A 115,343-nucleotide genomic window follows, 5' to 3' on the forward strand; every position below is an offset into this window, starting at 1 on the left:
ATTCTATCAAACTCAAACTTTTATGTAAATATGTATAGACATTTATAAAAGAAAAGAGTAATTTATATAGAGTGAAAAATAACTTGTAACATTTTATAAACATATTGTAAAATGATTGTAACAAAACATACATAAAAATGAAATAAATACATAATAGTGATGTTGGGGAAAGGGAGAGAGTATATTGTTCCGTAAAGTAAAGGGTATATTAGTTGGGGTGTTATGTGTAGCTATAATGAGTGGCTGTGGTGCAAAAGTAAGTGATGTTGCATTGGTAAGTGATATTGGTGGGCACACTGTAGAGGCTAAAGCAGAAGTACAGGATACTATTAGTTTAGTTGATGGTCGAACTGGTACTGAAGTGAAAAAATTAGATTTATCTAGTTTAGGCTATTTTGAAGATGAAGCGAAATTTAAAAAGTCTGTCACAAAGGTTGTTGGTGAGATTGGAAAAAGCGTAGACAAAAAAATGGTTCCTTCACGTATAGCACCTGATGGAAGTTGGCAAGAAGGAAAACCTTCTTATGAATTAATGGAAAAAGAATTAGTAGATAAATTGTTAAATGTTGGTATGTGGGATGCTACGTATCAGTTGCCGATCGTGGAGAAAAAACCAGTCGCAACATTAAGTGATGCGCAAGGAAATGGTGCGGTAATTGGTAGATATGAAACGAACTTAGGTGGTTCAACAGGTGGCCGTATTGAGAATATTCGTTTGTCAGCAGCGAGCATAAATGGAGTTGTGTTAGCAAAAGGAGACCGTTTCTCTTTTAATTCATTAATCGGTGATACAACACCAGATAAAGGATATCAATTAGGGAAAGAAATAGTTGATGGTAAATTAGTAGATGGATATGGCGGTGGTGTTTGTCAAACATCTTCAACTTTATACAATGCAGCAGATCAAGCTGGCCTGAAAATGGTGGAGAGAACTACACATTCTAAAACGGTAGGTTATGTTCCACAAGGAAGAGATGCTACAATTGCATATCCATATTTAGATTTAGTATTTGAAAATACGAATGATGCACCTGTGAAGCTTTATATGGGCATTCAGGGTGGAAAGCTAGTTGCTGAAGTACATAAAATGAGATAAGAGTTATAAAGCCACCTTTTCTGAAATTTAGAAAAGGTGGCTTTTTTATTATGAAAATAAAAATGTATATAAATTCTGACTTTTCTTATTTACATAGGATGATTTTAGTTGTATCCTTCATAGTAACGGTTATATGTAATGGAAAAATATAGGGATAAGGAGATGGAGTTATTCATGGTACAAATTCATCCGAAAACACGTATTGGTCATGTTGAATTTAAAGTGAAAGACTTAGAGCGTCAAATTGCTTTTTATGAGAATGTTGTAGGATTAGAGGTAATTAAGCAAGAGGGGAATAAAGCATATTTATCTGGAAAAGGTGGAAAGAACGCGTTACTTGTTCTTGAAAAGTTAGAGGACGGGGTACTGCAAGAACCGCGTACGACTGGTATATATCATGTAGCCTTTTTAGTTCCGACTCGTGAAGCTTTTGCTTCTGCGCTATTTGGGGTTCTTCGTAATAAGAATGTAATTGACAGCCCGGATGAGCAAGAAGGGCGTTATACATATTCAAATGAAATTTTACCAATTTCAAGGTTTAATAGTGCAAGTGATCATACATATAGCGAAGCTTTTTATTTGCAAGATTTAGAGGGGAATGGTATTGAAATTTATGCAGACCGTCCGCGTGATCAATGGGGAGAAGGGTCAGGAGGAAGTACACCACTTGATTTAAAAGAATTGGCGACACTCGTTGATTATGAGTTTGATGGTTTGCCTGCTAATACTGTCGTTGGGCACGTACATTTACGAATAGCTGATGTAGAGAAATCACATGAATTTTATGTGGAAACAGTAGGTTTTGAAGTACAACAGCGTGAAGAGGATTGCTTATTTATTTCAGCAGGGGGATATCATCACCATATTGGTGCAAATACGTGGAACGGAGTAAACAATCCACACCCACCAGTATATGCAACTGGACTAAAGGTATATGCTATTGTACTACCGCATAAAGAAGCGTTAGACGAAGTGAAAGAAAGATTAATAGAAAAACAACATGAAATAAATGAAACTACAAATGGGTTTGTGGTGGTAGATCCAAGTGGTATTACAGTGCAGTTTGAAATAGAAGCAGTGTAAAATAAGCGAGAAAGTGAATAATCACTTTCTCGCTTATTTGTGATTATTCATAGCTCAATCCAATATCTTCTTACTATATTCCCATCTTCCTCAGTGAAATCATCATCACGAATCCCGCCGTTATGCAAAATCGTTTTTTCAGAAGCGGTATTCACAGCGTCGCAAACGACAAGTACTTTCGTGATGTCTAACTCCTTCGTTTTTTCTAATGATAATGCTAGTAACTTCGTAGCATAACCTTTTCTTCTTTCAGAAGGGCGAATGCCATAACCAATGTGACCGCCAGCGTTAAATAAATGTTTGGTTAAACTATGACGTATATTAACAGCTCCCACAATTTTATTTTCATCTGTAACAAGCCAATATGTAGAGTCTGGTACCCAAGTTTCAGGGATATTTATTCCGTTATGCGCATCGAGAAGTTCTTGAACCATAGCTGGGAAGTTGGCAGGATTTTTTGAGATAACCCACGGGATCATTGTTTCACCGCTATCTTTCCATTCGTTATAGAAATCTAAGTATTCTTCTTGTAAATCAGTAGTAGGTGTGAGTAATGAGACGTTCATTGTTAGTAAGCTCCTTTATTTATATAGTTTTTATAAAAAATTACGATACAAAGTGAAAGCGTTTTCCATGATTTCTCAACCTAATTTCATGTAATCCATCTTTGTTTTTTTAGAAAATTAGTGGAGGTTTAAAATTAGAAGTTATTTATTTTATGTTAATATTTAAAATATTAACATAAAACGGTCGGAGTATTAAGTATATTTTAGTAGTATCCCTACATGTAAATAAAAGGATATTTGTGATAATTTTTGTTTTATCTATCTATAATGAATGAAAGGGGGAAGTGCCCGTGAGTGTAGATTTTGATTTTATTATACGAATCGGTGTTGCTGGCTTGTTAGGAGCAATGATTGGTATTGAAAGAGAAATTCGATCGAAAGAAGCTGGATTAAAGACTCATTTCCTCGTAGCGGTAGGAAGTGCGTTAATAATGGTTGTTTCGAAATATGCCTTTTCAGATATTGTGTTTGAAGAGCATATGTCTCTAGATCCAAGTCGTATTGCAGCACAAGTCGTTAGTGGAGTTGGTTTTTTAGGTGCAGGCACAATTATTATTCAAAAGCAGGCGGTGAAAGGATTAACGACTGCGGCTGGTTTATGGGCTACTGCCGGCATAGGATTAGCAATTGGAGCGGGAATGTATGTAGTAGGCATTGGAGCGACGATTCTCGTTTTAATTGGTTTAGAAATTGTAAGTCGTATTTTTAAGGTACAATTTTTATTTCCACAAAATATAACAGTGCAAATGTTTGTAAATAAACATGAAGCGGTACAACAAATATTAGAAACACTACAAGTGAAAGGCATCCCAATACTCTCATATGAGGTGGAAGCTTCACAGCAAGGTACAGAAACTGTTTATAAGGTAGGGATGCAACTGAAAAATATATCGTCAGAAGAAAAGAATGAGTTTATTCAGCATATGCAAACATTACCGGAAGTTACATTTATAAAGTTAAAATCATAGTGTTGAAAACGAGGATAGATGTAGCAGGAATTTTGCTATTATCTATCTTTTTTTGATATAAAATGCACGGAAAGTCAAGCGTTAATTTTATATGGAATGGATACATGTGTGAACGTTACCTTATTTTTTCTCAATACAGGACAAAAAGTAAAAATAGTAAAATAATGGAGCGGGACACTAAAAATGTAAGGTAGGGGAGAGCATGAAAGGCTATTCAAAGAAAATGTTAGTAGGGGTAAGTTTTGCTAGTTTAATGTTAGGGAGTTTTCAAGGGGTAAGTTTGGCAGAAGATACTAAGGGAGAGCAAGTTTCTTATCGAAATGTGCTCAAAATGGAGCCAGTCGGTGTACAACTACCAGTACAAGAATTAGCTCATTCATCGAAAGTGCTCGAAAGCAAGTCTTTTGAGAAAAGGTTACAATTTGCCGATTTATCACAAAGACCACCTGAGGTGAAAAAAGAAAGTAAGCAATTAGCTGTAGCGAAAACTTATACAATTGCCGAATTAAATCAATTAAGCAATCAGCAGTTAGTAGATTTACTTGTAACAATTGATTGGGAGCAAATTACGGGGCTATTTCAGTTTAATACAGACAGTCTAGCATTCTATCAAAATGATAGTAGGATGCAGGCGATTATTGATAAATTGAAGCAGCAAGGACAAGCCTATACGAAGGATGATTCAAAAGGGATTGAGACATTAGTAGAGGTATTACGTTCAGGATTTTATTTAGGATTTTATAATTCAGAACTTAGTAAATTAAATGAACGGAGTTATCATGATAAATGCTTACCTGCATTAAAAGCGATGGCTAACAATTCAAATTTCAAGCTGGGTACATTAGAGCAAAATAGAGTGGTATCATCATACGGAAAGTTAATAGGAAACGCTTCAAGTGATGTGGAAACGATAACATCAGCTGCAAAGATTTTTAAACAATATAATGATAATTTTTCTACATTAGTAGATAATCTTTCAGCTGGAAATGCTATTTACGATATTATGCAAGGTGTTGATTACGACATTCAATCGTATTTGTACGATACGAGGAAAGCACCGAAAGATACAGTATGGTATCAGAAAATAGATAGTTATATTAATGAATTAAGTCGTTTTGCATTAATGGGAACGATTACAGAAAAAACCGGTTGGCTTATTAATAATGGCATTTATTATACAGGTAGACTCGGTATGTTCCATAGTACAGGAACGAAAGGGTTACAAGTTGTAACAGATGCGATGAAAATGTATCCGTATTTAGAGGAGCAATATTTCGTAGCTGCTGAGCAAATTGCAACGAATTATGGCGGAAAAGATGCAAATGGTAAAGTAGTGAATTTAGATCAAATAAGAGAAGATGGAAAGAAAAAATATTTGCCAAAAACGTATCCGTTTGATGATGGGGCAATTGTTTTAAAAGCTGGAGATAAAGTGACAGAAGAAAAAGTAAAACGTTTATATTGGGCGGCAAAAGAAGTAAAGGCACAATTCCATCGTACGGTTGAAAGTGATCAACCTTTAGAAAAAGGAAATCCTGATGATGTATTAACGATGGTTATTTATAATAGCCCAGCAGAATATCAATTTAATCGTCAATTGTACGGTTATGAAACGAATAACGGTGGTCTTTATATAGAAGGAACAGGTACGTTCTTTACTTATGAGCGTACGCTAGAAGAAAGTATTTATAGTTTAGAAGAATTATTCAGACACGAGTTCACGCATTATTTACAAGGTAGATATGAAGTACCAGGGTTATGGGGACAAGGGAAAATATATGAAAATGAAAGATTATCTTGGTTTGAAGAAGGAAATGCTGAATTTTTTGCAGGGGCAACGAGAACGGATAATGTTGTACCGAGAAAGAGTATTATAGGAGGATTATCTTCAAATCCAGCAGAGCGTTATACGGCAGAGCGAACGTTAAATGCAAAGTATGGAACGTGGGATTTCTATAATTATTCCTTTGCTTTACAATCGTATATGTACAATAAGAGATATGATATGTTCGATAAAATACATGATCTTATTAGGAAAAATGATGTAACAGCATATGATGCATATCGCTCTACATTAAGTAAAGATGCGAATTTAAATAAAGAATATCAGGACTATATGCAAATGCTAGTTGATAATCGTGAGAAATATAATGTGCCATTAGTATCAGACGATTATTTAGCGAATCATGCATCGAAGCCAGTTTCAGATATTGCAGCAGAAATAACAGCGGAAGCAAAATTGAAAAATGTATCAGTGAAGAAAAATAAATCACAGTTCTTTAATACATTCACACTACAAGGAACATATACAGGAACTGCAGCAAAAGGAGAATATGAAGATTGGAAAACAATTACACAAAACGTTAATGATACGTTAAAACGTTTAAGTGCAAAGGAATGGACAGGCTATAAAACAGTAACAGCATACTTTGTAAAATATCGCGTGAATACATCAGGACAATTTGAATATGATGTTGTGTTCCACGGTATTAATACAGAAGAAGGTGCAGAGAATAAAGCACCAGTTGCAGTTATAAACGGTCCGTATAGCGGGAATGTAAATGAAGCAATTTTATTTACAAGCGACGGATCAAAAGATGAAGACGGGAAAATTACTTCGTATAAATGGGAGTTTGGTGATGGAGCAGTAAGTAATGAGCAAAATCCAACTCACGTATATACAAAAGAAGGAACGTATACGACGAAATTAACGGTAACAGACGATAAAGGAGCAACTAATACTGCTACAGCGACTGTAACTGTTCAAAAGAAAGAAGATAACAGTGTAGAAAAAGAACCGAATAACTCATTCCAAACAGCAAACCAATTGCAGTTAAATCAAGTTTTACGTGCTAGTTTAGGAAATGGCGATACAAGTGATTTCTTTGAATTTAATGTGGAGACTGCTAAAAACCTTCAAATTAACGTAACGAATGAAAATAATATTGGAATGAACTGGGTACTTTATTCTGAAGCAGATTTAAATAATTATGTTACGTATGCTCAGCAACAAGGGAATAAACTAGTAGGTAGTTACTATACGTATCCAGGGAAGTATTATTTACATGTGTATCAGTATGGCGGGGGGACAGGGAATTATACGGTGGAAGTGAAGTAGTAAAAGGGGAGTTGTCTTTTTCAATGAATGGAAAAAGGTCTGTACTTTAATGAAAAAACAACTGCAGGCAATGTCTCTAATGATAATAATAAATTAAGTGTCGCGAGATGTTATATTTATATTAAACCAATCTAATCAGTAAATAAGATAAAATCGATGAACTAGTATTTCATCACGATGTAAGAAAAGTTATAAATATTAAGTGTTTTTAATTGAATTAAACTAAAGGATCAGAGTGTATCTGTAACAATAGATAGGCTCTGATCCTTATTATATTTAATTAACGCATATGAATTTAAGATAATTAATAAGTAAGCTAGCTAGCGGGATTCTTAAAATTCATTTATGTAATTAACTAAACAGAAAATTGTTATGACATTAGCAAGGGATACTAATAGAAAAGCGTGTCCCTTTACCTAATTCACTCTCTATTTCTATATCTCCGTTTAATTCTTTAATAATACTATAAGCAATCATAGTACCAAGCCCAGTTCCTTTTTCTGTTGTTGAATAGAATGGCAAAGCAATTCGTTTTATTTGTTGAGATGACATCCCAATTCCTGAATCAATAATATCAATCATGATATTTCCTTTTACTTTTTGTATATTTATTTGTAATAATCCACCATTTTTCATAGCCTCAATTCCGTTTTGGATGATGTTGTTTAGACAGAGTTTGAATTTTTCGGGGTCTCCATTTATATAAAAGGAATCTGTACTATTTTGTTTGATTTCAACTTTGTATGATAGAGCGAGTGGTGAAATAGTATCTTTCACCTGATTTAAAATGTGATTAATATCTATTTTTTCTTTTAGGGTATTCTGTGGTTTGGTTAAAGATAAATAGTTATTAATAGTAGATTGTATTTGCTGCATTTCAATTAACATGATTTCTAAGTATTGATCCTGAGATAGCTTAGAGGCATGTTTTTCATTTAATAATTGAGTGAATCCATGTACCGTGGTTAGTGGATTGTGGATTTCGTGTGCAATTGACGCTGCTAGTTCGCTAGCTATATAAAATTTTTCAGCCCGTTGCAGTTTTTCTTTCATTTTATATTTCTCAATCATTTCCTCTATAAAATAAACTGATAATAATACTGTGAAAATATTAATGACTATATAATTTAATAAAAATTCTATGAGAGTAGAGTCTATTTTACCTCCTGTATTTATTTGAGTTACAATACCGCAAATAGAAAGGGAAGCTGTACATACTAAAATAAGAAGTAAGCTTAATAATATCTTTTTTTCTTTAAAATACATAGGTAATAAGTAACGAAAGAGCATTGTTATAACAGAAATGATAGTAAAGATAATAAATGATGGAAGAACGCCATTTCCGCCTAAGTAAAACCGGTAAGAAAGATATAAAATTCCTATAAAAACAATGTTTTTTGTATTTCCATATAGAAAAACTAATATTATAGGAATAAAACGTAAATCATAAATAAATCCCACATGTAAATGAAAAGGAAAAGTCATACAAAAAATAATAGCAATGGAGGAAAGGATAGAAAATAACATATTATTACATGTTATTTTTTCTTTAAACTCTAGCCAAAATACGTGATAGCTAAGGATACAAATTATTATAATAAAGGTATTTAATAAAAGAGTAGAAATTCCCATAGTTTTGCATCTCCGATAGTTTGTAAGTAGAATTATGTATGAGTTGGACATAGATGTTTAGTATTAGTAGACTTTTTATCTAAAAAAGGAAGGGTACTTGAAAAGTGCTGTTATATTACTCGTATTAAAATTGATAAGGAAAATAGAAAAAAATAATAGATAAAAAATCTATTTAAATTTATGTACATATGAAATCATAAACTAACTTTTATATAGGTGAAATTTGGATTGAGTTACTGATAAAATAAGTCTTTTTAAGTATGAATATTCTGTGAAAATGATATGCGTGGTGACTCCTGTTTTGTAGCCTTCGTTATATTAACATGGAATATATCAAATTACAAAGTGAAATTTTAGAAAAATTTTATTAGTACATTTTATCTGAAATAGAAATGCTATTTATTTGAGTATTTTGGTACTTACTCGTATAAAACTTTGTTAGAAAAAGACTTTAAAATTTACATGTTTTTTATGAAGTGTAATATTGTAGCTTTATCTATGTGGCTTTCTCAATAACTATTAAGGCGAAAAGTTAAAATATATAGGTTTATAGATATGAATTATTACATAAAAACGCACTTAAAAAAGGATGTATGATGGTAATAGAATACAAACATCAAGGGGGAACTTAAAATGAAGTTAAATAAACTAGTGCTTAGTTGTGGAGTAGTTTCAGCATTAACACTTGGTGTGTTAGGGAATAATACTTATGCTGAAGAAGTACACAAAACGAATGATCCAATTCATGTAGTTGAACATGTTTCTGCAGACTTATTATTAACCCAAACAATGAATTATAGTGGCGAGGCTGTAACTTCTTTCGTATATGATGGGAGTACTGACTTAAGCTTCTCTATGAAAAATAATGGTCAAAATACAATGGGATATAGTGTAAAAGGTCCAAATACAGAGCTAATTGTTGGTGGTTATATAAAACCTGGAGAACAACAAATTAATGTTACAAATGTACGGAATGCTTTATCTCCATTACCGAATGGAACATATAAAATTTACGTTTCAAATGATGATGGTTCTAAGGGGCAATTCCAAGTTTCAGTAAGATCTATGAATTAAATTTAAAACGCTTTGTTTTTAAGTTAATTTAATCTTTGCTTATTGGAAAGAAGCTAAAATGAATTGAGAATTACCGATAAAAATGAAAACGAGCACCTTATCTAGTTGTGAGAGGGTGTTCGTTTTTTGCTATTAAACAGAAAATAATTATAAATATATTTTGATATCCCCATTGCTAACCTACTAGATTGTGTCAACGAGAGAATGTCTACTATAAAAGATATTAAAATAAAGATGATGTAACATTCCGCTAAATTATATGGGGAAATAGAAAAACCACCCTTATATGAGTGGTTTTTAGTAATTATTTTTAGGTTATACATTTAAAATTAGGCTAAGTTATAGAAATAATAAACATTTAATCCGTTGTTATTATTTTGGTTCTGGATAATGATTGTAGTATGAGATTCTAATAAATTCTTGGTAGACATTTGTTAATTTGGCATCTCTAAGAGCATCGTTGAATTTTTGCATACGTACACTCCCTTGAGCGTAGCCTCCACCTGGAGTATAAGGGTTTCTAGCTTCAAAGTCATCCAAAAATACTTTTAATTTTTTATAGTCTTGAGATTGATAGAAAGCCACGGCCTCTTCAGGAGTGACATCAAAGTAAGAGGATGACGTTGAGTTATAAGAAGCTGCTTGAGCAGTAGGTGCCTCTAGCATAGTTGCAGCTCCACCGAACATAGTAAGCGCCATAGAAGATACAATAATTTTTTTAAACATAATAAAACCTCCATGTAGAATATTAGATTAATAGTAATCCTGTAATCATTATAGTTACAACGAAAAAGATTATCAAATGCAATATTGCATAATATATCCCGTTATTTTTGGGCAGTAAGACCCCCGCCCAAAAATTCAATGAAAGCAAAGAAGTTAGGTGGGAATCGGGCGGATTAAAGTTTCGCTTTATTATTTGAACGAGAAGTCACCTTTATATTTAAATGGAGGAGTGTAATAGATTAAAAGAGGTGTATAAATTACTCAGGTTAACAAGAAAATGAAAAGGCTATTTTAAATAGGGGAAAGCTTAATAACTGGAGTAAAGGAATTGCTATTTATATATTTAACATACATATTTGTCTTTTAAATTGTAGGCGTGTTTTAGAATTTGTATATAGTAAATTCGTTAAAAAACTTGATAAATAATAAAATGTGTAAATTTTTTGACTATTTTATTAAAATTATTTAATATTTGTAATTTATTGTTTTATAATGATAATTGGGTCGATCGTGAATGTTTTAGATATTGCGATATATACTCGGATTAATTTATTCTAGGGAGGTTACAAAATTGGGTAAGAGAGTCATTATAAGAGTTTTTACATTATTATCAGTACTGGCATTATTCCTTAATGTATTTTTACCTAGGGCTAGTGCAGAGGTTATGACGCATGAGAAATATTCAATGGACTGGAGTTATAGTAATAGTCTGGGTAAGTACATTCGCACTGAAATGATTAAAAATTCAAGTGGTCAAATTGCTTATTGCTTAACCCTTGGATTAAAATCACCAAATGGTGAAGATCTTCCTGAAATGGGGAAAACAGATAATGTAGTATATAGAGTCTTATTAAATGGTTTCCCACAAAAAAGTGCTGAACAGCTGGGAGTAGCTAATAAAAATGAAGCGCATTATGCAACGCAACTTGCGGTTTGGAATGCATTAGGTCAACTCGATGTAAATGAATTAAAACATGAGAATAAAAATGTTGAAAAAGCAGCTAAGACAATTATCAATGCTGCTAATAATAGTGGGGATACGCAAGATATTTATATGAATGTTATCCCAGCTGAAAAACAAAAAGCAGAATTAAAGGGTGAATTCTTCGAAACGAATCTATATACAGTACAAACAAATGCTAAGGGTGGTTCTTATAAAGTAGTAGCGAAAAATGCACCTAATGGAGTTAGAATTGTTAGTGAAAATGGAGAAGTGAAAGATCAGCTTTCAGTTGGAGAAAAATTTCGTATCCAAATTCCTAAGAATACAAAAACGGGTGAATTTAATTTAAGTGTTGCTGCTAATTTAACTAAAGTTCAAGCAATTGCTTATCGTGGTACGGATACTGTTCAGAATGCTACAGTACTATTAGAGAGAAATGAAGAAAAGCTTAGTAGTGATCTTGCAGTAAATTGGGAAGCAGCTGGTTCTTTAAAAATTAAAAAGGTTGGAGAAAATGGAGAAGTTTTAGCTGGTGCAGTATTTGAGGTCTTTAATGCAAATAATGAATCAGTCGGAAAAATCACGACTGGTGCTGATGGTATGGCAGAATTAAACAACTTACCAATTGGTACTTACACATTAAAAGAAATTAAAGCACCAACAGGCTATGTTTCAGATGATAAACCACAAACTATTGAAGTTAAGACAGGGGAAACAGGAGCTGTCCAAATAGTAAATAACAAAGTAAAAGGTAACATCGAAATTAAAAAGCTTAGTGATTCAGGAAAGATTTTACCAAATGTTGAATTCACAGTCTTCACTGAAGATGGAAAAGAAGTGAAAAAAGTAGTAACAAAAGAAAATGGAATTGCAAACGTTGAAGATCTTACGTATGGTAAATATTATTTCTTAGAGACAAAAACACCTAATGGATATATTGGAAATAAAACAAAGTATCCTTTTGAAATTAAAGAGCACAATAAAACACTTACTTTTACAGTGGAAAATACCGAAGTGAAAGGTAGTGTAAAATTACTAAAAGTAGATAATGAAGATATTAGTAAAAAATTAGAAGGTGCAGCATTCGAGCTAAAAGATGCAAGTGGAAAAGTAGTTGGGGAATATAAGACAGATAAAAATGGTGAGATTAACGTCAAAGATTTAGCGTATGGTAAATATTCATTTGTAGAAAAGGCTTCTCCAAATGGTTACGTTCTTGTTAAAGAACCGATTATGTTCGAAATAAAGGAACATGGAAAGGTTATTGAGTTATTGGCAGTTAATCATCTTATCAAAGGTGATCTAGAAATTACAAAGGTAGATGTAGCTGATGGAAATAACAAGCTTCCAAATGCAGAATTTACGATTTATAACGAAGCAGGAAAAGAAGTAGTAAAAGGAAAAACAGACGATAAAGGAATCGCTAAATTTGAAAAGTTACCATTTGGAAAATACACATATAAAGAAACTGTTGCACCAAACGGTTATGTATTAAATGAAGAAACGTTTTCTTTTGAAATTAAAGAGAATGGTCAAATCATTAAACACGTTGTCAAAGATGAGAAGATTCCTTCAATTAAAACAACAGCATCTGATAAAAAAGATGGTACAAAAGAAATGCACACTTCTAAGTCTGTAACAATCCAAGATAAAGTGGAATTCAAAGACCTACAAGTAGGTAAAGAGTACACTTTAAAAGGTAAATTAATGGATAAAAAGACTAATAAACCATTCGTTGTAAATGGTAAAGAAGTAACAGCTGAAACGAAGTTTACACCAAAAGAAGCAAATGGTTCTATTACATTAGACTTCACATTTGATGCAACTGGTTTAGAAGAAAAAGAAGTAGTAGTATTTGAAGAGTTACTGAAAGACGGAAAAGTTGTTACGACACATGCTGATATCAATGATAAAGATCAAACAGTTAAGTTCGTTAAGCCATCAGTAAAAACAACTGCTACAAACAAAGCTGATGGTGGAAAAGAGATTCATTCAAAGGATTCTATCACAATCCAGGATAAAGTGGAGTACACTAACTTAGTTGTAGGTAAAGAGTACACTGTAAAAGGAAAATTAATGAACAAAGCTATTAACAAACCATTACTAATTGATGGTAAAGAAGTAACAGCTGAGACTAAATTTACTGCAAAAGAAAAGAACGGTTTTGTAACATTAGACTTTACTTTTGTTGGTGCTGAACAGCAAGGAAGAGAAGTAGTTGTGTTCGAAGACTTATTACATGAAGGGCAAGTAATTGTAACTCACGCTGATATTAACGATGTAGGTCAAACAGTTCGATTTGTAGAGCCTTCTATTAAAACGACAGCTACAAATAAAGCTGATGGTTCTAAAGAGTTAGACGCTTCTAAAACTGTAACAATCCAAGATAAAGTGGAATACAAAGACTTAATCGTGGGTAAAGAGTACGTAGTAAAAGGTAAACTAGTGGATAAAGCAACAAACAAGCCATTATTAGTTGATGGTAAAGAAGTAACAGTAGAATCTAAGTTTACTGCTAAAGAGAAAAATGGTTCTATCACACTAGATTTCACATTTAATGCTTCTGTATTACAAGGTAAAGAAGTAGTAGTATTTGAAGAACTGTATCAAGATAATATATTAGTAGCTATTCACGCTGAAATTGAAGATAAGGGACAAACAGTGAAATTTAAAGAGGGAAAATCGGAACAACCAAAACCAGAACAGCCAAATTCAGGTAAAAATACGCCAACACCAGAGCAACCTAACGAGCAAGTAAAAGAACAACCACAACTTAAGAAAGAAATTCAATCTAAAATTGGATGGTTACCGCAAACAGGTACTAATCTTACAAGTTGGATCTCTATGGCCACAGGAGCATTACTGTTAATTGTTGGTGGAGTGATTTTCTTAAAACGTAAAAATGCATAGAAATTAAAAAATAAGCACATCTGTTTTTATAACAAGATGTGCTTATTTTTATCATTTTAGCCAAGAAGACTCCTATATTTAAGCGTGAATGGCATTTAAAATAGCAACTTTATTTGTAGTAAACAATACATAATTTTGTTTTACTGTTTTAATTAAAATACGGTCTGTTGTCCCATAAGCTGTTCCAATACGTATTACATCTACTTCTTCAACACCAGCATAGGTAGCATCTTCGGTAACCTCAATCACATCACGTAATGGAATTGTAATCTCCGCCAATTGCCATGAAATAATTAACTCTTCATTCGTTTTTTTTACATTAATGCCTAGCATTATACCAAGACCTTTCAATAATAATAATATGCTACACTTCTAATCTTATTATATAAATTTTTAGATTATTTATCTATATATAGGAATAGAATTTATTTCTATTTGTGAGCATCTTAATGATGTCAAACAAATAGAAGGATATAAAGTCTTTCTATTAAGAAATATGTTAAGAACAAAATTTTACTTCAAATTAATATGAATTTGATATGGTTGAGATATTATGAACGAGAAACAGTAAGAGTTGCAGGAAGGAAATGAATAATGAGACTTACATTAGTAGGGATTTTCATTTGTGTAATTATGATGTTAGGTATCTTTATAATTTACACCAATCAATCTATTGGTAAAGAATCAGATAAGATGAACTATGAATCTCGTGAAAACTTCATAAATAAAGAGAAAGATAGTAGAGGAAAAAGGCAATCAAAATACAATGAAAGTTCTTTTGCTAGTATACAGGCTGTAGTTAATAAGGAATATGGATTACCCGAAGACTTAGTGGACAGGATTGTTACTGCATTAACAGATAAACCTAATGTGTAAATTATTCAGTGTTTATGAATTCTATTATTACTATTTAAAGCCTAATTTCTCAATGTATTGTAGAGAAATTAGGCTTTTTTTATCAATTCATTAAAGTTTTTATCATCCAAGGACTCAAGTTAATGATTATATTTTCAAGTATTCGTTTTGAGCTACATAGATATAGTTTTCGTTGCAACTGTTTGTTGAAATATTTTATCATGCTCAACAATAACCATTGTGGGATTAAATTGTTGAATAAGTTCTTCAATCTGCATGCGGGAATAGATATCTATAAAATTTAGTGGTTCGTCCCATATATATATATGAGCTTTTTCACATAAACTTTTAGCGATAAGCAGTTTTTTCTTTTGTCCACCAGAATAATGAGATATATCTTTTTCAAATTGAATTCGGTCAAAGTCCATCTTACTTAGGATGGACTTAAATAAGGTTTCATCAATCTTGTGCTCTTCAATAAAGCCTGATAGCGATCCCTTCAAATGAGAAGTATCTTGTTGGACATAGGAAATGATGAGTCCTGTACCTAAAGTAACTAAGCCTGTATGCTGTATCGGATGTCCTAGAATTAGTTTTAGGATACTACTTTTTCCGCTCCCATTCGTTCCATCAAGTACAATTCGGTCACCTTGTTCAACTATGAAGCTAATCGGCTCATTCACAATTTGATCATTGTACTTAACGGACACGTCAACTAAAGTAACCAATTCATTTGATTTAAATTGCAATTGTTCCAATTTTAATGACTCAGTTTTTTCCACATTTTTTAGTAATTTTGATTTTTCCTCAATAGCTTTTTGTTGCCTTGATTCAAGGTTTTTTGCTCTTTTCATCATCTTGGCTGCTTTATGTCCTACAAATCCCTTATCCAACTTAGAGCCTGAATTCCTCGTTCCATTTTTTGAAGCTTCCACGTCATGAGACCAACTTGCTGAACGTTTGGAAGACTGTTTTAATCGCCCTATGTCTTTTTGTAGACGCTCATTTGTAGCCTTCTCGTGTTCTTGCTGTCTATCAAAATTTAACTTCCAAGAAGAATAGTTACCACTTTGAACTTCAATATTTGCTCTATTAATAGATAGGATATGGTCAACGCACCCATCTAAAAAGATTCTGTCATGTGAAATTAAAATAAATCCTTTTTTCTTCCTTAGATAATCGGAGACTATCTTTCGTGCATCTGTATCTAAGTGATTTGTTGGTTCATCAATTAATAGAAATTGACCCGCATTTAAAAACAGTGCAGCAAGCAACACTTTTGTTTGTTCCCCATTTGATAATGTTTTAAATGGTCTGTACATGACCTCAGCATCAACATTTAAATAGGATATCTCACGTAGAAGTTCCCAATCTGCGGCTTGGGGACAAATTTCTTCAAGGATTTCATGAGTGAATTTGTTCTTATCTGAAACAGAGTAGGGGAAGTAATTGAATTCTACTGAAGCAAGGATTTTCCCGCTATACTCATAATTCCCTAACAATAAATTAAAGAATGTCGTTTTACCTCGTCCGTTTCTACCAATAAATCCTAGCTTCCAATCCGTATCTATTTGGAAGTTTACACTTTCAAAAATATTATCAAAGCTACCTGGGTATGAAAAAGTTAAGTCTTGGACCTTTATCATTGACATAATAATTCCTCCTTTATATATCGAAACGTTTCATATAAAGTCGGAACATCCATCCATTTTTTAATTCCTCTATATAAGTTTGATGGATATTAACGACTTATATAGAGCATTACATGTGTAACAATAGTATCTGAAGTACTCATTTTTCTCGCTCCTTTATTTGTGAAGTACATTTAACAATTAGTAAGTTTCAACTAAGACAAACGGGAATAAAAAAATCCCCCAATTTGTAATCGGAAGGATTAGTCTTTCGTCTATACTTAATAAGTACTTATTAATCATTTGAATCATGACAAATAAAGTATGAACTGAATTTTAAAAATGGATAGACTAACCCTATATTTTGTAGTTTGAAGTTATAAAATTCAACTTAAAATATAAATTAGTTAATCATTATTCATCCATCATTCCTTTCATAATTCTATTTTTAGAGTAACATTCTTTTTAGGGAGATGCAATATTGGCTTCAATTTCATCTAATTCTAAATCATTTATAATTCTTTGAGTAAGGAGATAAAACTTTACCGCCCTTTTTATAAACATCACATTTTTGTTCAATAGGTCATGTCTTTTGTCCGTTAAAAAGGGAGGATATGAAATTGACATCAACTTTTTGTGTAACTATAATAGTTACAGTTGGTTTCGTAAACTAATTTGAATTTCTATTTTAATGATAGTATATTTTCATTCCTTTTTAAGTGTGACAGATAGCAACTATAATCCAATAGAGGAGTAGATTCTATCTCATATGTAAAGAGTAGATAAGTTGTACCCGCCAAATTTACGATGCTCAAATACTTAAAAAATTACATTTTTCAGCTTATCCTTTTTAGAATCCTCAGTATTGATAATTGTAAACATCTACAAAAAGTTAATAAGATTGTTGTGTGTAGAAAGAAATCTTTTAAAAAGGTCATAATATGGATAATAGATAGCACACATTTTAATTAGTAGGACTTGTGCCACCATCAAGCCATTTTTTAATAAAAGTATAGAAAAATCAAGAAGGTGAATCCATTGCGTAAACATGTATATGTGCAATTTTATGTATTGATATTGGCTTTAATAACTTATATAAGCTTTTGCTTTATATTTTTATTTGTTTTTCCGAATCATTATTTCGTATCAGATTTTAATATCCGACTATCATCTTTAGTCGTTGAAACTACTGTATTTATCTCATTACTGTATTCTATATTATCCCAAAAAATTAAGTTAGGAGTATTCTGGGTTTGCATTACTATTGCAATAGGGTGTTTTTTGATAGGAAATTTCATATCCGCTTTTCAAGTACTTAATGTAGAATTACCAATACAAAATTTTAATATTTCTGATGTATTTCTACTGTTTTTCTTATTCTTCTTTCTTTTTGCGTTCTTTTATAAAATTATGATGGAATGTAACAAATGGGAGAAAGCGTATTTACTTTGTGATTTATGCATTGTTGTTACTGCTATTTTTACATTAGAGTGGTACCTATTTAATAAACCATCTGCAAATATTTTATTCTTATCAATTGGAGATGTTTTTCTCTCATTTATTTTTCCGATTATAGATTTATTGCTTCTATTACTTGGAGTTACACTGATCTTTCGACCTGCTATTTTCAATGCAAAAAGTAAATTGTTTATTTTTATCCTAGTATTAACTGGATTGGCTATTACGGACTATTTGTATTTTTACTTACAAGGTGATTTGTCAGAGCGTTCAGTTATATTTTTAAGGTGTTTGTATAGAGTTTTCCTATTATTTATCGCTATTGCTGCTACAATCCCAAAGAATACTTCTTCTAAAAGAAATTATTTTATTATTAATCCGACATTTGGAGAGAAACTTCTTGGTATATTCCCTTATCTTGCAGTTGCAGTCTTAATTGGCTTTACTTTGAAAGAGCAAACTTCTTCAGCTACATTAATTACGGGAAATTGTATTGCTTTTGTATTTGTACTGATTCGTCATACAATCGTACGAATGCAAAACAAAGAGTTAACTAAAACATTAAAAGTGTTTAATAATCAATTAGAACAAACAGTATCTCAAAGAACAAGGGATTTAATAAATAAATCTAATGATTTAGTAAAAAATCAAGAGAGATTTAAGTCATTATATGAGTATCATCCGGATCCTATTTTAACGATTGATTCAAACGGTATCGTATTAAATATAAACCAGGCTGGAAGTATGTTATTAGGAAAAGAAAGTGCTGCATTGATAGGGAAAGAGTGCTTCTCTATTTTTTTAGATGAAGATAAATCTGAATTGGAAGCAGCTATAAAGAAAGGGAAACGATGTAGTTCATCTTCACTACAGTTACGTGTGAAAAATAACAATGAGAAAGATATACTCTTTTGGTATGTCACTATAGTTCCTATTATGATAGAAGGACAAACCTTTGGGAGCTATGTAATGGTAAAAGACATAACAAGGATGAAACAACAACAGGAAGAGATAAATTACCTTGCATTCCATGATACGGTGACGGAGATTGGAAATCGTATATTCTTCCAACAAGAATTAGATAGATCTATTAAGCGTGCACAAAAAACACAGGATAAGTTTGGGCTCCTGTATATTGATTTAAATCGCTTTAAGACTATTAATGATACATTGGGTCATTCGATTGGTGACAAGGTTTTAAAAGAAGTTGCCAAACGTTTTAGGACATGTCTGTCACCGACTATTCCTCTAGCAAGAATAGGTGGTGATGAGTTTGCGATCATTGTCCATAACCAAACAGAGCAACAGCTATTGGATTTGTGTAAAACTCTATTTCGTATAACTGAAGAACCATTTGTAGTAAATCAGCATAGTTTTTACTTATCTCTTAGTATAGGAATAGCAGTGTATCCATTTGGAGGAATAAATACTACTACACTTTTACAACACGCTGATATCGCTATGTATAGCGCAAAGGAAAAAGGTAACAATGCTGTTTGTATGTATGACGAGACATTATCTCAAAAAGTAACTCGTCGATTACGATTAGAACAGGATTTACCAAATGCAATTGAAAATAATGAGTTGTTTTTATTGTATCAACCACAAATTGATAGTAAGGCAGGTAAGGTTATTGGTGCAGAGGCTTTAATACGTTGGCAACATCCAGAGCTTGGACTGATTTCTCCTTTTGAGTTTATACCTATCGCAGAAGAAACGGCGCAGATTATTTCAATTGGGAAGTGGACGTTACAGAAAGCGTGTCAACAACTGAAAGAATGGCATTCTGCGGGCTTTTCAAATCTAAAGATGGGGATAAATTTATCAGCTATAGAGTTTGAACAGAAAGATTTTGTTCAAACCATTATATCTACCATAGAAGAGATAGGAGTACCTGCTAATTCGATTGATTTGGAATTAACAGAGCGAATAGCAATGGTAGATGAAAAGGAAACCTTATCGAAGTTAAAAGCATTAAAATCATATGGTGTACATTTATCAATTGACGATTTTGGTACAGGTTATTCTTCATTAGCGTATCTGCCTCTTTATCCAATTGATACTTTGAAAATTCCAAGAGAATTTGTTAATAGGATTGGAACTTCTACTGATGGAGATGAAATTATACAAACCATTATTTCACTTGCTCATACTTTAAACATGAAAGTGATAGCAGAAGGGGTAGAAACGAAGGAACAATTAACAGTGTTACAACGTAATGCATGTTATCTAATTCAGGGCTATTACTACAGTAAACCTGTAAATGAAGATGAATTTATTGGTTTTTTAAGTACAATACAAAATGAATAAGTGAAAAATCAGTATATGTATGAAATAAAGTGAAAAGACGATCTATCCATATGGATTTGAACGTCTTTTCACTTTATTTTCAGTAGTTATGCAGCAAGGTTTCAGCCTTTGAAAGTAAAATAAGTATCTATATTCCTTGTATTTAGGGCTAATGGGATATGAGGTGAAAGTTGCTTCTTGTGAAACCGCATTAGGGACAGCTCGTATATTCTTAAAGCAATTTGAAAAAGCGGAAGAACATTTCAATCGTTCCATTGACCTTTTGCAAAAACATAATGAAGAAAAATTGATTTTAATAGTAAGGCATAATCTAGGACTATTATATGCAACTCAAAATTTATCTAAATTAGCAATTCGTCATTTATCAGAAGTCACAGAGAAGAATATTGCCCATTTTAAAGCAGTGTTCTTACAAGCGCGTGAACACTATAAGCTAAGAAAAACAAATATTGTAAAAGAACTTATTGAAAAAGGATTAGCAGTTTGTATGGAATTAGGAAATGAAGAGTATGTATATCATTTCAATATTTTACGTTCTCTTAATGAAGATGAAGCAATTAAACTCTTAGAAGAAGTGAAAAAAGTATTTCTTACTTCGAAAAGCAAGGTTTATGGGATTTCGTAGAAGAATATGCAGATCTAAAAAAGGAAGAAATTATACAATAATCACATGCTATCATTTTTAATAGCTAATTAACAAAAGGACTCCAATTATGGAGTCCCTTTGTTAATGGGATAATGCTTTAGTTTATCTAATTATAACAATATTTGTAAAAAAGTGCAAAGGGGTCCTAGTTTGGAGGGGGAATTATTTAATCTTTTTTATTTAATAAAAGGGATGATATTTAGTTATCTGCGCTTCTTAATTATGTTTTTTATCACAATTTGAAGTAAATTTCAGTTAATCTTATTTATTTTATAGGAATTATAAGTTATACTAAAAGTAGGTGCAAAATGTACCATTTGAAAAAGAGTGCATTGCAAAAAGGAATCCGTAAAGGATTCCTTTTTTGTTTCTTTTAAAATGAAGCAACGTTCTAATTATCTCTTTCTTTTTTTATGAATGAACTACCAATGTATAAATTTAAAAGGTATTTTTGGAAAATTGCCATATTCCTGTAACAAAACAAAGGTATGTTATGTGTGTTAAATATAAAGAGAAAGAAGGAAAAGTTGTGAAAAAAGTTTTGCCAATTGTTGCGTTATTAGGCATGATGAGTTTTGGAGTACAGGAAATGAATGTAAGAGCTGATACATACCACAAGGGCGATTCAAAAATTAGTTTTTGGGATTCGAAAAGAAAGGGTACTAATTTCATGAATAGTACGTCATTACCTGAAAACTATAAAAGTGCAAAAGAAGCTAATATTGAATATGTACGTTTAGCACCTGATAAATGGGCAAAAGATAAAGATTTTCTATTTGAGGATAAACCAGATACTTCTGGAAAGGATTTTCTGATAGGTAATGCAGATAACTATCGGGGATTAGTAAAGGAAGATCTAGAAAAATTAAAGGCGGATTTAGATGCCGCACAATCACAAGGAATGAAAGTCGTTCTTACAATGTTATCCTTACCTGGTGATCGATGGCGCCAATTTAATAATAATAAGAATGACGACAGAATATGGGAAGAAGAGAAGTATCAAGAACAAGCAAGTCAATTTTGGAAGGACCTCGCTCTGGAACTAAAAGATCACCCCGCGGTGGTTGGTTATAATATTATAAATGAACCACATCCAGAAACAGCTAAAAATAATAGATATAATGATTTTTGGACGGAAGATTACGAGAAATGGTATGCAAAAGTAAAAGGAACGACAGCTGATTTAAACAGATTTTATGAAAAGGTGATTAACTCCATTCGTGAAGTGGACAAAGAAACACCGATTATTTTAGATTCAGGTTTATATGCTACTCCATGGGCCTTTAAATATTTAAAACCAGTAGAGGATAAAAAAACACTATACGCATTTCATATGTATGAACCATATGAATTAACGAGCCAAGGTGAAAAACAAAACAAGGAATATCAATATCCAGGATTAGTAAAAGTAGGGGATTTAGAGAAACCTGTAATGTGGAATAGACAGGGATTAGAGAAGTTTTTGAAGCCAATTCAACAATGGTCTAAGAAAAATCATGTACCATCTAATCGAATTATTGCAGAGGAGTTTGGAATTAACCGTACTGTTCCAGGTGCTACCCAATACATGCAAGATCTTATTTCTATCTTTAACCAAAAAGGATGGCATAAATCATTCTATGCATTCCGTGAAGACACATGGACAGGGATGAATTATGAATTGGGAACAGAAAAAATAAAATGGGATGAAGAGGGTAAACCGATGCGTCAAGATAATTCACTCTGGGATGTAATAAAAAAAGATTTACAAACGCGTAAATAGTTTAGAATATTAGGTTTAAGGACTAAATATAAGCATCTAATTCAAATAGAATTAGATGCTTTTTATTTCGAAAAAAGGTGGAGTTGAATTAAAGGTTCCATCTTTTCTTTTGCATAAAGAGTACCAATCAGGTTTATTTACAACGAAAAATAAGATTTTTAGAGAATAGCTTAGAAAAAATTGTGGAGGTTTAAACAAATGTGGTCACAATTGTTTAAACCTTTAAAGTAAAATGGAAGTTGGACAGTTGCTATACAGGCAGCAAATTTACAATATGTTTCGGCTGAGCCTTCGGGAAATATAATAGCAAATCGTAATGCAGTTAATGAATGGGAGAAATTCGAATTAATTCCGACTGGGGAATTATATACGTACGCTTTAAAAACTAAAAGTAATGGGAAGTATGTTTTGTTTGAGCCAAATGGTAGAGTAGTAGCAGATCGTACATCAATTGGTGCATGGGAAAAGTTTATCTTATATAATGGTGGAGACAATAGGATATATGTATTACAAGCACTAAGTAATAGTAGATATATATCAGCAAATGGTGGTAGAGAATTAACAGCTACTAGTTATGTAGCTGGAAGTTGGGAAAGATTTGTTATTGTATACTTCTAAACTTTGAAGTGTTATATATCTAAATGATAATGGCATGTTTAGTTGGTATAAATACCTAATACAATAAAGTTTTAAGCATGTAATACAAGTGTATATTAACGTGTAAAAGGGCTGCAAATAATTAGCAGTCCTTTTTGCATGGACTTACTGAGGTTATAATGAGAAGAAAAAGAACCCTATAGGGTTCTTTTTCAAGGCATATTAACAGTAAGGAGAATCATGAAATGCTACTTCAAATCTTTATTAGGGGAAAGATTTTGAAAAAGCTTAACATGTATTTATTTTTACATAAATGTAAGATGTAGTAAATTGATAATGTTTATACTTACTATTACTAATATTCAATTAAGATAGTTAATACTATTTATATAGTGTTAACTGGTGTATAGTACAGTATAGATTTAGAAATTTAATATTAGATTACATTTGTTAAAAAAGTTAATAGATATATTATTTCAAATTCTAACTAACATTTAAACGGTTTTAATTGAAATTGGTTGTGTATTAACCTTTATAAGCCAATAAAAGTAAATAAAATAAACAAAGACCCTGTAATAAATACAGGGCCGGATACAGGGTTAAGGGAACGCATAGTTTCTTAATATCATAGTAGCATATGTTCTTTGTATAGCTACATGAGGATTTTGACAGAATTAAGAACAAGACAGAAAATCTGTAAGAAAGCAAATATAGTGCTGGAAATGTGATTTTAAATTAAGCTATAGGTATATTGAAATGGATGAAAACTCTTGAGTACCATGATTAAATTGCCTTTAATTATGAGGTTTAGGTTAGAGGGATAATTGGATCTTACTGAACAGAAAAAATGTTTTTTAGATTAAAAGAAGAAAAGACACCTTTTGGTTGTCTTTTCTTTAGGTAAACAGTTCACATATTGCTGAATTAGATACGAAACTATAATTCGACTACGAAGTAAATCCTAACATAATCTGAACAGAAAAAATATGTAATATTATATTTTTAGTTTTTAATTATTTTATTCAATATAGAGAAGCAACGTAAATAAAAGGGCATGCAGTCGTATCTGCAGCCCTTTTTAGGAGGAATTCAAGACACCATTAGGACACGTATCGGTAAACAGGTTCAAAAATAGTATGTGTGAAAAGAAAAAGTCCTATACCAAAAGTAGACAGGATCTTATCTTTTTTACATTTTTAAAAATGAAATGCTGTCCTTTTGAAATCAGTACAGCACACATTTGGTTTGTAATGAAATTAGAAAAAGTATACATGAAAATGGCAGACAACTATTTTGTTGCCTGCCGGTGCCAGTGGATTGAATGAGTTAGTCAATTCAATAAATTGTGCTATCTCATTACCAGAAGAGTGAAGCCGCTAGTTCAAACGGCTTAGACATAGTTTGTCTAATAAAGAAAAAATTATGAGTAGAAATTTTGTTTGCTCTATATGAAAAGATAAATAGATATTCATCAGACAAGGATAATTTAGCATATCTTGAATAGGGTGTAGGAACGAATTAAAGAAAGGGATATTTGTTTAGGAAGGGACTGACTCAGGAGTGGGACTTTCGGACAGGGTTTGGGGAGCGGTGATTGCCTTTGGCGTTGCGACTAATATCGTTGCTTGTATAATGGCAGTATACATTCAAAAATATGAGCTAATGATAAATCATCTTACAAATATTTTATTTTTAATAATTATCTCTTTAACGTTTATAAAGATGAAAATTAACAGATGGGTGGCTTTAGGATTTACATTAGTTGTAATAGAGAAAGGTATTAAAGCGGGCTATGACTTCTACACACATAATTATTATAGTGTCAGTTGGAGTTTAGCTATCATTGTCTATTGCATATACGAGATGGAAAAGTATCATATTGAAATAAACGAATAGGCGCAACAAAAAGGTGTTAGTAGGTGGAATTCTTTTTAAAATACTATAAAAAAGACACTACAAGAGTGTCTTTTTTTTGAAAATACTCTATAATTAACTTTGGGGAAGGTAATGTTAGAGTATTCGTTTAGCATTATCTTTATATTTGATAAACCATGAAATCGAAAGATTTTGTGGTTTATTTTATGAACAATAGATATTACAGTATTGGCAGTGAGTTATTAATCATTTTAAGCATTAGGGGAGAATGGATTAAAAGTCTAACATCGAATAACGGTTCCGGAATATAGTGTTGCGAAATGATCTCCCATATCCCAAACGGTACTTGCCTGTATATAGCCCTTAAAGCCTTCTGAAGAATAATAAATCTTTTTTGGTATACTTTCTTTAGTTTGGAAATGTGCTTTAGAGTACTTTACATAATGGTTTTTAACAACTTTTGCTTCTGGAACAATAGTGTTTTTTTGTTCCAATTTTGGCCTAGCACTAGAAGGTGGTATGAATTTTACATTGTCTTGGTAATTAGGATCTAAGGTGTCAGCTTGTACACTGTGTGACGAAACAAAGGTGCTTAGACTACTTCCCGCGATTAAAGTTGCAAATACTAACTTTGAGAATTTTGTTAATCTACTCATTCTATAATCTCCTTTTTATTATTTTGTAAGGTATCTCCTTACACCTCACAGTCTATATCCACTACAAAAGGGTGTACATACATATTGATAGACAAAATTCTACAAAATACCGCATGTTTTTGGGATTTATGTATAATAATCCAATGTCTAATAATCTATTAAAAGTAAAAAGGTAGGTCTTATATAAAAGAAAATGAATAATTTATGCAGGTAATGTATATGGGATTATTGTTTAAATATTCTAAAATGAGTTGATAAAGATGTTGGTAGGTTTTTTGGAAAACAAATAATTCCCTAGGTGAAATTTGGAAGGAAGATTCTCTGTTAGAGTTTTTATAAGGGAATTCATTTTCGTAGATTCAAAATGCAAAAATAACTAAAAGAGCAAGTGTTTCAATGGGTAAAAAGCTATGTTGAGTCTTTTTTCTCTGTCGGTGGTCGTCTAATCAATGAAATGACGGATGCTTATGATAGTTTGTGTCTAGCAACATTCGCGTATAAACGAATGAATTAAGAAAAGGGTGAAATATTGGATAACTCGAAATGGATGCCTTTAAGTAATGTTGATGAGGAAATTTGGATAGGAGCAAGAGTTAGGTTGTACAATGTTGGTATGAATAGAGAAGATAAAGAAAATAATTTCTATGAATATATTATTTCTTATATCTACGACAACACTAACTACTTACAACTAACTAATTTAACAACAGGAAAAGCAGGTTATATTATTTGTGTCATTGAAAAAGAATTACCAAATAATTATGCTTTGGGCAGAACATTAAAGCGAAGAATAGGTTTAGAAAATACCTATTTTAGATTTGAATAATCAACAAATAAGGGAAGCACCAACTCTAAGGTGTCTTCCCTTATTTTATACTTTTTATCAATAATCAATATTAATAGAGCCTAAATAAAAAAGTGAGAAAAATGATAAACACTCTTCTCACTTTCATCAATTAGGGTGGCATATACATAAATATGCGTTTGGGTGGATTTTGGATGAAAAATCCACATGCATAGTATAACAAAAAAATTATGGCTTTTCGCATGTAATATTGCATATGAAAAATAGTAAAATTTTAAATTTTAATATTAACAACTTATATATATGTGTTACAATGTAATTCTCTAATTTATTTTATTCTCCTATTTAGAATTTATAGTTTAGTGATTCAATAATACAAAAGTGGTTGTAATAAATAGATAAAACGATGAAATAATACAGTTAGAATGGTTAAAAGGCAGTTAAATATAAGTATTAAAAGAAATAAATTTACTTATTTATGTTTAGTGAATGTATTATGGTAAGAATTTCATCCGATTGGATTAGCGCTAAACTAGATTTTTATCCAAACAAATCCAATAATTATTTTTTAAATGAAGTATATGTTGCATCAAGTTTATTTGGAATAATTCGTAGTCTAATAATTGCTGAATCTAGAAAAATAACATATTCGAAAGGAGAGCAGATAAAACTCTGTCTGTGAAAATTAAATCTCTAAATTATAAAGTAAGGATAATAGGATGTAATTGTGGTTTCATTTCGAATGGTACCATAAATGAATGTGGAAAAGTAAAGGAGAAAAATTTAAATAAACTATATAAGTAGTAAAAATGAAAAGGAGAAGTAGCTAGTGTTTAATATAAAAGAAAGATTGGAGCAAATAAAGCTTAAAACGAAGTTGTCTATGGCATTTATAGCAATATTAATTATACCAAGCCTTATCGTAGGAGTATCATCTTATAATAAAGCAAAAACAGATCTTAATGAAACAATTCTACAATCAGCAAAAGATAATATAAGTATTTTAGATAAGATTGTTGATGATGAATTAGAAAATAAGCATACAGATATCACTCATTTTGCAAAGGTACTCACACAAGGGGATTATAATCCTGAACAATCGCAAAATGTACAGAATAAATTTGATCAATATATACAGTTACATCCAGAGATAGAAACGATTTATACGGCATCCAGTAACAATCAATTTATTCATGCACCTGTTGGAAAAATACCAGAAGGGTTTAATCCGTTAGAAAGTAGTTGGTATAAGGATGCAGTAAAAGCAAATGGAGAGATTATTGTTTCATCTCCCTATAAATCAAAGTCTACAGGAAATATGGTAATTGCAATTGCAAAGCAGAATGCAGATAAAAGTGGTGTCATTGGCGTAGATTTGAATATTAAAGATATCGTAAAAACATCCAAAATGATAAAAATTGGGAAGCAAGGATTTGTATCTATAGTTAGTCAAGATAAAACTATAGTTGTTCATCCATCACTAAAACCTGGAGAGAAATTAGATAAAACTTTAGTGGATGAATTGTACAAGACAGAAGATGGAGTAATTACTTATAGCCTCAATGGTGAAGATCGAAACATAAGCTTTAAGACAAATAAAAAAACAGGTTGGAAAATAGCTGGCGTAATGCCTACGAAAGAAATTGAAGAAGCTACCAATCCTATTTTTTATAAAACGCTCACTATAATAGGTGCTTCATTATTGTTAGGTGGAATTGTAATTCTATTCATACTCAAATCTATAATTACTCCACTAAGACAATTAGTCATTTCAGCTCAAAGAATTAGTCAAGGAGATTTAACCGAGAAAATAGATATTCGTTCAAAGGATGAACTTGGTCAATTAGGTGGTAGTTTCAATACAATGGCAGAGTCGTTACGTAATATTATTTCTCAAATTAACACATCTGCAGGACATGTAGCTGCGTCTTCTGAGGAACTAACTGCTAGTGTAGAGCAAGCAAGTGTTGCGACAGAACAAATTACAAAAGAGATGGAAGAAATCTCGAACAGTGCAGAGGTTCAAAATAATGAAGTTGAGTCTGGAGCTGAATTAATTGGTGAGGTAACACGAAATATTCAATACGTAGCTGAGAATGCTTCTGAAGTATCGGCTTCATCCATATACACTAAACAAAAAGCCAATGAAGGTGAACAATTAGTAGAACAAACTGTAACACAAATGCAGTCTATCCATCACTCTGTTTCTCAATCCGATAATGTCATAAAATTATTAGATAAGAAATCACAGCAAATTGGCAGTATATTAGAAGCGATTCAAAATATTGCGGAACAAACAAATTTATTAGCATTAAATGCAGCGATTGAAGCAGCTAGAGCTGGGGAACAGGGGAGAGGGTTTGCAATTGTTGCTGATGAAGTTAGAAAGTTGGCGGAGCAATCATCCGAATCTTCAATGGAAATTGGAAGTTTAATTAAGGAAATACAAGCAGACGTACATGAGACTGTAAAAGCTATGAATGAAGTAGGCGTAGAAGTACAGTCGGGAATTAAGGTTGCGAATGATACAAAACAAAGTTTTTATGAGATTTCAAAATCTGCAAATGATATTGTATCAAAAGTGCATGGTATGGTAGAACTATCAAATAAAATGACAACTGATGCAATGAAAGTTGATACATCGATTGATCAAATAGCTATGGCTGTAAAAGAAAATTCTTCAAGTATGCAAACGATAGCTGGTTCATCTGAGGAACAACATGCTTCTATGGAAGAGATAAATTCTTCAGCAATACAATTAGCACAGATGGCGGAAGAACTTCAAGAGTTAATTGGTGGATTTAAGATTTAAGTTGAGATTCTAGGAGAGAATGCTAGAATCTTGTTACAGAGTGGAAATGAAAAATCTTATAACATAGTAAATAAGTATAATATGTACTCTCTATGCGTATTGAACAGGCAGATAAGCCATTTAAAAACCCTCCATTTGGAGGGTTTTTAAATACATTTACATTAAATTTGTGGTGGTGCACCACTATAATCGCCAACACTATATGAAGGAGCAGGATAATGCCCATGAGTAGCAAGCTGATCTGTTTTAGAAAACTGAAAAATTCCCACCGTTAATACCCCAATAAAAGCAATGCCTGATAATAATAAGCTAATTTTTTTCATTATTTTAACACTCCTTTTGCGATTGATTTTTGTCTTGCTTGATAACAAATATGGAAATAGTCACTTACTTTTTGGTGGTTCTCTAATTGTCTACATTTTGTGGCAAATAATTCGGCGTATTCGACAACATATTCCCATAATTCTTCTTCCTCAAAGTATAAGATTCCTTCTTGAATGATTTTTTCTAATTCTTCCAATGGAATATTTTCGTTTAATTTTTTTAAAATAGAGAAGTGGTGTGTGTATTCTTCGTTATGAATTTCTCTGCAAATCTGTAGACCCTTATCAATGAGTTGGCTGGCCGTTGATTGTTCTCCTAACTTATAATGTTCCTTAGCTTGTAGGAAGATGGCCTTGAAGTGTGTAGGGATTTTCTCTGTTACTTCTGAAAGGTGACGAATAGCTAAAGTAGACATACTTTGATCAGAATACAGCCACCCCATAGTATTTTTTACGTATAACAAGGAATCTTCTTCCCTATTTTTTTGTAGTAAATCAATTGCACAATGTAGATATTCTTCTGCTTGTTCGTACTGTTTTAAATAGATGCAGCAACCACCTAGCAAACTATTACAAAAGGCTGTTTTTACTTCATAACCTTCGTACTTTGAAAAGATTGCTCTCGATTTATTTGCGTATTCGATAGAAGCGAGATTGTTATAGGTATGGTGATAGAAAGTAGCAATTCTATAGTAAAATTCGGCGTGTTCAATTTCATCTGGTATAGCTACCAATATTTTTTCTGCTAGTTTATAATGTTCCTCTGCCTCAGTATAATTTGATATAAAAGTGGAATGAATGGATTTGAAAAAATGATAATAGAATTGTAGAAATTGATCTGTAGGCATATCATAATCGCTAATAGTATCAAAACTATTTTGTTGAATACCAAGGCTATCTGTTAAGACCTTGTAACGAAATTCGAGTAGTGAATAGTATAGTAACAAATTTTGATCCTGATGCTCTTGATTCGGTTCAATGCTTAACTTATTAATTTTTTCATCAATTTTCTTTTTTAGATTAGTAGCTTTTATAACTTGCTGAGATAGCATAGATCGATACCAGTCGTTCAATAGAGAGGTTAATTGCTCATTTCCTTTTACTGAGACACTCATAATATACGCCCCCATTTTCTAAAAAAATCCTAATCCAATTTAATTATAAACATCATAACAAAATAGAAGAAAAAATGGAGTGATATTACAATATTTTTCAAGAAAATTCATAAAAAACAATCAATTTGTGTCGAATATACGTAGAATAAAACATCCAAAAATAATCAAAAGATGATATGAGTCTTTATACGTTCTATTAGGTGAACTAAGAAACTGTGATTGAAGATTTATGAAATCTCTTTTTCTTAAAACGATCAATTATGTGTTAATTTTTAGATAATGTAAAAGGTGAAACAGACTATGTCATTATTTGTAATAGTAAAATTATCTTATGTATGGTTTTGTTTTATTTTATCATTTTAGCCAAGAAGACTCCTTCCTCAAGGAGCGTGAAGGGTCACAGTCCAGTGAGTAGGCGGGAGATGAATTGGCCTCGAACAAGAGATGGCAGGAAGCCATCTTAATTGTTCGACATATAGAAAGTATTACTCTACTATCTATCGAATATACGTTTGGTGTATAATAGTCATATACCGAAATGGAGGTGAATCAAATAATGATTAATAAAGCCTATAAGTTTCGTATCTATCCAAATCAAGCACAAGCAATTCTAATCAACAAAACGATTGGGTGTTCTCGCTTTGTATTCAATCATTTTCTATCCTTATGGGATCACGCATACAAAGAGACAGGAAAAGGCTTGACCTATGGTATATGCTCTGCCAAACTACCTGCCATGAAGAAAGAGCTTGTTTGGCTAAAAGAAGTGGATAGTATTGCGATTCAGTCGTCTGTTCGCAACCTTGCGGATGCTTATACGCGCTTTTTCAAAAAACAAAACAGCGCACCGCGCTTTAAATCTAAGAAGAACAACGTACAATCTTATACCACAAAACAAACAAATGAAAACATTGCCGTTGTAGGGAACAAAATAAAGTTGCCGAAACTAGGCCTTGTTCGATTTGCCAAAAGCCGTGAAGTACAGGGACGTATTTTAAATGCTACGGTTAGACGCAACCCTTCTGGTAGATATTTTGTGTCACTATTAGTTGAAACAGAAGTACAAGAACTTCCGAAAACACATTCTTACATTGGAATAGATGTAGGACTAAAAGATTTCGCTATTTTGTCAGATGGAACACACTATGAAAATCCGAAATTTTTCCGATCATTAGAAGATAAGTTGGCGAAAGCACAGCGTGTTCTTTCTAGAAGAATGAAAGGATCTTCTCGCTGGAATAAACAACGAGTAAAGGTAGCTAGAATTCATGAATACATATCAAATACTAGAAAAGATTACTTGGACAAAATTTCAACTGAAATCATCAAAAACCACGATGTTATCGGTATAGAGGATTTGCAAGTATCGAATATGTTAAAGAATCATAAGTTAGCAAAAGCAATTAGTGAGGTATCTTGGTTGCAATTTCGATCAATGTTAGAATACAAAGCAAAATGGTATGGCAAACAAGTCATTGTCGTATCGAAAACATTTGCTTCCAGCCAATTATGTTCTTGTTGTGGATATCAAAATAAAGACGTTAAAAATCTAAACCTACGTGAATGGGACTGTCCTTCTTGTCGTACACACCATGATAGGGATATTAACGCAAGTATCAATCTAAAGAGTGAAGCGATAAGGCTTCTAACCGCAAGGACTGCGGGGTTAGCCTAATCAATTAGAGTTCGATAGAACTCTTTACTTAGGAATCCCTCACTTCTAAACGAAGTGAAAGTGGGGGTAGTTCAAAGAAGATGTACTATATTGAAGATTTGTTCTTATTGTTGATTAAAGGGAAATTTAAGAATGGTAAGGGGAAAGTGCATAAAAGAGAAAGTCTCCTTTATTTATTCTGAAAAGATAATTCAAAAAGCTATTTGTGTATAGAATAAGCTATGCATAAATTCATCAACATTGGTGATAATAAATAAGAGAATCAATATATAAGCATAAACTTGTTAAAGCTCAGTGTAATTCTATAAATAGTAGATGTAATCATCTGAAAAATAACATTATTTACTTTTCGAGTAGGATAAGTAGAAAAAAAAGGAAGTTTTTCTTTGAAGAAAGCTCTTTTGACAGGAATAGATTTTTTCATAACTAGAACAAATAAATTAATAATCACATATACTGTATTGTCGTTAAAGCAAGACATTATTTTCTCAGAACAAGGGAATCACTAGAAAAATACGTGATTCCTTTATTCTTCAATATAATGTCAATAGTTGATTTGAAATAACCGAAGAAATAAAATTTTTGTTAATGGACAATCACATAATTTTAGGTATAGTAGGTTTATAATTTAGACTATAAAAATTAATGTATCTTTTATTATTTTAACCAAGAAGACTCCCTCCATAAGGAACTCACAGCAAGTATGGGTAAGTGGGAGTAGTTCAAAGCATGCAATATTGTTTGATTTGGCTAATACATAGATTTCTCATCTCAGAACTGGTGTAAGAATTATAATGTTTATACCATTCTATTGTATTTTCTAAAGTCTGTTGTAGGGACCATTTTGGCTGCCAATTAAGATTGAATTTTGCTTTGCTAATGTCAAGGTTTAGTAAATTTGCTTCATGAAAATTTATTGGACCTATATTTTCTGCTGTCCAATCCCCGCAGCTCCAAATATCTAGTAAACTGGTCACTAATTTTTCTACTGAAACAATATTGCTTAGGGATGGCCCGAAGTTCCATGCTCCTGAAAAAAGGATACCATTATTTATAATTTTTTCTGTAAGGAGTAAATACCCGCTTAAAGGTTCTAGTACATGTTGCCAGGGTCTAATAGCAGTAGGATTTCTAATAATAATCTTTTTGTTTGATTCTAATGCTCGTATACAATCGGGAATAATTCTATCTATTGACCAATCACCACCACCAATTACATTACCAGCTCGAACACTTGCAATTATTTTCTTGTGTTGAGAAAATTTTTCTTCTGAAAAGTAAGAATTACGATAGGAAGAAATTAAAAGTTCGCAGCATCCTTTGCTTGAGCTATATATGTCATGGCCGCCCATAGGGTCAATTTCACGATAACCCCAAGGCCATTCTTTATTCTCATAGCACTTGTCACTTGTCACCATAATTCCTATTTTAGCTGATTCATGTAATCGAATTGCCTCTAGTACATTCATAGTTCCTACAACGTTTACCTCGTATGTTTCTCTAGGATATTCATATGAATACTTAACTAGAGGTTGGGCAGCTAAATGGAATACAATTTCAGGTTTATAATCTGTAAAAACCTTATTTAATTTATTAAAATCTCTAATGTCTCCACGAATATCAATTATATTATTTTGAAGGTTAGTAATGTTAAAGTTATCATTTTTATTTTTAGGATCTAATGAATATCCGATTACAGCAGCACCTAATTCATTCAACCATAGGGATAACCAAGAACCTTTAAAACCAGTATGTCCAGTAATTAAAATTCTTTTTCCGTAAAAAGCATTATTAAAGTTTTGGTTTAACAATTAGTCCACCTCCTTTAGTACCCTATTTTTAGGGGGTTAGGTATAAATGTTTATTATTTTTATACCAATTAACAGTTTTTATAATTCCTTCTTCAATATTAATTCTAGGTTCCCAGGAAAGAGAGTTTTTTATTTTTTGCACATCCGCTTCAGGAACCCATCTTTCATTTGTTCTAGAGGAAATTGCACCGTAATTTGGTCTGGAATTGGTTTTCAAATGTTTGAATAATAATTCTACATAATGTTTCAAGGGGTGAATAGTGCCGCTCCCAATATTAAAGATTTCATTTTGTACAGTAGTATTTTCTACTGCTAGGATACAGGCATCTATTACATTTTCTATATAACAATAATCTCTTAATTGATTACATAAAGTTAAATTTACATCTTTGTTTTGTAATACTCGCAAGATTATATAGCTAAAAATTTTATGCGGCTCTTCGCCTTCTCCGAATATGCCAAAAGGTCTTAATGTTATAAGATTAATATTGTTTTCGCTAGCAATTTGATGGGCCAGTATAGTAGCAGCAGCTTTGGTACTTCCATAGATGTCCACAGGAGTTAGTAACATATTTTCATGAATAGGTTCCATCTTGTTACCGTATTCAGAACTACTCCCAAAATTGATGATTTTTTTACAATTCACCAATTTTGCTGCTTGAATAATGTTACAAGTCCCTATAACATTTGTTTCTATAGCATGGATGTAATCTGTATGGGCAGAATTTACACCATAGGCTGCCAGGTGAAAGATATAATCGGGATTAATTTTCTTTATTGCATCTTGTACTTGTTTTTTATCTCGTATATCTATTTCATAGGTTTCAATATATTTTAGAATATCCTTTAGTCTCCAAGAGTTTGATGGTGTTCTTATGAAAAGAACAATTTTTGCTTGTAAATTTAAAAGTCTTCGTGCCAAGTGAGAACCAATAAAACCGTATCCACCAGTAATAAGGAAAGTTTTATTTTTAAATGAAGCAATCATAGTGATAATCTATCCTTTATTAAGATGTATTTTTAGTTGCTGAAATAAATAGATTTATTTTTAAATAAGGAAAGTATCAGTCTTAATTGTGATGAGGGGAGGGGTATTTAAAATAATTTTTTATTGTTGTTGTATCAATTTGGTCAGCAAATAAAGAGGAGGGAGATTTTTGAAAAGTATTATGAAGGGTATGACATGTCTTGTTCAATTGTTCAATATAAGGAATGTATATATAATCTAAAACTGCTGGAGGTAATTCTAAAGTTTCTTGTTTCCATAAATCGAACTCATTTGGATTAATAATTTGCATACTTCCAAAATGAAAAGCTATTAATTCATCTTGATCAATAAAAACTTTATTATCTGTTTTGGATATAGAACTGCTATTTAAAATGACATTCCAAGGTGCTGCATCAATACCTTTATGAGTCATGATTTTTATATTAGAAAAGATGTTAGGAATGTGATTTAAATATTTTTGGTCACCCCATCTATTCATTTCAACATCATATTGATTATTGCAATATTCTAGGCATTTATCTTTCCACCATGTTAAAATTTCTTTACTATTTTGATCATTTTTGAAGCCTACTAAACCAGCTTGGTATATACCGTGTATGCTTTCAATTTCAGTAGAGCTTCTTTGAGGGCAAAGGAATACAGAGTACTTCCACCATTCATCAAGAATGATATTAGGTGCTGTAAAGAAATACATATCAGCATCACAATATATAATGTGATCAACTTCCGGATAAAGACTAAGGACATGTAGACATAGGGGCGCTTTTAATGTCCAACAATACTCTTGTAAACTTCTATCATTTTTTATACTGAGGAGTTCATGATTTTCAATTTCTTTTACCGGAATTAGTATGGCGTGCTTTAATTTTAATTTCTCTAATATTTGATACGTTAAATCATCCATACAACAGATCCATACAGTAAATTTAGCGTTGAAATTTTCTAAGGAATAATAAGAGGTCAATCCTTGAATTAATCGTTCTTTACTTATAATCATGGAAAAGTTCATAAAATGATTGGATTGATTCATTTTTCTTCTTAATTGTGAATCTTTATATAAAGTTTGAGCTTTATTTATATCTTTTTTACTTAAAAATTGTTTAGTATCTTTATTGAATTTATCCTTTAATTGCTTTAAAACAAATTGAATTCTCTCTAAATACGGAGTGTAAATATGGTTTAATATATTATTGGGTATTGAAATTTCTCCCAAAGACCAAAGATCAAAATCATTTTCAGTAAAGATAGTAATACATGCAAAATGGTAAACAACTAGTTTGTCGTTTTCAATAAATATATCGTTTTTAGTCTTGTCAATTTTATAATCGTTATTATATATACAGTTCCAAGGCGCAGCATTTATACCTAAGTTATTTGAAATTTTTACTTTTGGAAAATATATAGGGATATAATCTAAATACTTTTGGTCTCCAAATTTCCCCTCCTCAGCCTCGGCACTGCACCAATCTATACATTTATTTTTCCACCATCTTACACTTTTTAGTCCATAGAGATCATTCTTAAATCCAATTAGACCAGCCTGATATTTTCCATACATTTTTTCTACCCAATCACGATCTCTTTGGGGGGTTAGGAAAATAGAATGGTCACCCCATTCCTCAAAAATAATATTAGGGTCAGAGAAAAAGCATAAATCACCATCACAATATAGAATAGATGGTAAATCATAATTGACCAATAAATATTCTATCAAGACAGATTTTAAAGTCCAACAATATTCATTTACTTTTCTTTTTCTCTTAATTGCTTTTAATTCACGATCTTCCAATTCTTCAACTTGTAAAAGGTTTACATTAATTAAACTCATTTCTTTTAATAGTGAATATACAAAAGGATCTATACAACAAATCCACAATGTGAATTTTTCTGAGTACTGCATTAATGATTGCTGTAAAGCAATAATTTTCAAGACATACTCACTACCTACAATGACGCAGAAATGATTATTTAGATCATGTTGTTGATTATAGAATTGGGGATCAATTCTTTTTTGAGTATTTTTTTTGGAGAGATTTGAAGCTTTAATTCCTGTTGAAAGTGGGTTAACTATTTTCTCATTAGAGGGGATATACAATCGAGGTAAACTTATTTTTTTATCATTAGAGTTCAATGCTTATTCAGTCCTCTCCACTAAAATTTATTTGGATTCCAACTTTCATTTACAGTTTTTAAATCTTTAGGTGTATCGACACTAGCCCAAAAGTCATTGTGTTCATAGACTGCGAGCTCATTGTCTTTTATTAAATTTCGAAGAGGATCTTCTTCTAGAACACAATCATCATTATTACTTAAATAATCGAATATTTCTTTGTTAAATACAAAAAAACCGCCATTAATTACTTCATCAAGTAATGGTTTTTCTTTAAAATCAATAGCAATTCCATCTTCGACCGCCAATAGGCCGTATTGACTATTTTTTTTAATTCCAGTTAATGTAGCAATTTTTCCTTTTTCTTTATGGAATGCTATTAGTTGATCAATATCTATATTGGCTAATCCGTCACCATAAGTTAATAAAAAGGTTTCACCCTGTACAAAGGATTCAAGTTTTTTTAGTCTTGCCCCGGTCATTGTATCAATTCCTGTATCTATAAAGTGTATATTCCAATTTTCTAATTTCTGAAGTAGCGTATATTGACTGGTTTTAAAATTCAAACTAAAGTCATTCTCTTTCCAGCTAAAGTCCATAAAATATTCCTTAATTTTCTCACCTTTATATCCTAAGGGCAAAATGAAATCAGAATGTCCATATTTTCTATACCAATTCATTATATGCAAGAGGAGAGGCTTTCCTTGAACTCGAACTAATGGTTTGGGAATGTCCTCTAAAATTCCTTGCATCCGAAGCCCTTTTCCGCCACACAAAATTATGACTTTCATAGATTTATTTCCTTCCTCTCTATATATTTTACTAATTTAAACTATGTAGTTTGTTTGGTAAATGTATACACGGTTGTACCATAATGACAATCAACTAAAAAAATATGTTAGATTTATAATTCAGATGCTGATTAAACGTGGAGAATACACATTGTAGTTTATCATTAATTATATGTAAATTAGGTTCTTTTAAAATCTATGCTTTAGTTTATTTAATATTAATGAAAGAAATTGCTTGTTCTTAAGATAAAAGAAGGGGAAGGAAATCAAGGGAATTGAAGAAGCTTATAATGAAATATCCAAGAAGACAAAATATAAGATAAAGTATGGAAGTAAGTAGTCGTGAATGCACTACATAAGCAGAATATGCTGATCGCATAAATGATTATACAGAAATCAACAGAAGAATAACAAAGGGAATTAGTCATTTGAAGGAAAATGGAACAACTATTTTTACATTTTATAAATTCAAAAAAGAGCACCGCATAAAGGTGCTCTAGTGATGGAACTAATTTTGTAAAGAACTATTTATTCAATAAAGAAGGACTTACGAATTATTATATGAACGTTTTGTTAATTAAGTGTGTATCAATTAGACAGGAATTTTATTTCTCTACACCTATTTGATTTTACGGGCCAAATCATGTTAAAAGTAAGAAGGAAATTATTAAGTTAATGTTATTTTGTTTAAAATAACATCCCAATCGGAATCATCACCTTCCCATCTATCCTGATAACGTGGGAGTTCAATTGAACAAACCCGCGATATTCCCCAATTTTGTTCAACAATATTAGATATACCCTCCTTGAAATTAACAATAAGGATATTAAAATCCTTATTTGTAATTTTAGATAATACGTTTTGTAATTCAACCGCTTCATCTCGATTTCCCCAAATTCTAATGAATAAAATGGATTCACTACTATTTATTTTTTCAAGGAATTGATTAATTCTAGTGTCTAATTTAGCTTTAAAAGAAGGATAGGTTGATTTCAAATCCTTTTCTGAATTAATAGGAAAATCATGCATTGAAAAACAATTATAATAAGTGTCCTTTATACAGTAGGTAATTCGTTCTGCCCATTTAATTTGATTATCAAATTCTGATTCAATAAGACCGTAACTTTCTGAACCTTCTATAATCATATTTTCCAACTTCATAAATTTTTTAAATCGATTTTGAAGTAATCTGTTTACATCTGAAAGTGATGGATAATAAAACCAATCTAAAGGTCCAGAAAATGTTCTTAAATTGTGTCTTTTGATTTGGTTGGTGACTTGACACAATCCTCCTAAACTTACAATTACGCTATAGGATTTTTGTATATCTTCTAGGTTCATCCTCATCATCCTTTATAAAAGTAATTTAAATTATCTGTTCAGTATATGATGCAATAACATATTGATGTGGACCTATATATCACAGTACATAGAGCTAAGACATTTGTATAAATTTAAAAAGTCAAATACCTAAGTTGAGGGATTTCATCTTTGATGTTATATCATGGAGTTACTATTGGAATGAAAGCTGGTAGGGATATTGCGCCAGAGTTATATTTTCTGCAGTAACTTAATTTAGAAAACTGTTCTTGATTACTGTAGTAAAATTGTTGTTTTTTAAACATTACTTATCCGGATTCATGAAAAGTATTTTAATGTATTATTTTATATAACAATATTTAGTTTTAATATTAAAACTAAAATATGGAAGTAACATAGGGGATTTACGCATATAGTAATGTTGATGGTAAAATTAACAAAATTTTCATTTAAATCAGATAAAACTATGGTGTTTTTAACTTATAATAATGTTACTACGATGAAAAAATGGCTACTAATTAGTTAATTTAAAAATCAATTTTAGATAGGAAGAGGATAATGAAGATCAGAGATAGTTATAAAATTATTGTAATTGGTGCTGGGACAGCAGGACTATCTTCTACTGCACATTTATTACGAAATGTACCCCTATTTAAAGAAAGTATAGCAATTATTGATCCATCAAAAAAACATTACTTTCAGCCACTATGGAGTTTAGTGGGGGGAGGAATTGTTTCAAAGGAAAGTACGATGCGTAATCAGGAATCGCTTATTCCAAAAGGGGCAACGTGGATCCCTAAAAGTGTTGTTAAGTTATTTCCATCTGAAAATAAGATACTTTTAGATGACGGACTGTTACTTGAATATGAAATTCTTATTGTAGCAGCTGGTATACAAATAAATTGGGACAGTATTAAAGGCTTAAAAGAGTCTATTGGCACTAATGGGGTATGTAGCAATTATTCTTATACATCTGTTGATTCTACTTGGAGAGAAATCGAAAAATTTAAAGGAGGAAATGCGCTTTTTACCCACCCTAATACTCCTATTAAATGCGGTGGTGCTCCACAAAAAATTATGTACTTAGCAGAGGAGTATTTTTGTAATAGTGGTGTAAGAAACAGAAGTGAAGTAATGTTTTATTCTGCAAACAATAACATATTTCAGGTTCCACGATATGCAAATACTTTAGAACAAGTACTAGAAAGAAAGCAAATTATAACGAATTATAATAAAAATTTAGTGGAAATTATCGCCGAAAAGAGAGAGGCAATTTTTGAAGATACGCAAACACTAAAAAGAGAAACCGTACCATATAGTATGATACATGTTGTTCCACCAATGGGGCCACCTAATTTTATTAAAGAGAGTGAGATAAGTGATCATCAGGGATGGGTAGATATAAGCCCTTATACTTTGCAGCATGTGCAATATAAAAATATTTTTGGACTTGGAGATTGTACCAATTTACCTACCTCTAAAACTGGAGCAGCAATTCGAAAACAAATACCCGTCTTAAAACAAAATATTATGGACGTACTTAGCGGAAGAGATTTACAGGCTAAATATGATGGATATACATCATGTCCGATTATTACAGGATATAAAAGTCTTATACTCGCTGAATTTAACTATGAACATGAGCCACAAGAAACGTTTCCATTTAATCAAGCGAAAGAAAGGTATAGTATGTTTTTACTTAAAAGATATATGTTGCCATATATGTATTGGAATTTAATGTTGAAAGGGATTCTATAGGAGAAGATAAAAAGTGGTTACAAAAATTGAAAATCAATTTGAAATAACTAATTGGAGGGAATAGATATGCTTTTAAAATATTTTTATGATGAAAAATTAGCACATGCTTCCTATTTAGTCGGTTGTCAGAAAGAAGGCGTAGCAATCGTTATTGATCCTAGTCGCTATATAGAACAATATATAGAATTTGCTAAGAAAGAGGGGATGGAAGTAATTGCTGCGGCTGAGACTCATATTCATGCTGATTTTCTTTCTGGGTCTAGAGAACTTTCTACTCTTTATCATGCAAATTTATATGTATCTGATGAAGGAGATTGTGATTGGAAATATCAATATCTTAACGAAGGTCGATACAAATTGGTTAGAGAGGGTACAGAGTTTAAAGTAGGTCATATAAAATTTGATGTAATTCACACCCCAGGGCATACGCCTGAAAGTATTTCTTTTTTAGTAACTGATACAAGTCAAAATAACTATACGAATGATAAGCCGATAGGGATATTCACAGGTGATTTTATATTTGTAGGAGATATAGGAAGGCCGGATTTATTAGAAACTGCAGTCGGTATGAAAGATACTGCAAAAATAGGAGCAAAACAATTATTTGACTCTATACAAAAAATAAAAATACTTCCTGATTATTTGCAAATATGGCCATCACATGGTGCAGGAAGCGCATGTGGAAAAGCATTAGGAGCAATTCCAACTTCTACATTAGGTTATGAAAAGATGTTCAATTGGGCATTTCGGTGTAATGAAGAAAGTGATTTTATATCGACTTTATTGACGGGACAGCCAGAGCCTCCAAAGTATTTTTCATTAATGAAGAATTTAAATAAGTATGGTCCGCCAATTCGTAAGAAGAGAAAAAGTACTGCTATTAATACAGTAGAAGAACTTCAAGAAATTTTGAAGAGCGTTTATCAAATAGTTGATATAAGGGATGTAGAGAGTTTTGCTGCAGGTCATATCGAGAAGTCAATTAACATACCTTATAACAATTCTTTCACAACTTGGTGTGGATGGTTATTAGATTATAAAAAAGAAACTTTAATAATTCTAGATGAGGAAAAAGTTAAAGTAGAGGCAGTTATTAGAGAATTTGAATCTATTGGGTTAGATAATATTATTGCTTTTGCACCCTTAAAAGTAATACAAAGACTTGATAGATTTGAAAGTTACAAAGAAAAAACATCGATTGAATTATATCCGCATATAAAAGGTGGAAGCGTTAAGGTTATCGATGTGCGTAGTAAAAAAGAGTGGGAGGAAGGACACCTTCATGATGCAATACATATCACTTTAGGTAATCTATTTGAACAACTAGATTATATACCGAAAGATTTTCCAATAGTTTTGCAATGTCGAACCGGATTACGTTCCGCTATAGCAGCTAGTATTTTACAAAGAGCTGGTATAAAGGAAGTAGTGAATTTAAAGGGAGGATTTCTTGCATGGAAAGAAGAAGGGCTTCCTTATACAACATGCAATCTCAATGTGTAGGAAAATATTATATGCTAGGTAAGAATAATTAAAAGAAGTTATAGATGACGTGTTAGAAAAGGGAATCATAATTGTCGCAGATTCAGGAAATACATTAGGATTATTAATTGATTATCCAGTTAAATATGAAAATGTAATATTTGTTTTAGCATTAAATAATTTAACATTGGATCCATCTTTTATGGAATGGCAGTGTTGGAAGTACTTAGGTATTATCAATAAGAACCCAATTTAAAATTCTCTTGGATGCAAGAGAATTTTTTTATTGGGAATAGTAAGGGGGAGGGGAGGTGCATTACATATGGGAAAAGGTAGAAGTAATAATGCTGGTAAAAAGCAACCGAATTTTGATGATTCATCTAATTTTGCTAAACAAAGCCAACCGACAGAAAAGAAGAAGAAATAAGAACAGGAGCTCTCTTGATAAAGGGAGCTCCTGTTAAAAGTGGACTGACGTTTCAGAATAACATATCGATGGATTAACCCAATAGCCATAAATACAAGGTTTTAATTTTTCGAAGGGCACCTAATTTAATATTATTGTCCTGCTTTTTTATACTTATTGACGCGTTAAATCCATTTAAAATGCTCCTTAATGGCGTTGGGCGTGACCTTCATTAAAATTTTTTAAACCTAATGGGACTTACCATTAAGAGGGCGAGGATTAAAGTAATCCATACATTACTATATGAAAACAATGCCATACCAGCCAATGATAATCCTGCAGCTGGAATAGGTAATCCCTTAAAATATCCAATAGTTGGTTTAATACTAAATTTAGCTAATCTTAAAGCACCCATTGTTGGGAATAGGATAAATGCCAAAGAAGTTAAAATAGAAGGTGTTGCTATCGTATGAAATAAAAGCGCAGGAGCGACGCCGAAACTAACAATATCAGCTAAGGAATCCAATTCTACGCCAAACTCACTGTTCACTTTTAATTTTCTTGCAATTCTTCCATCAAGAAAATCTAAAACAGCTGAAAAGAAAATGAGAATGGAGGCTGCTCCTAAATATTCACTCATATTCAAGGTGATTGAGAAAACACCGCACAATAAATTTCCAATCGTAAATAAATTCGGTATAACTTTTACAAGCTGATTAAACAAGTTTGTTCCTCCTAAATTAATTAAACTTCACATTTCTGTAGCAATTTCTATATATTCTTCCGTTATTCTTAAAAATATATGACCACTGTATTACTGTAAGCTAATTAAATTTCGATAAGAGAAAAATTGATTTCTTAAATGTTCCACGGGTTTATAAAAATGTTTAATCATTTTCAGTACGCGTTATTGAATATTAGCACCTGATAGTTGATATTTCGAGTAGTCAGGGATTTTCCGGTTCTGGTGCAAAAAATTAAAGGTAATTAAAAATAATCTCTAAAAAGGAGACATAATGATACTATTATTTTAAAAAGGTTCGTGGTTGGTATCGAATATGAAAAAATAGAATTTTTATACAAAAATCACCCGAAAGGGTGCCTTTTGTACCTCTTAAAATGACTGAAGATGTGTTTACTTGAGTTCATTAGGTAGTTAGAGGTTGATAGACTATCTTTAACGAAAATGTTGAGTAGTTCATCTTCATTATATATCAATTTAATAATGATTGGGATTTAGAAAGTTCCATGGAAAGTACATATCAACCTGATTGGAAGATTGGAAATTTAATAACTGGTGATACATTTTACTTAACGCAACATTTTGGTGCGCAAATGAAAATTTTTAAAGTCCACACAAATGGTACCCTAGAACGATTCCAAACAATAGAACCAGAATTAAAATAAAATTTTTGTAGCATCAATTAAATTCATTTCTTTTTATGCAAACACACTTTCAGCGGAACTAACTTCTTCACTATTTTGCGCTGGAAAGACTGTATAAAAAATGGTTACGTTTTCTGATCTTGAAATAACCCTTTCAAATTGCAATCCTGCTTTTTCTAAAAGCTTTACTGCATCAACAATAGAAGTAATTGCTACAAAAGTTTTTCAAATAAAATTTATAAAAGCTTGATAGGTAATACCAAGGGAAAAGACCGTAGCTACTATATGTGCAGTCCATTTAGGCATATTTAAATTTAATACGGTATTGTACAACATTCCATATACGATACAAATGATTAATATGAATGCAATGAATTGAAGAACTAATAAAAATAGCGGTTGTTCCATTTATTCTCACTTCCTTTATTTGATATATTAATATAATTTATTTAAATGTGAAAGTTTTATTTCTATGAATTTCCAAAAAATGTGATATGAAAGGCATAGTAGTAATCACAAGAATTACTGCAAAACTATAAATGGAACTAAAAGTATTATGACGAGATCAGTAAAATAGTAAAGAAGGTCACCATTCACGGCGACCTTCTTTACTATGCGTTATACCCAAATAATTTTAAATCTTCTCCTGAATCTGAAATGATTTTCTCAAATCGTAATCCTACTTTTTCTAAAAGCTTTCCTGAGGCGATGTTATCTACAGAAGTAATTGCTACAATTCGTTTCATGCCAAGCTTTTGTACACCGTATTCGATTATCGCAGAAGCTGACTCGTAGCCATATCCTTTTGAACGGAATGTCTCTAAAAAGGCAAACCCGATATCAACGTTTTCTAATGAATCTCTTTTAATAAGGCCACACATACCAAGTGGAGTGAGATCTTTTTTTCGTTCTACTAAGTAAAGGCCGAATCCAAGTTTGTTATACATATCGATGGGACCGTTTACAATATAATTTTTTGCATCTTCTAAGTTACTAACTCCTTTGTCACCGATAAACTGAATCCATGCAGGATCGTTTACTAACTCAAGAATAAAAGGAGCGTCTTTTATATCAAACCAGCGAAGATTAAGACGTTCAGTTTCAAGAACTATCAATAATTACACCACCTTTAAAAAGTTATAACAATTAGTATGGATTGTGTAAAACAAAAGTGCAACATATTTTAATGGGGGTGTTTGTTCACATAAAGTTCGTTTGTTTTGTATAGAGAGATATCTTATAATTAGGATTAATTGTAAAGAGTGAGATGCTTATACAATGACTCCTAGGTGACTAGGAGTTTTTACTATATAACTATCATTATTACTAAATATGACACACTATACATTCTACTCAAGGAGGTACATAATGAAGAAATTATATAATGCATCGTTTACGTATTTGATTATCGGTTTATTATCAGGGATTTTCGCTAGGGAGTATGGTAAGTATAAAGGGATTTTAGGGTCTACTTTGTTAAATCTTTTGCATACGCATACACTTGTACTTGGCTTTTTCTTCTTTTTAATTGCTTTAGGATTAGCAAAAGTATTCGCGTTTCATGAAGTGCAAGGGTTTAATAAGTGGTTTGTTTTACATAATATTGCATTAACATTAATGTTAGGTTCGCTAGCAGCGAGAGGGCTTCTTCAGTTAAATGGAGCTGACTTTAAAGGGTTAACTTATATTGTAGGATTTTCTCATTCGTTGATGGCAGTTACTTTAATTTGGTTTATGTTGTTAATAAAGAAATCGTTTAAAATGTAGTGAAAAAGAACTTGTAGCGTGTGCTGCAGGTTCTTTTTTGTATGTTCAGGTTTAATAATCTTATTTTTCTAATTATTTTGTATAAAGATGGTATACTTGTTTTAAAATTAAAAAGGAGAGTTGATTATGGAAATAACAATTGAACATGTAGTAAATGAATTAAAAGGCATACTTCCTGAAGATCGAGTAGTAATAAATATGACAGTACGAGAGTTACATAGTAAAGATGAATCTTACCATAGTAGTAGTTTACCTGATGTAGTTGTTTTTCCAAAAACGACCGAAGAAGTTAGCGCGATAATGAAAATAGCGATTCAGCACGGAACAGCTGTCGTTCCATTTGGAGTAGGGTCCAGTTTAGAGGGACATGTAATTCCTTACGAAAAAGGAATTACAATGGACTTTTCTCTTATGAACAAAATACTTGAAATAAGAGAAAAGGATTTTCTTGTGAGAGTACAGCCAGGGGTGACGCGCTCTCAGCTTAATAAAGAATTGAAAAAGTATGGATTATTTTTTAGTGTAGACCCAGGAGCTGATGCAACGTTAGGAGGAATGGCTGCTACAAATGCGAGCGGAACGACAGCGGTAAAGTATGGGGTAATGCGTGATCAAGTTCGAGATTTAGAAGTCGTTCTTGCTGATGGAGGAGTAATACATATCGGGAATTTAGCAGCGAAGTCATCATCAGGTTATCATTTAAATGGTATTTTCGTAGGCTCAGAAGGAACACTTGGATGTTTCACGGAGTTAACTTTAAAAGTATACGGTATACCAGAACATGTTATGGCTGCGAGGGCATCGTTTCCAACTATAAATGATGCAGTAGAAGCTGTAATTAACATATTACAAGCAGGTATTCCAATCGCGAGAATTGAACTCGTTGATGAATTATCTATGAAACAAGTAAATGATTACAATGAAACAAGTTACAGAGAAGAACCGACACTGTTTTTAGAGTTTCACGGCAATGAAGCAGGGTTAAAGCAAGATATTGAATTTACGAAAGAAATCGTTCTTGATCATAAATGTATAGAAATTGCGTTTGAGACGGAAACAGCAGCGAGAAATAAGCTGTGGGATGCAAGACATAACTTAGCGTACTCTTACGTGCATAGTTATCCTGGTAAAAAGCTAATGAGTACAGACGTATGTGTACCAATTTCGGAATTAGCTGGAGCGATTCAACATGCGAAAGAGGTATTACATAAAGTAGGGCTTATTGGCGGTATTCTCGGTCATGTTGGGGATGGGAATTTCCATGTACTCTTAATGATTGACACAAATGATAAGGAGGAAGTGAAGAAGGCAGACGAAATAAATGAAAGTATCGTTCAGTATGCTCTTAAACGAGGAGGAACGTGTACAGGAGAACATGGCGTTGGAATCGGGAAACGAAAGTATCAAGAAGAAGAACATGGGGCGGCATTATTTGTAATGGAGAAAATAAAGAAAGTTCTTGATCCGCAAAATATTTTGAATCCGAAAAAGGTGTTTCAATTAAAAGATAGGGGCTGAGTGGATGAAAGTACTAGAAGCGATAAGTAATATAGCTGGAAAGTATTTTGCATTTTGGACCGGTTGCTGCACTCCCAAGTGTATTAGCGGCAGTATGGCATAACATTGCAGGGCCAATATTAGCAACCATCTGGTCAAAAAATAAAAAGAATACTTTCAGCGATGAAAATGTATCAATAAATATAGAAAAATAGGAATGATAAATAATGCAAAAACGTATTGTACATTTTGAAGGAATGGTTGTATTTTTAGCCACGATTTATATGTATTCGATATATGAGTTTAGTTGGATTATATTTTTTGTATTCCTTTTAGCGCCGGATCTATCAATGTTAGCATATGGGATTAATAATCACGTTGGTGCGAAAATATATAATGTATGTCACACATATATCATATCCATATTAATTGTTCTAATAGGTGTCTATTTTAAGATGGATATCGTTATAATGATTGGCTTAATATGGACAGCACATATTGGAATGGATCGAATGTTTGGATATGGATTGAAATATGAGACGGATTTTAAGGATACTCATATTCAACGGTTATAATTTGTTTTGAGAAGAGGGGTACGTTGAAGCAGAGAATTGCTATCGAAGAATATAATTGTCAAATGGGAAAGTGAATTTAATAAAATATACACTCTTATTAACAATGTAATGGAAGACAGCATTGTATCTATTGAACATGTTGGGAGTACATCTGTTAAAGGGCTTGCATCAAAACCAATACTAGATATTGATATTGTAATAGAAGAGTACGAAATTTTTCATGAGGTAGTAAAAAAACTTGAGAAGATAGGGTACTATCATCAGTTAGAATGGAGCTTTAAAGGAAGAGAGGCGTTTGGAAGAAAGGATACGTTCGTTCCATGGAACGAGAGAAATACAGTTTGGATGGAACATCATTTATATGTGTGTGATAAAAATAGTGAAGAGTTGAGAAGGCATATAGTGTTTCGAGATTACCTTCGTGAACATACTGAAGTAGCTAATGAGTATGGAAACTTGAAGGAAGAGTTAGCAAGAGAGTCGAAAAATCGATCTAGTTATATTGAGGGTAAGACCGTATTTATTACAAATATATTAGAAAAAATAAACTAAAGCAGCATGGAATACATGCTGCCTATTGTTTTGAAATAGAAAGCTGCCATTATAAAACAAATACAAACTGGTCCTGTTGATTGATGCGGTTACTAAATATAATAGGAAACAAAATAGAAAAGAGCGGAAAAGAGGGAGCTTATGTACATACCAAAATATTTCGCAATACAAGATGAAGAGATGAAGTACGAAATAATGGAACAAAATAGCTTTGCGACATTATTTTCTCAACATAACGGAGAACCATATGCAACGCACTTGCCGTTGTTATTAAATAGGGAGACCCTTACTTTACATGGTCACTTCGCACGGCCGAATGAACAGTGGAAAGATATTGGGACTCAGCAAGTACTAGCTATATTTCAAGGACCACATAGTTACATCTCTCCGTCATGGTATGAAACAAACAATGCAGTACCAACATGGAATTACGTTGCAGTGCATGTATATGGTGAATTAGAAATTGTTGAAGATGAGAAGACATTAGTAGATTCTCTTCAAGATTTAGTAAATAAATATGAAGATCCAGAGAGCACCTACTCACTTAATGATGTAGATCCGAATTATATGGGAGGATTAAGTAAGGGAATAGTTGGATTCAAAATAAAGATAAATAAAATAGAAGGAAAAGCGAAGTTAAGTCAAAATCATTCTGTAGAGAGACAGAATTTAGTTGTGGAGAAACTTGAGAAAGTTGGTAGTGAGGAGAGTAAGAGGATTGCGGAGTTAATGAGAAAATAAAGTCTACATGAAAGGGAAATATTCTAAATAAGCGTATTTAAAAAGACCTTCTTAATTGAAGGTCTTCCGTTTTTTAAAGTGCTTTTTCAGTTGTTGTTGAGTTGTAGTCTTTACTTACGTCAACGGATTGAACAAGGTTAGGTCTTTGTGGTGCAGGGGTGTCCCCAATGTTTAATGCTACATATCCTAACTGTGTTTTTGGTGTTTCTGAGGTGAAGCTTAATCCAAGAGTTGTGATGCTAATAACAGCTAAGCCAATGATGCTCAATTTAATCTTTTTCATTATATCAAAGCTCCCTTTTCTTCATGTTTTTTTCTTGCTTGATTGGCCATGTAAAAGTATTGACTAGCTTTTATATGGTCTTCTTTTTCATAAAACATATTTGCTAGAACATCAGTGTACTCTTGTATACATTCCCAAAGGTTTTCTGTTTTAAAGTAAGAAATTCCTTCCAAAATTATCATTTCTAAATCATTTATAGAAGTTTTATTATTTAGTTCTCTTAAAATCATGAAACGATATTGAAACTCTTTGTTTTCTAGTTTATTTGAAATGTTTAATCCTTTTTTTATAAGTTCTTTAGCCTGAGTATATTCTCCAAGCTTGTAGTATTCACGTGCTTCAACAAAAAGTGCTTTAAAGTGATTTGGTTGCTTAGTTGTAACCTCTGAAATATGACGCATTGCTAACTCTGAAAGGTTTTGACTTGCATATAGCCAAGCTAAATTATGTCGTACTCTTAATGATAAAGTCTCCTCTGAATACTTCTGTAGAATATTTAATGCTGAATCAAGTCTAATTTCAGCTTGTTCAAACTGTTTTAAATCAATACAAGATAAACCAAAGATGTTATCACACAAAGCAACATTAATTTCACAGTTTATATGTTTTGAAAAAATCGCTTTAGCTTCATTTGCAGATTGGATTGCTACTAGTGGTTGATATGTTTGATAATAATAGGAAGCTAAGCGGTAGTTAAATTCAGCATTCTCTAGTTCGTCAGATACGTGTATTAGCAGCTTTTTAGCGTTCTCGAAAAGGTGTTTTGCTGCATTGTAGTTTCCAATAATTGTATTGTGAATAGCCTTGAAAAAATGATAATAATAAGAAAATAGCCCATTCTCTGGAAGTGGGAAAGAATCAATTTTATTAAAATCATCTTTATTAATATTTAAACCATCTGTTAAAATTTTGTATCTGAAATTAAAAAGTGAATAATACAATTGTAGGTTTGTATCTTCTTCTGAATTAGAGATGATATTTTCAATATCTTTTTTTATTTTTGTTGCATGGGTAGTTTGATGCTGTAAGATAGCTCTATACCAGTCATTAAATAATTTTGTAATCTGTTCATTACCTTGTAGTTGAACGTTCATGAAATCCCCTCACTTTTTGAATATTCTTATAAAATATAGTATCAAAAATAAAAATATTTAGAAATGATGTTTTATATTTCTCAATATTTGTTTAACAAGCTTACGAGTAAGTCTATTGGAATAGTGTAGAATTTGTTTTGGATTAAAGAAATGGCATCGGGGGATGTGCATTTTAAAGTTTTAGTTGAGTGGGGGGATATAAAAAGGGTGCGTTCACACAATTTATATGAACGCACCTTTTTACATATTAAACAATCAAGTCCCACAAAAAGTACGATAAGGGCGATTCGTCGGTGCAGGCGGAATGCAGTATTCTTCTTGATCTGTAGAATACGCATAAGGATTTGATAAAGCTTCAAGAAGTTTCTCCATTACGCTATAGTCGTCATTTGTAACAGCTGCTTCTAGTGCTTCTTCTACACGGTGGTTCCTCGGGATGATTGATGGGTTATTATTTTTCATCATCTCGTAGGCGTTTTCTTTCGATTCTTCTTGTTTTTCTAATCGAGATTGCCACAGTTTGTACCATTCTTTAAATTCAGGACTTTCAAATAGAGCTGTATTTTCGATAGCATCAAGAGTTAATGAACGGAATGTATTTGTATAATCCGCTTTATATTTCTCCATCATTTTTAAAAGTTGCTCAATAAGTGGTTGATCTTGTTCTTCGGTACTAAATAGTCCTAATTTCTTTTTCATTCCAAGGAACCAATGGTTTTCATACTGTACGCTAAATTTCGAAATTTCGTCTTGGGCGATTTTTAATGCTTCTTCTTCATCTTCGTGCAGAATTGGTATTAAAGATTCTGCTAATCGAGCGAGGTCCCATGCGGCCATATATGGTTGATTTCCATATGCATAACGACCTTGTGTGTCAATAGAGCTAAATACGGTTCCTTGATTGTAATTGTCCATAAATGCACAAGGACCGTAATCAATTGTTTCGCCACTAATCGTTATATTGTCAGTGTTCATTACACCGTGGATAAATCCAACAAGTTGCCATTTTGCGATAAGACTGGCTTGTTTTTTAATGACTTCTTGTAGTAATGCAGTATATCGGTTTTCATGAGCTTCAATTTCTGGGTAATGCCTTTTTATCGTATAGTCAGCTAGTGATTTCAGGTCCTCTATTGAACCACGAGCCGCAGCATATTGAAATGTACCGACGCGTATATGGCTACTAGCTACTCTAGTTAAAATTGCTCCAGGTAACTTTGTTTCACGATATGTTGCTTCACCAGTTGTGACAACTGCTAAACTGCGAGTAGTCGGAATTTCAAGTGCATACATTGCCTCACTAATGATATATTCACGTAGCATCGGACCGAGTGCAGCACGACCATCTCCTCGGCGTGAATAGGGAGTAGGGCCAGAACCTTTCAGTTGAATATCGAAACGCTTACCTGAAGGAGTAATTTGTTCGCCAATTAAAAGAGCACGACCGTCGCCTAACATATTAAAATGTCCGAATTGATGGCCAGCATATGCTTGAGCTAATGGATGAGCTCCTTCTGGGAGTGCATTACCAGCGAAAATAGCAATTTCAGCTTCCTTTTTCAGTTCTTCAGGGGTCAAGCCAAGAGATATCGCTAATGAATGGTTTAGTTTAACTAACTCCGGTGAACTTACGGGAGTAGGGGGGATTTCTGTATAAAATGATTGTGGTAAAGTCGTATAACTATTATCTAAATTCCAACCTGTTTCATTATTTTTAGTCATTGTATCTCCTCCTTTTTGTATTTTAAGTTATGTATTTGTACGTATGTATTCTTTGTAAAGTTAACTAAAAGTATAATATAATATTTCCCCTTGCAATCTATTGTAAGGACTTCATTGCACTATGTCTATTTAACAGCAAATTTAAAACCTCCATTTTAAGAAAATGGAGGTTTTTATTATTATTTAATTTTTACAATTATTTTTCCTTTTGCTCTTCCAGACTCTGAATATTCCATTGCTTTTTGAGCATCTTCAAAAGGGAAAACTCGATCGATTACCGGTTTGATTTTTCCGGCTTCAATATAGTTTGCAATAGTACGTAATTGATCCCCGCTTGGCTTCATAAATAAAAATGAATATTGAGCATTATGCTTTTTTTCAAGTGCAGTAAGTTTTTTGCTGGCTAATGAAAATAAGAGAGTTTTAAAGAAGCCTGAACCAAATTCTTTACCGAAGCGAGCATTCGGCATACCTGAAACTGAAACAATGTTTCCTCCGCTTTTTATAATATTGAATGATTTTTCAAGTGTTGTTCCGCCGATTGTATCAAATACTGCATCATAATTTTTGAGTATTTCTTCAAATTTTTCTGTTTTGTAATTAATAATTTGATCTGCGCCAAGAGACGTTACTAAATTTGTACCAGCTTCACTAGCAGTCGTTGTAACAGTAGCACCCATTATTTTTGCTAACTGAATTGCGAAAGTACCAACACCACCGGACCCAGCGTGAATTAATATTTTTTGTCCTTTTTGTAAATGCATAATATCATGTAGTGCTTGATAGGATGTTAAGCCAACGAGTGGAATCGACGCCGCTTCCTCAAAACTTAAATTTTTTGGTTTTAAAGCTATATCATCCTCATGAATGGCTATATATTCCGCGAAAGTACCGATCTTATTTTTTCTTGGACGTGCATATATTGCATCGCCGACTTTAAAACGAGTTACTTGCGATCCAACCTTCACGATGACACCGGAAAAGTCATTACCAAGGATTAGAGGCATTTCATATTTCAGTAACATCTTTACTTTTCCATCACGTATTTTAAAATCAATTGGGTTAATACTAGCTGCATGAATTTCTGCGAGCACTTCATACCCATTAATTTCAGGAGTAGGTACCTCTGCCATACACATTAGGACTTTTCCATATCTATCAATTATCATTGCTTTCATTTCTTATACCTCCAAGTTTTAATAAAAGTTTTGCAATAGCTTCTCAATATCTAATACAAGATTTTTTAATAAACCTAATTTTGTACGTATATCAATATAATAAAAATTCTTTGTACCTTCTTTTCTCATTAAAATAATGCCAGCTTCTCGTAAAATCTTAAGGTGATGTGATACGGCTGGACGGGAAAGGTGTGTTTGCTTCGTGATTTCTCCTACACGTAAGCCTGTTTGACATTCCGTTTCCATTAGCACTAATAAAATAGCTTGACGTGTTTCATCACCAATTGCCAATAATACTTTTTGAGAATCAATAAAATCTTTTTTTATAATATTTAATTGTTCTTGTTTATTCATTTCAATCACTTTGCCTCCAGGTAATTAGTCGAAAGGTTTAAGATGATGAACCATTACTTCGATACGGTAATGCTACATGATTGTTGTATAAGCTGCAATATTGGGAAAGAAAATCGAGACGAATGAATTTTTTATTGTTGAAAATTATAGGGAGATAGAAAAGGGATTGGAAGGATTACATAACACAATAGATGAAGTTTTAAAAACAAAAAATGATGTAACAATAAAATAAGCGGTCGTAACCTTGTATAATCCATAAGGTTACGACCGCTTATAATGTTTGTATTATTTTTGATTTTTACGATAGAACATGGTTCAACGTAAAGTACATTCTTTTGTTTTACACTTTCATACAGACACAATTCAGGTGGATTATAGATGTATGAAAAGGTAAAAGGAATTTTGGGGCGTAATCTATCTATATGATAATTCAAAATGAAATATAAGTCTATATTTTAATGTTTTTTTGGATTATATTTATGTCACTGAGCTCAGAACAATGATGTGGAGGGTAAATATATGAAATCGAATTATGTACCAGTTTTAATTGTTGGAGGGGGATTATCTGGGTTAGCGTCTGCGTTATTTCTTGCAAAACATAACATTGAGTACTTACTTATTGAAAGGCATCCGTCTACTGCCATTCATCCGAAAGCAGGCGGTCTTACTTTACGTACAATGGAGTTATTTCGAGAATTAGGCTTGGAACAAAGAATTAAATTGGCAGGTAAAGCATTAGAGAACTGCAGAGGAAGAATAGCGGTTCATACAATAGCTGAGGCGAATAAAGAAGAATTGGAACAAATGAGAGCGACGCAATACGGAAACGATGAAGAGTTACTTCAAAAAATAGAAAAGATTAGTCCATCAAAACAAACTGCGTGTTATCAAATTATTTTAGAAGAGATGATGTTACAAGAAGCGAAAACATTAGGCGAGCAACTATCTTTTTATCATGAATTAGTTTCATTTGAACAAAATGAAAACGGGGTAAAAGCAACGATTCGAAATCGTGAAACAGAAAAAGAAAGTGTCATACATTGTGACTATGTAATTGCAGCGGATGGAGCGAAAAGTAAAATACGTGAGCAGTTAGGGATTAAAACTGAGGGTCGTGGAACCATTGGTGGCTATTATATGAATATTTATTTTGAAGCAGATTTAAGAGAGTTTATACAAGGAGACGCATTCGGTTTTTCGATGGTACTTCATCCGGAGGTTCTTGGTGCACTTATCCCGGTTGATAACGTAAAAAAATGGATTTATCATGTAGCCTACGATCCATTAAAAGGAGAGGGGCTAGAGGACTTCACTATAGAACGTTGTAAACAAATTATTCAAATAGCAATTGGAAGTACAAATGTTGAATCAAAAATATTAAGTGTTTTACCGTGGGAAGCGGCCGAAAGTACAGCGGTGAAATTTCAAGGGAATCGAACCTTTTTAGTTGGAGATTCAGCACATATTATGCCGCCAACAGGAGGATTTGGTTCAAATACAGGAATACAAGATGCGCATAACTTAGCTTGGAAATTAGCGGCTGTTATAAAAGGGAAGGCAAAACCAAAATTGTTAGAAACATATCATGAGGAGAGACACTCTGTTGCAAAATTAACGACAGCTTATGCAAGTAGTTTACTGTTTCGTGCTGCGAATAGAGAGGAAGGCAGTTTGAATAATATGGATGGTTTAGCTGTTACAGTTGGATATCAGTATTGTTCAGAGGCGATTATAGATGATTCAGTCACTCCACATAGAATGGATAGCATAGAGTTGAACGGAAGACCTGGAACGCGAGCGCCACATTTATGGGGAACGTATGAAGAGAAGAAAGTTTCTACATTAGACTTATTCGGTAACAGTTTTGTATTACTTACAGGAGTAGAAAATAGTTCTTGGGCTGAGGCAGCACATGCTGTTTCAGCTAAATTAGGAATACATCTAAAAGGGTATCGTATTGGCTTAAGTGGGGACTTTGTTGCTCCAGAAGATATTTTTAGCAAATTATATGGTATAGAGAATGGAGGTGCTGTATTAATTAGACCAGATGGCTTTATCGGATGGCGTTCGGAAAAAACGGTAGTAAATCCAGATATAGTATTGGAAGAGGTAATGAGAAATTTATTATGTGATTTTTGAGTAACTACAGAAATATTGTTTTATGTGCTTCACTGTACTGAAAAAAATATTCACAAATTTCAATAGGTTTGATATGATTAAATTCGACAAGTTAATAGAGGCCGGAGATATTTGAGAAAAGCCATAAATTTATTTAGGGACACAGGAGTGTATTCTAAATAATTTATGGCTTTTTTTATTGAATGAACCGTACAAAATAGAGAGTTACATGTGAAAAGGAGGGCTATAGAAATTAAATAGGATAATACCAGTTTTCTATATTAATAATATAGAAAACATTTGTAAGATTGGAATTTTAATATAGGTTTATAAAAATAATGAAAGTGTGTCTTCTATTTCGTGTAAATCTCATTAGCTTGTTGAAATTTGCAACGTAGGAAGGATTAGAAGGATGAGAAAGATTATTAGCATTTTAGTTATTTTCTTTATGACGGGAAGTATCTTTGTTGGGGGAGCTGTTCATGCGAAAGCAGAAGGGAAGCATGAATGGAATACGAATAAGCTTTTAAATATTGCACATCGCGGAGCAAGTGGACATGCACCTGAGCATACTTTTGCTTCTTATGATTTAGTTAAAAAAATGAAAGCGGATTATTTAGAGTTAGATATTCAATTAACAAAGGATGGCCAATTAATTGCAATGCATGATACAGCAGTTGATCGCACTACAAATGGAACAGGCGAAGTACGCGATAAAACGTTAAGCGAAATAAAGAGTTTAGATGCTGGATCATGGTTTAATAAAGCGTATCCAGAAAAGGCTAAGCAAGAGTATGTTGGGCAAAAGGTTCCAACTCTTGAAGAAATCTTCCAAAAGTATGGAAGAAGTATGAAGTATTATATTGAAACAAAATCACCAGATGTGTATCCAGGAATGGAAGAGAAATTGTTGGCGCTGTTACAAAAATATAATTTAGTAGGCCAAAACATGTCTTCTAGCCGTGTTATGATTCAATCATTTAGTAAAGATAGTTTGAAAAAGATTCATAGTATGAATGAAAATATTCCGTTAGTTCAATTGCTTTGGTATTATCCAAATGAAAACAATGAAATTGTTGAATGGTCTGGCATTACACATGAACCGAAAAGTGTAACAAATGATGATTTTCAAGAAATTAAAAAGTATGCAGCTGGTATTGGACCAAACTTACGTAATGATAACGGGGAACTAATTATTGATGAGTCCTATATGAAAATGGCTAGGAAAAATGGACTGTTAATTCACCCTTATACAATTAATGAGAAACCCGATATGAGACTGTTAATCAAATGGGGTGCTACAGGAATGTTTACAAATTATCCGGATCGATTACATAGTGTATTAAAGGAAAAATAAGTGGAAAAGGGTATACCAGTGTTTTAGGTATACCCTTTTTAATTTAACTCCCCGATAAACGTAATCTCTTTTTCATAGCATTCATCTGCATCATAAATAATTTCTTGAAAGTGAAGCGTTTTGAAGGAATGACAAACTGAAATTTCCTATGTCTCCCAAAAATCAATTTCATTTGAAAGAAGAATCCATTTTTGAAATTCACTATCTCTATTAAAGAAATTATGAAAGTAGTCCTCATTTTTAAATATAATGATTTGCGAATCCCACAAATTATTTATAGAAATCAAAACAACAACTCGATATGTATGTGTATCGCTCGGTTTCATATTTATTAAATGATTTGCTTGATTTAATAAGGTTTGAATACATAACCGTTTTACTTTTCTAGGTGTTTTACGAGAGTCAATAAAAGCTTGCGAAACTGGCAATAGCATATTCCAATATTCATCGTTATAGAAAGTAGAAGGGAACGTTTTTGTATGGTCCTCAATTCGCTTTATCATAGTGTTTGTTTTTCGTTTCATACCACGTATTTTCTTTTCACGCATTGTGAGTCATCTCCATAAATTTTTGTAATGCAGCAGAGTGATATATATCTTTTCTAGTAATAAAAGTAGTAGGAACTTTTTTGAAGCTATTTGGTAATGGGTTGAATGATACGTCATGTTGATGACCATTTAAAATAGGCTTCATCATAATTGCTATGCCCATACCTGATTTTACACATGCGAGTATCGCTTCAATTGTTCCAAACTCAAATACTCGCTTAGGTGAAATTCCTTCTTCTTGAAGCCAACCTTCTAATAAATTTCTATAATAGCACCCGTGACTAAATGCAAGTAAATTCATGTCTCCTATGTCTTTAAAGGAAGATAAAGGCTTTTTGCTAATGAGAACTAATTCTTCTTCACGAAATATATTTGTATGAAGTTCAGCATGCTGAGTAGAGCCAGCTATAAACGCTCCGTCCAGTTTTCGTTCTAGTACAAGCCTAATTAATTGTTCCGTCGTATTTGATTCTAAAATTAATTCGACTTTTGGGTATTTCTCATAATAGGCCATTAATATAGATGGAAGTCTTACAGCTGTTGTAGATTCTGTACATCCAATTTTTAAAGTGCCTCTTGGTTCGATCCCATTACTTTGAACTGCTTTAACAGATTGATCCATTAAGTGGATAATTTGTTTGGCGTATGTTAATAAAATCTCACCGTTAGAAGTTAAAGTTACACCTTTTCCGTTTCGATAAAATAAAGGCACACCTAATTCGTTTTCTAGTTGTTTCATACGCATTGTTACGCCAGACTGTACATAGTTTAAATTTTTAGCTGCATGAGATATGTTTTTTTCTTTCGCAACTTCGTAAAATACAGTTAAATCTTTTATATCCAAGTATCATCCCTCCAGAAAAGGTATCATTTTTTTTGATGGATTACATGATAAATCTTTATTTTATATGATATCAGAACTTTCATACAATGGAAGGGGATGGAGGGATTATTGTGTTAATGGAAGAAAGGGTGAATAGTACTTATAAGTGGGTTATGTTAATTTTTGCGACGGTTGCTCAAACAACAGCGACACTTATAACGTATGGTGTTGGAGCGTTTGCTTTATTTTGGAAAGAAGAATATGCACTTACGAATACGGAGATTGGATTGTTAGTAAGTGTTGTAAATATAGGACCGCTATTTTGTATGCTTTTTGTCGGGCGGCTACTTGATCAATACAATGAAAAGTTGTTAATTTCGATAAGTTCATTTTTACTAGGAAGTTCGTTTTTACTGACTAATATGGTCAATGGATTTAATGGGTTACTCTTTGTACTTTTATTAGTAGGAACGTTTTATAGTGTTTCGCAGCCAGGAGGAAGTAAGGTGATAATGAAGTGGTTCTCAAAAGAAAATCGCGGGTTAGCGATGGGGATTAGACAAGCCGGTATACCGATTGGTGGTACATTAGCGGGAGTATTGATCCCGTTTCTTACAATAAAATATAATATGGCCTATGCGGTAAATAGCATTGCATGTATTTGTATAATTGGAGGGTTTTTATTTTTTATATTTTATAAGGAACCATATATTCAAGAGAAAGTTAAACAAGAACGTAGTAAACTTTCTTTTTGGATGCAGTTAAAAGAAGTGATGTGTAAAAAAGAATTGTATGCAATTTATATAACTGGCATTTGTATGATTTCATTGCAAATGGTGTTAGTTGCACACTTTATAAAATTTTTAGTATTGGAACAATCAATCACGCCAATTTTAGCTGGAAAAGTATTTTCCGTTATGTTCTTTTCTGGAATGGTTGGTAGGGTTATATTAGCAGCTACTAGTGATTTGTTTTATAAGGGAAATCGGCGTACCCTCTTATTTATAACTGTTTGTATTTCTATTTTCTTCATTCTAATATTAGTAATGAGCATACATACAATAACGAATGTATTGTATGGTGTAAGTGCATTGTTAGGGTTCTTTTCAATTGGATGGTTTAGTCTTTTTATAACTGAAGTTGCGGAATCAGCAAGTGAAGAATCGGTAGGGATGACAGTGAGTTTTGCACTTACATTAAATCAAATTGCTATTATTGCTGCGCCTGCTTTATTTGGTTATATTGTAGATAAGAAGGGATATACGTATGCGTGGTTATGCATAGTTGTATTACTAACTATTTCAGCGGTTAGCTTATATAGGAAGTATAGAAAATGAAGGAATGTTAGCAATGTAAATTTTTTATGAAGAAAGTCTAAAGAAATGTTGAATGAGCGACATTTCTTTTTTTATTTGTTGTATAATCAAAATGTAAATGAGATTCGTTTTCAATTTCGTTCATTACCTCTTTTGAAATTACCTGTAATTTTAGCCATAATTAGCTGTTTTTCTTTATCGTTATTTGCATGATTTATTTTATTTAAAAATTTTTCAGCATCATTTCCTTTTAATGCTATAATCTGTTTTCCGTAATATTCAATTAATAACATGTTATTTTTTGTTATCCGATAATGAAACATCTTATCATCTAAACGATTGCGTTTATCGGTGTTTTTCATAATACATCTCCATTCTTTTTAGTATGTAACAAATGTTACAAAAGAATTTGAAATTATATTGTAATGCATCCGATTGTATGTTGGAAATTTTGCAAGAAAGAAATACAATAGAGAGTAGTCAAAATTGAAAGTGAGAAAAAGGAATCTAGTTTTAACAGAGTGAATATTAAATAATATTATAATATACTTGATAATTAAAAGATATAAAATAGAATGGATGTACGTTAAGTGAAACTAGATAAAAGAGGGCTCCTAGTATGTTAAAGAAATGGTTAATCATTTTCTTTATTTTTGCTGTTTTTTGTGGAAGTGTTGTTACACTAATACATGCAAATAAAGGAAAAAAATATGATGCAAAGGCATTTTCTAATGTAAATAGTAAGCAAAAAGATGTTAAGCAGGAAATTGATGCGAATGAGAAAAAGCGTTATGAAATTGCAGCTGGAAAACTAGATCAGTACTTAAAAGATAAAGGATTTAATGGGAGTGTTCTTGTAGCAAGTAAAGGTCATGTCATTTTACGAAAAGGCTACGGTTATGCGAATGTGAAAGATCAAGTACTAACAACGCCAAGAACGAAATATCGCATTGGCTCTATTACGAAAACAGTTGTTGCAATATCTATTATGCAACTAAAAGAAAAAGGGAAGTTGAACATTGAAGACAATGTAAATAAATATATCCCATCGTTTCCAGCAGATAAAAATATTACGTTACGAAACTTGTTAACACATACGTCTGGATTACCAGAACAGGGACAAGGTAGTGTTGACGCAGCATCACGGTTAAAATTAGTAACGTGGATTGGGGCACAAACGTTACAATTTCCAGCAGGGACAGGATGGAAATATACAGATTATAATTATATGGTGCTTGCATATATTGTAGAAAAAATATCAAATAAACCACTTGCTGAATATGTGAAAGAAAATATTTTGAATCCTGTTGAAATGCATGAATCTGGAATGGGCGCAACACTCCCAGAAGATATTTTCTTAGCAGAAGGGTATACGAAAAAAAATAATAAGTTAATAGCCACACCTCGCTTAAAAATGAACTGGCTGTATGGTTGTGGTGAAATGTATACGACTGTTGAAGATATGAAAAAGTTAGATGAAGCTATTATGGATGGTAAACTACTTTCTAAACAAAGTGTATCAGATATGTTTTCTGCATCACCTGCAAGAAAATATGGATTTAGTTTCTATATTTACCCAGATTATTATCATAACCACGGTGTATTAGCTGGCTGGAACACTTTTAATAATTTTAACTGGGATAAACGAACGTTTGTCATATTATTTTCTAACGTCCAAAATGGTATGAATGATGCATTTAATCAAGAATTTAGGAAAATGGCGAATGATTTAATAGAAGGAAAATAATTATAAAAAATCGGTATTGATATGGAATTATCAATACCGATTTTTTTATTTTGTAAAGTTTTACTTACTGAATAAAGTGAAACTTTACTCAGTGGAGAGGCTTTGTTCATCCACCACTGAGTAGAAGCCCTCATCAATCGGGCTTTTACGGGCAACAGGGCCCCACTTAAATTCTTTGCTTCCGCTGAATTTTGAGGTGGGGGTCTTACTGCCCATAAATAGCGGGATAAATAGGTAAGAAAGGTGATTGGCATTTGAATAAATCTAAATAGGTAGTTAAATGTTAAGGAATGCAAAGAACAATTGGTAATTTTTACATTGATAAAAAAGCTTGAGCTTCACACTATGTGAAGCTTTACATTATTGGAGACAAGAACAGGAGGTTGAAAAAATGAAAAAAGCAATAAAGTTTTGTTTAATAGCTACATTATCTACAACGATTATTAGTGGATGCTCTTTTGAGGGTAACAATGAAAATGTTAAAGGGAAAGAAGGGGAAAAAGTAGAGGTACAGAAAAATGCTGGGAAATATACGATGCCAGATGAAAAAGATAAACATGAAGGTACATGGCTACAATGGCCACATGAATACACATATGGTGAAGAGTATAAGAAGGAAGTTGAACCTATTTGGGTTAAGATGGCAAGTGCTTTAACTGAGGGTGAGAAAGTCCACATTGTTGCATATGACCAGGAAGAAAAAGAAAGAATCAATAACCTTTTAACAGATGAAGGGTTAAATATGGAGAAGATTGATTTCTTTATCGCGCCTACTGATGATGTATGGGCAAGGGACAGTGGATCAATTTTTGTTTATGACAGCAATAAAAATCTCAAAATATTAGATCCAGCATTTAATGGTTGGGGGAAGAAAACACCGTATAAAAATGATGCTCAAATACGTAAGAATGTTAGTAAACAATTAGGAATTGAAAGAATTGATTGGGGAAAATTTGTCCTTGAAGGCGGCGCAATTGAATTAGACAGCAATGGGACTGCGTTATTAACTCGAAGTGCGGTGACGAATAAAAATAGAAATCCTGATTTATCAGAAAAAGAAATTGAAAAATATATAAGTGATCTTGGGGTATCAAACTTTATTTGGTTAGACGGAGTACCTAATTTAGATATTACGGACTTTCATATTGATGGATTTGCTAAATTCCATAATAAATCTACCATTGTAACGATGAAAGAAGATGACCTAGCCGAATGGGGTTTATCTAATAAAGATATGGATACATTGTTAGATGCAAAAAATGCTTCAGGACAGAAATATAAGTATGAATACTTGCCGCTTAGTAAAGAAAAGGTTGCTTTAGAAAATGGAAAAACTCTCGATTATAAGGGGTCATATATCAATTATTATATCGGAAATACAGTTGTATTAGTGCCTAATTATAATGATCCGAATGATAAAATCGCAAACGATACGATTCAGAAGTTATACCCAGGTCATAAAGTAGTCGGTATTGATGTGAGAGAGTTGTATAAAAACGGCGGTATGATTCATTGTGTGACACAACAACAACCCATTGCATTGAAGTAATTGATTGTAATTTCGTTGTTCTGCTATATAGACAAAATAGGTGGAATCTTATTACCTATTTTGTCGTTCCTTATTATTTATAATAATAAAATTTTAATATAATGATAAATTAATTATAGTGTATATTCGCTTTTCGTTTTATATGGTAAAGGAGAAAAATGTTTGTGTTAAAGAATTTTAAAATAGTGTTTTCGTATTTCCCTATCGTTTTACAGTACATTTTAAATGTAGCTTTAATTTGCTTAGGGGTTATTCTAAGTGTGTTTCTTATGAAAGAAGTCATTCAGTTTATACAAGAACTGAAATTGGATGGTAATGAATCGAGTTATCATTTAATCATTTATTGTTGTTTTAAAATATGGTATTAAAAAAACTTGTCAAGAGTCAATATAAGGCTTAACGTCAGCCTTATATTTTTTATATAAATATATAATATTTCTCCATGCTATAATCCATTCATAAAATGTACATGTTGCATGAGTTGTAACGAAAAAAGACATAAATTTAGGAATAGTTGGCTTTGTAAAATCAGTTATGTAACTACTATTAAAAAGCGAGATGAATAATATGGAACAAAAACATAATGGCATTATTTTTACTGCAATACCAGACGAATCAAATGAATATTATCAACCATTTTATGAAGACTTGATTTACTTTAATGAATGTTTAAATGAAAAGAAATCAATTGCGGATCAACTTATATCTTTATCTGTTGAAGAACAAGACTTTCATACGAGCTGTTTTGAGTATGATGATATTTGGCTAAGAGATGTTGCACCGGTTGTCACAAATCATCTAGTTAAATTTAAATATCGACCAAATTATTTGCCAAATGATCAAGGGCGATATTTAGATCAACAATTTAATAAATGGTTGAAAAAGAATGACTTTGAATATGTAAAATCCCCATTAATATTAGATGGTGGTAATCTTATTTGGAATAAAAAAGATACTGTAATATTAACAGAACGCATATTTGATGATAACGATGATTGGATAGAAGAGGAAATTATTGAGCAGTTAGAATGGGATTTAGATGTGAGCCGAGTTATTATTATTCCTGCTGAGGAAGGGGATGTACTAGCACACGCAGACGGAATGGTTAAATTTATTGATGAACATACAATGTTTATTAGTGATTTTTTAGGAGATCATGAATTTAGATATAGTGTTCAAGAGATTATTAAAGAACAAATGCCAGAAGCTGAATTTATAGTTGTTCCTTCATCATATACAGAGAAAGGACAATATGATCAAGAGATAGCATCGGCAAAAGGGTTGTATATAAATATGTTAGAATCATGTGATGCTCTTTATGTTCCTAAGTTTGGGCTAGCTAAAGATGAGGAAGTTTTACGATATATTCAACAGTATACGGAGAAACAAGTTATTCAAATTCATGTAGGAGAAATATCAACAATGGGAGGCGCGATGAATTGTTTAACGTGGTATTGTCCAAGTCATTTGTTACCTTCGAAAATGAGAAGATTTTTGATTGGTTTTAATAAATAAGTAATGAAAAGAAAATATATTCAAGGAGTATTGATATGTATACCATCGCTGAGTTTTCTCGGATTTGTAAAATGAGTACGCGGATGTTAAGACATTATGACAAAGAGGAGATATTAAAACCGGCATATGTGAATCCGGTTAATGGGTATAGGTATTATGAACAAGAGCAGCTGGAAGTAGCATTGAAAATAAAAAAGCTAAGGGAGTATAAATTTCCTCTTCCAAAAATTAGAATTGTTTTGCAGTCATCGGATCAAGATTCGTTTGTTCAGCATATACAATCACAAATTATCGAGTTGTCTCAGGAAGTGAAGCAAAACTTACAGGTTATTTCAGAAATGAATGAAATGGTAATGGTGAATAGTAGTCTAAATATTGCTCGCCATAGAAGTTACGATATATTAATGGGAATGAGGAACGAAGTAATGTTAATTACTCAAAGAGTAAAAATAGATATAGATGATATGGATGATTATTTTTATGACTTATATGAAGAGGTACAAAAAAATAACTTTCAAATAGCTGGTTCTCCATCTGCAGTCTTTTATGATGAAGAATATATTCCAAGTAACAGTGATATTGAGTTAAGAATTCCGGTTATGCAGGGGAATGATGAAGACGTAGCACAAGAGTATGAAATGAAACAACTAAGTCCACATCATATCGTTACTACTATGCATTATGGAAGTTACGACTATATAGGTTACGCTTATATAGCGTTAGAAGAATGGATTGAAAGAAATGGGTATGTAATAATTAATTCGCCATATGAGGTTTATATAAAGGGACCTGAATGTGATTGTTTAGCAGAAGAGTATGTGACACAAATTTGTTTTTTAGTTACGAAAATAGAATGAGAATAAGGATTGACATTAACATTATGTCAATCCTTATTCTATGTATGAAAGCAATTTATCATAATAAAAAGGAGAAGTAAAGAATCACCTTATAAAGTTGCTACAAGTAAATGAAGATATTCCTGTTGACCTTAACACGATGTCAAAGTATAGACTGTACGTACATTCATATAAGGGGTGAACACGTATGAGAAATATAGAGAATAGTTTGTTTTATATGCCTGCGGAATGGGAGAAACATGAAGGTACATGGCTCCAATGGCCACATGATAAAGCACATAGAGGTGAAGGCTACAGAGCTAAGTTAGATGATATTTGGATATCGATGGCAAAGGAGCTTCACTATGGAGAAAATGTCCATATTGTTGTATGTGATGAAGAAGAGAAAATACATGTCCAATCGAAGTTAATTGAAGCTAATGTAAATATGGATAAAATTGATTTCTTAATTCAAGAAACTGATGATATTTGGATACGAGATAACGGACCAATCTTTGTAACGGATAAGGAAGGGAATCGCTGCCTAACGCACTGGATATTTAATGGTTGGGGAAATAAATATCCGTACGAAAAAGACGCTAATATTCCGAATAAAATAAGTGAAATGTATCGTATTCCAAAAGTTGAATCTAGTGTCTGTCTAGAGGGTGGGGGAATTGAGATAAACGGAAACGGGACCTTAATGGCGGCGAAAACGTCTATTATAAATGAAAATCGAAATCCCACACTAAGTCAGAAAGAAATTGAAATGGAGTTAACGAAATATTTAGGAGTAACAAATTTTATATGGATAACTGGTATACGCGGAGAAGATAATTATGATGAAGATACGGATTATCATATTGATGGCGCGGCACGGTTTGTAAATGAAAATACGATACTGTATGAATATGATCCTTTCGATGAAGGAGAGCCATACCTTTTGGAGGCGTATGAAAAGCATTATCAAGAATTACGGCAAGCGAAAAATATAGATGGAAAGCCATTTCAGCTCATTCCAGTACCAGTAACAAGAAAAGTGGTAAAAGAAGCAGATTGTAAAGGATCGTACTTAAATTTTTACATTGGTAATGAAGTTGTATTGGTACCTATATACGGTGATGAACATGATAAATTAGGGCTTCAAATCATTGAAGGTCAATTTCCAGGGAGAAGAATTGTTGGTATATATGTTAACGAATTGTATGCATACGGTGGTATGATTCATTGTGTGACGCAGCAGCATATAGAATAGAGTAATTCAAATAAAAAGCATGCAGAGCATATACTCTGCATGCTTTTTATAATGTTGAAAACTCCTCAACAAGTTGAGTGAATTGTTTCAATGCACTTTCAATCGGTTCTGGCGTTGTTAAATCGACGCCAGCTTTTTTCAATAAGTTTAATGGGTAGTCTGAACTTCCGCCTTTAAGGAATTCAATATAATTTTTCTGAGCATTCGGATCACCGCTTAATAGTTTATCAGCGATTTGAATGGCAGATGCGAATCCAGTTGCATATTTGTATACGTAAAACGGGCGATAGAAATGAGGGATTCTAGCCCATCCGTATTTTACTTCTTCATCAAATACAAGTGAATCACCGTTATATTCTTTAAATAGCTTTTCATAAATTTCACTGAAGACTTGTGCATGTAATGGTTTACCTTGTTCAGCCATTTCATGTGTGATTTTTTCAAATTCTGCAAACATAATTTGTGTAAAGAAAGTACCTTTAAATTTCTCAATAAAATGGTTAACTAAATGGTTACGCACGTTCGTATCTTTTGCTTCTTTTAATAAATAGTGAATTAATAACACTTCATTTACTGTAGAAGCGACTTCTGCGACAAAGATAGAATAATGTGCAGAAATTCTTGGTTGGTATCCATGTGAATAGTGCGTATGCATACCGTGACCACATTCATGAGTAAGAGTGAACAGGCTGTTTAAATCATCGTGATGATTTAAAAGAATGAAAGGATGAACGCCGTATACACCAAAGTTATAAGCACCAGAACGTTTCCCTGGTGTTTCTCTTACGTCTATATATCTTTTATCTTTAAAACTTTTTAATGTCTCAATATATTCTTCTCCTAAAGGAGCTAGTGATGCAATCATAATGTCAAATGCTTCACTATATGGGATGTCTTGTTTTGCACCTTCTACTAAATCGACGCCTAAGTCGTATTGTCTTAGTTCATCTACGTTTAATTTTTCTTTTCGAATTTCATTGTATGTATGTAATGTTTGAATGTTTTTTTTCGTTGTATCAATTAGGTTTTCATATACTTCTTTCGGAACCATATCGCCAAATAATGATTTCTCTAGCGCTGATGGATAGTTTCTTAATTTCGAAACAGTAACATTATTTTTAATAGCAGCGGATAAAGTAGATGCGATGGAATTCTTTAACTGAACATATGGTTTGTAATATGCTTTATAAGCTTCTTTACGCTTTTCACGATTCGTATCTTCTATTAACTTTGCATACATTCCGCGTGTTAAGTTCACTTTTTCTCCATCGTCAGTCGTCACTTCACCAAATAATATATCTGCATTATTTAACATACCAAATGTGTGCTGTGGAGAAGAAAGAGCTTCACCCATTTGTGATAAAATTTCTTCTTGGTCCTTATTTAATACGTGTTTTTTATAACGGTATAATTCAAATAAGTCTTCTTTATAATATTGTAAGCCTTCTGTTTCTTCTATGTAAGAATGTAATGTGTTTTCGTCTATGCTAAGTAAGAAGGGGGAAAAGAAAGATTTCGCTGCACTTACTTTCACGTGTAATTGTGATACTTTATCGACAAGAGATTGCGCGTCAGTATCGCGTGTATCAAGGTCAGATTGTAATCGTGCATAAGCGAACATTAAAGATATTATGCTAGAAATTTCTTCACTCTTCGTTAAATAAGCTAATAAACTATTGCCGTCGTGAATATTTCCATTAAACTCGTGTAATTCCTTCGTTAATACTTCAATTTTATGAAAATCACTTTCCCAATCTTCAATTGTATGGTAAATGTCTGTTAAATCCCATTTTTCTATATCAGCTACTTGTAATCGATCTTTAAGTTCTGTCATAATCATTTCCTTTCTAAACATGTAGTTATATTTCTATATAACTATGAAATACAACAAATTGCAAAAAATCCCTGCTGAAAATTGAAAAGCCCTGCTAAAATAACAAGGCTTACTTACTTATAGTGTAATTCCGAATTTTGAATGTAAAAGGTTTGTATATTGCATGTTTGTAACGGTTTCTTTCGTTTTTTTACCATTTTTCGCTACTGTAAGGCTATCTTTCGTTAAAGAGGCATGCCCATCTTCAGTTAGTTTTACAATAAGAGGTACTTTATTAAAGGGTGATCCTTCATGTTCAACGATAATTTTTTGTGCTGTATTTGCTTTTTCTTCATCCACTTCTTCTATATAAAATGCATAGCCTAACGTCCAATCATCAGCAGAAGATTGATCCAAGAACTCATTGTTTTTCCGCATCTCTAAAATGTAGTTTCCCTTTTCGGTCATTTCTTTACGAATACGATAATCTCCTGTAACAGAGTGAATGACTTCACCTGAGAAAGGGACAGGGGCAAGAGGTAAGTATGATCCGAATCCTACTTCAATTAAATAAAGTTCATTATGATGTGTTAAAACGATTGCGATATGGCCAGAATTAACAGCCCATATGGAGTTTGCAGCGTTATAAACTGTTCCTGAAACGAGATGAACATCGAATCCAGAATCTTTCAGGAAGTAATACATAGTAGGATTGAGTTCATAACAAAGACCGCCACGGTTATTTACTAAAATTTTCTCTTTCAAATTTTCTTTTGATATTTCTTTAAAATTCTTTTCGAGAATATTTAAGTTTTCAAAAGGAACAGTTTGTGCTATTGCGTACATAATGTTAGATAAATCTTCAAATGAAACTGTGTCTTTTTCTTCTATATGTAATCGTGCGAAAAATTGTTTTTGAAAGTCTGTCATCGAAATCCCTCCGTTATGCTTTTATAGGTAAATTGTAAACAATCTTGAATAGGATGTGAAATTAAAACTACGTTGAATATTTGAAATTAGATTAAAAATAATATGAGAGAGTGAGAGATTGCTACTTTACTAACGGTGGGACGAATATTATAATAATTCTGATAAAATATGCAAACGCTTTCTTGGAAGGGGATGGTGTACAGATGTTTAAAAGAATAACAATAGTCGGATTGTCAGTTGTTATGTTTTTACCTAGTATATATGAGGGGAGTAAAGCATATGCAGATACAGTTAACAATGGAACGTTAATGCAGTATTTTGAATGGTATGCTCCGAATGATGGAGATCATTGGAATCGTTTGCGTACTGATGCTGAAAATTTAGCGCAAAAAGGAATTACATCTGTTTGGATACCACCTGCATATAAAGGAACTACGCAAAATGACGTAGGATATGGAGCATATGATTTATATGATTTGGGGGAATTCAATCAAAAGGGAACAGTGCGGACGAAATATGGGACGAAAGCACAATTGAAGTCTGCAATTGACGCTTTACATAAGAAAAACATCAATGTATACGGTGATGTAGTTATGAATCATAAAGGTGGGGCTGATTATACAGAAACTGTCACAGCAGTTGAGGTAGACCCGAGCAATCGGAATATTGAAGTATCAGGTGATTATGAAATTAGTGCGTGGACGGGATTTAACTTTCCAGGGCGTGGAGATTCTTATTCTAATTTCAAATGGAAATGGTATCATTTTGATGGAACGGATTGGGATGAAGGAAGGAAATTAAACCGAATTTATAAATTTAGGGGCATAGGTAAAGCATGGGACTGGGAAGTGTCTAGCGAGAATGGGAATTATGATTATTTGATGTATGCAGATCTTGATTTTGATCATCCAGATGTTGCGAATGAAATGAAAAAATGGGGAACGTGGTATGCGAATGAATTAAATTTAGATGGTTTTCGTTTAGATGCTGTTAAACATATTGATCATGAATACTTGCGCGATTGGGTAAATCACGTTAGACAGCAAACAGGGAAAGAAATGTTTACAGTAGCTGAATATTGGCAAAATGATATCCAGACTTTAAATAATTATTTAGCGAAGGTTAATTATAATCAATCTGTGTTCGATGCACCACTTCATTATAATTTTCATTATGCTTCAACAGGAAATGGAAATTATGATATGAGAAATATTTTAAAAGGAACGGTAGTTGCGAATCATCCTACACTTGCGGTTACTCTAGTTGAAAATCATGATTCACAGCCTGGTCAGTCATTGGAATCTGTAGTGAGCCCTTGGTTCAAGCCGCTGGCATATGCATTTATTTTAACGCGTGCAGAGGGGTATCCTTCTGTTTTCTATGGTGATTACTATGGTACAAAAGGAAATAGTAACTATGAAATTCCAGTGTTAAAGGATAAAATTGATCCGATTTTGACGGCACGAAAAAACTTTGCATATGGTACGCAACGTGATTATTTTGATCATCCAGATGTGATTGGCTGGACAAGAGAAGGTGATAGTGTACATGCTAATTCTGGTTTAGCAACATTAATCTCTGATGGACCAGGAGGGGCAAAGTGGATGGATGTTGGAAAGAATAACGCAGGGGAAGTATGGTACGATATTACGGGTAATCAAACAAATACTGTAACAATTAATAAGGATGGTTGGGGACAATTCCAAGTAAGTGGAGGATCAGTTTCCATATATGTTCAGCAGTAATTTGGTGATGAAATAGGAGAGGGAAATATAAGTTTTCCTCTTCTTTTTATATTGTTATCCTTCCTAAATCTTTATGTTTATAAATGAACTAGTCGGCTTTTGAAACACCAAGAGATGCATTGGAATAAATAATGTCATCTTATTCGTACTCGAGGAACATCTCCTTACTGTGATTGCTATAGAACTAAATATTAGTATGTTTTTAATGTGATTTTAATAGATATTATATTTGCTTTACGATAAAATTATTATAATGCAAAATTACACTATCATCATAAAATGATAGTTAATGGGTATTTTTATACTTGTGGTTATTAGTGTTTTCTAAAGCAAGATGATGAGTTTTTATTATTCAAGTTAGCGAAGATAGTTTGATGTAGCGCTTTTTAGAAGAAGTTCTTTATATAAATCGTAATTTAAAATCCATAGGCACATTTCTGTATAGGTGGTAGTAGCAAAAGGAGAGGCAATATGAAAAGAACAATAATGAAATATAGTATAATGTTTAGTTTATTACTATTAACATCATGTGATATATCGAATGAAGAAATTGAACAAAAAGCACAAAGTTATACAAAATCGGAGTATGGTATGGTTGTTAAATTAAACGGAGTTGAAACTCTGGATAACGGAAAGGACTTCCTTGGTCCAAAGGGGCGGATAGTTACTGTGCAGCAAGTCGATGAACCACACTTGCAATTTCAACTGTACTTCGAGGGGCAAATCTCTCCAGAAGTAAATAATGATAACTATGAAAAGAAAAAGGAAGCAAATAATTTACAAGGAAGATTTAATACATATTATGGAGAGAAAAACACTATATTTACTTTTGATCAAATGCAGACTGGGGATAATGTTTCCGATAAGAATACTGAGGAACAAATAGCGAAGAAAAATTTGCAACAGTATTATACGGCAGTTTTTAAAAGTAATACTGTTTTAGATGTAAACAATTCTGTACATATGGAAACATTAGCGGGGGTTGCAAGAAGTATTCAGGAATTTAATAAAACGATTGAAAATAGTAAAAGTAATGTAGAAGATATAACGATTCAGTTGCCAAATATTAATAAGGATGTACTACAAAATATTCCTGTAGATTATATAGTAACGGCTGAAGATGCGAAAAAGACCCTTGAGAAAAAGGTTGATTATATGAACATTTTACAGTCTGCAAGGAAATAGTTTGACACCTTTACTTCTTACAAAACATATAGTATGATGATTTCAGTAAATTAGATTTCAATGACTATAATATAAATTAATGAGAGGTGCTTTTTGTGAGTGCGGTAGGTACTAAATAGGAAAAATTTAATGAAATAAATCGGATAAGACCAGGGGATTTTTATGTACATCATACCCCTAATTTTGTCATGCATTTATTTCAAAACCTATGAAGATACCTACAATACTTTATAAAGCGTGTAATAAGGGACTGCCATCTATTTTTTTATGGCTTATTTCCTCATATGTTATTACAAATGCCTTGTAAATGTAAAAGCTGCGGTATCCCCGCAGCTTTTTTGTATATGTTTTTATTGTATAATTATGGGATTTTATATATGACTCATTGGAATCTAATGAGTAGGTATCTTCATTTATGATAAAAATCAATCATAGTGAGGAGAAACAAAATGAATACGATGACTTTTGAAAAGCTACAATATAACGAATTAAAGGATATAGTGAAATCTTATTGTGTAAGTGGATTAGGTAAGGAATTATTAAACAAATTAGAGCCGAGTACGAGTATAAAAGTAGTGAGAAATCGGTTGAATGAAACGACAGAAGCACGAGCTATATTAGATGCAGAAGGGCATGTTCCTTTCTTCGGCATTTCTAATATTGCTAGTACAATTCAAAAATTAGAAAAAGGGATGATTTTAGATCCAGAAGAATTAGTCAGTGTTTCAGACTTTTTACGCGGATGTAGAAAGATTAAAAAGTTTATGTTAGATAAAGAATTTTTTGCACCAGTATTAGCTTCTTATGCAAATTCAATGACTGAATATAAAAGTATTGAAGAGGAAATTAACTTTTCAATTAAAGGAAATAGTATTGATGCAGCTGCAAGTAAAGAGTTAAAACGAATTCGAAATAATATCGATTCTGTAGATGGGAAAATAAAAGAACGTTTAACGAAGTTTTTAAATAGTAGTGCAAATAAGAAATTCATTCAGGAATTCTTTATTAGTAAAAAGGATGACCGTTATACGATTCCAATTAAATCTTCCTATAAAAACCAAGTTGCTGGAAGTATTATTGAAGCCTCGGCAAAAGGTTCTACTGTATTTATAGAACCGCATACGGTTACGAAATTGAATGCGGAACTAGCGGGTTTGAAAGCAGAAGAAGCGGTTGAAGAATATCAAATTTTAGCGACTTTATCAGGAATGGTGTTAGAAAACATTTATAGTATAAAGATTAACATGGAGCTAATTAGTCAGTATGATATGGTATTTGCAAAAGCGAAGTTTAGTAAATCGATCAATGGAATAGAACCGAAGTTAAATGATCATGGCTACGTTCATTTAGTGAATTGTAAGCATCCGCTTTTAACAGGGCAAGTTGTACCCTTAAATTTTGAAATTGGTCAAGAGTATCGTAGTTTAATTATTACAGGGCCGAATGCGGGCGGAAAGACAATTGTATTAAAAACGATTGGATTGTTAACATTAGCTACAATGTCAGGTCTTCATATTGCAGGAGATAAAGGTACAGAAATCGCTATTTTTGAAAATGTATTTGTAGATATTGGTGATAATCAAAGTATCGAAAATGCACTAAGTACATTTTCATCTCATATGAAAAATCTTTCTGAGATTATGAGGATGTCAAATAATAATACGTTACTTTTATTTGATGAAATAGGAAGCGGTACAGAACCGAATGAAGGTGCAGCACTTGCAATATCTATTTTAGAAGAGTTGTACCTTGCGGGATGTATTACCGTTGCGAGTACGCATTACGGAGAAATTAAACGATTCTCAGAAATGCACGATGACTTTATGAATGCAGCGATGCAGTTTAATAGTGAAACGCTAGAGCCGCTTTATAAATTAGTTATCGGAAAATCAGGAGAAAGTAATGCACTTTGGATTGCGAATAAAATGAGCGTAAAAGAACATGTGCTGAAAAGAGCGAAAGAGTACATGGGAAATAAAGAGTACGCTTTAGAAAAAGTGAATGAAAGTAAAATTAGAAAACCGAAATTTGTACAAGAAAAAAGAGAATTTCATTATGAGTACAAAATCGGCGATCGTGTGAATTTATTAGATTATGATGATTTTGGTATCATCTATAAGGAAAAAGATAATTTTTATAACGTTGTTGTATATTATAACGGTGAATTCGTTGAAGTAAATGTAAAACGTATTACTTTAGAGGTAGCAGCGAAAGAATTATACCCAGAAGGATACGATTTAAATACACTATTTGTTGATTATAAAGAAAGAAAAATGCAACACGATATTGAGCGCGGATCGAAAAAAGCACTGCGTAAAATTCAAAAAGAAATAAGAAAGAATAGAGGATAAGTTAAAATGGTAACGATTAGACAAGAACAAAAAAATGATTATAGAAAAACAGAAGAAGTCGTAAAAGAAGTATTTTCACTTGAAGAATTTAGTGATAAAACAGAACATGAACTTGTAAAACGTATTAGAGAATGTGACGCGTTTGTTCCGGAGTTATCAATCGTTGCAGTAGATGAGGAAATAGTCGGTCACATTATGTTATCTAAAATTGCGATAGAACAAGATGGAACTTCTGTAGAATCGCTAGCACTTGCACCAGTGTCAGTTGCTAGGGGCCATCAGAAGAAAGGAATTGGCGGAAAACTGATCACGGCTGCTTTAGAAAAAGCGAAAGAACTTGGATACGGATCAGTTGTAGTATTAGGACATCCAGAGTACTACCCGAAATTTGGTTTTAAGAAAGCAAGTGAGTGGAATGTAAAAGCACCGTTTGAAGTGCCTGAAGAGGTATTTATGATAATGGAATTAACAGAAAATGCTCTTCGAGGTGTAGAAGGAATTGTACAATATTCGAGTGCTTTTGCTGAGTAGGAGTACCGGTTAAGAAATGTAATCATAAAAGATGCTATCTTTTTGTATGGATATACAGAAAGATAGCTTTTTTTATTAAGCGGATCTACTGACGTATATTTTGCTCAATGAATAATTGAGGTGTTAAAATTGATATAGAAACGTAAAGGGAGAGAATGAAATGAATAAGCGAGAAACAGATAGCAATGAGAATGTAGTGACGTTATATGTTACAAGACACGGTAAAACAATATTAAATACGAATCATCGCGCGCAAGGTTGGGCAGATTCTCCTTTAGTAGAAAAAGGTGTTGAAGTTGCCACAAATTTAGGAACAGGATTAAAAGATATTCATTTTATGAATGCATATAGTAGTGATAGCGGCCGCGCAATTGAAACTGCTAATTTAGTATTAAAATATAGTGAGCAATCAAAATTAAAACTTGAGCAAAGAAAAGATTTGCGAGAATTAAATTTCGGTATTTTTGAAGGTGAAAAACTTGAGAATATGTGGGATGTGGTTGGAAAAGCTGCAGGCGTTGCATCACCAGAAGAACTCTTGAAGCTTTCTATTCAAGAAGTGATTAATCTTATTAGAGTAGCAGATCCGACAAAACAGGCGGAAGATTGGGAATTGTTTTCTACTCGTATAAAAACAGAGATAGATAAAATTAGTGAAGAATCTGCTGCAAATGGTGGCGGTAACGTTTTAGTTGTCGTTCATGGGCTTTTGATTACTACCTTAATAGAAATGTTAGACAGTAGCAAAACAAAACTTGGAGTGGAAAATGCTAGCGTGACGAAGATTGTATATCAAGATGGAACATACACAGTTGAGTCTGTTGGAGATATGAGTTACGTTGCAAAAGGGAAAGAAAGTGTGGAAATATAAAAATAAGAAAAGGAAGGTAGAGAACTCTAGCTTCCTTTTTATTTTTTAATATATCATTTATTAATTCGAATCGGAATATTCCGTTAAAAATGAACTATGAAAATTATTGTAATGGTATAATTAGAGAGTAGGAACAACAAATTAGTTTGCAGTGTATTGGAGGGACATTAGCCTTACATTTCATCTCGGAATCTAAAGTAAGTATACGAGAAATAAAGTGAAACTTTAATCAGTGGGGTTTTCTTCATCCCCCACTGATTATCATCCCTCACCAATCGGACTTTAATGGGCAGCCCGCCCCCCACCTAACTTCTTTGCTTTCGCTGCATTTTGAGGTGGGGGTCTTACTGCCCATTAAAGCGGGATAAAACAAAGTAAGGAATGTGTGAATATGGGTGGTACATGGTATGTGATTTATGTTCAATTCTAAGAAGAAAAGAATATTAACAATTATATGGAGAAGTGATTATGTTGATTAAATTCGTTCATTTGTTATTTGGGAAACCGTGTGAAAAAGGTGATTCGTTCCAAACTAAGTTTCCACGTTTTATTTATTGGAGTGCAGTTGTATTTTATTTTTTTGGAATGCTATTATTTGGGATTCTTTCTTTTATTGATACTGTATTTATTGGATCGTTGATATCAGGAGGTTTGTTCTTTCCTTTAATATTTAGATTCATTTATTATATAAACTTAAAAATGAGGGGCCTAGAAAGAGAAGCGTAGAGAAAAAATATAAATAACAGGGTTATTGAAAAGAAGCGAGATTGATGTTAAGAGATAATAAAGTTGTTTAATTTACAATAAAGTCCTTTGAAAATAATAAAGTTGTTTAATTCTTATTGAATTAACGGTGCAGGATAGTTGAATAAGGATGATGATATACTTAAGGGGGAATTTACTTTATTTTATAATTTATGAGGTGGAAAATGGACTCTTTAGAATTAAACAAATCTAAATATATTGTCTCTAATATCAAAGAAATTTTGCATAAAAAGCTTATTCTTGATAAACCATTAACTAAAGATGAGGTAAAAAAATTAAAACTAGTTAATCCCCCTGTATACGAAAAAGAGAAGTATCTCATTCAAAAACGGTGGTTTTATAGTATTAATATCGGAGAATGGGAAGATGTGGAGATTATTATTCAGGGGAATAATGAAAATCCTGATATGGAAATTATCGAAATGGCAGAAAAAACATTCGATGAACTCCATCTACATATAAGCTGTGCATTAAAATATTTACAGAAGTTCTTCCCTAATCAAGAAATGAAGAACTACTATCTATCCACAATATTTTTTGGAAAGATGGTTAATTTTGACGATTATATATTTTCTGGGTTTAGTTTAGCTTTTATTTATGATGGTCACTTTGAGTTTCAGTATAAAGTAAAATTTAAAAACGATGGATGGCCTATTGGTTTTGAAGGTGGGCCACTTTAATAATAATAGATAATTTTTTCTTATTGAACTAACGGGTGCTTTAGTTGAACAAGATTTAAACAACTTTATTATTAATTTTTGTCTACAAGCACATTTAAATGGTTAGAAATTAAACAACTTTAAAGAGCTTTACTACAATATGATTTGTAGCCAGGCTCTTATATTTTTAGATCAGAATTAAATAACTTTATTATCACTTTACAATTGAACATAAATAACGTTAAAAAAGGAAGCAAAGAAATACATTCTAGCTTCCTTTTTTATTGGAACGATTATGGGATCAATAAAATCTTCCCTGTGCTTTTTCGGCTCTCTAATAATTCATGAGCACGGGCACCATCTTGTAAAGAGAATGTAGTAGAACTTGCAATCTTTAATTTTTCGGTCGCAATCCATTCGAATAATTGAGAGGAGCGTTCTATTCTCTCTTCATAAGATGTAAGCACGTTCCAAAGGTCTCCGCCAATTAAAGTTTTCGAAGTATCCATAAGCATACGTGGATCAACTGGCGCAGGATTACCGCCGGCCATTCCGTAAAATACGACAGTACCGCCAGTTTTAGTAGCATTAAAACTCTCCTCTAATGTAGAACCTACTGATTCATATACAACATTTACTCCATCACCATTTGTTATTTCAACTACTTTTGTATGCCATGCTTCCGTATATAAAAAAACGTGATCAGCACCAGCTAATGTAGCTATCTTTGCTTTTTCTTTTGATGACGTTAGGCCGATTACTTTTCCGCCTAGTAGTTTAATTATTTGAATAAGAAGTTGCCCAACACCACCAGCTGCAGCGTGTACTAAAGCTATATCACCTTGTTTTATTTCATAGCTATCTTTCGTTAAATAATGTGCGGTTAGACCTTGCAATAAGACAGAAGCGGCTGTTTCAAAAGAGATAGAATCTAAAAGCTTAATTGCTTTCTCAGACGGAACAGCAACTAGCTCTGCATTTGCAAATGGGACATCAGCAAATGCAATACGATCTCCAGGATTAATATTCGTAACGTCAGCTCCTACTTTTTCAACAATGCCAGCCCCTTCATAACCTAATATAAAAGGCGGGGTACCAGCGAGATGATAATCACCGCGGCGTCTATAAATGTCGGCGAAATTTAAACCGATTGCTTTCGTGCGGACAATAATTTCATTTGGATTTATGATTGGATCATTTAGTTCTTTATATTGTAGTACATCCGGATTTCCGAACTGTTCGAAACAAAGTGCTTTCATATGGAATACCTCCATTTTTATTGTTTGTAGATGCTCTTTATCATACAATACAAATATCAATAGACAAAGAGGATTATTTCGATGAAATCAATCGGGAATATCGATTGAAAAGAGGGACGATAAATGGAGATAAAACAATTAATTACATTTAAAGTAGCGGCGGATACTTTGAATTTTACACAAACTGCGAAGAAATTAAACTTTGCTCAATCGAGTGTGACAGCGCAAATTAAAACGTTAGAAGCTGAGTTAGGTACGCCGTTATTTGAAAGATTAGGAAAACGCCTTTTCTTAACTGAAGCAGGTAGGAAGTTTCAACTATATGCCGACAAGATGATTGCGCTCAGCAACGAAGCAAAAATGGCTGTGAAAGATGATGAAGAAATAGCAGGTACGTTAATAATCGGTGCGCAAGAGAGTCAATGTACATATAGACTTCCATCTATATTAAAGAAGTTTAAAGCACAATTTCCTCAAATAAAACTTATATTTAAACCGGCACATTCCAATAAAGATGCGAAGGAACAATTGATGGAGGGAAAAGTCGATCTTGCATTTATTTTGGACGAATGTAAAACAGAAGATACTTTACATGTGGAGCCGCTTATGAAAGAAGAATTAAAAATAGTAGCTGCTTCAGGGCATCATTTACTCGAGAAAGCTTCCATTTCTACAAAAGATTTAGAAAGTGAGACGTTGTTGCTAACAGAGCTAGGGTGCTCGTACCGGACTTTATTTGAAGAGCTACTTCGTACAGAAGATGTGTATCCAGTAAATAAAATTGAGTTCGTTAGTGTCGAAGCAATTAAACAATGTGTTATTGCAGATTTAGGAATAGCTGTGTTACCAGCAATAGTAGTAGAAAAAGATATACGAGAAGGGATGATAAAAGAGTTACATTTAGAAAATGAAATCTCACCGATTTATACACAAATTGCTTGGCATAAAGATAAATGGATGACAGCGCCACTGCAGCAATTTATTGATGTAACGAGGGAGTTTTTTACAACAGATTAAGTGGAGAAATATTTATTTTATATAAAAGAAAAAATGGCAATTTTGTATAAAGAACCGATGCTTGCATGTAACAAGTATCGGTTCTTTTATGTTTTAAATAAAGGATGCTATAAAATGTGTATTTCTCAACTTTTTTTCTTAGACGGTTACGTAAATTTCTTCGTATATTCCAATAATCATAAGGAAATTTACAACGTTTAGTCGTTTCCATAAGATGCCTCTAGGAAGCATGAAAGGAGGGGCGTACATAGGGGATAGATTGTCTTTATTATACGTACTTATTTTGAGGGAGGAAATTGAAAATGTTTAAAAAGTTAATGAAAGTATGTGTATTAAGTGTAGCGAGTGTAGGGCTATTATTTAGTTTCCAAGGAAGTACATTTGCTGCTACTGATTTAAGTAGTTACTATGACGGGAAAAATCCAGCAACAACGAAAGTATACGGAGGTAGTACAACGTGTGATGCAGATGGATTTAATGCAAAGTCTACAGCTGTGTATGAAGGGAGTAAAAAAGTAGGGACAGTGTATTTACGTTACAGCAATAAATGTCATGCAGCTTGGGCTAAGTTTGTTTTAGATCAACCAGCACCAGCTGTGTCTGGAGGAGTGTATGCGTACGCTGTTGTGAATAAATACAAAAATGGTGTATTTCAAAAATCAGTCACTTCTAATCAGGGAAACGGTACAATAAAAACAGGTCAAACGAGCACGTATACAGGAATGGTATTTGATTTAACTGCTGATTTCGGATACACAGCAGATGCTGAGGCGGTTACGTTTAATAACGGTTATGGAAAAACAGGACGCTATTAAAAAGGAGTGGAATACTTTGAAACTTTTAAAAAAGCTAAGCGCATGTTTTTGTCTATCATTGCTCGTTTTAACTAGTGTGTTTAGTACGACTGGTAATGATAAAGCATATGCAGAAGATCATTCGTATGATGGAAAAAGTCCGTATTACAATAGCTGTGACCAATCAGCAGTAACGAAAGAAAAGAAATGGATTGATTCCAATTCTTATGTGGAATTAAAATTTAGCACGACGTGTAAGACAGCGTGGGCAAAAGTTACTGTAACCCGCCCAGCAGTATATAATAATGAAGCTGATGCAAGAATTGTAAGAAAAACAGATGGAAAGGCATACACTTGCGGCAGTGCTGGAGGAAATGGTGTTGTAAATAAAGGGCAAACATCATGCTATACGCCAATGGTATATGATTTAGATCCAAGAAAGGCACAGGCGCAGGGGAAACATGCCATTCCGAATAGTGATGCATATAATTATGCGGAGACTATTTGGTATTGATGAGGAAATGGAGAATGTAAGATAGAATATTTTAAGAGCATGTTTTGAGTGGTTTTCAAAGCATGCTCGAATTGTATTCATTCTAATTTTTTTAGTAATCATGGACCATTGAATTAACTAAGGTCTGTATCAGGAGGAGTATATCCAAGATGCCTAGCCATTGATACAATTTGTCCTTTATGATGAAATTCATGTGTTTCTGTATGAGTTAAAAGCCATAGTGGTGTTGTACTCCAAGGTTCTTTTTGCCACTTTACTTCATTTGCTATATTTTCGAGCCAACGGTCATTGTATTCATCTAAAAAACGTTGTACAGTCTCATCTACTAACTTAAATCTAGCACGGACTTTTTCCACATCTGCATGCTCAATTTTATAATCACTAGCGAATGAAAAATCTGCTCGTTTTTGTTTGAATGCGAATGATCCAAGCCAGTATCGATAGCAATCGGCTACATGAATATGTGTCTTTATAATGCCACCGCTCCCGAAATTCGGAACAGTGCTATGTAATTTTTCTAGTGGGATTTCTTCCAAAAATGAAAATAGAGTTTCTCTTGTAGAGCTAATAAGATTATATTGTTGTTTTAAAATATGTAACATGTAAGTACACTCCTCTTTTATTTACATAGTAAGTAATTCTATATTTACGAGGAGGGAACCTTTTTATTATTTTTAATAAGCATATTAGATGTATTTCTTATTTATTTCTGATAGATTAAACAAGGTAAAACTTTAATGAATTGAACATTCTTAGTTCATAATAAATTGTACATCAAGAAGGGGAACGATAACATGAATAGACTAGTGGGTTTAAAACAATTTGAAATAACGCGCGGGGCATTACTTAAATTTATGGAGACGCTAGATGATAAAATTGCAGATACGCAGCCAGAGGGTTTTAACAATACAATTCGTTGGCATATTGGTCACGTGTTAACAGCAGCAGAAGTTTTCATGTTTGGAAAAGAATTCAAACAATTACCAACTGAATATCCAGGTATGTTTGGATATGGATCAAGACCATCTAAATGGAAAACAGAAGGACCATCATTAGAAGTGTTAACGACTCAATTAAAAGAACAAGCAAAGCGTATTAACGAAATGCCAGCAGAAGCATTTGAAAATAAACTACCAGAGCCGTTTTTAGGATTGGAAACTGTTGGTGAGCTTTACGGTATGATGCTTTATCATGAAGCTGATCATATTGGGCAAATGAAGGCGATGGAACGTATTATTAAAGCTCTTTAGTCTTAATTGCATATAACAAGCAATACAGTTGTAATGTTAAATAATATATACAAAAAAGGTAGATAAATTATTATCTACCTTTTTTGTATAACTTCTTGAAGGATTAGAGAATTTTATAATTTTTTAGGTTGTGATTATTAATTGTAGTATTCCTAAATATGGAATATAAGTATAATGATAGAGAAGAACTAGAAATAGGGGTGAATACTATGATTACATTAGAGCAAAAGTTAGAGCAATATAAACATACATATGTACAGTTAAAGGGAGAACTAAAATGGAAAACGAGTGATTCTCGAACAGGAATGATGATTGCTGCTATGTATGCAGGTAGTGATAAATTGTTTAATCTCGAACGTTTTTTAGAAATTAGTAGTTATATTAAGAATCAAGTAGGGATGTTTTCATACTTAAAGTCTTATCATCGTTTTGTAGTGGCCGCAACATTAGATATTCACTTTACAGATTACAAGAAAGCTTTTCGGACGTTTTTAGATTTATATGAACAATTGGTCACTAGTGGCTTTAGCCGGAGTATATTTACTTATCTCGCAGCAGCTGTGCTTTTAACAGAAGAAAATGAACAGCATGGCGCGCACATTCAGCGTTCGATGCAAGTATATAAACGCATGAAAAAGGATCACCTCTTTCTTACAAGTACAAATGATTATCCGCTCGCGGTTTTATTAGCAGGACAATCAGAGAATGTAGAAACACTTATGGATCGTGTAGAACGTCTGTATCAGAAACTAGCGAAAGCTGGTTTGCGTAAAGGGAATGATCTTCAGTTTTTAAGTCATATTCTTTCACTAAAGAAGGATGTCCGTGAAGAAATGTTAGTTGCAACATGTACAAACATATGGAATTTGTTAAAACAAGAAAAGGTAAAAGTGAAACAGATGCATTATCCAGCAATCGGGCTACTAGCGTTACTTGAAGATGGAGAAAAAGAGATTTATGCTATTAAAGCGTTGATTGAAAAACTGCAGGGGGAGAAATTATTCCGTTGGCATACAGATACGAATATTCTTATTGCTATTCAACTGTTCGTAAGTCAGAAAGGTGAGGAAAGTAAAGCTACCAACACAGGTTTACAAACTATGATAGAAGTCCTCATACAAGCACAACAAGCAGCTATGATGGCAACGATTGCCGCTTCATCTGCAGCAACATCTTCTGCTAGTAGTAGCTCATAATATGTAACTACTTTAATAAGGAAGGTAAAAAAGCCCATCACTTTCTAATGAGTGATGGGCTAACTATTTTTACATAATCAGCATTATTTTTTCGACTCTTTCAAATGTTTGAGTTGTGTAACAATCATAATGCTAATAACAACGAGTAAAAACCATGAACTAATTTTGCTTAAGTGAACGAGATTCCACGCTTCCCGTTGATTTGGATATTGCCATGCTCCGAAAAATGTTGCGATGTTTTCTGCAATCAAAATGAAGAATCCGATAAGGAAAAAGGAGAGAACGAGTGGCATTGTATATGTAACGCCTTGTAATGAAAATTGTACAAATGTGCGAGAGAAAACAATGAATAGTAGTAAAGTTAATATCCATCTAAAATCGTATGTAAAGTGGTGTGTGAAAAAATTGAAGTAAATCATAGCTCCTAACGGCACGGCAAAAATAGCTTTCGGCCAATGATGCATTTTTAAATCCAACCTTCTCCACGCTTGGCATATGTAACTTGCGACACTTGCGTACATAAAGCCGCTGTAAAGTGGAACTCCAAAAATCTTTGAATACGCCTCTTCAGGATAACTCCATGAACCGAAATGAACTTTATATATTTCTAGTAAAAGGCCGATGAGGTGAAAGACAGTAATTACTTTTAATTCGTCTTTCGTCTCAAGTCCAGTCTTGTACATAATCCACTGCATAAGAAGACATGCAATGAGTATGAAATCATAGCGATATAACCCTGGAATAGAAACGATTTTTGAAAGGGCTAGTGTTAAGAAAATAACGACTGGGAATAAGCAAGATAATGCTTGCTCGTAAGTGAAGTGTAGTAGTTGTTTTATATATAACATTGGGTCACCTTCGGTATTTTTATTTGAAAACTCGAAATAATGATTAAGTATACTACACTTTTAAAAATAAGCTAGTAGTCTATTTTGTGTGTATTTGTAATTTTTGGAAGGGAATTGTAATAAGTATTTTAATATTTAGCGAAGTGAAAAAATAGTTTGCTATTTAAAAAAAGTGGCGATATAATATCTAAATGAAAATGATAATTATTATCAATAATAATTACAAATAAAAAATAATTATAAAAAACAACTGAATATAAAGGATGAAATGAAACATGTTACATAAGTCTACTGTACATGCTGGTAATAACCGCTGGATACATATTAAGTTCATATGTTTCATGAGCTTAACAATTTTATGTTTAATTGGATCTATATTTTTAGCCATTTCATTTGGTGCAAAAGATATTCATTTACAAACGGTGTGGGCAGCGGTTTTGGATTACAACCCGAAACTAACACAGCACCAAATTATTTATGAATTAAGGCTCCCGAGAGTAATTGGTGCAGCAGTTGTAGGGGCAGCTTTTGCGGTTGCTGGTGCTGTTATGCAAGGTGTAACACGAAATCCTTTAGCTGATGCAGGTGTACTCGGAATAAATGCAGGTGCGATGTTTGTAGTAGCACTTAGTTTTGCTTTTTTCCCACATATGTCGTATTCCTATTTAATGATTGTTTCCTTTATTGGAGCTGTCTTAAGTACAGTACTTATCTTTGTTATTGGATCAGCAACATCAGGCGGGTTAACACCAATGAGGTTAACGATTGCTGGAGCGGTTATGGCAGCGCTTTTACATTCATTAAGTTCAGGTGTTGCGATTTATTATGATTTAAGCCAAGATTTAGCGTTTTGGTATGCTGGTGGTGTTGCAGGGGTTAAGTGGGAACACTTGAAATTTTTAGTCCCTATTATTCTTATAACGATTATTTTTGCGACAATGCTAGGGAGATCAATTTCACTCATATCAATGGGAGATGATGTTGCTACAAATTTAGGAGTGAAAACGAACCGAACGAGAATACTAGGGATGATTATAGTAGTTATTCTGGCAGGTGTTTCTGTTTCAGCTGTTGGTTCTATCGGATTTGTAGGACTAGTTATCCCGCACATTGCTAGAAAATTAGTTGGTGTTAATTATCGACTCATTATTCCTATGTCAGCATTATTAGGAGCTATGTTATTAGTTGTAGCTGACCTAGGAGCAAGAGCAGTAAACCCTCCTAAAGAACTTGCGATAGGAATTATGGTAGCTCTTGTTGGAGTTCCGTTCTTCCTCTATATAGCACGTAAAGTTGGGAGGGAGCTATAAGTGAAGGGTCTTATTAACACAGATAAAAAAAGAGCCATTACTGTAACTACAATATTCGGTTGTATTGGTATCGCTGTCATTTTACTTAGCTTAAATACAGGGACACTTAGTATTGCACCGCTCAAAGTAATTCAAACGCTTTTCGGTTATGGTGATTTTGAAAGTGCAACCGTGCTATACGATTATCGTATGCCAAGAATTATAATCACAATGTTAGCTGGTATTGGCCTTGGGATTTCCGGTGCGATTTTACAAGGATTATCACGTAACGCACTTGCAGACCCTGGTATTTTAGGACTGCATTCAGGTGCATCTTTCGGGCTAATTATATTTGTTACTTTCTTTCATTCTATTAATGAGAATGCATCGATTTTAATACCGTTATTTACATTTGGTGGGGGAATACTAGCTGCATTTTTAATTATTATACTTGCGAGTGATCGATCAAAAGGTTTACTTCCCATTAGACTTATTCTCGTTGGTATTGCTGTTTCAGCTGGATTTAGTGCGATTTCGTTATTTTTCTCTCTCAAGTTAAATGATGAGACATATACATTCGCTTCCAGATGGTTAGTTGGTAACGTGTGGGGAAGGGATTGGATTCATGTCCTTGCATTATTACCTTGGATTTTCATACTAACCCCGTATGCATGGCTAAAATCTAAAACGTTAAATGCATTGTCACTAGGTGATAGTGTAGCAGCAGGACTTGGTGTTTCTGTTCAAAAAGAACGGTTATTACTTTTAGCTACAGCGGTTGGATTATCTTGCGCAAGTGTATCGATGGCAGGAGGGATTGGTTTTATCGGTTTAGTTGCTCCGCATATCGCAAGGAAGTTAGTAGGTACTACATATCAACACTTTCTTCCTTTAGCTGGCATTATCGGAATGATTATTTTAGTGCTAGCAGATACGATAGGTCGTTCTATATTTGAGCCAAACTCTATTCCAGCTGGTGTAGTAGTGGCAGCTTTAGGAGCACCGTATTTTCTTTATTTACTTACAAAAACAAAATAAATACTTCAAAGAGGAGAACATATGAAAAAGAAACTTACTATTTTATTTAGCATGATGTGTATTTTAGTATTAGCAGCATGTGGTCAAACGAAAGCTAATGAAGAGGCAACGAAAAAAACGGAAAAAAGTAATGACCCAAAAATTGCTTCAATGTCTATTCATTTAACGAATGATTTACTTGCATTAGGAATTACACCAGTAGGTTCTGTTATTGGTGGAGATTTAAAAGATTTCTTACCGCACGCAAAAGAGCAGTTGAAAGATACGAAGAAGCTTGGTGTTGTAACAGATCCGAATATGGAAGCGTTACTTCAATTAAAGCCAACTGACATTTATGTTGATGAAAAATATGCTGGTAAAGATGTAGCGAAATACGAAAAAATTGCAAAAACACATTCTTTCAATTTAGATGAAGGTACGTGGAGAGATCATTTAAAACAAGTTGGTAAACTTGTAAACCGTGAGAAAGAAGCAGATAAATATATTCAAGATTACGAAGAGCAATCAAAACGAGTAAAAGGTTTAATAGATAAAGAGCTAGGTAATAACGAAAAAGTAATGGCAATTCGCGTTACTGCAAAAGAATTGCGTGTATTTAGTACGAAAAGACCGATGGGACCAATTTTATTCCAAGACTTAGGGTTACAGCCTGCGAATGGTGTAGAGAAAATTGATGGAAACCGCCCTTTCGAAGTCATTTCACAAGAAGTATTACCTGACTTTGATGCAGATGCGATTTTCGTTGTTGTAAATAGAGATGATAAAGCAAAAGCAGCATTTAAACAACTTCAAGAAACGCCAATTTGGAAAGACTTAAAAGCAGTTAAAGGCAAGCACGTATACATTATCAATGATCAACCATGGCTGGACTATTCTGCTTTAGGAAACAAAATGGCAATGGATGAAGCGGAGAAAATGTTTACGAAATAATATAGTTTTGCTATTAGGAAAGGCCCTCTAAATTTGGAGGGCCTTTCTATTGTTGTTAGAATAAATAAAAAATTATACAATGAAGTTAATTCAATATGGAGGAGATGTGCCAATGTCAGCGCTTATTGTAAGTATCCCGTTTATGAAACAGTTTATGGAATAAGGGGATAAATAGGCTAAAATAAGTATCCCTGTTATTTAAAAGGGGGAGTTTGAAATGACAATGAATCTTTTTCGAAATAAAACGATTAAATTATCAGCTATGAGAGAAACAGATGCTGAAGTAATGGCTATGTGGCAAGAAGATAGTGAGTATTTAAGACATGTTGATACAGATGTAGCATTCCCGCAATCTTTAAATGAAATAGCAAGTGATGAGTTATTAAAAGGACGGAGATCGAATAGTGTTTCTTTCATGGTAAGGACAGTTCAAGAAAATCGCTTAATTGGTTTTGTGGCGATTCATGGTATAGAGTGGAATAACAGAAAAGGTTTATTAGCCATTGGTATAGGAGATACGAATGATAGAGGAAAAGGATATGGGAAAGAAGCAATACATCTTATTCTAAAGTATGCTTTCTATGAATTGAATTTACACCGCATCGGTCTCGATGTTATTTCGTATAATAAACCTGCCATTGCATTGTATAAAAAGATGGGTTTTCAAATGGAAGGCTGTATGAGAGAAGCGGTTCAAAGAGATGGGAAGTGTTTTGACCGTATGATTATGGGGATATTGCGAGATGAATGGATAGAGCTGCAAGGTTAGAAAGTACATTCGAAATTATATATGTAGTATGCAGGAGATATAATGGTAATTGGCGAAAATTTACAGTGTGTTGATTGAATTTATAAGGAGTCATGTAAAATGAATTTAGAAAAGGCAAAACCAGTAAATGAAGAGGTCGCCGAATTAAAAGAACTTATTAAAGAGTTGCACGGAAGTGTGCACCAACTTCAAAGTGAAGTGCAGCAACTAAGGCACGAAAGACCAATTGTTGAAGTGAGAAAAGGTGTTCAATTATCACCAACAATTGTCGGACAAATTGGTGGTATGATTTTAGGTGGTTTAGCAATTATCGGTATATTTTGGTGATGACAAAAGGTTTGCAGCACGCATGCTGCAAACCTTTTGTATTTGACGACATAATTTCATGCAATACAACTTTTACATTAAATAACGTAAATATATATAAGCATGTGATAACAAGAGTGCAACAATAGTTAATGGTAAACCAATTTTTAAGAAGTCCATATAAGAGAAGCCATGTCCTTCACGTTTTGCAATACCAGCAACGACTACGTTTGCAGATGCACCGATTAGTGTTCCATTTCCTCCTAAGCAAGCTCCAAGAGATAACGCCCACCATAGTACTTCGATTTGCGGAGAATCGACAGATAGTCCGAGTCCTGTAGCTAAGTCTTGAATAAGAGGAATCATCGTTGCGACAAATGGGATGTTGTCGATTGTCGCAGATGCGATGCCAGATACCCATAAAATAAGTATAGCTGCGAATCCGATGTCACCGTTTGTTACGTCGATTACTTCTCTTGCAAGTGAAGAGATAAGTCCGATATCAATTAACCCGCCAACGAGAACAAATAATCCGGCGAAGAAGAAAATGGTTACCCATTCAACATGGGCAAATACATCTTCAATATCATGTTCTTTCACGCCGATTAACATAAGAAGTGTAGCGCCTGTCATCGCGATAACAGCAGCGTCTACATGAATAATCGAATGAAGTACGAAGCCTAAAATAGTTAGTCCTAAAATCGAAATAGATTTTAAAAGGAGGCTTTGATCTTTAATGTAATCTTTTTCGTTTAATGCCATTAGTTTTTCGATTTGTTCAGGTGTTGTTTTTAGTTTGTTACGATACATGAAGTAAATAATGCCAAGTGTCACGATAGAAATAATAATTACGATTGGAGCTAAGTTAAGTAAAAAGGCGTTAAAGTCTAAATGCTTGTTTGCTGATCCAATCATAATATTAGGTGGATCACCGATTAATGTTGCTGTTCCGCCTATATTTGAAAACAGCACTTCTGAAATCAAATAAGGCACAGGATTTACTTTTAAAATACGTGTAATGGATAATGTAACAGGAACGATTAATAAAACAGTCGTTACATTGTCCAAAAATGCTGATCCGACAGCAGTTAATAGGGATAGTAATAATAAAATGCGAATCGGTTTTCCACCAGCTGCTTTTGCCGCTTTAATGGCCACAAATTCAAAGACGCCTGATTGACTCGTAATATGTACGAGAATCATCATCCCAATTAAAAGGGTAATCGTTTCCCATTGAATATGTGATGTGAAAGCAGTATGTAAATCTACAACTCCAAAAATAATCATAATAGCAGCACCGAATAGTGCGATTACAGCACGATTCAATTTCTCAGAAATAATAAATCCGTACGTGATTAAAAATACGGCAATTGCAAAATAATATTGCCAATTTGCTACTTCATGTGCTGACTGTTCCAATCATGTCACCTTCTTTAAATTATGTATTCAATTGTCGAAATGTATCTCGCTGCAATAATACGGGATAAAATATATTGTAGCAAATTCAAAAAAGAAAGAAAACTATTTAACAAAGTGAAGGAAAAAATGTATTTTTTACATATCATATAAAAAATATAAAAAACACAGTGCAAATTATTAGGAAAAGTGAGCGTTGTCCTCTAATATAGAGATAGCAATTTACATTATTTTTGCGTAAAATGGTTTAAAGAGGTGAATTCCGATGGAAATAGTAAAAGATAGTTCTCTTATTCAAAATGAAATTGAACGTTTTGTAAATAAAGATGTATATATTCATTTAGAAACGACAAACGGAGCGTATGCATCACACATAAATGAAAAGATGATGACAGTTGGTGCTTTCATTCGAAATGCGATTATCCGTTTTGAACGCGGGAAGATAACTGGAACAAATCCATACCGAGTTGGTTTGAAAATGGATCACGGTTGGGTATATGCTGAAGGTATTACGCACTGGGAAGTAGACGATCAAGAGCGTTTATTATTAGCTGGACATGATAATTTAGGTCGTCTAGCAGTTGCACTTGAGTTAAGCTTAACACCATTTAAGTAAGAAGGAGGGAAACTTATGGAGAGACATGTACTTGTTGTATTTCCGCATCCAGATGATGAAGCATATGCTGCGGGAGGAACAATTCGCTTATTAACAGATCAAGGAGTACCTGTAACGTATGCATGTGGTACTCTAGGACAAATGGGACGTAACATGGGTAAGAACGTATTCGCTAACCGTGAAACGATTCCACATATCCGTAAGAAAGAATTGAAAGATGCTTGTGAAGCGATGGGTATTAAAGATTTAAGAATGCTTGGCTTCCATGATAAAACGTTAGAATTTGAAGATGTTGATTTCGTTGCTGACAAAATTGAAGCAATTATTCAAGAAGTAAATCCATCTCGAATTATTACATTTTATCCAGAGCACGGTGTACATCCAGATCATAATGCATTTGGCCGCGCTGTCGTTCGCGCTGTATCACGTATGCCAAAAGAAGAGCGCCCAGTTATCCATGCTGTTGCGATTACGAAAAATCGTGAAGCAGTATTAGGAGAACCGGATGTTGTAAATAACATTAGTGAAGTATTTGATCATAAATTAACTGCATTAGGTGCGCACCGTTCACAAACAGAAGCAATGCTTGAAGACACGCATGCAAAAATAAAAAACAAAGATGCAGCAACATTAAAATGGCTGCAACTTGAACAGTTTTGGACTTATAAATGGGAGTAGGCTAGAAGGATACCTTCTAGTTGCTCTTACATAGAAAAAGCGCCGTCACTTGTGATGGCGCTTTTTCTTGTTGAAGACTATATATTTCTTAGGGTGCTTCAAAATTTTTAAATTAACGTGCAGTATAGCCTCCATCAACAAGAAGTGTTGTACCGTTAACAAAACTAGCATCATCACTTGCTAAAAATAAGACAGCTTTAGCGACTTCTTCTGGTGTTCCAAGTCTGCCTTGTGGATGAAGTGAAGCTAAATATTCTTTCTGTTCAGGATTAACACTACCAAGTAAAGGGGTGTCAATATAACCGGGGCACACCGCATTAATACGTATTCCATATTTAGCGTAGGCAGTACATAAATTTTGAGTTAATAGTTTCACACCACCTTTTGCAGAGGAGTATGCTGTTGGGGTAGGTAATGAAACAAAACTATGAATCGAACCAGCGTTAACGATGACACCACCTGTACCTTGTTTAAGGAATTGTTCAATCGAATATTTATTAGAAAGGAATACCCCAGACAAATTAATATCAATAGTCCTTTTCCACTTTTCATAGGATAATTCGTTTGCTGGTGCATCATCAGCAACGCCGGCATTGGCATACATAATATCTAATTTACCGTATGTACTTACTGTCTCATGAATTAGCTGTTTAATATCTGCCTCTTTTGTTACATCAGTTTTAATAAATAAAGTATTATATCCATGTGCATTCAATTCATCTGATAGTTCTTTTCCACGTTCAGAAAAGTCAGCAATAACTACTTTTGCACCTTCTTCGATAAAAAGACGAACAGTAGATTCGCCAATTCCACTTGCTCCACCAGTTATGATTGCTACTTTGTCTTTCAATTTCATATAAACCTCTCCATTCATCAATGAATTTAAGTCGAATTTTAAAATCTGGTTATGTCACTATTAACCTTAAATAGTAAGTAGATAGAAGAAAAAGCTCGCGTTTACTTAATTGTGAGAGTGCTATTTTTTCTTTAGTGTACTTTTTGATACAGTTATGGACGAAAATATTAATTTGGTCAATCTTATCATTAGATTGAATATTTGGTAAAGAGCTCTCGAACAGAGCGAGTACGGATGCTGAAAAATTAAAATAAATATGAAGTATTATTTGTAGGGTAAGGAACAAGGGGGAGAGAAGCATAACGAAAACTACTACTCTATTTAAATAGGAAAAAACCTTGCAGGGGGGCAAGGCTTTAAACAGGGTATTAAAAATGGTTGATTTATTAAGAAGAACTTCTTCTTGTGAATAAACTAATTTTAGCATGATAACTCATATGTATGTGTTACGAATTTGTGAATAAAAACTCAATGATAAAAGTATGAGTGAAAGGAAATAATGTATTTGAAATATGTATTATTACAGAAAGTTTAGTTGAAATAGTGAGGAAAATAAAAAAGCGCAATGAGCAAAATAATTAAGAGACGAATTATATGAAAGATTAGTGGAACGCCTACTATTTAATTCTTTAGAACTGATTTTTAATAATGCATATAAGAAACGTATATTTTGAATTATTTAATAGAATAATATATATTTATATTGATTTAGTGATTTTAGTTTGTTAAAAATGGGGAAATCGATATGAAGGTTAAATTTGCCGTAATAAAAGATGAGAGCTTTGATTGTAGTTTATTGGAAACAAAATTATTGAAAACTTTTAAAGAAGTAGATTGTGAAGCAGATATTGTAAAGGTTGAGGATGAAATTTTTGAAAACAATGATGTACAAACGCATTTATCAGAAATAACCATTCATGTTACTGGAAAAAATATCGGATATAGATCCGTTTCAGCCAGTATATTTATTGTTCTAGAGAGTTTATCAATACAGCTATTTCGTATTCATATTAGTATACTTTAAGCAGTTCAAAAATTGGCTTCTTCAGAAAATCATACTGATTATATGGAGTTGTAAATATGAAAACAATAGAAATTATTGTAGGAGATTCCAAATGTTGGATTGCACCTTATTTGTTGTTAAATAAACAAGGGGTTCCTTTTAAAATTTTAATGTATCTTAACGCTAATTTATAAATAGAAGAATAGAAACATGTGAGTAATTCAATTAGATTGTACAAATAATTTGGTACGCGAATGTACGCAATGTATTCACAGGTAAGAGGGTTGTCTCATAATATATATAGATTTTTCTATTAAGATGAACAGAGGGTGTGAATATATGGAAGATGTTTACGCTAAAATTGACAGTCTCAAGGCGGAGCAAAAAGAAATGATGAGAGACATTCGAAATTTAGAAACGCGTACCACTATTAATGAGAAAGATATAGCAACAATCAATAAGCAATTAGAAAAAATAAGTACAAACACTACTTGGATTTTGCGAATTATTATTAGCACGATAATAATGTCAGTTTTAGGATTAATATTAAAAGGAATGATTTAGTCTTGTGAAATAGAACGATATAAAAGAAAGGGGGGGCTCCCTCTTTCTTTTATGTAAATGGGAAGCTATAAATTTTCTGTTTCCTTTTCACCTGCATATTTTTCCTCTAAAGAAATTAATAGAGGAATGGATACGGTTACTAGAGTGATTAAAGTAGTTATAAAAGATTTAGAAAGAGAAAAAGAACCTTCAATTAAAGGTGATAAAAACTTGAATGAAAGTAGACTTGTTATGAAGGAAATTACTAAAAAGCTAAAAAGAGAGATATTTTTATTCTTTATAGATGTTTCTATAAAGTCTTTAACACAGGTTATTACAACAAATATAGTTAATATGATAAGAGAAACAAAATAATGTGTTAAATTCGTCATACTAATAGTAGGATCGTCTATTATGTAAGCAAGTAACTTAGATACTAATATTCCTCCAAACAATAAAATAATAAAAGCAAGTAATCCTTCCAATATATAAGTGCTGAAATTGTCTTTCTTGTTAAAGAGTTTATAGTTTAGAGTAGATTGGGTTATTTGAATTAGGAATAGGCTAATAATCCATACATAATATACAATTGGTAATTCTCCTGAGAATAGAGAAATTAGAAAGTTTAATACTGTCCTTAAAATTTCAATCATTACGAAAGTCCTCCTGTTTGTAAGCTTGTGACATTAAAATATGCTAGTCTATCGTTTAATAATTAAGTTTATGAATTCAAACTATTTCTAATTATTCCATAAAAAGGTGAATGCATCAAGTTATCTTTTTAACAATCCTCCAAGGTTGAGCACTAGTAAAAGAAACGCAATATGTAATATAATTGAAAAAGTATATTTAAAAATCGATGTTAATATTACCCTCCTATAAGTATTAACATACGTAATTGAGGTGTTTTCTTTGTTGTTTTATGACCGGATTTCTATAATGGCCCCTCCTGTTCCGTAGCTAAGGAAAGTCTTTTTATTTCTGAGATTTTCAAAGTTATAGGAGGGTATGAAAAATGAAAAAAGTCTCAGTACCATCACTTTTGTTAATGATTGTTCTTGTCGCATTTCCGCAAATTAGTGAAACGATTTACACACCGTCTTTACCGGACATTTCAAAGGCGTTACATGTAAGTAATAATGAGGTGCAGTTAACGCTTAGTGTGTATTTTGCTGGATTTGCTTTAGGTGTATTTTTTATTGGATGGCTATCAGATATAATTGGCCGTCGCCGGGCAATGTTATTTGGAATTGTCGTATATGGCGCTGGGAGTTTCTTGTGCTTTATTGCAAATTCCATTGAAGTTTTATTGGTAAGTCGTTTTATTCAAGCGTTTGGAGCAAGTGCAGGATCAGTTGTGACGCAAACGATTCTTCGTGAAAGTGTAGAAGGGCATAAGAGGCATGTTATGTTTGCTCAAATTTCAGCAGTCATTGCTTTTACACCAGCGATAGGACCGTTAATTGGTGGCTTTCTTGATCAAATGTTTGGATTTAAAATAGTATTTTTAAGTTTAGTAGTTATGAGTATCGGTATTTTTCTGTATACGTTTGTTTCTCTTCCTGAAACAAAAACGGGCTCAGTAACGAATAAAATAAATGTATTTTCAGTCTTGAAGAGGTTAATTACAAATCCAAAAGTGGTAACATATGGGCTGTTAATTGGAGGAGCAAATGGTGTTTTATTTAGCTATTATGCAGAAGCGCCGTTTATCTTTATTGAATACTTTCAGTTATCGCCTAGTATGTATGGCTTTCTAGGAATTGTTGTAGCGTCTGCTTCTATTGTTGGAGCGAAAATTTCAAAACGTTTACTTGCTACTTATAAACCAGAGAAAATTATATATATCGGTTGTCTCGTAATGAAAGGAGGAGCTATCCTTTTATCTGTTATTACGTTTGTGGGATCAAATCCGAATGTAATATATATGGTTGTATTTTTAATAGCGATGTTTATATTGCTATTAGGAATTGGAGTAGCGTTACCTAATTGTTTAAGTTTAGCGTTAGTAGATTTTCAAGATGTCATTGGTACAGCTGGAGCGTTGTTTAGCTTAGGATACTATGTAATTGTAACGATGACAATTTGGGGAATGAGTCAATTGCATACGGGCTCGTTACTGGTGATGCCACTTTATTTTCTAGTTATTGTAGTTATAATGGCAGTGTTTACTAGGGTATTTATCTTTGGTAAGTAAACTTCGAAATCGATTTAAATATGAAATTGTAAAAGAGTCTCATTTTTTAATGAGACTCTTTTATATTTTATCCCGTTGTTTTGAGGCAGAAAGGTTTCTGCCTCAAAATTTGGCTGGGGTAAAGAAGTTAGTAGTTTATTAATATATTAAATTTCTTATTGGTATATGAATCGAATGTGTGGGAAATTACGTTATCAACTATAAAGGTTGAAGTATTTGAGATATGAAACCGAGGAAGATAGCATCTCCTCGTTTATTTATATTGTAATAATATACATGTCGGAATCATATTGAATAGATGTATTTTATTGTTAATTTAGTTAAAAATTAATCAGACTTATGTATAATAATTTATTGAAAAAATAATTGAATTTTTCAGATTAATGAATTAATATAAGGTGAGTAATTTTAAGATTTATAGAATATTGGAAGATGAAAGGTTCTGAGAATTTTATTAGGAGCACAAAACGATTTTAGGATAGCTTTAAAGCTAGTGTAAAATGACGTTTGCTTCATCATTTTCAGGGTCGAAAGGAATTAGGGGAAAGCATCTTGTGTTAAAATGCGGCTATGAATCATCTAAGAGGGGGAAGTGAAGTGGCAAACAAAGAATTGAAAAGAGGTTTAGAAGCACGTCATATTCAAATGATTGCTTTAGGCGGAACGATTGGTGTTGGTTTGTTTATGGGATCAGCCAGCACAATTAAATGGACAGGTCCGTCAGTAATGCTTGCTTATGCAATTGCAGGTATTTTCATCTTCTTCATCATGCGTGCCATGGGAGAAATGTTGTATATGGAGCCAAGTACAGGCTCATTTGCGACATTCGGTCATAAGTATATTCATCCACTAGCTGGTTATATGACAGCGTGGAGTAACTGGTTCCAGTGGGTTATCGTTGGGATGTCAGAAATTATCGCGGTTGGAGCGTATATGCAATATTGGTTCCCGGATTTACCAGCTTGGATACCAGGTATAATTGCAATGGTTATTCTTGGTGCAGCTAACTTAATTTCTGTGAAGTCATTTGGTGAATTTGAATTTTGGTTCGCGATGATTAAAATCGTTACGATTCTATTAATGATTATTGCGGGATTTGGCCTTATTTTCTTCGGAATTGGTAACGGCGGAGAAGCGATTGGCATATCTAATCTTTGGTCAAATGGCGGTTTCTTTACAGGTGGTTTCTCAGGATTCTTCTTTGCTTTATCACTTGTAGTTGGTGCATACCAAGGTGTGGAATTAATCGGTATTACTGCTGGTGAAGCGAAGGATCCAAAGAAGACACTTACAAGAGCGATTCAAAGTACAATTTGGCGTATTTTAATTTTCTACATCGGTGCTATTTTCGTTATTGTAACTGTGTATCCGTGGGATCAATTAAGTACAATTGGTAGTCCGTTCGTAGCAACTTTTGCGAAAGTTGGTATTACGGCAGCAGCTGGATTAATTAACTTCGTTGTTATTACAGCAGCAATGTCTGGTTGTAATAGTGGTATTTATAGTGCTGGTCGTATGCTTTATACGTTAGGTGTAAATGGACAAGCACCGAAATATTTCACGAAACTTTCTGGAAATGGTGTGCCTTTATTTGGTACAGTTGGCGTAATTATCGGTCTGGCGGTTGGTGTTGTTTTAAGTTACATCGCACCGAAAAACTTATTCGTATATGTATATAGTGCGAGTGTACTTCCTGGAATGGTACCATGGTTTGTCATTTTAATTAGTCAAATTAATTTTAGAAAAGAAAAGGGAGCAGAGATGAAAGATCATCCGTTCAAAATGCCATTTGCTCCTGTTACAAACTATTTAACAATTGCCTTTTTAATTATGGTATTAATCGGAATGTGGTTTAACGATGATACTCGTATTTCATTAGTTGTAGGTATTATTTTCTTAGCTATCGTTACAATTAGTTTCTATGCTTTTGGAATAGGAAAGCGAGCTCCGTTAGACGTTCAAAATAATAAAGAGATTTCAAGTAAATAAAGAAGAGGCTGTTCATCTGGAACAGCCTTTTCATATTGTTGCTATTTGTCGATAAATCGATATAATTTGATTTGTGATAGATATATTTGAAAAATCGTTGATATATTGTACGTTATGATAGATATATTCGAAAAATCGTTAATATAATTTTACATACTATCTGTCGCTATCATGATTAAAATTTCTCTAATACGATTTTCCCAATGGTGTGCCCGCTTTCAAGTAGTGTATGTGCTTTCTTTAAGTTTTCAGCGTTAATCGGTGTTAATGTTTCATTTAAAGTAAGAATCCTTTACTTCTATATTATAGATGGTGAAATATTGCTATGTAAAAAAATACCCTTTTTTTATGCAAGCTGTACTGATAGTCTAGAAGGAGTTTATTTTTAAAAAGAAGAATTTTTTACTGTATTACTTTATCCAAAACTAAATGTAAAGGTGGATACATAATGACAGTAAAGAAACTTTATTTCATCCCAGCAGGTCGTTGCATGTTGGATCATTCGTCTGTTAACAGTGCGTTAACACCGGGGAAACTATTAAACTTGCCGGTGTGGTGTTATCTTTTGGAGACGGAAGAAGGTCCTATTTTAGTAGACACAGGTATGCCAGAAAGTGCAGTTAATAATGAAGGGCTTTTTAACGGTACATTTGTTGAAGGACAGATTTTACCGAAAATGACTGAAGAAGATAGAATCGTGAATATATTAAAGCGTGTAGGGTATGAGCCAGACGACCTTTTATATATTATTAGCTCTCACTTACATTTTGATCATGCAGGAGGAAATGGTGCTTTTACAAATACACCGATTATTGTGCAGCGAACCGAATATGAGGCAGCACTTCATAGAGAAGAATATATGAAAGAATGTATATTACCGCATTTGAACTACAAAATTATTGAAGGGGATTATGAAGTGGTACCAGGTGTTCAAGTATTGTATACGCCAGGTCATTCTCCAGGCCATCAGTCGCTATTCATTGAGACGGAGCAATCCTGTTCAGTTTTATTAACGATTGATGCATCGTACACGAAAGAGAATTTTGAAGATGAAGTGCCGTTCGCAGGATTTAATCCAGAATTAGCTTTATCTTCAATTAAACGTTTAAAAGAAGTTGTGGCGAAAGAGAAACCAATTGTTTTCTTTGGTCATGATATAGAGCAGGAAAAGGGTTGTAGAGTGTTCCCGGAGTATATATAGTGCAAAAAGTCATGAGTTCGCGTGCTCATGACTTTTTCATTTAAATAATTTTTTTAAATAAATTATAAACTTTTTTTGAACTATCTTCGTTTAACTGATAGTACGTAAGGTTTACATCATCAGGAGTATCTTGCTGAGCAATCATCACTTCGCTGCTGTGATGATCAACTATCCATATGAAATATTTTTTATAAGTTCCATCCTCGAAAGTAATCCACATATCACAATCTATTAAATCTGATCCTTCTTCATCCAATGTTAATTTTCCTTTTTTTGCGGTATTCATACTGTTAATAAACGTTTTTAATTCATCTGTTTTTGTGAGAAAGATATCCTTTTTTGTTTTAATTGATTCTACATGTATATCTTTTATTTCCTGCTTTCCTAAAAAAACAGGGGGCTCATTTGGATCTCGCGAGCTTGAAATAATAGTAGCTTTCTTTTTCGGTTTGTTTGCAGTATAGAGATCTTGAATAGATTTTCCCGAGTTTACAAACCATACAATTCCACAAATAATTAATACGCTACCTAGCAATAAAATAATTTTTTTAATAGGGTTTTCTCCTCTCTATTATTTCGTGTGAAGAGCTTTTCTATTAATATATGATAGGTAAGCGTAAAGTATTATAGTTGAACTTGGTTATGCTTCACAGTTTTTATCGGGCGATCTATGAGTAAATTGTAAGTGAGCCCAATTAATACGAAAATGCCACCGATAACTTTACCGATTGAGAGTTCATTTGTCAGGAAGAAATCAATAATAGTCCCCGCAAATAATTGTCCGATAAAGATGAGTAATGTTAAATAAAAAGCTGATATTTTAGGAGTAATATAGTTGGATAATGAAATAACGATAACGCCTACTAATCCGCCTAAGTACACAGCAATAGGAATAGATTGTAACGTCTGCATTGGAATATACAATGAATCTGAACTGAAAATTAAAAATAACATAGAGAAAAATAATCCAGTAATATAATTGAAAAATGTGCCTTCCCAGTTTCCAATTTCCTTTGCTAAATTCGCGTTAATAATTCTAGCAACGACGATAGAAACACCAGCTAAAATAGCGATAGTAATATATAACATATTTTTGCCCCCATTAATAAATTGTCATGATAATAATCCCAGAAGAGATGAATGCTAATCCAACTAGTTTTTTCTTTTCAAACTTTGCAACTTTCATTCCTAATAAGCCGAAATGATCGATAATGATGGAAGCAATGGATTGGCCGAGTAAACTTAATGCGATCGTAATAGAGGCACCAAGGACGGAGAAACTTATATTATTAAAAAGAACAGTGAATACTCCAATCGCTCCAGCGCTATATAAAAAAAGCGGAATACCTTTATTGAAATGAATTTTATGTTTGTTTAAGATTAAAACGAAAATAACTGCAATTAAACCGACAAGGTGAATGACAACGCTTGCTGTATACTTCCCAATTAACTCGGATAAAATTCCATTCAATGGAAGCATAACGGCGATGAGCACACCAATAAAGACAGAAAGAAAGTTATACAATGTAATATCCCCTTTATATTTCATATTTGTAATGACTGTATCATGCTGAAATTGTGAATTACTATGACATATGTCATAGTGGAAGGGGAAAATTTTGATTACAATGGGGAGTAGTTGTAAAGGCGGGGGAACTATGAAGAAAATATGTAATTCTATTAAATTAACAAATTATATGAAAGAAAATAATATTGACTCCTTTTTTAGTAATGATATGAAACCATATATGGAACTAATATTTTTTAAAAAGAATGAGTTTATTTGTAGAGAGAATGAAGAGATAGATTATTTATTTTTCTTCGTTGAAGGAAAAGCGAAAGCGTTTAACACATTAAGTAACGGGAAATCCGTATTACTGTGTTTTTATGATAGTTTGCAGTTACTTGGAGATGTGGAGCTAATTCATTCCCAAAGGATTACATCAAATGTACAAGTAATGGCAGATTCATATTGTGTTGGTTTACCATTAGGAAAAGTGAGAAATAAGCTATTTCATGATGCGAAATTTTTAAGATGTATTTGCGGATCATTAGCACATAAGTTAAACCGACTTTCCAAAAACAGTACAATTAATTTATTGTATCCGCTTGAAAATAGACTTGCGAGTTACATGTTAGCAGCAGGGGAACGAGCAGTTCAGCATGAAAATAGAATTGTGTTTAGTGGGAATTTAACGGAAATAGCGGAGTTGTTAGGAACGAGCTATCGGCATTTGTTGCGAACATTAAATATTTTTTGTGATAAAGAGATAATAAAGAAGAACGATGGATGCTATGAAGTAGTAAACGTGGATGTTTTGAGAGAATTGGCAGCAGATGTTTATAAATAGGAGGAGAGTATAAATGATAACACCTATATTTAGAATTTTTGATATTGAAAAAGCAAAACTATTTTACTTAGGTTTTTTAGGATTTAAACTGGATTGGGAACATCGGTATGAGGAAAATAGGCCATTATATTTGCAAATTTCGTTACAGGATGCTGTGATACATTTATCAGAACATCATGATGATGCCTCACCAGGTGGTGCGATTCGGATCAAAATAGATGATGTAAAGGATTATCATTCTGTATTATTAAATAAAGAATATGCTTATTCGAAGCCGAATATAGAAAAAACACCTTGGGGTACAATTGAATTAACTGTAATTGATCCGTTTTCAAATAGAATTACACTGTACGAGGAAAAATTGTAGAAATGGAATGAAGAGTAGTTCATAGAGCAGTGAACTGCTCTTTTTTATTTTGAGTAGATATTGAATCATATAAAAAGAAAATGTTATGATTATGGAAACGTATGAATATATGAACAAGTATTCATACGTTTAAGAAGAGGAGGGATTAGAATGAAAGATCTAATTATTATTGGGGCGGGTCAAGCTGGATTAACAATGGGATATTACTTGAAGCAAGAAGGGTATAATTTTTTATTACTTGAGGCAGGAAAACGAGTTGGTGATTCATGGAGAAATCGATATGATTCTTTGCAGCTTTTTACCTCAAGGTCTTACAGTAGCTTGCCGGGTATGACGTTAATAGGTGAAAAAAATGAATTTCCATATAAAGATGAAATTGCAACTTATTTAGAAGAATATGCAAAACATTTTCAATTACCGGTACAATTACAAACGGAAGTTCTAAAAATAAAGAAAGAAAAAGAAATATTTGAATTACATACTCCTACAGAAATTTTACAAACGAAAAAAGTTATTATCGCATCAGGTGCTTTTCAGCAACCGTTTATTCCCTCAGTTTCAGCAAATCTATCATCACATATTTTTCAAATACATTCATCACAATATAAATCACCATCACAAATTCCTAAGGGAAAAGTACTAGTAGTAGGTGGTGGGAATTCAGGAATGCAAATTGCAGTAGAACTGGCAAAGACTCATGAAGTTACGGTGTCTATTAGTCATCCTTTAACGTTTTTACCGTTACAACTTTTTGGAAAAAGTATTTTTAATCTGCTAGAAAAAGTGGGTTTATTGTACGCTGAAATAAATACAAAGAGGGGAAGATGGTTTCAGAAGAGAAAGGACCCTATTTTCGGTTTTGAAGGTAAGAAACTTATTCGTAATGGAGCAATCAAACTGCAAGAAAAAGTAGTAAGTGCACCAGGAAATAACATTATGTTTCAGAATGGTGATATTTATAGTGCAGAAAGCGTTATATGGTCAACTGGTTTTGTTCAAAATTATAATTGGATTGAAATTGAACAGGCAGTGAATGAGAAAGGATTTCCTAATCATATAAAGGGAATCAGTCCAGTAAAAGGATTGTATTATATCGGTTTACCATGGCAATCTCAAAGGGGTTCCGCACTTATTTGTGGTGTAGGAAAGGATGCAGCGTATGTACTTTCTGAAATCAAAAAAATAGATCAGTAGCGATAACTACTGATCATCCATATGTACATGAATTAGGAGAGGTCAAACATTTATTAACTTTATTATAATAGATTTTTACGGAATTAAAAACTGAAAATTCAAATTTAATGTTGAGAAAGTTTTTTGTATCGAAATATATGAAAAAATAGGGATTTTTATTTAAACAGAAAAAGATATTTCTATTTTAGTAAATTATGATATAGTCTAAATAAGCGTGTTTTTCCATAAATGTAATTATTTTCATTGTAGTTTTGTTTATATGAGGGAAGGAGAAGTAATTATGAAGTTTGATGATCAACGCTTATTAGGAGTCCGATTAGGTTCTGTACTTGTGACAGAGGAAAATCAATATTTAGTAATTAAGAAAAAAGATCATTATGCACTGTTAAATATACATAATTTAGAATGCACACATGTTGAAGTGCAGTTAGAACATTTGGAAGAAATGTTGCGGGAAGATTTCCAAGAAAGTATAACGGAGATTATCGCACCAGAACATATAAAAATTGTTGCGAAAAATGTTATATAGATAAAGAAGCTGGAAGGAACAGCTTCTTTATTTTCATTATAAGGATAACGTTTTTACAACCTCACCAATGAAGTGTTTTCTTTTTTAGTTAGTTTGAAGTGAACTTTTGAAAAAATTTGTCTCGGTACATGTACATAACCCATGAGATTGTTATTAAAGAAATGATGATTTGTTTGTTTTTAATTGGTGCATTGAAAACAAGCCAACCAACTATATCAAATAACAAATGTAGCACGATTGAAAGAACTACAAATTGAAGTAACGTATTTAAAAATCTTTTTATAAAGTGTCCTCTTAAAATAATAGGTTTTATTAACAGTTTGATATAGTGATATTATACATTAAATGTGTATTGTGGTAAAATTTACATAAGTTAGTGGAATAAAGCAAATGAAAGTTAGTAAGGGGGAACATTCATGGAATTCTGGATGGTTATACTGATAGTAGCTGTTGGTTTCATTTATATCGCTGAAAAATTAACTACAATTGAAAAGAAAAATGATGCGCGTTTAAAGAGAATTGAAGATAGATTACAATTAATTACGAAAGAAATGGGAATTATAGAAAGAGAACCTGAAATTAATAAAGAACTACGCCAGCTTGTAGAAGAAGGCAAAAAAATTACAGCAGTTAAGAGAGTAAGAGAAGCTTTTGGTTTTTCCTTACTAGAAGCGAAGCAATATGTTGATAAATTATAAAAAAGATCATCCATTTGGGTGATCTTTTTCACTGCACCATGCGTGTATTTACATAAGCGGCGATTATAAAGTGTCCAATTAGAGTGATAGGAATAACGATTGTGACATTAGGCGTAGTGAAGACACTACCGATTGTCGCAATGACACCAGCAATTAAATTATAAAGACCTACTATTTTTGATAGTTTCACTTTATCAGGCACGCGGCGTTCGTTGAATCCTGATAAGAGCCAAGTGTACTGCTTTACTCCGATGAAATAAGCTAGTGCAAATGAAATGATTGCTACTATAAATAATGTTGGTGAAGCGAAGAGAGTCATTGCAAACACCTCCGTTAATGGACTATAAATAAATTATAGTCCGAATGTTATAATTTAACAAAATATAATTTAGGTTTTAAGTGTAATAGAAAAATGGAGTATTGTTAATGAGGGGAGATTAAGTATGAATATTGTGGAGTTTCAGAGGTATGTATCAAATTTCAGTAAAGAAAAAGGATTTCAAGATACAACAATTGAAGAGCGTACGATATATACGATGGCGGAATTAGGTGAATTAGCGGAAGTCATATTAAAGCGTGATACAATACAAGATGCGAAAAGAGAAATCGGTTTAGAAATGTTTGATGTAATTTGGAATGTATGTGATTTAGCAAATAAATTAAATATTGATTTAGAGAAGGCGTTTAAAGAAAAAATGAAAATTAATAAAAAGCGTGAATGGTAAGTAGAATTTTAATTTGTAAAGATGGGTGATATGAATGAAAAAGAAGCTTTTTATAGGAGGAATCTTTACTTTAATAAGTGTAATAAGTGTTGTCGTTTACTTAGTTTTTCAAGGCATATTCATTCCGAATCAAATAAGTGCTGATAAGTATGAAATAAAAGGTGTAGATGTCGCATCGTATCAAGGGGATATAGATTGGAGAGAGTTGGAAAAGCAAAATATGAAGTTTGCGTTTATAAAGGCGACTGAAGGAAGTTCGTTTGTGGATGAGTACTTTTCGAAAAATTGGAGGAATGCGAATAAGACAGATATGCGCATCGGAGCGTATCATTTTTTTAGTTTCAATAGTAAGGGTGAAACACAAGCAGAGCAATTTATACGAACTGTTCCAAAATATAAACAAGCATTGCCACCCGTGATTGATGTTGAGTTTTACGCTAACAAAAAAGATAATCCGCCTAAGCGTGAAGATGTTACGAAAGAGTTGGCGGTCATGATTGAAATGCTAGAAAAACATTACGATAAGAAAGTAATATTGTATGCAACGCAAGAGGCGTATGATTTATATATAAAGGATGCGAATCCAAAATGTGATATATGGATTCGTAGTGTTCTTACAAAACCGAGTTTATCTGATGAGAGAAAATGGACGTTTTGGCAATACACGAACCGCGGGAGATTAAGCGGTTATAATGGAAAAGAAAAGTATATTGATTTGAATGTATTTTATGGGAATGAGGAAGAGTTTGAGAATTATGGAATGGAAGATTAAGTTTTAAAGCGTACAACATTTTGTACGCTTTTTTTATCATTTGTGTAAAAAAATGTAAAAAACGATGGAACAAAGATTTGAGATGAATTGTCTAATATAGGTAATAACTATTTAGTTTGAAAGGAAGGATGGAGAAAATGAAAAAGAATACATTATTAAAATTAGGGGTATGTGTTAGTTTACTAGGAATAACTCAATTTGTTAGTACAATTTCTTCTGTGAAAGCAGAACAAAAGCTAGAGCAAATAGTAATCAAAAATGAGACGGGAACCATTTCAATATCTCAGTTAAACAAGAATGTATGGGTTCATACGGAGTTAGGTTATTTTAATGGAGAAGCAGTTCCTTCGAACGGTCTAGTTCTTAATACTTCTAAAGGGCTAGTACTTGTTGATTCTTCTTGGGATAACAAATTAACGAAGGAACTAATAGAAATGGTAGAAAAGAAATTTCAGAAGCGCGTAACGGATGTCATTATTACACATGCGCACGCTGATCGAATTGGCGGAATAACAGCGTTGAAAGAAAGAGGCATTAAAGCGCATAGTACAGCATTAACCGCAGAACTAGCAAAGAACAGTGGATATGAAGAGCCGCTTGGAGATTTACAAACAATTACGAGTTTAAAGTTTGGCAATACAAAAGTAGAAACGTTCTATCCAGGGAAAGGACATACAGAAGATAATATTGTTGTTTGGTTGCCACAATATCAAATTTTAGCTGGAGGCTGTATAGTAAAATCTGCGGAAGCTAAAGATTTAGGAAATGTTGCGGATGCGTATGTAAATGAATGGTCTACATCGATTGAGAATGTGCTGAAGCGATATGGAAATATAAATTCGGTAGTACCTGGTCATGGAGAAGTAGGAGACAAGGGATTACTTTTACATACATTGGATTTATTAAAATAAGAAATTGTAGAAATACAAAAGAAAGGAGAAATAATTTTCTCCTCTCTTTCTTCTAACTATATTTAAATGCTGAATCTGTCGATTACGTCAGCATATATTACTGAGATTTTAATTCCAAGTATACAAATACTAGTACTGTCATAATTGCAATAACAACGTAAGTAGCATCAAGCATTATAAGTGTTTTTAAAGTTTCAGTCATCGTAATTCACCCCTGTTATAAAAATATAACATGATCTTTTTATTGATTAGATTAGAGATCATAAAGATAAAATGTATATGAAATTTCTTAAGTAGCTTCTATATAAATATATCATATAAATAATGTAAGTAATGTTAAGATAGTGTAAATGTATTGTAAATAAAGAGGTTTACAATGAAGGCTGTAATAAAAAAATGATAGTTCCTTAAAATAAAAAATACGCTATTTTCATATGTGATGAATTGCAATTATTTGTATAAGGGATTCAAAAAAATTTTTCGTTGTATATATTTCTCCAAATTAATTATTTAGCTATTTAAAAGTATCGAAAGATGTGTGTACACTAATGTATATTTTTTGGATGTCAATAAAAGTATTATGTCAACAATATGAACTGTCACAAATCTTTATATATTATTGTGATTGATATCACATCACTTTTTTTCAATGGGTATTATGCTTAAGGTGTAATGAATGATTGGGAGAGGGTGGGATGATATGTTTTGTTATCAATGTGAACAAACGCCAACAGGCGGATGTAAAGTAATGGGTGTTTGTGGCAAGAATGAAACGATTGCGAGTTTACAAGATACGATTGTGTTTGGGCTAAAAGGAATTGCAGCTTATCGCACACATGCTGCTCAGCTAGGGTATACGGATGCATTTGTAGATGCTACAACACAAGAAGCTTTATATATGACATTAACAAATTCTAACTTTAACGAACAAGAGCATATTGATATGGCTATGAAAGTTGGGAAATCAGCTTTACGGGTGATGGAGTTATTGGATGAGGCACATACGAATCATTTTGGTGTGCCAGAGCCTGTACAAATTACACAAAATCGTGTAGAAGGTAAAGCAATTGTAGTTACGGGCCATAATTTATTTGCATTAGAAGAACTATTAAAGCAAACAGAAGGAAAAGACATTAATATTTATACGCATTCTGAAATGCTACCAGCACACGGATATCCGCAGCTGAAAAAATATAAACATTTAAAAGGAAACATCGGTAAGGCATGGTATGATCAAAGACGCCTTTTTGAAAAATTTACTGGTGCCATATTAGCTACAACGAACTGTGTTATGCCAATTAAAGGCTCGTACTCTGATCGATTCTTTTCATATGAAATTGCAGGTTTAGAAGGTGTACAAAAAATTGAAAATGATGATTTTACATCATTGATTCAAAAAGCACTAGAACTTCCAGAAGTACATATGGAGTCGGATGAACAGTTAGTGACAGGGTTTCATCATAATACAGTATTATCATTAGCTCCAGAAATTATTGATGCAGTAAAAGAGGGGAAGATAAAGCGTTTCTTTGTTATCGCCGGTTGTGATGCACCGGGAAAAGGCGGAGAATATTATCGTGAATTAGCAACGTCACTTCCGCCAGAAACGGTTATTTTAACAACTTCTTGCGGGAAATTCCGCTTTAATGATGTGGATTACGGTGTTGTACCTGGTACGGAAATTCCGCGTTACATTGATTTAGGACAGTGTAATAATTCAATTTCTACAGTGAAAATAGCGGCTGCTTTAGCTGATGCTTTTCAATGTGAAGTGAATGAATTGCCAGTAAGTATTGTACTATCATGGTTTGAACAAAAAGCGGTTGCCATTTTACTAGGGCTATTTAGTCTTGGGATTCAAGATATTCGCATCGGTCCAAAGGCCCCTGAATTTATTTCACCTGGCGTGCTTGATGTATTACAAGAAACATTTGGTTTAAAACTAATTACAAATGCAGCAGAAGACATGGCTATGATGTTATCGTAACAAAAAATGATCTGTCTTATTAATAAGAAGAGCTAGCCATATTCATTAACTTTGGTACAGTATAGCGCCCCAAAATAAAAATGTAGAATTTTTGTTTTGGGGTATTTTCTTTTCTTAGTGGGATAGGTATGGGGCAAAATAAAAAAAGAAAATAGGCTGTATCGAATAGGTAATAGTTGATTTTAGAAAAATATAAAAATCGAGTTGACATCCATCTCTACTTAGTCATACAATGTACTTGTAATAAGCAATACTGAGTAGTGTTGTTTCTCAAAATATTTTCAGTAGACAATAGGTAATAGCGGATTTTAGAAAAAATTTGAAAATCAGTTGACATCTATCGCTACTTAGTCATACAATGTGGATGTAATAAGTGATACTGAATAGTATGAATTCAAAAAAACTACTCAGTAAAAAATTCGCCTTAGTACTCTGTAATACTGAATATAAGTCAGACAGAATAGGGGGTAAAGGAGGACCAGGATATGGAAAATTTAACTGAAATGTTGAAAGGTTCACTGGAAGGGTGTGTACTAGAAATCATTAGTCGCCGTGAAACGTATGGCTATGAGATTACCCGCCACCTGAATGACCTTGGGTTTACCGAAGTTGTGGAAGGTACGGTGTATACTATCCTCGTACGATTAGAGAAGAAAAAGCTTGTGAATATTGAAAAGAAACCATCAGATATGGGGCCGCCTCGTAAGTTTTATTCATTAAATGAAGAAGGTCGCCAGGAGCTTGAATTGTTTTGGAAAAAATGGGATTTTGTATCGTCAAAAATTAACGTCTTGAAGTCAAAATAGGTTCATAAGATAAAACGTTCCGGCCGATACTTTGGGAATTTCTTGTTCGGTTTTATAAAAAAGGAGGAAAATAAGATGTTAGAAATGTTCAAAAAGTTAATTGGTGATAAAAAAGAGTACAAAATGATGATGGCACGAGTTGAGGCTCTGCCAGAGGACTACCAATTTGTATTTAAGAAAATTCAAAACTACATGTGGAATTTCTCAGCGGGTAACGGGATGGATATGTTACACATACAGTATGAATTAATCGATTTGTTTGAAGCTGGTGCAGCAGAAGGAAGACAAGTGCTTGACATTACTGGGGATGACGTGGCTTCCTTTGCTGACGAACTAGTGGCAAATGCTAAAACTTACGTCTCCAAGTATCGTGAAGATTTGAATGAAAGTATTATGAAGAAATTGAGAAAAAAATAAATGGAATAAGTAGTACCGACTGATTAGCTGGTTACACATATGAATTGCCATCATAGCTATTCAGTTATATTTTTAACTCGGTACTAAGTAATACAGAATATCAGTGATACTAAATAGATAGAGATAAATAAATAGTCTTCGCAAAACATTTTTATAGGGAGGAAAAAAGTATGAGTCATGCAGCGATTTCTGTAAAAGGCTTGAAAAAATCCTTTAAAGACAAGGAAGTTTTAAAAGGGGTAGATTTTGAGGTGCAGCGTGGAGAAATTTTCGCGCTGCTAGGCTCAAATGGAGCGGGAAAGACGACAACGGTCAACATCCTTTCGACACTAATGAAGCAAGATAGCGGTGAAGTAAGTATTTGTGGATTTGATGTACAGAGTCAATCAGATCATGTTCGTCAAAGTATCAGTTTGACAGGGCAGTTCGCAGCTTTAGACGGTATGCTGACTGGGAGGGAAAACTTGATAATGATCGCCAAATTACGTGGTGTTTCCAATCCCGCTCAAGTTGCTGACAATCTACTTGCAAGATTTAGCCTGACTGATGCGGCAAACCAAAGGGCAGATCAGTATTCAGGCGGGATGAAGCGCCGGCTTGATATCGCGATGAGTTTGATTGGGGCGCCAGCAGTTATTTTTCTTGACGAACCAACGACTGGACTTGATCCTGAAGCGCGAATCGAAGTGTGGGATACAGTCAAGGAACTTGCTGGTAGCGGTACAACTATTTTGCTTACGACTCAGTACTTGGAGGAAGCAGAACAACTGGCAGACCGTATCGCTATTTTGCATGGCGGAAAAATTATTACGACAGGTACTCTTGCTGAACTAAAAGAGATGTTCCCGCCAGCAAAAGTGGAGTATATCGAGAAGCAACCGACATTGGAAGAAATATTCCTTGCGATCATTGGCAAAAAGGAGGAGATGTAAATGAAAAGTAAAACAGGTGTATTACTAGGTCGTTTAATGCGTAACATTATGCGCAGTCCGGATACAATTATTACAGTAGCGATTACACCGATTATGATGATGCTATTATTTGTCTACGTGTTTGGCGGCGCAATAAAAACTGGAACGGAAAACTACGTTAATTATTTATTGCCGGGAATTTTGCTAATGGCTATCGCATCCGGTGTAGCTTACACTTCCGTGCGACTCTTTACGGATGTAAAGAGTGGGCTGATGGCACGTTTCATTTCGATGCCTATTAAGCGCTCATCGATATTGTGGGCTCACGTTCTAACCTCTCTGGTTGCTAATGTACTTACTATCGTGGTGGTTATTCTTGTTGCACTCTTAATGGGTTTCCGTTCCAGTGCTAATATTCTAGATTGGCTCGCGGTAGCTGGGATACTTGGGATGTTTACGCTGGCGCTAACATGGCTAGCTATCATTCCAGGATTGAAAGCGAGGTCTATGGAAGGGGCGACTGCTTACTCGTACCCGCTAGTTTTTCTTCCATTTATTAGTTCGGCCTTTGTGCCTACCGAAACGATGCCAAAAATTGTTCGTGTGTTTGCAGAGAATCAGCCTGTAACTTCAATCGTGAATGCGATTCGTGCTCTTTTATATGAAGGAACTGTTGGAAACGATATTTGGATTGCGCTCGCTTGGTGCGTAGGTATAATGGTCATCTCTTACTTTTTCGCCAGTAAAGCATTTAAACGTCAGTTAGGGTAAGAAACGTGATAAACGAAACCTTCAGGAATAATATATATTTAGAAAAGCACGGGAGATTTTCCGTGCTTTTATTATTTATCATGCTCTCATTGTAGTAAATGAAATGGTATTTAAAAATAGGATAATTATCCAGTGATAAAGCTTAATATTTGAGGCTCACTGCTTATGGAATGTATAAGCACACTCGTTTTTGTAAATCTGCTAATACTTCATCGGGTATTTCTTTGATTTTAATATCCTTCCCTAGAAAAAGCAGCCAATTTATTATTTCCGTCACTTCATCGGGATTGTTAACATTGATAAAAGTTTTTAAAATGGCTGTAGATTGGTAAGGATTAGTATAAGATATTGAAATTTTTAAAGGATGGTATTTTTTGAACTGGGCAATTGCTTTTGGTCCAAGTTCAAGTACCAAGTTGATTATTTCGTCCTTCTTACTTAGTTTTTCTAAAATCTTTTTCTTATTTAGCCTTTTGTTCGTCGTGTATGGTTCGATATTAATGAGATCATCGACAGGAAACATCATCTTCTTTTCTTTTTTTAAGTCAAACCCTTCAATGATCCAATGGCTTTTTTCTTGATAAAGGTGCAATAGATAAATTGGATAAGTCTTGATTTCTTCATCTTCTTTCATAGTAATCAATAAATGGTTATCCAAAAGAAGGATTTGAATGAGTTTTTCTAACATAGGATGGGGGAGATCAGAAAGCTCAAGTAGATCGGGATTATGAGGGTTAGTCCCTTGGAAAAGCAAGAGTTGATTTAAAAGAACGAGATCATCTTGCTGGGTTTCTGAGATGAGTCCTAGTAGTTTTTCGGCTAAAGATTGACGACTCTTTAGGTAGGGAAGTTGTTGATTCCTCGTAGCCATAAAGGCAATAAAAAGAGCTTTCACTTCATTATCAGTAAAGCGAACAACGGGCAGGATAGAATTATGCATAACAAAATATCCACCCGTTCTCCCAACTTCAGCGACCAGTGGCATTCCCATAGCTTCAATTTCTCTAATGTCTCTAATAGCTGTCGACCGTGAGATGTTAAATTCTTGTATAATTTCAGAAATTGTAAAGTGAGAGCGGTTGTTGATATACCGCATAATTGTATTAATCCGTTCAACTTTTTTCATTTTGGTCTCCTAAACAGTATCATTTTTTGACATGGTTTAAAGGTATTATAAACGTATCAGATGAAAAGATAAATCGTTTGATTAATAAAAAAAGAGGCAGGTTTTGAATATGAAAAATTATACTATAGAAGAAAAAGATAGCTTTATTGTGTTAGGTATTGGAACTGAAATTAAGAGTGAATACACAAACTTTGCTGGAATAAATAAAGAAAAGGAAGACTTTTGGTCGGCTGTTAAAGAAGATGGAAGGCTGGACACTTTAAAAGCTTTAGCTACAAATGAATACATTTTTTCCGTGAGCGAAGCGGTGAATAACAAAATGATGTATTATGCGGGTGTCATGACAGAAGCACAAATAGAAGAAGAATCTAGAGTGATTCAGTTTCCGAGGGGAGAATACTTAGTAGTGAAAGGGGAAGACAAAACGGCTAAAGAGCTAAGTAATAAGCTTACTGGCATCGCCTTCGGTCAAGCTTTACCAGAAGAAAAGGATTTTGCCTATGTTGGTGGACCGAATACAACGGTTGAGATGGGACAGAGAAATGGCCTAGTATTTGGTGAAATGTGGATTCCGGTTGTTAGGAAGTAAAGTGATAAAAGGTGCGAATATGGAAAGTAGAGGCTAACGATCTTGTATTGTTGGCCTTTTTGAAATGAATATAATATTCATATACTGCTACACAGTATGTTCTGATAAAATGGAATAAAAGGGAATTGTTGTAAGGTGGTGGCAGATTGAATAAAAAAAGATTATTTGAGCTATTCATAGTAACGTTTGTTTTTCTATTCCTTCATGTAAGTACATTTACTAATGAAAAATTTAACGATAAATTGGGATCTTTTACTTTCATTGTGCTACTTCTTATGCTTTCTATTTACACTGCATTTATAGAAAAGTATTTTGATGATATACAAAAGTGGATTCGAAATATTACATGTTGCTTTGCTTTATTCGTAGTGGTTTTAGTAGCTCTATGGATAGGTTATTTTTAGTCCTTACTTAAGAGAATGAGAAATATGTGATTACACTACATTCGATCCGATACTATTACTTAGCTGCATCGGTTTATATTAATTTTTTCTCTCCTCAATCATGATAAAATGTACAATAGGAAATTTTATGTAACATAAAGAAGGAAGGTTTATGGTGAGCCTGAGTACTTTGCTAGCTTTTGCGCTTGTTTCACTTAGTATGGTTTGTTCACCTGAGCCTATTTTGATTTATCTTATTTCTCATTCCATTACGTAGGGGCGTATGGCAGGATTTATTTTTTTATTGAGCATCATGCTTGAATTTGTAATTCATATAAATGAAGCAACTTTAGTATTCACTCAAAAATCCATTGTCTATGAAACAACTAGATTTGTAAACGGCTTTAATAGAAAGATGTCTATTGTATTTTTTGCGGCAAGATTAAATAGCTTTTTTGTTACTTTACAATAAAGTATACTTAATATCAGTAATTCATATAATTAGGAGTGGTTTCTATATTTAGAGAAAATACAAAAAGGATACTTCTGTCATTAGTAACAAATCCAATACTAATAATTGTATACGGGATTTTTTGTTATGAGTTGGCCTTATACTGTCAGTACGGAAGAATGAATTATAATATTTACATTTTGTTATTATGTATAGTACTTTTTATATCCATAACTACATTTACTACAATGCGGGTGAT

The 115,343-nt window shown here is 33.0% G+C and carries 107 protein-coding genes and 7 pseudogenes (1 of these 114 running past the window's edge); 75 read left to right on the forward strand and 39 right to left on the reverse strand.

What is annotated here, in order from left to right; genetic code table 11:
* The first annotated feature begins 184 nt into the window (after positions 1-184).
* Positions 185-1,096, forward strand: a complete 912-nt coding sequence (locus ACTFR8_RS15025) for a VanW family protein (RefSeq protein ID WP_000488972.1) — start codon at positions 185-187, stop codon at positions 1,094-1,096.
* 174 nt (positions 1,097-1,270) lie between these two features.
* Entirely contained in the window at positions 1,271-2,179 is a 909-nt protein-coding gene (locus ACTFR8_RS15030) for a VOC family protein (protein WP_000249877.1), read from the forward strand.
* 47 nt (positions 2,180-2,226) lie between these two features.
* Here the strand turns inward: ACTFR8_RS15030 and ACTFR8_RS15035 are convergent, their stop codons facing one another.
* On the reverse strand, positions 2,227-2,745 hold the full coding sequence (locus ACTFR8_RS15035) for a GNAT family N-acetyltransferase (protein WP_001103121.1): 519 nt from the start codon (positions 2,743-2,745) through the stop codon (positions 2,227-2,229).
* A 290-nt stretch (positions 2,746-3,035) separates the two neighbouring features.
* On the opposite strand from ACTFR8_RS15035, the gene ACTFR8_RS15040 reads away from it, so the two are divergent.
* Positions 3,036-3,713 carry an MgtC/SapB family protein gene (locus ACTFR8_RS15040; protein WP_000109720.1) on the forward strand — a complete coding sequence of 226 codons (678 nt, stop codon included), beginning with the start codon at positions 3,036-3,038 and terminating at the stop codon, positions 3,711-3,713.
* A gap of 202 nt (positions 3,714-3,915) precedes the next feature.
* Positions 3,916-6,831, forward strand: a complete 2,916-nt coding sequence (gene colA / locus ACTFR8_RS15045; protein ID WP_252209656.1) for a collagenase ColA — start codon at positions 3,916-3,918, stop codon at positions 6,829-6,831.
* A 378-nt stretch (positions 6,832-7,209) separates the two neighbouring features.
* On the opposite strand, the gene ACTFR8_RS15050 is transcribed toward colA, so the two are convergent.
* On the reverse strand, positions 7,210-8,463 hold the full coding sequence (locus ACTFR8_RS15050; RefSeq protein WP_000513018.1) for a sensor histidine kinase: 1,254 nt from the start codon (positions 8,461-8,463) through the stop codon (positions 7,210-7,212).
* 633 nt (positions 8,464-9,096) lie between these two features.
* On the opposite strand from ACTFR8_RS15050, the gene ACTFR8_RS15055 reads away from it, so the two are divergent.
* Positions 9,097-9,537, forward strand: a complete 441-nt coding sequence (locus tag ACTFR8_RS15055) for a hypothetical protein (protein WP_000773525.1) — start codon at positions 9,097-9,099, stop codon at positions 9,535-9,537.
* Positions 9,538-9,909: 372 nt separating this feature from the next.
* Here ACTFR8_RS15055 and ACTFR8_RS15060 read toward each other — a convergent pair whose 3' ends face one another.
* Positions 9,910-10,263 carry a hypothetical protein gene (locus ACTFR8_RS15060; RefSeq protein WP_000473483.1) on the reverse strand — a complete coding sequence of 118 codons (354 nt, stop codon included), beginning with the start codon at positions 10,261-10,263 and terminating at the stop codon, positions 9,910-9,912.
* Between the two features lie 571 nt (positions 10,264-10,834).
* Here ACTFR8_RS15060 and ACTFR8_RS15065 point away from each other — a divergent pair.
* Positions 10,835-14,116 (forward strand): VaFE repeat-containing surface-anchored protein, encoded by a 3,282-nt coding sequence (locus ACTFR8_RS15065; protein ID WP_100619780.1) that lies wholly within the window; start codon positions 10,835-10,837, stop codon positions 14,114-14,116.
* Positions 14,117-14,194: 78 nt separating this feature from the next.
* Here ACTFR8_RS15065 and ACTFR8_RS15070 read toward each other — a convergent pair whose 3' ends face one another.
* Positions 14,195-14,449: a SunI/YnzG family protein gene (locus ACTFR8_RS15070; RefSeq protein WP_000900695.1), complete on the reverse strand. Its 255-nt coding sequence runs from the start codon at positions 14,447-14,449 to the stop codon at positions 14,195-14,197.
* 261 nt (positions 14,450-14,710) lie between these two features.
* Here ACTFR8_RS15070 and ACTFR8_RS15075 point away from each other — a divergent pair.
* Positions 14,711-14,944 (forward strand): annotated as a pseudogene (locus tag ACTFR8_RS15075) (hypothetical protein); the annotation flags it as partial.
* 200 nt (positions 14,945-15,144) lie between these two features.
* On the opposite strand, the gene ACTFR8_RS15080 reads toward ACTFR8_RS15075, so the two are convergent.
* Positions 15,145-16,623, reverse strand: a complete 1,479-nt coding sequence (locus ACTFR8_RS15080; protein WP_000061795.1) for an Lsa family ABC-F type ribosomal protection protein — start codon at positions 16,621-16,623, stop codon at positions 15,145-15,147.
* 1,017 nt (positions 16,624-17,640) lie between these two features.
* Between ACTFR8_RS15080 and ACTFR8_RS15085 the strand changes: the two genes are divergently transcribed.
* The 5 genes and pseudogenes from ACTFR8_RS15085 to ACTFR8_RS15105 all read left to right on the forward strand — a co-directional run bounded on the left by ACTFR8_RS15085 (position 17,641) and on the right by ACTFR8_RS15105 (position 25,271).
* A complete protein-coding gene (locus ACTFR8_RS15085) occupies positions 17,641-20,370 on the forward strand; it encodes a sensor domain-containing protein (RefSeq protein WP_033667177.1) in 2,730 nt (909 codons plus the stop codon).
* A 151-nt stretch (positions 20,371-20,521) separates the two neighbouring features.
* Positions 20,522-20,995, forward strand: a complete 474-nt coding sequence (locus ACTFR8_RS15090; protein WP_002026151.1) for a tetratricopeptide repeat protein — start codon at positions 20,522-20,524, stop codon at positions 20,993-20,995.
* 514 nt (positions 20,996-21,509) lie between these two features.
* Positions 21,510-22,778, forward strand: a complete 1,269-nt coding sequence (locus ACTFR8_RS15095) for a glycoside hydrolase family 5 protein (protein ID WP_002026152.1) — start codon at positions 21,510-21,512, stop codon at positions 22,776-22,778.
* A gap of 231 nt (positions 22,779-23,009) precedes the next feature.
* A pseudogene (locus tag ACTFR8_RS15100) lies at positions 23,010-23,396 on the forward strand (fascin domain-containing protein); the annotation flags it as partial.
* Between the two features lie 1,539 nt (positions 23,397-24,935).
* Positions 24,936-25,271: a hypothetical protein gene (locus ACTFR8_RS15105; protein WP_000524435.1), complete on the forward strand. Its 336-nt coding sequence runs from the start codon at positions 24,936-24,938 to the stop codon at positions 25,269-25,271.
* 260 nt (positions 25,272-25,531) lie between these two features.
* Here the strand turns inward: ACTFR8_RS15105 and ACTFR8_RS15110 are convergent, their stop codons facing one another.
* Positions 25,532-25,906 (reverse strand): hypothetical protein, encoded by a 375-nt coding sequence (locus ACTFR8_RS15110; protein WP_000088961.1) that lies wholly within the window; start codon positions 25,904-25,906, stop codon positions 25,532-25,534.
* A 388-nt stretch (positions 25,907-26,294) separates the two neighbouring features.
* Between ACTFR8_RS15110 and ACTFR8_RS15115 the strand changes: the two genes are divergently transcribed.
* The 3 genes from ACTFR8_RS15115 to ACTFR8_RS15125 all read left to right on the forward strand — a co-directional run bounded on the left by ACTFR8_RS15115 (position 26,295) and on the right by ACTFR8_RS15125 (position 29,523).
* On the forward strand, positions 26,295-26,420 hold the full coding sequence (locus ACTFR8_RS15115) for a hypothetical protein (protein ID WP_001986371.1): 126 nt from the start codon (positions 26,295-26,297) through the stop codon (positions 26,418-26,420).
* Positions 26,421-26,453: 33 nt separating this feature from the next.
* A complete protein-coding gene (locus tag ACTFR8_RS15120; RefSeq protein WP_252210028.1) occupies positions 26,454-26,732 on the forward strand; it encodes a hypothetical protein in 279 nt (92 codons plus the stop codon).
* 808 nt (positions 26,733-27,540) lie between these two features.
* The gene (locus ACTFR8_RS15125) at positions 27,541-29,523 is read left to right on the forward strand and encodes a methyl-accepting chemotaxis protein (protein WP_119781443.1); all 1,983 of its coding nucleotides are present in this window, start codon (positions 27,541-27,543) and stop codon (positions 29,521-29,523) included.
* 161 nt (positions 29,524-29,684) lie between these two features.
* On the opposite strand, the gene ACTFR8_RS15130 is transcribed toward ACTFR8_RS15125, so the two are convergent.
* On the reverse strand, positions 29,685-29,846 hold the full coding sequence (locus ACTFR8_RS15130; RefSeq protein ID WP_000724109.1) for a hypothetical protein: 162 nt from the start codon (positions 29,844-29,846) through the stop codon (positions 29,685-29,687).
* A complete protein-coding gene (locus ACTFR8_RS15135; RefSeq protein ID WP_000116962.1) occupies positions 29,846-30,961 on the reverse strand; it encodes a Rap family tetratricopeptide repeat protein in 1,116 nt (371 codons plus the stop codon). The genes ACTFR8_RS15130 and ACTFR8_RS15135 overlap by 1 nt, the downstream gene beginning before the upstream one ends.
* A gap of 556 nt (positions 30,962-31,517) precedes the next feature.
* Between ACTFR8_RS15135 and tnpB the strand changes: the two genes are divergently transcribed.
* On the forward strand, positions 31,518-32,636 hold the full coding sequence (tnpB, locus tag ACTFR8_RS15140) for an IS200/IS605 family element RNA-guided endonuclease TnpB (protein WP_146738449.1): 1,119 nt from the start codon (positions 31,518-31,520) through the stop codon (positions 32,634-32,636).
* A 722-nt stretch (positions 32,637-33,358) separates the two neighbouring features.
* On the opposite strand, the gene rfbG is transcribed toward tnpB, so the two are convergent.
* The 5 genes from rfbG to ACTFR8_RS15165 form a co-directional block, all read right to left on the reverse strand.
* Positions 33,359-34,447 (reverse strand): CDP-glucose 4,6-dehydratase, encoded by a 1,089-nt coding sequence (gene rfbG, locus ACTFR8_RS15145; RefSeq protein WP_000934339.1) that lies wholly within the window; start codon positions 34,445-34,447, stop codon positions 33,359-33,361.
* Positions 34,448-34,475: 28 nt separating this feature from the next.
* The gene (locus ACTFR8_RS15150) at positions 34,476-35,435 is read right to left on the reverse strand and encodes an NAD-dependent epimerase/dehydratase family protein (protein WP_000561952.1); all 960 of its coding nucleotides are present in this window, start codon (positions 35,433-35,435) and stop codon (positions 34,476-34,478) included.
* 82 nt (positions 35,436-35,517) lie between these two features.
* The gene (locus ACTFR8_RS15155) at positions 35,518-37,587 is read right to left on the reverse strand and encodes a hypothetical protein (RefSeq protein WP_001087526.1); all 2,070 of its coding nucleotides are present in this window, start codon (positions 37,585-37,587) and stop codon (positions 35,518-35,520) included.
* A gap of 20 nt (positions 37,588-37,607) precedes the next feature.
* Positions 37,608-38,357 carry a sugar phosphate nucleotidyltransferase gene (locus ACTFR8_RS15160; protein WP_000864432.1) on the reverse strand — a complete coding sequence of 250 codons (750 nt, stop codon included), beginning with the start codon at positions 38,355-38,357 and terminating at the stop codon, positions 37,608-37,610.
* A 667-nt stretch (positions 38,358-39,024) separates the two neighbouring features.
* The gene (locus ACTFR8_RS15165; RefSeq protein ID WP_153600174.1) at positions 39,025-39,699 is read right to left on the reverse strand and encodes a papain-like cysteine peptidase; all 675 of its coding nucleotides are present in this window, start codon (positions 39,697-39,699) and stop codon (positions 39,025-39,027) included.
* Between the two features lie 537 nt (positions 39,700-40,236).
* On the opposite strand from ACTFR8_RS15165, the gene ACTFR8_RS15170 reads away from it, so the two are divergent.
* Complete coding sequence (locus ACTFR8_RS15170) at positions 40,237-41,436, forward strand: FAD/NAD(P)-binding oxidoreductase (RefSeq protein WP_000701886.1); 1,200 nt, start codon at positions 40,237-40,239, stop codon at positions 41,434-41,436.
* A 66-nt stretch (positions 41,437-41,502) separates the two neighbouring features.
* A complete protein-coding gene (locus ACTFR8_RS15175) occupies positions 41,503-42,939 on the forward strand; it encodes an MBL fold metallo-hydrolase (RefSeq protein WP_000925327.1) in 1,437 nt (478 codons plus the stop codon).
* Between the two features lie 617 nt (positions 42,940-43,556).
* Here the strand turns inward: ACTFR8_RS15175 and pssA are convergent.
* Positions 43,557-44,048, reverse strand: a complete 492-nt coding sequence (gene pssA, locus ACTFR8_RS15180; protein ID WP_252209655.1) for a CDP-diacylglycerol--serine O-phosphatidyltransferase — start codon at positions 44,046-44,048, stop codon at positions 43,557-43,559.
* A 524-nt stretch (positions 44,049-44,572) separates the two neighbouring features.
* Here pssA and ACTFR8_RS15185 point away from each other — a divergent pair.
* Positions 44,573-44,731 (forward strand): DUF5065 family protein, encoded by a 159-nt coding sequence (locus ACTFR8_RS15185; RefSeq protein WP_000446433.1) that lies wholly within the window; start codon positions 44,573-44,575, stop codon positions 44,729-44,731.
* A 204-nt stretch (positions 44,732-44,935) separates the two neighbouring features.
* Here ACTFR8_RS15185 and ACTFR8_RS15190 read toward each other — a convergent pair whose 3' ends face one another.
* Together ACTFR8_RS15190 and ACTFR8_RS15195 are read right to left on the reverse strand one after the other, a co-directional pair.
* Positions 44,936-45,118, reverse strand: coding sequence for a hypothetical protein (locus ACTFR8_RS15190; RefSeq protein ID WP_000437513.1), 183 nt, complete (start codon positions 45,116-45,118; stop codon positions 44,936-44,938).
* Positions 45,119-45,321: 203 nt separating this feature from the next.
* Positions 45,322-45,825, reverse strand: a complete 504-nt coding sequence (locus ACTFR8_RS15195; RefSeq protein ID WP_000636209.1) for a GNAT family N-acetyltransferase — start codon at positions 45,823-45,825, stop codon at positions 45,322-45,324.
* Between the two features lie 253 nt (positions 45,826-46,078).
* Here ACTFR8_RS15195 and ACTFR8_RS15200 point away from each other — a divergent pair, with 253 nt between their 5' ends.
* From ACTFR8_RS15200 to ACTFR8_RS15225, 6 genes and pseudogenes are all read left to right on the forward strand, one after another.
* A complete protein-coding gene (locus tag ACTFR8_RS15200; protein WP_000737896.1) occupies positions 46,079-46,477 on the forward strand; it encodes a DUF2871 family protein in 399 nt (132 codons plus the stop codon).
* Positions 46,478-46,603: 126 nt separating this feature from the next.
* Positions 46,604-47,995: an FAD-binding oxidoreductase gene (locus tag ACTFR8_RS15205; protein WP_252209654.1), complete on the forward strand. Its 1,392-nt coding sequence runs from the start codon at positions 46,604-46,606 to the stop codon at positions 47,993-47,995.
* Positions 47,996-48,045: 50 nt separating this feature from the next.
* A pseudogene (locus ACTFR8_RS15210) lies at positions 48,046-48,189 on the forward strand (bile acid:sodium symporter family protein); the annotation flags it as partial.
* A 12-nt stretch (positions 48,190-48,201) separates the two neighbouring features.
* The gene (locus ACTFR8_RS15215; protein ID WP_001172065.1) at positions 48,202-48,549 is read left to right on the forward strand and encodes a DUF4260 domain-containing protein; all 348 of its coding nucleotides are present in this window, start codon (positions 48,202-48,204) and stop codon (positions 48,547-48,549) included.
* Between the two features lie 23 nt (positions 48,550-48,572).
* Positions 48,573-49,101 (forward strand): annotated as a pseudogene (locus ACTFR8_RS15220) (GrpB family protein).
* A gap of 141 nt (positions 49,102-49,242) precedes the next feature.
* Positions 49,243-49,842, forward strand: a complete 600-nt coding sequence (locus ACTFR8_RS15225; RefSeq protein ID WP_000275795.1) for an FMN-binding negative transcriptional regulator — start codon at positions 49,243-49,245, stop codon at positions 49,840-49,842.
* A gap of 73 nt (positions 49,843-49,915) precedes the next feature.
* Here ACTFR8_RS15225 and ACTFR8_RS15230 read toward each other — a convergent pair whose 3' ends face one another.
* The 5 genes from ACTFR8_RS15230 to ACTFR8_RS15250 all read right to left on the reverse strand — a co-directional run bounded on the left by ACTFR8_RS15230 (position 49,916) and on the right by ACTFR8_RS15250 (position 54,482).
* Entirely contained in the window at positions 49,916-50,125 is a 210-nt protein-coding gene (locus ACTFR8_RS15230) for a hypothetical protein (RefSeq protein WP_000721432.1), read from the reverse strand.
* Positions 50,125-51,219 (reverse strand): hypothetical protein, encoded by a 1,095-nt coding sequence (locus tag ACTFR8_RS15235; RefSeq protein ID WP_001102728.1) that lies wholly within the window; start codon positions 51,217-51,219, stop codon positions 50,125-50,127. Before ACTFR8_RS15235 ends, ACTFR8_RS15230 begins: the two co-directional genes overlap by 1 nt.
* 255 nt (positions 51,220-51,474) lie before the next feature.
* Positions 51,475-52,941, reverse strand: a complete 1,467-nt coding sequence (locus ACTFR8_RS15240; RefSeq protein ID WP_252209653.1) for a protein adenylyltransferase SelO — start codon at positions 52,939-52,941, stop codon at positions 51,475-51,477.
* 179 nt (positions 52,942-53,120) lie between these two features.
* Positions 53,121-54,119: an NADP-dependent oxidoreductase gene (locus ACTFR8_RS15245; RefSeq protein WP_098536501.1), complete on the reverse strand. Its 999-nt coding sequence runs from the start codon at positions 54,117-54,119 to the stop codon at positions 53,121-53,123.
* 18 nt (positions 54,120-54,137) lie between these two features.
* The gene (locus ACTFR8_RS15250; protein ID WP_000571870.1) at positions 54,138-54,482 is read right to left on the reverse strand and encodes an ArsR/SmtB family transcription factor; all 345 of its coding nucleotides are present in this window, start codon (positions 54,480-54,482) and stop codon (positions 54,138-54,140) included.
* A gap of 510 nt (positions 54,483-54,992) precedes the next feature.
* On the opposite strand from ACTFR8_RS15250, the gene ACTFR8_RS15255 reads away from it, so the two are divergent.
* Together ACTFR8_RS15255 and ACTFR8_RS15260 are read left to right on the forward strand one after the other, a co-directional pair.
* Positions 54,993-56,612 (forward strand): FAD-dependent oxidoreductase, encoded by a 1,620-nt coding sequence (locus tag ACTFR8_RS15255; protein ID WP_098379312.1) that lies wholly within the window; start codon positions 54,993-54,995, stop codon positions 56,610-56,612.
* Between the two features lie 391 nt (positions 56,613-57,003).
* Positions 57,004-57,948 carry a glycerophosphodiester phosphodiesterase gene (locus tag ACTFR8_RS15260; RefSeq protein WP_001226315.1) on the forward strand — a complete coding sequence of 315 codons (945 nt, stop codon included), beginning with the start codon at positions 57,004-57,006 and terminating at the stop codon, positions 57,946-57,948.
* Between the two features lie 38 nt (positions 57,949-57,986).
* Here ACTFR8_RS15260 and ACTFR8_RS15265 read toward each other — a convergent pair.
* Positions 57,987-58,496 (reverse strand): annotated as a pseudogene (locus tag ACTFR8_RS15265) (DUF3916 domain-containing protein).
* Positions 58,489-59,340: a LysR family transcriptional regulator gene (locus tag ACTFR8_RS15270; RefSeq protein ID WP_252209652.1), complete on the reverse strand. Its 852-nt coding sequence runs from the start codon at positions 59,338-59,340 to the stop codon at positions 58,489-58,491. Before ACTFR8_RS15270 ends, ACTFR8_RS15265 begins: the two are co-directional and overlap by 8 nt.
* A gap of 86 nt (positions 59,341-59,426) precedes the next feature.
* Between ACTFR8_RS15270 and ACTFR8_RS15275 the strand changes: the two genes are divergently transcribed.
* Positions 59,427-60,656, forward strand: coding sequence for an MFS transporter (locus tag ACTFR8_RS15275; protein ID WP_002000388.1), 1,230 nt, complete (start codon positions 59,427-59,429; stop codon positions 60,654-60,656).
* 110 nt (positions 60,657-60,766) lie between these two features.
* Here ACTFR8_RS15275 and ACTFR8_RS15280 read toward each other — a convergent pair whose 3' ends face one another.
* Positions 60,767-60,997 carry a hypothetical protein gene (locus tag ACTFR8_RS15280; protein WP_100618765.1) on the reverse strand — a complete coding sequence of 77 codons (231 nt, stop codon included), beginning with the start codon at positions 60,995-60,997 and terminating at the stop codon, positions 60,767-60,769.
* A gap of 257 nt (positions 60,998-61,254) precedes the next feature.
* On the opposite strand from ACTFR8_RS15280, the gene ACTFR8_RS15285 reads away from it, so the two are divergent.
* From ACTFR8_RS15285 to ACTFR8_RS15310, 6 genes are all read left to right on the forward strand, one after another.
* Positions 61,255-62,382: a serine hydrolase domain-containing protein gene (locus ACTFR8_RS15285; RefSeq protein ID WP_100618766.1), complete on the forward strand. Its 1,128-nt coding sequence runs from the start codon at positions 61,255-61,257 to the stop codon at positions 62,380-62,382.
* A gap of 391 nt (positions 62,383-62,773) precedes the next feature.
* Positions 62,774-63,931 carry an agmatine deiminase family protein gene (locus tag ACTFR8_RS15290; protein WP_100618767.1) on the forward strand — a complete coding sequence of 386 codons (1,158 nt, stop codon included), beginning with the start codon at positions 62,774-62,776 and terminating at the stop codon, positions 63,929-63,931.
* Between the two features lie 164 nt (positions 63,932-64,095).
* Positions 64,096-64,299: a hypothetical protein gene (locus tag ACTFR8_RS15295; protein ID WP_000916568.1), complete on the forward strand. Its 204-nt coding sequence runs from the start codon at positions 64,096-64,098 to the stop codon at positions 64,297-64,299.
* 199 nt (positions 64,300-64,498) lie between these two features.
* Positions 64,499-65,446 (forward strand): agmatine deiminase family protein, encoded by a 948-nt coding sequence (locus tag ACTFR8_RS15300; protein ID WP_252209651.1) that lies wholly within the window; start codon positions 64,499-64,501, stop codon positions 65,444-65,446.
* Positions 65,447-65,481: 35 nt separating this feature from the next.
* Complete coding sequence (locus tag ACTFR8_RS15305; protein WP_100618768.1) at positions 65,482-66,303, forward strand: MerR family transcriptional regulator; 822 nt, start codon at positions 65,482-65,484, stop codon at positions 66,301-66,303.
* A 187-nt stretch (positions 66,304-66,490) separates the two neighbouring features.
* Entirely contained in the window at positions 66,491-67,537 is a 1,047-nt protein-coding gene (locus tag ACTFR8_RS15310; RefSeq protein WP_001244183.1) for an agmatine deiminase family protein, read from the forward strand.
* A 46-nt stretch (positions 67,538-67,583) separates the two neighbouring features.
* Here the strand turns inward: ACTFR8_RS15310 and pepF are convergent, their stop codons facing one another.
* Positions 67,584-69,371, reverse strand: a complete 1,788-nt coding sequence (gene pepF, locus ACTFR8_RS15315; protein ID WP_100618770.1) for an oligoendopeptidase F — start codon at positions 69,369-69,371, stop codon at positions 67,584-67,586.
* 117 nt (positions 69,372-69,488) lie between these two features.
* The gene (locus ACTFR8_RS15320) at positions 69,489-70,280 is read right to left on the reverse strand and encodes an arylamine N-acetyltransferase family protein (RefSeq protein WP_000129186.1); all 792 of its coding nucleotides are present in this window, start codon (positions 70,278-70,280) and stop codon (positions 69,489-69,491) included.
* Positions 70,281-70,483: 203 nt separating this feature from the next.
* Here ACTFR8_RS15320 and amyS point away from each other — a divergent pair, with 203 nt between their 5' ends.
* The 7 genes from amyS (at position 70,484) to ACTFR8_RS15355 (ending at position 78,408) form a co-directional block, all read left to right on the forward strand.
* Positions 70,484-72,025, forward strand: coding sequence for an alpha-amylase (amyS, locus tag ACTFR8_RS15325; RefSeq protein ID WP_252209650.1), 1,542 nt, complete (start codon positions 70,484-70,486; stop codon positions 72,023-72,025).
* Between the two features lie 471 nt (positions 72,026-72,496).
* A complete protein-coding gene (locus tag ACTFR8_RS15330; RefSeq protein WP_000831441.1) occupies positions 72,497-73,210 on the forward strand; it encodes a hypothetical protein in 714 nt (237 codons plus the stop codon).
* A 449-nt stretch (positions 73,211-73,659) separates the two neighbouring features.
* Positions 73,660-75,561, forward strand: a complete 1,902-nt coding sequence (locus ACTFR8_RS15335; RefSeq protein ID WP_001095189.1) for an endonuclease MutS2 — start codon at positions 73,660-73,662, stop codon at positions 75,559-75,561.
* 6 nt (positions 75,562-75,567) lie between these two features.
* Positions 75,568-76,092 carry a GNAT family N-acetyltransferase gene (locus ACTFR8_RS15340; RefSeq protein ID WP_000256478.1) on the forward strand — a complete coding sequence of 175 codons (525 nt, stop codon included), beginning with the start codon at positions 75,568-75,570 and terminating at the stop codon, positions 76,090-76,092.
* 160 nt (positions 76,093-76,252) lie between these two features.
* A complete protein-coding gene (locus tag ACTFR8_RS15345) occupies positions 76,253-76,963 on the forward strand; it encodes a histidine phosphatase family protein (RefSeq protein ID WP_001042050.1) in 711 nt (236 codons plus the stop codon).
* Between the two features lie 468 nt (positions 76,964-77,431).
* On the forward strand, positions 77,432-77,689 hold the full coding sequence (locus ACTFR8_RS15350) for a hypothetical protein (protein ID WP_000905655.1): 258 nt from the start codon (positions 77,432-77,434) through the stop codon (positions 77,687-77,689).
* A gap of 203 nt (positions 77,690-77,892) precedes the next feature.
* Positions 77,893-78,408 (forward strand): hypothetical protein, encoded by a 516-nt coding sequence (locus ACTFR8_RS15355; RefSeq protein WP_030026782.1) that lies wholly within the window; start codon positions 77,893-77,895, stop codon positions 78,406-78,408.
* A gap of 272 nt (positions 78,409-78,680) precedes the next feature.
* Here ACTFR8_RS15355 and ACTFR8_RS15360 read toward each other — a convergent pair whose 3' ends face one another.
* Entirely contained in the window at positions 78,681-79,646 is a 966-nt protein-coding gene (locus ACTFR8_RS15360; protein WP_030026781.1) for a quinone oxidoreductase family protein, read from the reverse strand.
* A gap of 123 nt (positions 79,647-79,769) precedes the next feature.
* On the opposite strand from ACTFR8_RS15360, the gene ACTFR8_RS15365 reads away from it, so the two are divergent.
* From ACTFR8_RS15365 to ACTFR8_RS15375, 3 genes are all read left to right on the forward strand, one after another.
* On the forward strand, positions 79,770-80,663 hold the full coding sequence (locus ACTFR8_RS15365; RefSeq protein WP_044584725.1) for a LysR family transcriptional regulator: 894 nt from the start codon (positions 79,770-79,772) through the stop codon (positions 80,661-80,663).
* A 302-nt stretch (positions 80,664-80,965) separates the two neighbouring features.
* The gene (locus ACTFR8_RS15370) at positions 80,966-81,478 is read left to right on the forward strand and encodes a YjfA family protein (RefSeq protein WP_000473746.1); all 513 of its coding nucleotides are present in this window, start codon (positions 80,966-80,968) and stop codon (positions 81,476-81,478) included.
* Between the two features lie 16 nt (positions 81,479-81,494).
* The gene (locus tag ACTFR8_RS15375; RefSeq protein ID WP_000771044.1) at positions 81,495-81,971 is read left to right on the forward strand and encodes a DUF2690 domain-containing protein; all 477 of its coding nucleotides are present in this window, start codon (positions 81,495-81,497) and stop codon (positions 81,969-81,971) included.
* 113 nt (positions 81,972-82,084) lie between these two features.
* On the opposite strand, the gene ACTFR8_RS15380 is transcribed toward ACTFR8_RS15375, so the two are convergent.
* Entirely contained in the window at positions 82,085-82,573 is a 489-nt protein-coding gene (locus ACTFR8_RS15380) for a DinB family protein (protein ID WP_000902395.1), read from the reverse strand.
* A gap of 192 nt (positions 82,574-82,765) precedes the next feature.
* On the opposite strand from ACTFR8_RS15380, the gene ACTFR8_RS15385 reads away from it, so the two are divergent.
* Positions 82,766-83,221 carry a DinB family protein gene (locus ACTFR8_RS15385; protein WP_001081117.1) on the forward strand — a complete coding sequence of 152 codons (456 nt, stop codon included), beginning with the start codon at positions 82,766-82,768 and terminating at the stop codon, positions 83,219-83,221.
* Positions 83,222-83,379: 158 nt separating this feature from the next.
* Positions 83,380-84,417 carry a DUF4003 domain-containing protein gene (locus ACTFR8_RS15390; protein ID WP_025966623.1) on the forward strand — a complete coding sequence of 346 codons (1,038 nt, stop codon included), beginning with the start codon at positions 83,380-83,382 and terminating at the stop codon, positions 84,415-84,417.
* 83 nt (positions 84,418-84,500) lie between these two features.
* Here ACTFR8_RS15390 and ACTFR8_RS15395 read toward each other — a convergent pair whose 3' ends face one another.
* Positions 84,501-85,265: a DUF817 domain-containing protein gene (locus ACTFR8_RS15395; protein ID WP_252209649.1), complete on the reverse strand. Its 765-nt coding sequence runs from the start codon at positions 85,263-85,265 to the stop codon at positions 84,501-84,503.
* A 275-nt stretch (positions 85,266-85,540) separates the two neighbouring features.
* Between ACTFR8_RS15395 and ACTFR8_RS15400 the strand changes: the two genes are divergently transcribed.
* The 5 genes from ACTFR8_RS15400 to ACTFR8_RS15420 all read left to right on the forward strand — a co-directional run bounded on the left by ACTFR8_RS15400 (position 85,541) and on the right by ACTFR8_RS15420 (position 89,618).
* On the forward strand, positions 85,541-86,575 hold the full coding sequence (locus ACTFR8_RS15400; RefSeq protein ID WP_000902722.1) for a FecCD family ABC transporter permease: 1,035 nt from the start codon (positions 85,541-85,543) through the stop codon (positions 86,573-86,575).
* On the forward strand, positions 86,576-87,592 hold the full coding sequence (locus tag ACTFR8_RS15405) for a FecCD family ABC transporter permease (protein WP_000677264.1): 1,017 nt from the start codon (positions 86,576-86,578) through the stop codon (positions 87,590-87,592). It begins immediately after the preceding gene.
* Positions 87,593-87,613: 21 nt separating this feature from the next.
* Entirely contained in the window at positions 87,614-88,522 is a 909-nt protein-coding gene (locus tag ACTFR8_RS15410; RefSeq protein WP_000728222.1) for an iron-hydroxamate ABC transporter substrate-binding protein, read from the forward strand.
* Between the two features lie 217 nt (positions 88,523-88,739).
* Entirely contained in the window at positions 88,740-89,291 is a 552-nt protein-coding gene (locus ACTFR8_RS15415; protein WP_000178504.1) for a GNAT family N-acetyltransferase, read from the forward strand.
* 99 nt (positions 89,292-89,390) lie between these two features.
* Positions 89,391-89,618: a hypothetical protein gene (locus ACTFR8_RS15420; RefSeq protein WP_001047298.1), complete on the forward strand. Its 228-nt coding sequence runs from the start codon at positions 89,391-89,393 to the stop codon at positions 89,616-89,618.
* A 72-nt stretch (positions 89,619-89,690) separates the two neighbouring features.
* On the opposite strand, the gene ACTFR8_RS15425 is transcribed toward ACTFR8_RS15420, so the two are convergent.
* Entirely contained in the window at positions 89,691-91,016 is a 1,326-nt protein-coding gene (locus tag ACTFR8_RS15425) for an ArsB/NhaD family transporter (protein ID WP_000437992.1), read from the reverse strand.
* 262 nt (positions 91,017-91,278) lie between these two features.
* Here ACTFR8_RS15425 and ACTFR8_RS15430 point away from each other — a divergent pair, with 262 nt between their 5' ends.
* Positions 91,279-91,629 (forward strand): YojF family protein, encoded by a 351-nt coding sequence (locus ACTFR8_RS15430; protein ID WP_000407045.1) that lies wholly within the window; start codon positions 91,279-91,281, stop codon positions 91,627-91,629.
* A 15-nt stretch (positions 91,630-91,644) separates the two neighbouring features.
* On the forward strand, positions 91,645-92,307 hold the full coding sequence (gene bshB2 / locus ACTFR8_RS15435; RefSeq protein ID WP_000439483.1) for a bacillithiol biosynthesis deacetylase BshB2: 663 nt from the start codon (positions 91,645-91,647) through the stop codon (positions 92,305-92,307).
* Between the two features lie 112 nt (positions 92,308-92,419).
* On the opposite strand, the gene ACTFR8_RS15440 is transcribed toward bshB2, so the two are convergent.
* Complete coding sequence (locus tag ACTFR8_RS15440) at positions 92,420-93,163, reverse strand: SDR family NAD(P)-dependent oxidoreductase (protein ID WP_000768020.1); 744 nt, start codon at positions 93,161-93,163, stop codon at positions 92,420-92,422.
* Positions 93,164-93,908: 745 nt separating this feature from the next.
* Between ACTFR8_RS15440 and ACTFR8_RS15445 the strand changes: the two genes are divergently transcribed.
* Positions 93,909-94,187 (forward strand): hypothetical protein, encoded by a 279-nt coding sequence (locus ACTFR8_RS15445; protein ID WP_000865018.1) that lies wholly within the window; start codon positions 93,909-93,911, stop codon positions 94,185-94,187.
* A 318-nt stretch (positions 94,188-94,505) separates the two neighbouring features.
* A complete protein-coding gene (locus ACTFR8_RS15450; RefSeq protein ID WP_000390471.1) occupies positions 94,506-94,730 on the forward strand; it encodes a hemolysin XhlA family protein in 225 nt (74 codons plus the stop codon).
* A 65-nt stretch (positions 94,731-94,795) separates the two neighbouring features.
* On the opposite strand, the gene ACTFR8_RS15455 is transcribed toward ACTFR8_RS15450, so the two are convergent.
* Positions 94,796-95,362: a DUF5823 family protein gene (locus tag ACTFR8_RS15455; protein WP_030026763.1), complete on the reverse strand. Its 567-nt coding sequence runs from the start codon at positions 95,360-95,362 to the stop codon at positions 94,796-94,798.
* 362 nt (positions 95,363-95,724) lie between these two features.
* Between ACTFR8_RS15455 and ACTFR8_RS15460 the strand changes: the two genes are divergently transcribed.
* Positions 95,725-96,906 carry a multidrug effflux MFS transporter gene (locus ACTFR8_RS15460; RefSeq protein ID WP_252209648.1) on the forward strand — a complete coding sequence of 394 codons (1,182 nt, stop codon included), beginning with the start codon at positions 95,725-95,727 and terminating at the stop codon, positions 96,904-96,906.
* Positions 96,907-97,503: 597 nt separating this feature from the next.
* Entirely contained in the window at positions 97,504-98,895 is a 1,392-nt protein-coding gene (locus ACTFR8_RS15465; RefSeq protein ID WP_001284404.1) for an amino acid permease, read from the forward strand.
* Between the two features lie 175 nt (positions 98,896-99,070).
* Here ACTFR8_RS15465 and ACTFR8_RS15470 read toward each other — a convergent pair.
* Positions 99,071-99,178: pseudogene (locus ACTFR8_RS15470) on the reverse strand (zinc-binding alcohol dehydrogenase family protein); the annotation flags it as partial.
* 165 nt (positions 99,179-99,343) lie between these two features.
* On the opposite strand from ACTFR8_RS15470, the gene aiiA reads away from it, so the two are divergent.
* Positions 99,344-100,096, forward strand: coding sequence for a quorum-quenching N-acyl homoserine lactonase AiiA (gene aiiA, locus ACTFR8_RS15475; protein ID WP_252209647.1), 753 nt, complete (start codon positions 99,344-99,346; stop codon positions 100,094-100,096).
* 40 nt (positions 100,097-100,136) lie between these two features.
* On the opposite strand, the gene ACTFR8_RS15480 is transcribed toward aiiA, so the two are convergent.
* The 3 genes from ACTFR8_RS15480 to ACTFR8_RS15490 all read right to left on the reverse strand — a co-directional run bounded on the left by ACTFR8_RS15480 (position 100,137) and on the right by ACTFR8_RS15490 (position 101,645).
* Positions 100,137-100,631 (reverse strand): hypothetical protein, encoded by a 495-nt coding sequence (locus tag ACTFR8_RS15480; RefSeq protein WP_000901696.1) that lies wholly within the window; start codon positions 100,629-100,631, stop codon positions 100,137-100,139.
* Between the two features lie 89 nt (positions 100,632-100,720).
* Entirely contained in the window at positions 100,721-101,185 is a 465-nt protein-coding gene (locus ACTFR8_RS15485) for a DMT family transporter (RefSeq protein WP_000965814.1), read from the reverse strand.
* Between the two features lie 13 nt (positions 101,186-101,198).
* Complete coding sequence (locus tag ACTFR8_RS15490) at positions 101,199-101,645, reverse strand: DMT family transporter (RefSeq protein WP_141444331.1); 447 nt, start codon at positions 101,643-101,645, stop codon at positions 101,199-101,201.
* A 109-nt stretch (positions 101,646-101,754) separates the two neighbouring features.
* On the opposite strand from ACTFR8_RS15490, the gene yeiL reads away from it, so the two are divergent.
* The 4 genes from yeiL to ACTFR8_RS15510 all read left to right on the forward strand — a co-directional run bounded on the left by yeiL (position 101,755) and on the right by ACTFR8_RS15510 (position 104,537).
* Positions 101,755-102,447, forward strand: a complete 693-nt coding sequence (gene yeiL / locus ACTFR8_RS15495) for a transcriptional regulator YeiL (protein WP_100618887.1) — start codon at positions 101,755-101,757, stop codon at positions 102,445-102,447.
* Positions 102,448-102,460: 13 nt separating this feature from the next.
* Positions 102,461-102,814, forward strand: coding sequence for a glyoxalase superfamily protein (locus tag ACTFR8_RS15500; protein ID WP_000632407.1), 354 nt, complete (start codon positions 102,461-102,463; stop codon positions 102,812-102,814).
* Between the two features lie 150 nt (positions 102,815-102,964).
* The gene (locus ACTFR8_RS15505) at positions 102,965-104,008 is read left to right on the forward strand and encodes a flavin-containing monooxygenase (protein ID WP_100618778.1); all 1,044 of its coding nucleotides are present in this window, start codon (positions 102,965-102,967) and stop codon (positions 104,006-104,008) included.
* A gap of 280 nt (positions 104,009-104,288) precedes the next feature.
* Entirely contained in the window at positions 104,289-104,537 is a 249-nt protein-coding gene (locus ACTFR8_RS15510) for a hypothetical protein (RefSeq protein ID WP_000666948.1), read from the forward strand.
* A gap of 88 nt (positions 104,538-104,625) precedes the next feature.
* On the opposite strand, the gene ACTFR8_RS15515 is transcribed toward ACTFR8_RS15510, so the two are convergent.
* Positions 104,626-104,820: a hypothetical protein gene (locus ACTFR8_RS15515; protein WP_000819660.1), complete on the reverse strand. Its 195-nt coding sequence runs from the start codon at positions 104,818-104,820 to the stop codon at positions 104,626-104,628.
* 133 nt (positions 104,821-104,953) lie between these two features.
* Here ACTFR8_RS15515 and ACTFR8_RS15520 point away from each other — a divergent pair, with 133 nt between their 5' ends.
* The gene (locus tag ACTFR8_RS15520) at positions 104,954-105,235 is read left to right on the forward strand and encodes a hypothetical protein (RefSeq protein WP_000397724.1); all 282 of its coding nucleotides are present in this window, start codon (positions 104,954-104,956) and stop codon (positions 105,233-105,235) included.
* 28 nt (positions 105,236-105,263) lie between these two features.
* On the opposite strand, the gene ACTFR8_RS15525 is transcribed toward ACTFR8_RS15520, so the two are convergent.
* On the reverse strand, positions 105,264-105,554 hold the full coding sequence (locus ACTFR8_RS15525) for a DUF3784 domain-containing protein (RefSeq protein WP_000171773.1): 291 nt from the start codon (positions 105,552-105,554) through the stop codon (positions 105,264-105,266).
* Positions 105,555-105,678: 124 nt separating this feature from the next.
* Here ACTFR8_RS15525 and ACTFR8_RS15530 point away from each other — a divergent pair, with 124 nt between their 5' ends.
* From ACTFR8_RS15530 to ACTFR8_RS15565, 8 genes are all read left to right on the forward strand, one after another.
* The gene (locus tag ACTFR8_RS15530) at positions 105,679-105,960 is read left to right on the forward strand and encodes a MazG nucleotide pyrophosphohydrolase domain-containing protein (RefSeq protein ID WP_001028132.1); all 282 of its coding nucleotides are present in this window, start codon (positions 105,679-105,681) and stop codon (positions 105,958-105,960) included.
* Between the two features lie 34 nt (positions 105,961-105,994).
* The gene (locus ACTFR8_RS15535; RefSeq protein WP_000727666.1) at positions 105,995-106,732 is read left to right on the forward strand and encodes a glycoside hydrolase family 25 protein; all 738 of its coding nucleotides are present in this window, start codon (positions 105,995-105,997) and stop codon (positions 106,730-106,732) included.
* Positions 106,733-106,869: 137 nt separating this feature from the next.
* Entirely contained in the window at positions 106,870-107,643 is a 774-nt protein-coding gene (bla2, locus tag ACTFR8_RS15540) for a BcII family subclass B1 metallo-beta-lactamase (protein ID WP_252209646.1), read from the forward strand.
* A 700-nt stretch (positions 107,644-108,343) separates the two neighbouring features.
* Entirely contained in the window at positions 108,344-109,630 is a 1,287-nt protein-coding gene (gene hcp, locus ACTFR8_RS15545; RefSeq protein WP_002098191.1) for a hydroxylamine reductase, read from the forward strand.
* 485 nt (positions 109,631-110,115) lie between these two features.
* Entirely contained in the window at positions 110,116-110,436 is a 321-nt protein-coding gene (locus ACTFR8_RS15550; RefSeq protein WP_000429488.1) for a PadR family transcriptional regulator, read from the forward strand.
* Between the two features lie 75 nt (positions 110,437-110,511).
* On the forward strand, positions 110,512-110,853 hold the full coding sequence (locus tag ACTFR8_RS15555; protein ID WP_000891986.1) for a DUF1048 domain-containing protein: 342 nt from the start codon (positions 110,512-110,514) through the stop codon (positions 110,851-110,853).
* A gap of 170 nt (positions 110,854-111,023) precedes the next feature.
* Complete coding sequence (locus ACTFR8_RS15560; protein WP_000017473.1) at positions 111,024-111,785, forward strand: ABC transporter ATP-binding protein; 762 nt, start codon at positions 111,024-111,026, stop codon at positions 111,783-111,785.
* Positions 111,786-112,535: an ABC transporter permease gene (locus tag ACTFR8_RS15565; protein WP_098480997.1), complete on the forward strand. Its 750-nt coding sequence runs from the start codon at positions 111,786-111,788 to the stop codon at positions 112,533-112,535. It begins immediately after the preceding gene.
* A gap of 163 nt (positions 112,536-112,698) precedes the next feature.
* On the opposite strand, the gene ACTFR8_RS15570 is transcribed toward ACTFR8_RS15565, so the two are convergent.
* Entirely contained in the window at positions 112,699-113,661 is a 963-nt protein-coding gene (locus ACTFR8_RS15570) for a helix-turn-helix transcriptional regulator (protein ID WP_000755022.1), read from the reverse strand.
* Positions 113,662-113,770: 109 nt separating this feature from the next.
* Here ACTFR8_RS15570 and ACTFR8_RS15575 point away from each other — a divergent pair, with 109 nt between their 5' ends.
* The 4 genes and pseudogenes from ACTFR8_RS15575 to ACTFR8_RS15590 form a co-directional block, all read left to right on the forward strand.
* A complete protein-coding gene (locus ACTFR8_RS15575) occupies positions 113,771-114,250 on the forward strand; it encodes a GyrI-like domain-containing protein (RefSeq protein ID WP_200462646.1) in 480 nt (159 codons plus the stop codon).
* 146 nt (positions 114,251-114,396) lie between these two features.
* Complete coding sequence (locus tag ACTFR8_RS15580; protein ID WP_001036208.1) at positions 114,397-114,654, forward strand: DUF3963 domain-containing protein; 258 nt, start codon at positions 114,397-114,399, stop codon at positions 114,652-114,654.
* A 151-nt stretch (positions 114,655-114,805) separates the two neighbouring features.
* A pseudogene (locus ACTFR8_RS15585) lies at positions 114,806-114,971 on the forward strand (LysE family translocator); the annotation flags it as partial.
* A 169-nt stretch (positions 114,972-115,140) separates the two neighbouring features.
* Positions 115,141-115,343 carry the 5' end (the start) of a WD40/YVTN/BNR-like repeat-containing protein gene (locus ACTFR8_RS15590; protein ID WP_074595564.1) on the forward strand. Its footprint extends 1,282 nt past the window's final position, so 203 of the gene's 1,485 nt are visible here — the first part of the coding sequence; its start codon is at positions 115,141-115,143; the stop codon falls past the right edge of the window.

It is taken from the genome of Bacillus cereus group sp. MYBK15-3 (assembly GCF_051916765.1).
Classification (GTDB): domain Bacteria; phylum Bacillota; class Bacilli; order Bacillales; family Bacillaceae_G; genus Bacillus_A; species Bacillus_A cereus.

Coding starts and splice junctions, on each gene's coding strand:
- ACTFR8_RS15345 (WP_001042050.1), top strand. CDS start 76,253: ATGAATAAGCGAGAAACAGATAGCAATGAGAATGTAGTGACGTTATAT.
- ACTFR8_RS15330 (WP_000831441.1), top strand. CDS start 72,497: ATGAAAAGAACAATAATGAAATATAGTATAATGTTTAGTTTATTACTA.
- ACTFR8_RS15485 (WP_000965814.1), bottom strand. CDS start 101,185: ATGTTATATATTACTATCGCTATTTTAGCTGGTGTTTCTATCGTCGTT.
- ACTFR8_RS15575 (WP_200462646.1), top strand. CDS start 113,771: ATGAAAAATTATACTATAGAAGAAAAAGATAGCTTTATTGTGTTAGGT.
- ACTFR8_RS15170 (WP_000701886.1), top strand. CDS start 40,237: ATGAAGATCAGAGATAGTTATAAAATTATTGTAATTGGTGCTGGGACA.
- ACTFR8_RS15185 (WP_000446433.1), top strand. CDS start 44,573: ATGGAAAGTACATATCAACCTGATTGGAAGATTGGAAATTTAATAACT.
- ACTFR8_RS15305 (WP_100618768.1), top strand. CDS start 65,482: ATGTATACCATCGCTGAGTTTTCTCGGATTTGTAAAATGAGTACGCGG.
- ACTFR8_RS15190 (WP_000437513.1), bottom strand. CDS start 45,118: ATGGAACAACCGCTATTTTTATTAGTTCTTCAATTCATTGCATTCATA.
- ACTFR8_RS15360 (WP_030026781.1), bottom strand. CDS start 79,646: ATGAAAGCACTTTGTTTCGAACAGTTCGGAAATCCGGATGTACTACAA.
- ACTFR8_RS15035 (WP_001103121.1), bottom strand. CDS start 2,745: ATGAACGTCTCATTACTCACACCTACTACTGATTTACAAGAAGAATAC.
- ACTFR8_RS15285 (WP_100618766.1), top strand. CDS start 61,255: ATGTTAAAGAAATGGTTAATCATTTTCTTTATTTTTGCTGTTTTTTGT.
- ACTFR8_RS15355 (WP_030026782.1), top strand. CDS start 77,893: ATGGACTCTTTAGAATTAAACAAATCTAAATATATTGTCTCTAATATC.
- ACTFR8_RS15525 (WP_000171773.1), bottom strand. CDS start 105,554: ATGACTCTCTTCGCTTCACCAACATTATTTATAGTAGCAATCATTTCA.
- ACTFR8_RS15445 (WP_000865018.1), top strand. CDS start 93,909: ATGAAGGTTAAATTTGCCGTAATAAAAGATGAGAGCTTTGATTGTAGT.
- ACTFR8_RS15340 (WP_000256478.1), top strand. CDS start 75,568: ATGGTAACGATTAGACAAGAACAAAAAAATGATTATAGAAAAACAGAA.
- ACTFR8_RS15570 (WP_000755022.1), bottom strand. CDS start 113,661: ATGAAAAAAGTTGAACGGATTAATACAATTATGCGGTATATCAACAAC.
- ACTFR8_RS15120 (WP_252210028.1), top strand. CDS start 26,454: ATGCCTTTAAGTAATGTTGATGAGGAAATTTGGATAGGAGCAAGAGTT.
- ACTFR8_RS15530 (WP_001028132.1), top strand. CDS start 105,679: ATGAATATTGTGGAGTTTCAGAGGTATGTATCAAATTTCAGTAAAGAA.
- ACTFR8_RS15200 (WP_000737896.1), top strand. CDS start 46,079: ATGAAGAAATTATATAATGCATCGTTTACGTATTTGATTATCGGTTTA.
- ACTFR8_RS15095 (WP_002026152.1), top strand. CDS start 21,510: ATGTGTGTTAAATATAAAGAGAAAGAAGGAAAAGTTGTGAAAAAAGTT.
- amyS (WP_252209650.1), top strand. CDS start 70,484: ATGTTTAAAAGAATAACAATAGTCGGATTGTCAGTTGTTATGTTTTTA.
- ACTFR8_RS15460 (WP_252209648.1), top strand. CDS start 95,725: ATGAAAAAAGTCTCAGTACCATCACTTTTGTTAATGATTGTTCTTGTC.
- ACTFR8_RS15555 (WP_000891986.1), top strand. CDS start 110,512: ATGTTAGAAATGTTCAAAAAGTTAATTGGTGATAAAAAAGAGTACAAA.
- ACTFR8_RS15505 (WP_100618778.1), top strand. CDS start 102,965: ATGAAAGATCTAATTATTATTGGGGCGGGTCAAGCTGGATTAACAATG.
- ACTFR8_RS15130 (WP_000724109.1), bottom strand. CDS start 29,846: ATGAAAAAAATTAGCTTATTATTATCAGGCATTGCTTTTATTGGGGTA.
- ACTFR8_RS15440 (WP_000768020.1), bottom strand. CDS start 93,163: ATGAAATTGAAAGACAAAGTAGCAATCATAACTGGTGGAGCAAGTGGA.
- ACTFR8_RS15225 (WP_000275795.1), top strand. CDS start 49,243: ATGTACATACCAAAATATTTCGCAATACAAGATGAAGAGATGAAGTAC.
- ACTFR8_RS15350 (WP_000905655.1), top strand. CDS start 77,432: ATGTTGATTAAATTCGTTCATTTGTTATTTGGGAAACCGTGTGAAAAA.
- ACTFR8_RS15205 (WP_252209654.1), top strand. CDS start 46,604: ATGGAAATAACAATTGAACATGTAGTAAATGAATTAAAAGGCATACTT.
- ACTFR8_RS15070 (WP_000900695.1), bottom strand. CDS start 14,449: ATGCTAGGCATTAATGTAAAAAAAACGAATGAAGAGTTAATTATTTCA.
- ACTFR8_RS15310 (WP_001244183.1), top strand. CDS start 66,491: ATGAGAAATATAGAGAATAGTTTGTTTTATATGCCTGCGGAATGGGAG.
- ACTFR8_RS15260 (WP_001226315.1), top strand. CDS start 57,004: ATGAGAAAGATTATTAGCATTTTAGTTATTTTCTTTATGACGGGAAGT.
- ACTFR8_RS15245 (WP_098536501.1), bottom strand. CDS start 54,119: ATGAAAGCAATGATAATTGATAGATATGGAAAAGTCCTAATGTGTATG.
- colA (WP_252209656.1), top strand. CDS start 3,916: ATGAAAGGCTATTCAAAGAAAATGTTAGTAGGGGTAAGTTTTGCTAGT.
- ACTFR8_RS15320 (WP_000129186.1), bottom strand. CDS start 70,280: ATGACAGACTTTCAAAAACAATTTTTCGCACGATTACATATAGAAGAA.
- ACTFR8_RS15280 (WP_100618765.1), bottom strand. CDS start 60,997: ATGAAAAACACCGATAAACGCAATCGTTTAGATGATAAGATGTTTCAT.
- ACTFR8_RS15365 (WP_044584725.1), top strand. CDS start 79,770: ATGGAGATAAAACAATTAATTACATTTAAAGTAGCGGCGGATACTTTG.
- ACTFR8_RS15420 (WP_001047298.1), top strand. CDS start 89,391: ATGAATTTAGAAAAGGCAAAACCAGTAAATGAAGAGGTCGCCGAATTA.
- ACTFR8_RS15455 (WP_030026763.1), bottom strand. CDS start 95,362: ATGATTGAAATTTTAAGGACAGTATTAAACTTTCTAATTTCTCTATTC.
- ACTFR8_RS15030 (WP_000249877.1), top strand. CDS start 1,271: ATGGTACAAATTCATCCGAAAACACGTATTGGTCATGTTGAATTTAAA.
- bshB2 (WP_000439483.1), top strand. CDS start 91,645: ATGGAGAGACATGTACTTGTTGTATTTCCGCATCCAGATGATGAAGCA.
- ACTFR8_RS15300 (WP_252209651.1), top strand. CDS start 64,499: ATGGAACAAAAACATAATGGCATTATTTTTACTGCAATACCAGACGAA.
- ACTFR8_RS15080 (WP_000061795.1), bottom strand. CDS start 16,623: ATGTCAATGATAAAGGTCCAAGACTTAACTTTTTCATACCCAGGTAGC.
- pepF (WP_100618770.1), bottom strand. CDS start 69,371: ATGACAGAACTTAAAGATCGATTACAAGTAGCTGATATAGAAAAATGG.
- ACTFR8_RS15175 (WP_000925327.1), top strand. CDS start 41,503: ATGCTTTTAAAATATTTTTATGATGAAAAATTAGCACATGCTTCCTAT.
- tnpB (WP_146738449.1), top strand. CDS start 31,518: ATGATTAATAAAGCCTATAAGTTTCGTATCTATCCAAATCAAGCACAA.
- ACTFR8_RS15520 (WP_000397724.1), top strand. CDS start 104,954: ATGGAATTCTGGATGGTTATACTGATAGTAGCTGTTGGTTTCATTTAT.
- ACTFR8_RS15150 (WP_000561952.1), bottom strand. CDS start 35,435: ATGATTGCTTCATTTAAAAATAAAACTTTCCTTATTACTGGTGGATAC.
- yeiL (WP_100618887.1), top strand. CDS start 101,755: ATGAAGAAAATATGTAATTCTATTAAATTAACAAATTATATGAAAGAA.
- ACTFR8_RS15410 (WP_000728222.1), top strand. CDS start 87,614: ATGAAAAAGAAACTTACTATTTTATTTAGCATGATGTGTATTTTAGTA.
- ACTFR8_RS15110 (WP_000088961.1), bottom strand. CDS start 25,906: ATGAGTAGATTAACAAAATTCTCAAAGTTAGTATTTGCAACTTTAATC.
- ACTFR8_RS15230 (WP_000721432.1), bottom strand. CDS start 50,125: ATGAAAAAGATTAAATTGAGCATCATTGGCTTAGCTGTTATTAGCATC.
- ACTFR8_RS15550 (WP_000429488.1), top strand. CDS start 110,116: ATGGAAAATTTAACTGAAATGTTGAAAGGTTCACTGGAAGGGTGTGTA.
- ACTFR8_RS15395 (WP_252209649.1), bottom strand. CDS start 85,265: ATGTTATATATAAAACAACTACTACACTTCACTTACGAGCAAGCATTA.
- ACTFR8_RS15255 (WP_098379312.1), top strand. CDS start 54,993: ATGAAATCGAATTATGTACCAGTTTTAATTGTTGGAGGGGGATTATCT.
- ACTFR8_RS15510 (WP_000666948.1), top strand. CDS start 104,289: ATGAAGTTTGATGATCAACGCTTATTAGGAGTCCGATTAGGTTCTGTA.
- ACTFR8_RS15535 (WP_000727666.1), top strand. CDS start 105,995: ATGAAAAAGAAGCTTTTTATAGGAGGAATCTTTACTTTAATAAGTGTA.
- aiiA (WP_252209647.1), top strand. CDS start 99,344: ATGACAGTAAAGAAACTTTATTTCATCCCAGCAGGTCGTTGCATGTTG.
- ACTFR8_RS15050 (WP_000513018.1), bottom strand. CDS start 8,463: ATGGGAATTTCTACTCTTTTATTAAATACCTTTATTATAATAATTTGT.
- ACTFR8_RS15055 (WP_000773525.1), top strand. CDS start 9,097: ATGAAGTTAAATAAACTAGTGCTTAGTTGTGGAGTAGTTTCAGCATTA.
- ACTFR8_RS15165 (WP_153600174.1), bottom strand. CDS start 39,699: ATGAACCTAGAAGATATACAAAAATCCTATAGCGTAATTGTAAGTTTA.
- ACTFR8_RS15215 (WP_001172065.1), top strand. CDS start 48,202: ATGCAAAAACGTATTGTACATTTTGAAGGAATGGTTGTATTTTTAGCC.
- ACTFR8_RS15380 (WP_000902395.1), bottom strand. CDS start 82,573: ATGTTACATATTTTAAAACAACAATATAATCTTATTAGCTCTACAAGA.
- ACTFR8_RS15135 (WP_000116962.1), bottom strand. CDS start 30,961: ATGAGTGTCTCAGTAAAAGGAAATGAGCAATTAACCTCTCTATTGAAC.
- ACTFR8_RS15370 (WP_000473746.1), top strand. CDS start 80,966: ATGTTTAAAAAGTTAATGAAAGTATGTGTATTAAGTGTAGCGAGTGTA.
- ACTFR8_RS15060 (WP_000473483.1), bottom strand. CDS start 10,263: ATGTTTAAAAAAATTATTGTATCTTCTATGGCGCTTACTATGTTCGGT.
- ACTFR8_RS15430 (WP_000407045.1), top strand. CDS start 91,279: ATGGAAATAGTAAAAGATAGTTCTCTTATTCAAAATGAAATTGAACGT.
- ACTFR8_RS15415 (WP_000178504.1), top strand. CDS start 88,740: ATGACAATGAATCTTTTTCGAAATAAAACGATTAAATTATCAGCTATG.
- ACTFR8_RS15400 (WP_000902722.1), top strand. CDS start 85,541: ATGTTACATAAGTCTACTGTACATGCTGGTAATAACCGCTGGATACAT.
- ACTFR8_RS15275 (WP_002000388.1), top strand. CDS start 59,427: ATGGAAGGGGATGGAGGGATTATTGTGTTAATGGAAGAAAGGGTGAAT.
- hcp (WP_002098191.1), top strand. CDS start 108,344: ATGTTTTGTTATCAATGTGAACAAACGCCAACAGGCGGATGTAAAGTA.
- ACTFR8_RS15240 (WP_252209653.1), bottom strand. CDS start 52,941: ATGACTAAAAATAATGAAACAGGTTGGAATTTAGATAATAGTTATACG.
- ACTFR8_RS15450 (WP_000390471.1), top strand. CDS start 94,506: ATGGAAGATGTTTACGCTAAAATTGACAGTCTCAAGGCGGAGCAAAAA.
- ACTFR8_RS15235 (WP_001102728.1), bottom strand. CDS start 51,219: ATGAACGTTCAACTACAAGGTAATGAACAGATTACAAAATTATTTAAT.
- ACTFR8_RS15335 (WP_001095189.1), top strand. CDS start 73,660: ATGAATACGATGACTTTTGAAAAGCTACAATATAACGAATTAAAGGAT.
- ACTFR8_RS15090 (WP_002026151.1), top strand. CDS start 20,522: ATGGGATATGAGGTGAAAGTTGCTTCTTGTGAAACCGCATTAGGGACA.
- ACTFR8_RS15385 (WP_001081117.1), top strand. CDS start 82,766: ATGAATAGACTAGTGGGTTTAAAACAATTTGAAATAACGCGCGGGGCA.
- ACTFR8_RS15565 (WP_098480997.1), top strand. CDS start 111,786: ATGAAAAGTAAAACAGGTGTATTACTAGGTCGTTTAATGCGTAACATT.
- ACTFR8_RS15560 (WP_000017473.1), top strand. CDS start 111,024: ATGAGTCATGCAGCGATTTCTGTAAAAGGCTTGAAAAAATCCTTTAAA.
- ACTFR8_RS15500 (WP_000632407.1), top strand. CDS start 102,461: ATGATAACACCTATATTTAGAATTTTTGATATTGAAAAAGCAAAACTA.
- bla2 (WP_252209646.1), top strand. CDS start 106,870: ATGAAAAAGAATACATTATTAAAATTAGGGGTATGTGTTAGTTTACTA.
- ACTFR8_RS15160 (WP_000864432.1), bottom strand. CDS start 38,357: ATGAAAGTCATAATTTTGTGTGGCGGAAAAGGGCTTCGGATGCAAGGA.
- ACTFR8_RS15390 (WP_025966623.1), top strand. CDS start 83,380: ATGGAATATAAGTATAATGATAGAGAAGAACTAGAAATAGGGGTGAAT.
- ACTFR8_RS15490 (WP_141444331.1), bottom strand. CDS start 101,645: ATGAAATATAAAGGGGATATTACATTGTATAACTTTCTTTCTGTCTTT.
- ACTFR8_RS15290 (WP_100618767.1), top strand. CDS start 62,774: ATGAAAAAAGCAATAAAGTTTTGTTTAATAGCTACATTATCTACAACG.